Origin of the sequence: Aliiglaciecola sp. M165, assembly GCF_007197995.1 — a bacterium.
In the GTDB taxonomy this organism is placed as follows: Bacteria; Pseudomonadota; Gammaproteobacteria; order Enterobacterales; family Alteromonadaceae; genus Aliiglaciecola.
In genome coordinates, this window is the sequence record NZ_VKKH01000007.1 from 173,015 (window position 1) to 288,357 (window position 115,343).

Consider the following 115,343-nt stretch of genomic DNA (forward strand, 5'->3'; position numbering starts at 1 on the left):
GATCTCTCCTTGCACAATGATCAAGGTGGTTTATCAAAAATGTCGATCGATATTACCAAGGCACTTTTCAGAAAGTTAGCCACTCAGGGTTTTACTTTCTCTACCGAGTCATTCAGAACCCTCAAAGCCACTTACTTCCGCATCGCTTTAGACTTTATCGAAACTTATCACAATGATGCAGTGATGAACGGCCTTGATTTGGACATACACAGTGAAGAGAAAGCCGTTGAGATGTTCGCACAAAATATTATGAAAGCAGGTCAAAGTTTTTTGGACAACCCAATGGAAACGCCTTTCATTCCAAGTTGGAACCGTGTTGTTAGTGCGATGCCAGATGTATTGGATCGTATAAAAGATGCCGTTGAAGAAGATTATCAAGAATTTAAACGCTAAGGAGCCAAAATGGACTCTGTTTATACTCACCTGTTAGAAAAAGTCACTCACCATTTGTCTGTAGTTTATGACGAAATACTGGGTGACGATACCATCGATGATATCGCCATTAGCTTGCTAACAACAATGCGACTCAACAGCGCAGATAGTTTGCTAGCGCCGGAGCCACACAAAAACCTCTGGAGTGAAGAAGACATCGTATTAATTACGTATGGCGATAGTGTACTAGCAGAGAACGAAGCCCCTTTACAAACACTTCACCGTTTCTTAAACCACTACTGTGCGGAAACAATCAACTCTGTGCACATTCTGCCCTTTTTTCCTTATAGTTCTGATGATGGCTTCTCAGTTATAGACTATTCGAGCGTCAATGAATCACTTGGTGGTTGGGAGGAAATATCCTCAATTGCCGAAGACTTTTGTTTAATGTCTGATTTAGTTATTAACCATTGCTCTGCTCGCAGTGCGTGGTTCGACAACTTCATCAAAGGTGAAGGGATCGGGCATGACTTTTTCTTTACCTTAGATGATAGCTTCGACACCGAACATGTTGTCAGGCCAAGAACGTCACCGCTGATTAAAGAAACGGAAACCGCATCAGGCGAGAAAAACGTGTGGTGTACTTTTAGCCATGATCAAGTTGACTTTGATTTTAGAAATCCAAAAGTATTGGAAACCTTTGTTTCTATTATTCGTCAATATTTGGATAATGGCGTGCGAATTTTTAGGCTAGATGCTGTTGCCTTTTTATGGAAGGAATCAGCGACTAAATGTATTAACTTAGAGCAAACCCACGAAGTTGTTAGATTACTGCGTACTCTGATTGAATACGCACAACCAGACACTATTATCATTACCGAAACAAACATTCCCAATAGAGAAAACCTAACGTATTTTGGCAATGCAAACGAGGCTCATGCCATTTACAATTTTTCATTGCCACCGCTTTTAGTGAACACACTTATTACTGGAAACTGCCATTATCTGAAAAGTTGGTTAATGAGCATGCCTCCAGCTCAAAATGGCACTGCGTATTTTAACTTCATTGCGTCCCACGATGGCATTGGATTAAGACCCGCGGAGGGCTTACTAAATGATAAAGAACTCGCAACGCTGCTCAATACCATGCAAGGCTTTGGTGGCTTGGTTTCTTGGCGTTCGGGAGAAGGTGGCAAACAAAAACCCTATGAGATAAACATTACCTTATTCGATGCATTGCAAGGCACAACCAAAGGACCAGATAAATGGGGATTAGAGCGATTTGTTTGCGCTCATGAAATTATGTTCGCGCTGGAGGGCATACCGGGGATATATGTTCATAGCCTTGTTGCCACCAGTAATGACTACGAAAAAGTGAAAAACACCAGTCATAATCGTTCTATTAATCGTCATAGGTGGGATTACAGCGCACTAGAAAACGCATTAGAGGATAAGCTAAGCCAACATCACAAAGCACTCTCTCGACTCACTCATTTGCTGTCAATTCGGATTAAACAAAAAGCATTTCATCCTAATGCTACACAATTCACGTTGCAACTTGGTAAAAAACTATTTGGTTTTTGGCGCCAAAGCATGGATAGACGTCAAAGTATCTTTTGTATTTCCAATGTTTCAGACCAACCCAAAAAGGTATTCCTTTCGGATATCAATTTGATTGGTACCGATTGCTGGTGGGACTTGATAAGTGGCAACTTGATTAATTTCGACGAGCCACAACTGGTTCTCTCACCCTATCAAACCGTGTGGATTAGCAATACCATTTCATAGTGCTCAAAACACGTAAAATCCTTTAATTTCATTGCGAAAGGGTCATCGTACCCTTTTCGCTTCACTTTATCTTTCTGATTTATATGCATTTTTTCATATGAAAAAAATAAGTGTCTAAAATGCACAACACAATTAGGTGTTATTTACGCCCACACCACACAATGGTTACGCATAACCTAACAAAAACCAATTTAAGCTACTGATATATATGGTTATCTTCAAGTTGGCACGCAAACTGTAATAGTAAGGTCATGCAGCACGGGAAAGATGCTGCTATTTACTCAAAGTGACGCGAAAGCGCATGAAGTTTTAAAGTACCAATATAACGCGAAAACTTATCAATGGAGAAATGACCATGAAAAAGACAATTTTATTTAGCGCATTAGTTCTAGCTGCAGGCTCTGTATTTGCTCAAGAGGACAAATTAGCAGTTCTCGATACAGATACAGACGGACGTATCAGTGTTGAAGAAGCAGCAAGTGATCCAGCATTGTCAGCGGTTTTTGCTGAGCTGGATGTCAATAAAGACGGCTATCTCACACCAAGTGAACTAGCAGAGCACTAAGCATTCTCGCTCATTAGTCTTATAAAAAAATACCCGCTAAATTAGCGGGTATTTTCGTTAGGCACCTTTTCTTTTAGAGTTTAAAAGGAGCCACCAACCCATACCCATAGTTTGTCTGCGTCGACCCTACCGCTTTCCCCTGAATAACTCGCGAATTTAATACCTGCATTATAATGCTTGGCAAACTTTTTGGTGTATTGCAGATTGATCTCCGATCCTAAATCATCAATTTCTGCGGTAGCATCATCTGCCTCAAAATCGTGATAAACCGCTAACCACTTTCCTCCCCCAAGGCTACCTGACAATGCAAATGAGGTATCGACTAAACCTTGCGCAGGCGTGGCCAAGAATTGATCGGCCCAACCGTTAAATTTGTGTAAAGTGGCTAAAGGCGTGGCAAAGCCAAATTGTCCGTCGTCTGAGCCAAGAGACTCATAACCGAGCTTGGCAGTAATTCCACTAACTTGAATTCCCGCTTCGACAAACAAATAGTCCGCATCAAAGTCTGCTTCCGCAGTTTCAAAACTTTGTGACGCAAATTCAGCAGTATATAACACCTTTAAATTATCAAGGCTCTTAACGCCGTTAAAACGCACACCAAAGGTGTCTAAATTGTTTTCGGTATCGTTATCAACTTCAAGAAAATAACCATAACCTGTCAATGTGCCTACCGAGGTTTTGTATGAACCATTTATTACGTGGTCCTTTGAATCAAGGTCTGCACTTTCCCCAAAAATTCTATTCCGTTGATTTAAATATGCATAGGTGACAGAGGCATTTTTAGAAGGTGTAAATTTGGCACTCACACCATCAAAAGTTTGCCTATCTTGCCGCCATCCAACGTGACCAACGAACCTGTGGTTATCAAAAGTTAAAACTTGTCGACCTAACTTCACTAAGACAGAGTCGTTTTTATATTGTATGAACCCCTGGTCAAGTTCGGTAAATTCTGGATCAGCGATAACAGAATACTGCCCTGGATTGAAACCAGTGGGTCCTACGGTGTAATCCCCTTCGCCTAATACGATTCGGTTATCTTCCAATTCAATGGTTGCTGAAAAACCGTTGATACTGCCTGTTGTATAACCTAAACGCGTTCTCAATGTGAGCGCGCTGGCATCTTCTAATGCGTTATCTTGATCAACAGATTCTAATCTTAAACGCATATCTAATTTGGTCGTACCTGATGTCAACGCTTCGGTAATATCATTAGCCTGCGCCAAGCCTGTGTATTGAACCGTCGAGATAGCAAACGCTAAAGCGATTGCATGTTTTTTGTGTGTTTTGGTTTCCATGATTTTCCTTGTTGCAATGTGTGTGTAATAAATTATTGTTTTAAATTTAGTCAACTCATGTGCACAATTTGAATTACATTCTTTTGTATTCACATGAAAAGTAGCTTGATTTCAGAGGTTTAGCAAAAACCAGGCAAAAAAAAAGACCCATACAAATCACATGCGTGATCCTGTATAGGCCTCTTTGCCAAACGTGTAATGTCTCACCAAATCAAACGCAATGTGCTTGCGCTAACTAAGTAAGACTCGACACCATTATGTTTGTTTTGAAATCTTAGTTTTGTCGTAGCATTGATGATGCCAGTTTTTTTCTCTTTAATTTTCAGTTAGTTAAATAAATTCAAACACACCGTAAAAAAGAAATTTTACTATTCGGTGCAAAGTCGCACCAACTAGGTGCCGGTGCATTTCGATTTTATTCCAGCATTTTCATTCAACAAACACCTCATATTCTGATAGATGTCAGGTCTAAAAACACTGGCAATAAAATCATCTGGAATATCTTCCATGTTGAGTTGACCCGCCTGATGCATTTGCTTTATTAACCACTCACCTCTAACGAGTTCTGGTTGATTGATCGTTCCATTTCGGTTTGCAGAAAACTGATTATAAGACGGAATACTCCTTGGCGACCGTTCAATATGAGTCAGACAGCTTCCCAATAAGGAGGGGGCTATTACGTCAATCGACGCATCCAAGTATTTAACTTTACTCAATAACCTCGCAGCCTCAAATCGATTTGGCACCGTCTCCAACCATTGACAAGCCTCTTGCAAAGCTGCACAGATTGCTAACACAGTGTCAGGATGTTGTTGTTGAAATGAAGATAATAATCCAAGTACTTTTTCGGGTGAATCTTGCCAGATATCAAATGAAGTTAAAGCGGTAATGCCAATACCTGACCTTACAGCTTTAGCATTCCAAGGTCCTCCTACACAAAATCCATCAATTTCGCCTGACTCTAAATGTGAAACCATATTGACCGGCGGTACCACAACTATGTCAACATCGTCCCTATTTATTTGTCCTGACGCCAGCCAATCAAGCAATTGATAGTAATGACAACTAAAAGGAAAAACATTGGCAAACATAAGTTTTGGGGCGCCTTTTTGCTTTCGCAAATTCACCACATTTTGCAGAAGGTATGCAGCCATAGGTAAAGTTATTGAAGTAATTTGGTTTGCTTTGAGAATTTCCTGATGCAAGGATTCAGATAAGGTGATTGCGTTACCATTTAAGCTCAATACCAGTGGTGTAATGACGGACGTTTTAATTGTTCCAAGACCCAACGCGCTTGCAATAGGCATGGGCGCTAGCATTTGTGCTGCATCTAGCAAGCCGGCATGCAATTTATCTCTAAGCGTTGCCCATGAGTTTTGTTTTAATAGCTCTACGTCTAAACCCCACTTTTCAAAATATCCATTTTCTTTGGCAACAATAAGTGGTGCTGAGTCAGTCAATGGAATAAAGCCCAAATTGATAGTGCGTTTAAGTTGACTCATACGCTACGTGCTCCCTTGTGAAAACTGTCTAATAGTGAAACAACTGTTTTGGCAACGTCTTCCATTTTTTGCCCTGAGTCCATGGCCATCTTACGCATTGAATGAAAGGCTTGCTCTTCGCTCAACCCTTTACTTTTAATCAGCAGTCTCTTGGCTTTATCAATGACTTCTTTAGCATCAAGTTGATTTTTGGTTTCAATAAGCTCTGTCTTTAATGAATTAAATTGTGCAAACTGCGCAACCGCAGCGTCTAGTATCGGGGTGACTCTTTCAGGGTCAGCGTCTCCAACAATATAAGCACTTACCCCACTTTGCACAGATTGAGTAATGACTTCTGTTTCTTGCTCTGTGCTAAACATTACAATCGGTTTTGGATTGAAATGGCTTAGCGTACTGAGACTTTCCAACATATCCCGACTTGGGCTCTCGATGTCAATGACGATAAGGTCTGGCTGCAATTTATCAACAGTTTTTAACAAGCTCGCGTGTTTGCCTGAATGGTGAGCAATAACATATCTTGTGTCGCACAAGGCATCCTTAAACCCTTGCACTTTTGCATGATCTTCATCGATTAATAAGACTTTGAGCTTTTCATGTACAACAACTGTCAAGCGGTTTTCCTATTTTTTCACTCAATTGTATTAACTGAACAATGCCCTATACGTTAAATAACCTAAGAGCGTAAGTGCGTAGACGTTGGAATAAGAACTGCAAAGGATGCGCCATTCACTTCAATTCAAATAAATTTTTATATTTATTTGCTATCACATTGATTAATAAAAGATTAATGGCCTAAGGGAGAGACAGATACGGGTATTGCTTCTTTACAATGATCAATGATTCGCACCAACATGAAGCAAAGTGTATTTTTTTGGGCTAAAAATTAAAAATAGCCTGCAAGGCAGGCTATTTTGCCGTAAGTTTGATGAATAACTAACATCTTAGAAACTTGTCACATCAAGGTAAGCAAGTACACTATTGGCTTCTCGTTCCTTTGAGAAAGTAATCAAATCCTTTCCATCACACTGCACACCATTTACAGATGTAACCGCGCGTTTAACGCCATCCGTACTCCCTGCAACTTTACCAACTTGAGAACGTAGTTGATGTTTTAACATCTTAACATCATCCATTAGCACCGCTTTACAAAATCCGGCGAAATACGTGTCACCTTTAAAACGATACTCATTACTATCAAACATCGATGCATTTGCACTCATCGCAGCAAGTGCAGTAATCGCAATTAAACATTTTTTCATTGTTAACTCCATAACCTAACAAGGTATAAGCATTCGAGACCATTCTCGAACACCTTTAGTTATGCAATAAAAATTTTGCATTGTCTGTTTTCAATTCGTATCGTTATCGTAAAAACTTTGTAAATCAATAAGTTACAAACATGTGATAATCATAACACATTGATTTTATTGTGTTTTTTAGAATCGTATATTTCTTAATAGCATGAAAAACAAAATATGATGTTCAAATGTTCTAGTTGGAGCAAATAAATTACCCGAATATAGTAAAGTCCTTAGTGCTATGTAAACGGATTTAACACGCTTTAGCGGACAAGCTGTTTGATCAGTGACATATTCAAGCAGAATCGACTTAACAGGAAAGGTCAAATGGCCAAGTTTTATTGCGTGAAAGCCACAATTCCTTTGCATAGCGGTAAGCGTCAGTCCATTCAAGGTCGTTGACTAATGTCAACATGATAGCCAATGTCCCGACAATTGTGTGAAAAGCGTAACTGTCTTCTTCTCCCTGCCAAACGTGAACTAACTTTTTACAATCCAATTGTTTTGGCTTCATTTGCCAGTTTTGTTGCACCGCAGATACGCTGATATCAGATTGGTGACGCGCTCGGCATATCTGAAGGGTGACGTCTCTTTCGGGGTTAAACTCGATCTCTCCGCCTTCACCTCGGAAGCACAGTACGTCTGAATTCCCCAGTAACGCCGCCGTTTGACTATGTTTCTCGTCAACACCTTTATGGAAAACGCCTTGCAGACTAAACCTAGCGCGGCTTGGGTTGAGCATTCGAGCTAGGGTGTTAGCGCATGAACGCAATCCAAACTGCTCTCTTAGTTGAATAATTTCGTCCAGTTGCGGATTGACATCAATCAGGTCCATATAGCACATACCTGACTCGGTTAGCTGTGATTGTGCTTGCGTTGCATTTCGCGCTGTTGGGATACCTAAGCTCGGTAACACCACACTCAAATACAGGCGCTTGGAGTCAGGTTCATGTGTACCATGCAAAAACAATCGTTTTCCTGTTTGAGCAAGCAATAACGCTGATAACACAAACCAGGGGTGTTGACGTCGTTTCCCTGCGTAACACCCCATATCCAAATCAGTCTCGAGTGAGGTGACCTCTTTGATAGTATGATGATCAAAGGCTTCAACAAAACCGGCTAATTCTTCCGGTGTTTCTTCTCTGACTCTTAACAACATCAAGAAGGCGCCTTTCTGCTCGGCCGTTACGCTTCCGGAAATGATCATCGACATCGCGTCATAAGCTTCACTTTGAGAGAGTGTCCGACCTGCTCGTTGTCCTCTTCCAATTGCTTGAATATATTGTTTGAATGCTGCGCTCATACTGGTTGGTTTAAGGGGAATTTTCCGCGGATCATATCATTGCTGACACAAAAGTTTGGATTTCTTCTATTAACGACTTCGCCAATAATAATCAGCGACGGCCCTTCAAAGTTGGCGCTCGCGATCTTTCTAGCAATATCGCCTAGATTGCCTGTGATCACTTGTTGATCCGCTAAGGTCGCTTGGTCGATTACTGCGACGGGCGTAGTTTTTGGCATTCCGATGCGCTTTAACTGCTCTGTAATAGCCTGTAATGACCCAAGTCCCATGTAAATAACCAAGGTTTCGTTTGCAATAAAAGATTGTAGTTGTGGCCAACTGTTAATTGATTGCCCTTTCTTTAAGTGGGCCGTTACAAAGCGAACTGATTGGGCACATTCGCGATCGGTAAGCGGTATGCCAGCATAAGCAGAGGCTCCAGCGGCAGCCGTAACACCTGGAATAACCAGATAAGGAATACGATGAGCCTGCAGGACTTCACATTCCTCTGCTATTCTGGCAAAGATAGCCGGGTCACCTCCTTTTAGCCTAACCACACGCCTTCCTTGTTTAGCCAACTCAACCATAAGCTGACATATGGCTTGTTGCGTCATTGCATGTTTGCCACACTTTTTGCCGACAAATATTTGTTCGACCGAACGGGGAAGCAACTTTCTAATTTCGTGATTAACTAACCAATCAACAAGCGCAACATCGGCGGTTTGCATGACTTGATAGGCTTTCATTGTCAACAAATTTGGATCGCCCGGGCCCGCCCCTATTAAGAAAACTTTGGTATTATTGTCCCTTACATGACTTTTTTTAACTGGCAGCAGCTCGTTGGCTTTATGAAACCCATCACTAAAGGAACGCCTACTTTTAAATCTCTCAAACAGTAAAAAGGGCTTCGATAAGGTGCTGTGCATACAAAAACCGAATCTTTCACTCACTCTGGACATACTATGCAACCTCCACAACGTTGATTTTTGAAAGCGTTATGCGATCAGAAGTAGTTTGAGATTGATTAATAAGGCATTGAATCTCTGGCTTGCAGGACCCACAATTTGTGCCGCATTGTAAAGATTTTCCTAAACTCTCCACGGTATTGATACCGTTGGCAATGGCGCCCTGTATTTCAGCTTCACTCACCTTGTTGCAACTGCATATCTGTTTTTGGTTGCTTTGACCCAAGTCGTATTGACCACGTAACAACTTGCCTAAGGTTTGATTGTCCAATTCGCATCGCTTAAATAGCGATTTCATCGACAACAAAATCTGTTTTGTGACCGTTGAATCAATGTAAAAACAAGCTTCAAGCGCTTTGTTTTTTAGCGCCACCATCGAAACCTCTCGATTGTTTTTACCTTTCCCTGATTCTGTCAAGAGCGTTAAATCGTTGGTAACAAATAATTCGCATAAAACGCTACGGTCAATGGGAGTGTCGACATTACCGAAATGATAATAATACAAGTCGCCAACTCTGCTCATCTGCCAATAATCTAGCTTACTTAGAGCACGTTCCTGCAATGCACTTTTGCACAAGATTTGGCATTGAAAAGGTAATTTTTTATGTTCCAATTTTACCTGAGCGTACTTTAATTCTGGCTGTCCGGAAATCGGGTCAACCGTATCGTCAAACAAGGCCCCTATTGACGATGAGCTACCCCATGAACCATTCCAATGAATGGGAACAAACAACTCCCCTTCCCTCACGTCATCACTTGTATTAATGGGCAAAACCACATCTTTCTTTTTATTGGATTCACTTAGGATAGAAACGAGGTCATTTTGTTTAAGCCCCAATCGACGTGCGTCTTCAGGATGAATATCCAGGAAGGGGCTATCTTTATGTTCAAGTAATTCGCTAGCTTTGCCGGTGCGAGTCATGGTGTGCCACTGATCACGCAAACGTCCAGAATTAAGCACAAATAAATCATCTTCACTACGCGTTTTTTCTGGTAGCTTGAGATGTGTGACGATAAAATTTGCTCTACCAGTGGCAGTGTAAAATCGGTTGTCGGTAAACAGTCGTTTAGTTCCATGAGGGCTGGACGGAGTAACAGGCCATTGAATGGGCCTCAATTGATCATACTCTGGGGTGCTTATCTCACTGAACATTGAAATATCAAAATCTCTACGTCCATCATTCTGCATACCGCTTAGCTTGGCATGCTCAGCAAATATTTGTGCGGGATGTCGGTAATCGAAAGCTTCGCCAAAGCCCATCTCTTTTGCCACTTCACAGATAATTTGCCAATCATGCTTAGCTTGGCCTGGAGGTGGCAACACGCCTCTTTGTCGGGAAATTCTTCGTTCGGAATTTGTCACAGTGCCATTTTTTTCAGACCAACCACTAGCCGGTAAACAAACATCTGCCAATTTAAGTGTATCGCTGTCAGACACACAATCCGATACGATCACGGTGTCACATTGTTGTAAGGCTTTTTCTATTTTATGTCTATTTGGCATGCTCACCATAGGGTTAGTTGCCATAATCCATAACACTTTGATTTTACCTTTGACAGCCTCGTCAAACAGATCGACAGCCTTTAAACCCGCTTTTTTGGCTAATTTAGAGGTATTCCAAAAGTTGGAAACGATGTCATGATGCGTTTCATTTTCAATATCCATATGAGCCGCTAACATATTCGCCAATCCCCCTACCTCTCGCCCCCCCATAGCATTAGGTTGACCAGTAATAGAAAAAGGCGCTGAACCTGGTTTACCAATTTTACCTGTTGCCAGATGGCAATTGATGATGCTATTGCCCTTATCTACGCCCTGACTAGATTGATTTACCCCCATAGAATAGAAACTGATTGATGATTTTGATTGAGTAAACGCCTCGTAAAAATGTAGAACATCATTAATAGGTAAATCGCACACTTTAGAGACTTTTAGGGGTGTCCAATCTTCGACTTCCTCAATGGCCTGCTCAAATCCAAGTGTGTGCTTTTCTATAAACTCAGCATCTAACGCATTATTTTGCTTTAGGTATCGCAATAAACCATTAAATAAGGCCACATCGGTACCGGGTTTTATTGCTAAATGTAAGTCAGCGTTTTCACAGCTGGCTGTTTTTCGAGGATCGATAAAAATCGTTTTCATCGATGGGTTTAGTGCTTTGGCTCGTTCAATGCGTTGGTAAAGTACAGGATGGGTCCAAGCGGCATTTGAACCGACAAATATCACCAGCTCGGTCATATCTAGATCTTCATAACTACAGGGTACCGAGTCTGCACCAAACGCTCTTTTTTGTGCGGCAACCGCCGAAGACATGCAAAGACGTGAATTGGTATCAATATTTGCGCTACCAATAAACCCTTTCATTAACTTGTTGGCGACATAATAATCTTCCGTAAGCAATTGCCCAGAGACATAAAATGCTACTGAATCCGGGCCAAACTCTTCGATCGCTTGTTTGATTTTTTTAGCGACATAAGAAGTCGACTCTTGCCAATTACTGGCTTTCCCTTTGATACTGGGGGTAACCATGCGCCCTTCAGGTGAATTGGTTTCAAGAAGGTGCGATCCTTTTACACAGAGTTTGCCGAAGTTAGCCGGGTGATCAATACTTCCATTAATTGCTTGAATATTTACTTTTTGGTCACGATTTTGAGATACTTGGATGTCAACCCCACACCCTACACCACAATACGGGCATGTGCTTTGAATCAACTGTGGCGCTTGTAATTGGGTATGAACGCATGGGTCCACAGGTTTATTGTGCACAGTTTTCATTTAGTGGCTCAACTTCACCAATACATTCTGGTCTTCAAGTTTGACCTGGTGCATTACCAGGGTCTCAGAATTCCCATCCAAACTTGCTCCATCTAGCAAACTATAGCGTTGTTTGTGCAACGGTGAGGCAATGTAAGGAGTGTTGGACTCACTTCCAATTATTCCGCGGTACATGACGTTCGCTTTACCAATCGGATCCCAATTGCTGGTCGCGACCACTTTCGCCTGTGCTAGTCCCAAATTAAACAATGCAACCTGCCTGCCATTAACAAGCGCGCAGACGCCAGAGCCTTTTACCAAGTCTTGTGTTTTACAGATTGTTATCCATTGTGTATTCATACTTTGCTCCTTTAAACCACAGCTTCAGCTTTGTCGGTAGAATTAGCGCTAGAAAAACCCTCATCTGCATTCAATGAAAGTTCTACTTTTTCGGACTCTCTAGCAGGACGAATTTGCCCACGCTCTTCAACAAAAACAATGTTCATATCTTTTTCGTCACTGTTAACAAATTGACGAAAGCGCTTTACGCTTGTGGGATTTTGAATGGCGGTATTCCATTCACACTGATAGGTTTCTACAACATGTTGCATTTGCGCTTCTAATTCATCTGCAAGTCCCAAGCTATCGTCAATAATCACTTGCTTGAGGTATTCCAAACCACCCTCCATGTTCTCCATCCATACAGACGTGCGTTGTAATCTGTCTGCAGTGCGTACATAGAACATTAAAAAACGGTCGATATATCGAATAAGTGTTTCTGTATCAAGGTCGGTGGCAAAAAGATCCGCGTGACGTGGTTTCATTCCGCCGTTACCGCAAACATACATATTCCAGCCATTTTCTGTGGCGATAATGCCCACATCTTTGCTTTGTGCCTCGGCACACTCTCGCGTGCAACCTGACACTGCCATTTTTAGCTTATGTGGTGAACGCAAACCCTTGTAGCGATTTTCAATATCAATCGCTTGTGTGACACTGTCTTGAACACCGAATCGACACCAGGTACTACCCACACAAGATTTTACCGTGCGCAAAGATTTAGCGTAGGCATGACCGGTTTCAAAACCAGCTTTGATTAATTCTTGCCAAATTAGTGGCAGTTGCTCGACTCTTGCACCAAACAAGTCAATTCGTTGGCCACCAGTAATCTTTGAGTAAAGTTGATATCTCTGCGCAACCTGACCTAATGCAATGAGTTTAGCTGGCGTGATTTCGCCACCTGCGACACGAGGAACGACCGAATATGTGCCGTCTTTTTGCATGTTGGCAAGATAGGTATCATTGGTATCCTGTAATCCCACATGGTCAGGTTGCAAAACAAAATCGTTCCAAACCGAGGCTAGAATAGAGCCTACTGCCGGTTTACATATCTCGCACCCCAATCCTTGACCATGTTTTGCTAACAAGTCATGAAAAGTTTTAATTTTTCCAACTTTTACAATGTTAAAAAGGTCTTGTCGTGAGTAGGAGAAATGCTCACAAATATCGGTGCTGACCACGACACCTCGTTTCTGCAATTCAGATTCAAAAACATTTTTTAAAAGGGCTGAACATCCTCCGCAACCTGTTGATGCTTTAGTGCATTGTTTAATTGCCCCCAAATCACAGCTACCCGCATCAACCGCAGCAATAATGTCGCCTTTGCTAACATTGTGGCAAGAGCAGATTGAGGCCTCATTGGGCAGAGCATCAGCACCTAGCGCAGGCGAATCACCCCGGGAGGTAGGAAGAATGAGTTGCTCTGGGAATTCTGGCAGATCAATGCCATTTAGCGCATATTGAAGTAACGTGTCATAGTCGCTGTTATCGCCAACAAGCACCGCTCCTATGAGTTTGTTGTCCGCTTCAGATATCACCAGTTTTTTATATATTCCTTCTGGCTGATTCTCATAAGTGTATGTCAGTGCTCCGGGCGTTTTAGCATGGGCGTCACCGATAGAGCCTACATCTACTCCCATGAGTTTTAGTTTTGTACTCATGTCTGCCCCGGTAAACTGTTCTTGTGGGTGGCCGCAGATATTCCCGGCTACTACTCTAGCCATCGTGTAGCCTGGCGCTACCAAACCAAAGATAAAATTGTTCCACAAGGCACATTCGCCAATAGCATAAATGTCGTCATCGTTGGTTTGACAGTGGTTATTGATAATAATCCCGCCTCTGGGACCCACTTCCAGATCATTGTCTTTAGCTATCTGATCACAGGGTCGGATGCCTGCGGAAAACAAAATCATATCAGTTTCAAGAAACGTCCCATCAGCAAACTCCATACGGTAACGAGACGTTTCGCCTTCTTTAATTACTTGAGTCGCTTTTTGCACATGCACCGTCACACCAAGGGCTTCGATTTTGCTTTTTAAAACGTTGCCACCAGTGGGATCTACCTGTACACCCATAAGTTGCGGTGCAAATTCCACAACATGGGTTTCTAATCCCGTTTGTTTTAACGCGTTAGCAGCCTCTAAACCCAGCAAGCCACCTCCCACAACGACGCCTACCTTGCTAACGTCTGCTGAGGCTTGTATCGCTTCGAGATCCTCAATCGTACGATAGACCAGGCAGTGTTCTTGTTCATGCCTTGTAATCGGTGGTACAAATGGATATGAGCCAGTGGCGAGAATAAGTTTATCGTATGAAAATCGCTGGCCACTGTCGGTTTCGACAAATTTTTCCTTACGTTCAATGTTTGTGACACGAGTGTTGAGGTGAAAATTTACGTTCATCTCTTGGTATTGCGCTTCATCAGTCAATGCCAATTGTTCTGCGGTTTTACCGGTAAAATATTCAGATAGATGTACCCGGTCATAGGCTAATCTTGCCTCGGCCGCGATCACCGTGATCTGCACTTCATCAGATTTTTGGCGCAATTGTTCAACAACCTGATGGCCTACCATTCCATTGCCAACAACAACAACTTTAACCTGGCTGAGTGAAGACATAAATTTTCCTCTGTTTGTGGCGTAAGCAAAAAAAAAGCCTGTGATGAACCTCTCAGCTCATCACAGGCTTCTTTGCCTTTTGCATTACACATTTTCATGTAATCTGCTTAGTTCAATGCCCCAGCAGATAGGACCAATAAAATTACTATCCATTATTTATGCCAAGGATAAAAACCAATAGATTCAGATAGATAGAAATCTAGGCTATTCCACATTTACCATTTATTGCACTGAAAAAGTGCGTATTGTCATTAAAGGGGCAATCAATTTGTCTCTTCTTTTACACCACATTTCAATGCATAATGCCGACTCCCAAGGTATTTGATTTAACAAAAGGACGACTCTGAATGTTTAAAAAATTATTCATCACACTTTTCACTGCTGCTATTACATTGAACTGTCAAGCAGCATCGGTTTGGAAAGTTTCAAAAGGACAAGATCAAATTTATGTTGGCGGAACCATTCACCTGCTAAGCCAAAATGATTACCCATTACCCGAAAAATACGAGCAAGCGTATAAGATGTCGGATACCTTAGTATTTGAAACCGATATTGCTAAAATGAACTCGCCTGAATTTCAGCAAGTCAGTATGCAATATATGTTTTTACCTGGCGGCAAAACGGTTAAAGAATTGATCTCCGCAGAAACTTTTGCTCAATTGGAAACGCATTTAGCTGCACGAAATATCCCTGTGCAAAATTTTCTACCTTTCCTTCCTAGCTTTTTAGCCATTACCTTGACGGTAATAGAACTTCAAATGATGGGCATTAACAGCGCTGGTGTCGACATGTACTTTGCCACTAAGGGTATTGGTGATGGTAAAGCGAATCAATGGTTTGAAGAACCGGAAGAACAACTATCTTTGTTAGCAAAAATGGGCGAAGGCCAAGAAGATGCCATGATTAAGTACACCCTCAAAGATATCAGTACCGTTCAAGAAATGATGCCAAAAATGATTACGGCTTGGCGCGAAGGGGACAGTCAAGCGTTGGCGGATATTGGATTGACGGACATGATGAATGACTACCCCCAGGTATACAATGATTTGTTAGTCCAACGAAACAAAAATTGGCTCCCTAAACTTGAAGCATTGTTTGGCAATGAAAACAAAGAGTTTGTATTAGTAGGCGCGCTTCATTTAGTTGGAAAAGACAGCGTACTGGCTATGTTGGAATCGAAAGGGTACAAAGTCGAAAAAATGTAGAGGTTGGACTCGACTCTAAACACGGTATCCTGAGAATTGTTGCTTCTGTTGTGTTCTGAGTAGTGTTGATTGTTTATTACTGTCAAAAAAGCAGAGTCTATCTGCTTTTTTTATATCTCGAATCTAATACCATTGGATAATGAAATAAGCTGTCATTTTTAAAAAGAAACACCCGAACTACAATGGGCCTAGAATTAAAATAAGAGTGAATCAAAAATGGATACAGGTTGCGATAGACCTGGCTTAAAGCCGATTAGCGAAGCGCTAGAGCATCTTTTATCAAGCTGCAATCCAAATTCGCGCGATGAACAAGTCAATTTGTTTGATGGGTTGAACCGTGTCCTGGCGGAATCAGTAAAATCCCGAGTGAATGTTCCACCAAATGACAATTCGGCAATGGACGGTTATGCGTTTTTTGTCGATGAAAACTTACCAACCAATACGACCATGATGATTCAAGGGCAAGCACTTGCTGGAAAGCCGTTTACGGAGTCAGTCAAAGCAGGATATTGTGTCCGGATCACCACAGGTGGCATATTGCCAAAGGGTACCAATACGGTATTAATGCAAGAGAATGTCACCAAATCGGATAATCGCATCACGACCAATCAAGCGGTTAGGCGCGGTAATAGCGTTAGATTGGCTGGAGAAGATATTCGTCAGGATCAAACGGTGGTAAAAAAAGGTACACGCTTATCCCCTGCCCATTTGGCATTAATCGCATCGGTTGGTATTGATAGGGTCATTGTTCAAAGCAAACCAAAGGTTGCAGTCATTGCTACCGGTGACGAACTTGTTCAACCTGGCGACGCCCTTGAGCCTGGCCAGATCTACGAAAGTAACCGATTTGCTTTGCATGGGTTATTACATAAAATGGCCGTAGACGTTCTGCATTACGAAATCGTGCGCGATCATCCAGAATCTTTGTCAAAGGTGTTTCTTCAAGCTAGTCAGGAAGCTGACATGATCATTAGTTGTGGAGGCGTTTCAGTAGGCGATGCGGATTACGTCAAACAAGTGTTGGATGACATCGGCCATATCGATTTTTGGAAAGTCGCGATAAAGCCAGGTAAACCTTTTGCCTTTGGTCATATAAGTAAAACGTTGTTTTGCGGTTTACCCGGTAACCCTGTGTCATCGTTTGTGACCTTTGAGCAGCTAGTAACGCCACTTCTAAAAAAAATGATGGGCGAATTGCCCTCCTCTAAACTTACTTTGCAAGCTAAATGTGCCGAGACTATCTACAAACGACCAGGTCGCGCAGACTTCCAAAGAGGGATCTGTTTTGTTGACAGTCAAGGCCAGCTATGGGTGAAACCCAACGGCAAACAAGGCTCTGGGATCATGTCTTCAATAGCCAATGCGAATTGTTATATTTTGCTTGAAATCGAACAAGGGAAAATGGAGCCGGGAGAAGCGGTTTCTATCTCATTATTTGATGCCTGAAACATGCTGAGAGAAAAAGCCATTGCCAACTGTTAAACACGAAATGTCTAGGTTAATCAGCTTAACCTGGCCTTTGTTAGTCGCTCAAGTTACTCAAACGCTGATGGGGGTTTCTGACACTATCATGGCAGGTCGATTTTCAGCTGTCGATATGGCAGCGGTTGCCATTGGTTTTAGTATTACAATCCCTATTTTGTGTTTTGTCCAAGGCCTTGCAATGGCCATCCCGCCTATTGTTTCTAAACTGCAAGGCGCCGATAAATCCCATCAAATTGCCAATGCGACTCAGCAGGCCTTTTACCTAATTTTACCCATCTCATTTGTCATTATGGCAATGAACTTTTTTGTGGAATATTGGTTTTCATTAATCGATATGGAGTCCGAATTAAGGCGGATCACTGTCGAGTATGTGCAATATATTTTATACGCCACACCAGCCTTTGCTGCCTATCAAATTTTGCGAAATTACTGCGAGGGATTATCCAATACTAAACCAACAATGGTGATTATGGTCGTTGGATTGATGGTTAATATTCCAGCCAACTACATCTTAATCTACGGCAAGTTAGGCTTACCTGCGTTAGGCGGTGTTGGCTGTGGTATTGCTACCGCCTTAGTTTATCTCGCCATGTTGGTTACTACGGCGATTTACGTCGGTTTATCTAAACGCATGCAAGTGTTTAACCTTTATCAAAATCTGGTGCAACCCCATTGGCTGCAAATAAAAGCTACATTTTGGTTGGGAATACCCATCGCACTGACCATTTTATTTGAAGTCACACTTTTTGGCGTAGTGGCATTGTTATTATCGCCGCTTGGTCCGCTTACTGTAGCGTCTCACCAAATTACATTGAACTTCTCTGCGCTTATGTTTATGTTTCCGTTAAGTATTGGCATGGCGACAACCATTCGTGTCGGCTATTGCCTTGGCAAAGAAGATATTAAAGGCGCTGCATTAGCGGCAAAAACTGCCATATTTCTCGGCCTTGCCATTGCGATGTTCACAGCATTGATCACCGTATTGGCACGGGAACAAATTGCATTGCTTTATAGCAGCGATAGCCAAGTCATTGAATTGGCGGTAAGCCTAATGTTTTTAGCCGCAATGTTTCAGTTATCTGATGCAGTTCAAGCTATATCAGCTGGGGCATTACGCGGATATAAAGATACCAGAGCCATGTTCATCATAACGTTTTTTGCGTATTGGGCAATTGGTTTGTCTACAGGTGTAATCCTGGCTTTGACCGATTGGCTAATGCCAGCTTTGGGTGCCAAAGGTTTTTGGATCGGATTTATTTGTGGTTTAACCAGCGCAGCAATTATGCTGGGTTTAAGGCTAAAACATATTCAGAAAAAGTGTTTGTTTTCTCAAGCAAGACACGACGCTTAGTGTAAGGAAAATTATGAAATTATTAGGAATTGCATTTCGAGACAAAAATCAGGCTCCCATGCAGACTTGCGACACCAGTCGTATTTCCGTTACTGAAGGTGTTGAAGTGGATTATCGTCGAAAACCAGGCAAGCGCCAAGTTACTCTATTAAGTGCGGTTCAATGGCAAAAAGCCTGTGATGAAATCGGGCTCACAATACCTTGGACTACTCGCCGAGCCAATTTATTGGTGGACGAGATTGAGTTTAACGCACACATGGTGGGAAAAATTTTGCAAATCGGTGATGTTCAATTACAAATCTGTATGCAAACTGACCCTTGCCATCGAATGGACCAACAACATCTAGGCCTGCGAAAAGCTCTTGAGCCCGACTGGCGCGGCGGCGTATGTTGTATAGTGATCCAATCTGGAGAGGTAAGAATTGGCGATCCAGTTTCTATAACACCTTGATCTAAAACGCCGGCAATGCCGGCGTTCTTGATGCTAACAATGAATTGAAGCTATTTGTCGAGCGAGGCAGCCCCTGCAACAGCAGCTTTTGCCAGCTCAGTAATACGATCCCAATCACCTGATTGAACGGCATCATCTGGCGCTAACCAAGATCCACCTGCACATTTCACATTAGGCAACGCCAGATAATCTAGGTAATTATTCGGCCCTATGCCTCCAGTGGGACAAAAGGTTACATCAGGGAAAGGACCACCAATTGACTTCAAGGCTTTAATCCCGCCAGATGCTTCAGCAGGGAAAAACTTAAAATGTGTGTACCCTAAATCCAGCCCCTTCATCAATTCGGAAATTGAGGAAACACCCGGAATTAACGACACTGTTGAACGGTTGCCAGCTTCCAATAGGCTTGTTGTTAAGCCTGGGCTGATAGCAAACTTTGCGCCAGCAGCTTCAACTTTCTTTAATTGTTCTTCGTTGGTGACGGTTCCTGCACCAATCATCGCCTCAGGCACTTCATCAGCTATGCGTTTAATAACATCTAAGGCAGCAGCAGTGCGAAGCGTTACCTCAAGTACATTAATCCCGCCTTTAATTAACGCTTTTGCTAATGGCACTGCATGTTCAACGTCTTTGATTACCAAGACAGGAACAACGGGCCCCTGGCTGAAAACCTGCTCTGATGTCACTTTCCAATTCACTGACATGTTATTAACCCTTGTAATGTTGTTCTAGAAAGGCGGCAGCGCCTAACAAGCCATGATCCGGCTCTGTAATGATATAAGTGGGGATATTTGAGACATAGTGCCTAAATCGCCCCTTGTCTTCAAAACGACTACGAAAATCACTGTTTTTGATGAAGTCCACAAAACGAGCAGCAATTCCGCCACCAATGTAAACACCACCCGCAGTAGCTAAATTAAGCGCTAAATTACCAGCAAAACTTCCCATTATTTTGCAGAATTGATGAAGTGTACCAACGCATAATTCACATTCTTGACTAATTGCCTTTGCGGTGATCACAGCCGGATCATTGTACAATGCGGCTTGTTGACGTTGTTCGGCTAACCCTTCATAAATATGCACAATTCCTCGTCCGGACAGCACTTCTTCAGCAGATACGTGACCAATTGATTTTTTTAGATAGTGCCAGATAGCAAATTCATTCTCGTCTTGCGGGGCAAAATCCACATGCCCCCCTTCACCGTCAAGGGCTTTCCAACCTTTGTCAGTATAGGTCAGGTGATCAACTCCCAGTCCAGTTCCTGGCCCGAACACCGCAATATTCGCTTTCGGTTTAGGGCTTCCAGGTCCAATCTGCACTTTCTGATCATCTCTTAGAACAGGCAATGAATAGGCCACGGACGTAAAATCATTAATCACGCCAAGCCATGTTAAATTCAACGCTTGTTTAAGCTCTTCAATTGAAAACGCCCAAGTATGATTGGTCATTTTTACCCAATCGCCCGGCACGGGGCAGGCAATAGCGATGCAGCCATAAGAAAAAGTGGTGTCGGCATAGGTGTCAAAATAACGTTGAATCGCCTGCTCTATGCCAGGAAAGTCAGCGCACAAATACTTTTTAATGTGTACCAGATTATTCCCATCTAATTGTGCGATGCGGATATTAGTTCCACCAACATCCGCCACAAATTTAGTCGTCATGAGTGTTGCCCTCTCCCGCAAACAGAGAACATGCACCTTGCTCGGCGCCCGTCAACGAGTTACGCATTCCGGCGAACATTTCACGTCCCATGCCAATTTGATGTTTGTCCGTCTGCGCACTTTTCGCGTCACGTTTTGCAAGCTCTTCGTTGCTTACATGCAAACACATGTCACCCGTCTCAGTATTTAGCTCAATAATATCTCCAGTGCGAACCTTCGCTAGCAGACCGCCATTGTATGCCTCAGGCGTAACATGGATAGCAGCTGGAACTTTACCCGAAGCGCCAGACATGCGCCCGTCAGTCACCAAGGCAACCTTGAAACCTTTGTCCTGCAATACGCCAAGTGGTGGCGTTAGACTGTGTAGTTCGGGCATACCAATGGCAGCTGGACCTTGGAAGCGAACAACAACAATACAATCTTTGTCTAAATCACCGGCTTTAAACGCATCAGCCAATTCAAATTGATCTTCAAATACAACCGCCGGTGCTTTAATTCTGCAGTGTGGCTCTCGTAACGCAGACGTCTTCATGACAGCTCGACCCAAATTGCCATGTAACACCGACAACCCACCGTCCGGTTTGAAGGGCTTAGCAACACTCGCTAACACATCTTTATCAAAAGATTCTTTGGGGCCATCCTGCCAAGTTAACTCACCATCTTTTAAGGTTGGTTCTTTTGTATATTGCTCTAATCCATGCCCACAAATGGTGTTTACGTCGTTATGCAACAAACCAGCATCGAGTAATTCTTTGAATAGAAGTGCCATACCACCTGCTGCAACAAAGTGATTAATATCAGCTGAACCATTAGGATAAATACGCGTAAGCAATGGCACAGCGTTTGAAATGTCTGAGAAGTCATCCCAGTTAATTTCATAACCCGCAGCACGGGCTACCGCGACCAAATGCATGGTGTGATTGGTGGACCCGCCCGTTGCTAATAAACCAACAAGTCCGTTTACAATTGCTTTCGCATCAACAATGTGACCAATGGGCATGTAATTATCCCCCAGATCAGTAATGCGCGTTACCTGACGAGCTGCAGCTTTGGTCAGCTCATCTCGAAGCGCTGTACCAGGATTAACAAAAGAAGAGCCCGGTAAATGCAACCCCATAATTTCAACCACAAGCTGATTGGAATTAGCAGTGCCATAAAACGTACAGGTACCCGCAGAGTGATAACTTTCCGATTCAGCTTTAAGTAATTCTTTACGACCGACTTTCCCTTGCGCATAAGCTTGTCTGACCCGTGCCTTTTCTTTATTAGGCAAACCAGAAGGCATTGGGCCAGCAGGTACAAATACCGTTGGAAGGTGACCAAAGCTAAGTGAACCAATCAATAATCCTGGAACGATTTTGTCACAAATCCCCAGCATCAATGAACCATCAAACATGTTATGGGAGAGCCCAACCGCTGCCGACAGCGCAATAACGTCGCGACTCATTAAGCTTAGATCCATCCCCGGGTTGCCTTGTGTAACACCGTCACACATGGCTGGCACTCCGCCTGCGAATTGCGCAACACTGCCCACTTCTTGAATGGCTTGCTTAAGTTGTTGCGGATAGCTCTCATAAGGCTGATGAGCTGAAAGCATGTCATTGTATGACGAGACAATAGCAATATTTGCTTTTGTCAGACTGGTCAAATCTGCTTTTTCGGATGAACTGCACGCAGCAAATCCATGTGCCAAGTTGCCGCAAGATAAAACTCCGCGATGTGGTCCTTGACGACGTGCTGCATCGATTTTTTCCAAATACTTTTTTCGAGAATTACGGCTACGCTCGATAATGCGTTCCGTAACTTCTTGGATAACTGAGTTCATGGTTTCTCCTAGGCAGCCCAGACAAGCTCGACATTAGATTGATTAAGCATAGCTCTGATCGGCATTTCCAACGCATCATCACTTAACATAGCGTGCTCCAACACTTGTTTTTTTGACTCACCTGTCAGATGTAAAAATACGTTTTCGCTTTTAAGTAGTCTATTTAACGTTAAAGACATTCTTTGGTTTGGCGCGGTTGTAGGCGTTACGGCAATAAATTCGCTTTTTTGCTGAGGATCTAATCCATCTCTAATCTGTTTGGAGCATGGAAATAAAGAGGCCGTGTGACCATCTTCGCCCATTCCAAGAATTAGCACATCAAAAGGTGTTTTGATCTCTTTCAACATTTGATTGCAACTTGCTACAGCGTCCTGAGCATCGCCATGCTCTGTTTTTAGCGGGTAAAATTTTGCCGCAGACGCATTATTAATTAGCAGCTCACGTTTCACCATCGCGGCATTACTTGCTGGATCATTTTCGTCTACCCAGCGTTCGTCTGCCAAAGTGATATCTACTTTATCCCAATCTATAACTTTGTTTGATAACGCATTAAACATTTTGGCAGGTGTACGACCACCTGAAACAACTAAACTTGCTCGCCCATTTTTAGCAATTCCCTTTTCTAACAGATCGGCAATTTTCGATGAGAAAGATGCATTGAGCTGGTCAACCGAATCATAAACACTCTTAGTTAGCGCCATTATTTAGCCCCTACTCTTGATTCATACCAAGCTCTATCGTCTCGAGCTAATAATGCAATAGACGCTACAGGTCCCCATGTGCCGGCTTGATAAGGTTCGGGTTTATCATTATTCGCAGCCCACGCTCTGAAAATTCCGTCTACCCAAGTCCAAGCTTGTTCAACTTCATCCCGACGCACAAATAGCGCTTGGTTGCCTTTCATCACTTCCAACAACAATTTCTCATAAGCATCGGCAATGCGCTCATCTTTGAACGCTTCAGAGAAACTTAGGTTCAGCTTAGATTTTTGTAAATCCATCGAACCTGCCCCCGTCAGTCCGGGCACTTTGTTCATTACCGTAACTTCTACGCCTTCATCTGGCTGCAAGCGAATGGTCAATTTGTTGGGAGGTAATTGCGCGAAACTTTCACCAAACAAATTGTGCGGTTGGCGTTTAAAATAAATGACCACCTCACTGGTTTTACTAGGTAAACGTTTACCTGTGCGCAAATAAAACGGCACACCTGCCCATCGCCAGTTATCGATGTGTACTTTTAGAGAAACGAAGGTTTCTGTTTTAGATTCGGTGTTGGCGCCGTCTTCATCAAGATAGCCTGGCACTTCTTTTCCTTTGACAAAACCGCCTACGTATTGCCCTCGCACAGTGTCAGTTTGCACATTGGCTGCGGTGATAGGACGTAGTGCTTTTAACACTTTCAATTTTTCATCGCGGATGCTGTCAGCATCCAAAATAGCTGGGGGCTCCATCGCGATCAGGGTTAATATCTGTAAAAGGTGGTTTTGCACCATATCACGCATTTGACCTGCTTCATCAAAATAGCCCCAACGACCTTCAATCCCTACAGATTCGGCTACAGAAATTTGCACATGATCGATACAGTTGTGATCCCAGTTAGTGGCAAAAATTGAATTTGCAAAACGTAACGCCACTAGATTCAAGACAGTTTCTTTTCCTAGATAATGATCAATACGGTAAATCTGGCTCTCGTGAAAATATTGCGCTACCTGATTATTGATCACCTTCGATGACTCAAGATCGTGGCCGAGTGGTTTTTCTAACACTACCCGAACACTCGAATCAATAATTCCAGCGTTATTTAGCCCTTCGCAGATATCGCCAAATATTGAAGGTGGTGTCGCTAGATAACAAACCATGGTGCGAGATTTATCAACGTGTTCTTTAAAGGCGCCATAACTATTACTGTCTTTCATGTCGACTTTCACGTAATCAAGCTTCGAAGAGAACCTTTCCCATGTTTCTTCACACAAGGTTTCGCCACTAAATAGTTCAATATTCTCTTTTACCTGAGAGACATAGTCATCAAGTGTAATATCTTGTCTTGCGACACCAATGATTTTTGTTTGTTCATGCATCAAACTGGCTTTTTCCAATTGATACAAGGAAGGTAGAAGTTTGCGACGGGCTAAATCTCCCTTAGTACCAAACAACACAAAATCGCAGGGTTCGAACAAATTATCCAACACCATTTTTTTAACCTGTATATTGTTAAACGACCATCAATTACTGTAATTTCAGTAAAATAATATCGTTCTATTTCGACATTTAAGCTAAAATTTACCATCAAATGTAGTAAATTTACAACTTATTCAGTAACGTTTATGTAGAACTTATTAACAGTTATTTTACCAAAGCATCGAAAAAATGCTGGCTAATTTGTTAAAAAGTTACAACAATTGACACATTAAACAGAATAATGAGGCTAAAACCCTCGCCGACACAAGTCAGCACATAACAATAAGATTTTTGCACGTATGAATATTCTTGAGAAAATTACACAGAACAAATCTGCATTCAGTAAATCAGAGCGCAAAGTGGCTGAAATTATTTTGGATAATCCACAAACCGCTATACATTCCAGTATCGCTACCTTGGCGAAAATGTCAGATGTCAGTGAACCTACTGTCAATCGGTTTTGTCGGAGGCTCGACACTAAGGGATTCCCAGACTTTAAATTACACCTCGCGCAAAGTCTTGCTAACGGCACACCATACGTAAACCGCCATGTAGAAGAGAGTGATGGCCCAGAGGAATATACTAAAAAAATCTTTGAATCCACCATGGCTTCTCTTGAAGTGGCGCGTCAATCAGTAGACATTAACATCATTAACCGAGTCGTTGATCTGCTGACACAAGCACAAAAAATTTCCTTTTTTGGCCTGGGAGCATCCGCTTCAGTGGCGCACGATGCGTTAAACAAGTTCTTCCGTTTTAACGTCCCTGTAGTGTATTTTGAAGACGTGCTAATGCAGCGAATGAGCTGTATGAATAGCAACGAAGATGATGTCGTAGTGTTAATTTCTCACACAGGTCGAACAAAAAGTCTGGTAGAAATTGCACACATCGCACGAGCCAATGATGCGACGGTTGTAGGAATTACATCAAAAAACAGTCCTTTGGCTAAAGAATGTAACTTGGTGTTGTCGCTGGAAGTCCCAGAAGATACAGATATGTATATGCCAATGGCATCAAGAATCGCTCAATTGACACTAATTGATATCCTGGCAACGGGCTTCACCTTGCGCCGAGGCGGCAAATTCAGAGAAAACCTTAAACGAGTCAAAGATACATTACGAGGCTCAAGATTTGAAAAACGCCAAGACTAATGGCGCAACTTAACTGATCCTACCAACAAGAAGTTTTTGTTAAATTAATTCACATTTACTGGTCTATGCACTACTATTTTGTAATAAAATTACACAAACTAGTGCAAGGCCAGCAATTTTCACTTTATTCTCAGTGAAATTGTTATCCAATGCATTCTACTCTGCCAGTAAAACTTAATACCTAACAAGTCGGACACCAAAACATGTTAAGACGCACCAAAATACTCGCTACATTGGGCCCTGCAACTACATCTCCAGAAATGATTGAAGGCATTTTAAAAGCCGGTGCAAATGTAGTTCGCATGAACTTTTCTCACGGCACAGCTGAAGATCATATTGAGCGCGCAAAACTAGTACGGGAAATTGCTAAGAAACTCGATATTTACGTGGCAATTTTAGGCGACCTACAGGGTCCTAAAATTCGTGTTTCCAAATTTGCAGATGGCCCAATTCATTTAAATATTGGGGACCACTTTATTCTTGACGCTGAAATGGCCAAAGAAGACGGTAATCAGCAAGCCGTTGGTATCGATTACAAGGCGTTACCCGACGATGTCCTTCCAGGCGATTTATTGCTCTTGGATGATGGCCGTATTCAACTAAAAGTAGAATCGATTGAAGGTCGTAAAGTGCATACAGAAGTCACTGTAGGCGGCAAGCTATCGAATAACAAAGGGATCAACCGATTAGGCGGCGGACTTTCGGCAGAAGCATTAACTAGCAAAGACAAAGAAGACATAAAGACCGCCGCTTTGATGCAAGTAGACTATTTAGCGGTTTCCTTCCCTCGCAGCGGAGCCGATTTAGCTTATGCAAGAAAGCTTGCAGTTGAAGCGGGTTGCAATGCGTTGATATGTGCGAAGGTAGAAAGGGCAGAAACCGTCGCTGACAACGAGGCCATCGACGATATTATTGAAGCATCAGATGCCGTTATGGTTGCTCGTGGTGATTTAGGTGTAGAAATTGGCGATGCGGAACTTGTAGGTGTTCAGAAAAAACTTATCGCCCGTTCTCGCCAGCTTAATAGAGTGGTTATCACAGCCACACAGATGATGGAGTCTATGATCTCCAGCCCAATGCCTACCCGAGCAGAGGTAATGGATGTTGCCAACGCAGTGCTTGATGGCACCGATGCGGTAATGCTATCAGCCGAGACCGCAGCGGGTGAATTTCCCATTGAAACGGTCAAGGCAATGGCAAGAGTGTGTGAAGGCGCAGAAACACACCCGAGTGTTAAAATTTCCAAACACAGAGTCGACGAGGCATTCAACTCCGTTAGCGAAACTACTGCTTTATCGGCGGTTTACGCAGCCAATCACTTATCTAGTATAAAGGCAATTGTTGCCTTAACTGAAAGTGGTAAAACCTCTAAACTTATGTCGCGTATCACTACATCTCTACCCATTTATGCGTTATCTCGACATACAACCACCTTAAACACAATGGCATTATTTAGGGGTGTTCAACCTTTATATTTTGATTCTCGAGGAAGTGAACCTGGTCACTTAAAACAAGATGTGATTGATGTATTAAAGAACAAAGGAATTGTAAAATCCGGAGATTGCTTTGTCATGACTTACGGCGATGAGATGGAAACCGTCGGTTCAACCAATGCCTGCAAGATCGTTATGGTTCCATAGCAATCATTAAATACGTGGGTTAGCGGCGAGGTTTTGCTGTTAACCCCATCATTTATCCGCTGTATAGTTCTCTATTCATTTAATTAACTCTCGTTTTGAGCAATATGTCGCTACCATAAAACGCATATCTATCAAAAAGAGAGTTTTTTATGTCTAAAGACACCTCCAACAAAAAATACGATGTCGTCGTTTATGGTGCCACGGGATTTACTGGCCAATTGGTCGTTGAATACTTAGCTAAACACTATCCAAGTAACGAGCTAAACTGGGCAATTGCGGGAAGAAACCAACAAAAGCTCGAACAAATCAAAACCCAGTATAACGTTGATGCCAGTGTCGAATGTGTGCGCGCTGATTCAGATGATTTGGACAGCTTAAAAAACATGGTTAATAACACTAAAGTTGTGTTAACCACCGTAGGACCTTATCAATTATACGGTAACGAGCTTGTTCAATTATGCGCAGAATCAGGTACTGACTACGTAGATTTATGTGGTGAACCTGCCTGGATGCATAAAATGATTAAACAGCACCAAGCGGCTGCTGAAAAATCTGGTGCAAGGATCGTATTTTCATGCGGGTTTGATTCGATTCCCTTTGACTTGGGAGTTTACTTTTTGCAACAGCAAGCAAAAGATAAATTTGGTCATACATTAGAACGAGTTAAAGGCCGAGTGCGCGGCATGAAAGGAACGTTCTCCGGTGGCACAGCCGCGAGTTTAAAAGCGACAATGGCAGCGGCCCATGCCGATGCTGAAGTGATGAAAGTATTGCTTAATCCGTTTTCTTTGACTCCTGGATTCACCGGTGCGCAGCAACCGCACGGAAACAAACCTTTATTTGAAGAAGAATTCAACAGCTGGTCAGCACCTTTTATCATGGCAGCAATAAACACCCGAAATATACACCGCTCAAATTTTTTATTAGGGAAGCAATACGGTGAAAATTTTGTTTATGACGAAATGATGTTCACAGGCCCTGGTGAAAAAGGTGAAGCCATGGCCCAAGCTGTCGCCTCAGATAAAAGCTTATCTAGCGATAAAGGACCAAAACCCGGCGAAGGCCCAAGTAAAGAAGAGCGAGAAGCTGGCTTTTTTGATGTGATTTTTGCTGGTAGCAACGGAGACGAGCGACTTACGGTATCAGTCAAAGGTACAATGGATCCGGGTTATGGTTCGACATCAAAAATGATTGCTGAAGCAGCGGCATGTTTAGTACAAGATAATGTCTCAACTCCGGGAGGTATTTGGACATCTGCCCCAGCAATGGGCGAAAAGCTGATCACCCGTTTAATTGCCAAAGCAGGAATGAGTTTTAATCTCGAATAGAAATACTTTTCGACAGCACATTAGCAGGGTAAGACACTCAATTACCCTGCTAAAATTCTACATCAGAGTGATATTCAAACCTAAAAAACTAAGTGCATCGACTTTGTGATTCAGCAACTCATTTACTAATCCCAAAATTCAAAATAATCAGATGTATTTCGTTTGGGTGCAGGCATACTCTCATTCGTTGGCGTACCTAAGTACAGAAAACCAACAATTTCATCTTTTTCTTCGAGATAAAAAGCACATTTTACGTCTTCATTTTGTGCATATGAGCCGGTCCGCCAAACGCCACCAAACCCTTGTGCCAATGCCGCCATTTGCATTGCCTGTGTCGCGCAAGATGCAGACGCAACCTGTTCAACCCAAGGTACCTTTGGATGTTCTGTATACTTCGCTATGACAATAATAACCATAGGCGCGCGCAAAGGAAGTTGTGGCGCGCGAGTAATTTGTTTTTCATCCAAGTCTGCGTTAATTGCGGCTTCTTCAAATATTTCACCAAGACGAACCAACCCCCTACCCTGGCAAACGATGAACTTCCACGGGGTCAAACATGCATGATCTGGCGCTCTGAGCGCAGCTTGCATAATATTTTCTAACAATTCCCCCTGTGGCGCCGGTTCTTCGAGCCGGGGTTGTGAACGACGATTTAGAAGAAGGTCAAGAGCCTGCATAAAGTCAATCCAAAAACAAGGTAACTAATGTGCAGTATGCTAATTTAGACTATTCACCGCAACTGATAATGCCTATCTCGCAAACTATTTTTTGGATGAGGTTTGTATCGGTAGAAAATAGTAATACCAATCTACATAAAGAAGTGATCAGTCAGAATGCGCCCATTTACTTTCTCGCTGCCTGACCACTTCTTTGTGTAGATTGGTATAATTAAAGAGCAGCCGAAAGATTTCAGTTGCTCGATGAAAATCGAATTATGCAGCCTTATCGATAGATTTTTTGATGAAATGATCAATACTTGTGTAACGTCCACCGCCAGTAAATAGTAGCACGAGTAACATGACAAAATACGTCGCGGCAAACTCAATACCATTTTTCAACACGGTGATACTGCCATTTTCTGTCAGCCAACTGTAATTGCCATACTCTTGTAGTAGTGAGCGCGCGGCTTCTTTTCTTTCGTTGGCACCTTCGATAAGATCCATCCGCCATTCCCAAGGAACGGTCAATGTGCTTTCTGGTAATGCATGCCATCCGAATTGCCAATGAGCGGTTACCGCGGCAACAACCATCGTAAACATCAATGGAACAGCAGCTAACCTCGTCGCCAAACCAAAAAGTATTAGCCAACCGCCAATTAATTCAGTGCCGCCGGCCATCGCCGCCATGAGTTCAGGAAAAGGCAGCCCCAATCCCCAATCTGGGTTGCCAAAATAAGCGGCTGTATTTTCAAAACTGGCTAATTTCCCATAGCCCGCTTTAATAAAGATAGGTGCGAGGTATATGCGCAGTAACAAAGGAGCAATCCCCTCTGCTGTCTGTATTTTTGCAAAGACGGTTTGCACAGATTGAAGCTTGTGTAAGATTGACATAAATTCCTCATTTATCGTTGCGTTGATTGCATAGATAGAGATTCAGTGATTTTTATTTCATCATATTGGTATTAAACGATGCAAAAAGCAAAAAGTCCTTTGCAAAAACTGTTCGCAAAACAGCAACCTAAAGTTAATACCAATCCACATAAAGAAGTGATTAGTCAGAATGCGCCCAGCGGTTTTTGAACAAAGCGTCGCTATGCCCGAAGGGTGGTTCCCTTTCAAATAGCGACAATGCAGGTCAAAAACCGCTGGGACATTCCCTTTGTGGTTCGCAACGAAGTTGGAGATATAAATGGGCGTACTCAGCGTTGCTTGAACTTAAAAGAGCCCCACTCTTCCTTCATTCAAGCGCCTTGATTACGCCCATTTACTTTCTCGCTGCCTGACCACTTCTTTATGCGGATTGGTATAAGTTTACTAATCGAAAATCGGCGCTGTTAAAAGCCTTTTCTGATGACAACCATAAAATCATCGCTGAATTAATCAAGAAATGGTTGGAAGAGGACAATAAAAGACCCAAAAAATCTCATTAGTCATAAAAAATTACATTTCACTAATAGCTATATCAGGGAATTTAGTTAGGATATACATGTTTAAATTTCAGGTGAGTATGTAGTATGGCAAATGGGACCAGTTGGACAAAATCCTTTTTTATGGGAATTTGGACAGTCTTAAATTTCAGTAGAAAACTGTTTTTCAATTTTATTTTCATTTTATTAGCGATCGGCTTAGTCCTGGTGCTTATGAAAGACGATGGGGCAATAGTTGTGCCAGATAGCAGCGCTTTGGTGTTGAATCTGGAAGGCGACATTGTTATTGAAGAGCGTTATGTTGATCCCTTCGACAAATTCCTTCAAGAAGCCTTTGATCAACAGGAAGAAAACCCTGAAGTATTGTTACGTGATGTATTGTTTACCCTTGAAAATGCCAAACACGACAAACGTGTAAAAGCATTGGTTCTGCAACTTCAGGGACTGCGTAGCGGCGGAATGGATAAACTTCAGCAAATTGCCGGAGCAATTGACAGTTTCAAAGAAAGTGGCAAACCTGTCTATGCCATTGCTGATTATTACACTCAAAATCAATATTTTTTAGCGAGCCGCGCAGATAGCATTTATCTAAACCCAATGGGCGCGATGATGTTCGAAGGCTACGGGCGCTACAGAACCTACTTTAAAGCTGCTTTAGAAAAGCTCAAGGTCACTACACACATTTTTAAGGTAGGGACATACAAATCAGCTGTCGAACCATTTATTCGTGATGACATGTCTGAACCAGCAAAAGAAGCGAATCAAGCTTGGTTAAATACCTTATGGCAACAATACAAAAACGACGTCGCATCAGCCAGAGAATTACCGGTAGAAAACTTCGATGAAGAGATCGAAAATTTCTTAGAAAAATTCGAAAAAGCCGATGCCGATTTTGCGACCTATGCGTTGGAAAATGGTTGGGTCGATGCATTAAAAACCCGCGAACAGGTTCGTACAGAAATGATTGAGCTTGTCGGTGCCGAACAATCTGGCAGCGATTTCAAACAAATTAGCTACGACCAATACCTTAAAGTCATCAAGGCTCCTTTCAACATTCCTAAACCTAACGTTGAACATGTGGCAGTTGTCGTGGCTAAAGGCACCATATTGAATGGTACCCGTAAAGCCGGAGAAATTGGTGGTGATAGTACGGCCAAATTGCTTAGAAAAGCGAGATTGGATGATTCCGTGAAAGCCGTTGTATTGCATGTTGATTCACCGGGTGGAAGTGCATTTGCGTCTGAAATCATTCGTCAAGAAGTTGAAAACCTTAAAGCCGCTGGCAAACCTGTTGTGGCACTAATGAGCACCTATGCAGCTTCCGGTGGTTACTGGATATCGGCCAGCGCTGATCAGATCTGGGCAGCACCTAGTACGATCACAGGGTCAATTGGCATATTTGGTATGTTCATGACATACGAAAACACCTTGGATTATTTAGGAATACACACAGATGGTGTGGGTACTACTGACTTTGCAGGGATTGGCGTAAGTCGCGCGCTAGATCCTCGTGTGGGTCAGTTGATCCAAATGAGTATCAATCATGGTTACGAGCAATTTATAGGCTTGGTGGCAGAAGAGAGAGATATGACGGTTGAAGCGGTCGACAGCATTGCTCAAGGTCGCGTATGGATTGGTGAAACGGCGTTAGAACTTGGCTTAGTCGACAATTTAGGATACTTGGACGATGCAGTCAAAGCCGCCGCTGAGTTGGCAAGTTTGGACAGTTTTGACACCAAGTATATTGAGCGCGAACTGAGCCCTGGTGATAAGTTCTGGCAAGAACTCTTTGGCGAAGCTGCCGTTGTGTTTGGCAAGGCGAGTTTTGCCCAAAGCGACTCCAAACTAATGGGGCTAGTGAAACAGTTGGTTAACGAATTTGACGCTGTGGCAAAATTTAATGACCCTAAAGGTGTTTACGCACACTGCTTGGGATGCGAGATTTTCTAATTCGTTGACACCTTGAACAAACCCAAAGGGGCTAATAATCTTGTATTTAGCCCCTGCTCTTTTATCGCCATTCAGTTTACAAAATAATGATCCTCACATACGACCAACGACGATTAGCACAACAAAAGTTAGAAAGCTGCATACACAAGGCTCAAACACATTTTAATTGTCACTTTAACATGCCCTTACTGGCCTTTAATCAGCGGGGTAAAATAGCCGGAACCGCTCATTTACAGCGAAACCTAATCAAATTGAATGCTGTGTTGATGGCTGACAATATGGATACTTTCTTACAAGAAGTCATTCCTCACGAAACAGCGCACATTGTCGTTTACCAAAAGTTTGGAAGAGTAAAGCCTCACGGAATTGAGTGGCAAAGTGTCATGCGTGATGCATTCGATTCTCAGCCTGAAGTCAGGCATTCTATGGACGTCAGTAAAACCCAAGGGCAAATCTTTCAATATAAGTGCGGTTGTGGACCCGTAATGTTGAGTGTGCGCCGGCACAATAAAGTAGTTCGGGGCAAACAGACCTACATGTGCAGAAATTGCCAACAAGCATTAACTGCCATCCAAAATTGAGAACATTGATTGGTTGATTGAGTTCTACTAGTTCAGGGTGGGATTCATCAATCTAATCCAGGATTGGGGTCAACTAGAACCAGCGCTTAGTGAAAACCCGATCCAGTTCTGTGAAGGCCATCTTCAATAACTTAGCGAGTTCTTTGTAGCGGGGTTTTGCTTTGATTTCCGAAACCCTGACACCCTGCTGCTTCATTTTATGGTGGATCTCGACATACCATGCCTTTAAAGCAGGAGGAAGTACTTGATTAGAACGATGTCCAAGCCACATTAACCCTTGCAAAGGTAAACTGAGAAAAAACGCAGCGATTGCGATAGCTTGTGGAATAAACGAGTCGCCAAATTGGTTAATAAACAATGCTGCGCTGACCACAGCAACAGGCGGCATAACAGATATAGAAAATTTAGTCGCAGCAATTACCCTGCACTCTGGAAACAGTGCATAAAGCTCTTTTTGCATCGGCCAGGTTTTCATATACGACTGACCGTCTCTAAATATACCTGTAATACTTTGCGACATAATTTGCCTTTTATGTTTACTACATACATAGATTAAGCGTTTCACCGCTAAATTGCCAAAATCAATTTGGTATATAGTGTAAGTAAATCCTACTGTTCTCGTTCTAATAAAACTTCGATGATCAATCGTGGCGTTGTGAAAGTACTAAATCTGGAAACAAAATCGAGATTCTAAGAATCTGAATCAACCAAAAAAGTTGGGAGCTGTCGAAGGTTTATGTGTGTTTGCGCCGAAATGAATGAAATCTCTATTAAAAAAATAGGGGTGACACATTGAATCTGTTTGATTAAACCCAATGTTTACAAAATCTTGTGTTTTAGCCAACGTTATCGGTATTGGAACCGAATCTAAATTGTTGGATTTTTATTGGAGTTAACTATGTCTGAAGTAAGACACGTACGTCTATTGATTTTGGGTTCTGGTCCTGCGGGTTATTCGGCAGCAGTGTATGCAGCACGTGCAAACTTAAACCCTGTGCTGCTCACCGGTATCCAACAGGGTGGACAACTTACCACCACCACGGAAGTCGAAAACTGGCCAGGAGATCCGGAAGGTTTAACAGGTCCAGATTTAATGGTCAGAATGCAAAAACACGCGGAAAAATTTGATACAGAAATCATTTTCGATCACGTCAACGAAACCGACCTATCCAAACGCCCCTTTACTTTGAAGGGCGACAATGGCACCTATACATGCGATGCATTGATTATTGCTACGGGAGCCTCTGCAAAATATTTGGGTATGGAGTCTGAAACAGCGTTTATGGGTAAGGGTGTTTCCGCTTGCGCTACTTGTGATGGATTCTTCTACCGCAATCAAAAAGTTGCCGTAGTTGGTGGCGGTAACACTGCAGTTGAAGAAGCTTTATACCTCTCCAACATCGCTTCAGAAGTTCATGTGATCCACCGCAGAGACTCGTTCAGAAGTGAAAAAATTCTTGCAGATCGACTAATGGACAAGGCTAAGAATGGCAACGTGGTACTGCATTTTGATCGCACTCTTGACGAGGTGCTTGGTGATGAAATGGGTGTCACCGGGGTGCGAATTAAAGATACAAACTCTGATGCGACCGAAGAAGTTGACGTAATGGGACTATTCATTGCTATTGGCCATAAACCCAATACCGATATCTTTCAGGGCGAATTGGACATGAAAGATGGTTATATTCAAATCAATAGCGGTCTTCAAGGCAATGCAACACAGACCAGTGTTCCAGGGGTGTTTGCTGCAGGTGATGTGTGTGATCATATCTATCGGCAGGCTATCACATCTGCAGGAACCGGATGCATGGCAGCCTTGGATGCGGAAAAGTTCTTGGACGCCTTGGAAGATTAAGCTATAACGGTTATTGTTTAAACAGTCACCCATTTCAGTCGGCACTGCTTGTGCAAGCGTGCCGGCAAAGTAGTTTTATGATTTCCTTACACAAACTAGATTCCTCCAACCATTTTCCTCACCCCAACGAGGCACTAAATGAACCTAATGGGTTGTTGGCATTTGGTGGAGACCTTTCCGCTTCACGATTGCTTTGTGCGTACCAAAATGGCATCTTCCCTTGGTTCAGTGAAGGCGAACCCATACTCTGGTGGTCACCAGATCCTCGTGGAGTGTTATTCACGGATCAATACAAGCCGAGCAAGAGCTTGAAAAAGTATCTTCGCAAATCAGACCTGCGAGTCACTACCGATTACGTTTTTGATGCGGTTATTGAAGAGTGTGCAAACGCCCCCAGAAAAGATAACGGCACATGGATAACCTCCGACATGGTCAATGCATATAAAGCACTGCATAGGCAAGGTGACGCTCATTCAGTCGAAGTATGGCGTGATGATTCACTTGTTGGTGGTTTATATGGTGTATTTGTCAACAATATCTTTTGTGGCGAATCTATGTTCAGCAAAGAGAGTAATGCGTCTAAAGTTGCATTTCATCTACTGGTACAATGGTTAAAAAACCGCGGTGTTAAAATGATAGACTGTCAATTGCAAAACCCCCATCTGCAGAGTTTAGGTTGTATTACGATCCCTAGAAGTGAGTTTTTGACAATTATAAAAGCTAATCAAGACAAAAATCCAAGCTTCGTATGGAAGCCTAGTGAACTTGAAAGGTGAATATGAAATTTGGTCTGACTCAAGAGTTTGTTTGTAGCTATCTTCCTAATAAAGAAGAACAATTATTAGTCTTTGTCAGCGACACCGGACAATGCACTGGTACTCAATACAGTGTACTCATAGAATCTGGTTTTCGTCGCAGTGGCGATCAAGTTTATCGGCCTCATTGCCGGGACTGTAACGCCTGTCAGTCAATTAGAGTTCCGGTTAATCAATTTCGCTTGAGTAAAAGCCAAAAACGGAACTTGAGTAAAAATAAAGATATTAAGGTATTCTATAGCCGCCAAGATAAGCCAGAGTATTTTCCTATTTATCAAAGTTACATTGATACTAGGCATACTGATGGGAGTATGTACCCCGCTACTTTGCAACAATATGAAAGTTTTATTTTAACTCAGTGGATGGAATCTGAGTTTATTGAGTTCTATGTTGAAGAAGAATTAATTGGAGTAGCTGTAACTGATGTTTTACCCAATGCCTTTTCAGCACTTTACACGTTCTTCAAACCCGAATGGCAAGATCGTTCACTGGGGACCTTTGCTATTTTGCAACAAATCGCTTACGCGCAGGCACAAAACAAATCGTTTTTATACCTCGGCTATCAAATTGATGCCTGTAAAAAAATGAACTATAAAGCCAATTTTTACCCTCATGAGCGCTTTATTGACAATAAATGGCAATTAAAAGCAAAAAAAAGTGACTAGTCGCTTTACACTGGGGCGGTAATTGGGCAAAATCTGCGCGGCATTTTTGACACTTATTTGAGGTAAACATTTTACATGGCGAAAGAAGACTGTATTGAAATGGAAGGTACCGTATTGGATACACTTCCAAATACTATGTTCCGCGTTGAATTAGAAAACGGACACGTCGTCACTGCGCACATCTCTGGAAAGATGCGTAAAAACTATATTCGTATTTTGACTGGCGACAAAGTAACAGTAGAGATGACACCTTACGATTTGAGTAAAGGTCGTATCATTTATCGCGCCAGATAACGTTTGATCATCGTTGATGATGAAATAGGAAAGCCCAGCAAAGTGCTGGGCTTTTTTCGTTTTTGCGTCAGACTTTGCTGGCTTCTTTTTTCGCAGGATCTTTGTAGTCAAATTTAAGTGCATCTTTACTGACGCTCACTTTGACACTACCACCATTTATTAGTTGGCCAAACAGCAATTCATTGGCCAACACTTTTTTAATGTGTTCCTGCATAACTCGAGCCATAGGTCTTGCACCCATTGATCGATCATAGCCTTTTTCTGCAAGCCATTCTCTAGCATTGTCGTCAATTTCAAGGGAAACACCCTTGTTATCCAATTGCACTTGAAGCTCGACAATAAACTTGTCTACAACCTGCAAGATCACATCGGTTTCTAAGTGATTAAACCAAATGATGGCATCAAGACGATTTCGAAACTCTGGAGTGAAGATTTTGTTCACTTCGCTTAATGCATCATGGCTGTGATCTTGTTGTTTGAAACCAATTGATTTACGCACAGTTTCTTGCACCCCAGCATTGGTCGTCATCACTAATACAACATTTCTAAAATCGACCTTACGTCCATTGTTGTCCGTCAGTGTGCCATGATCCATGACTTGAAGCAGGATGTTGTATATATCGCTATGGGCTTTTTCTATTTCATCTAGCAACACAACGCTGTAGGGGTTTTTAATTACGGCATCAGTCAACAAGCCCCCCTGATCAAAGCCGACATACCCTGGTGGTGCTCCAATTAAACGGCTTACTGCATGACGCTCCATATATTCAGACATATCAAAGCGAACTAATTCTACACCCATAATTTTGGCTAGTTGTTGCGTGACTTCTGTCTTTCCAACCCCTGTTGGACCAGCAAACATAAAGTTGCCGATAGGTTTAGTTTCATTACCCAAACCTGAGCGCGACAATCTTATCGCATCGGAGAGTGTTTCAATCGCTTGGTCTTGACCAAATACGACAAGCTTCAAATCTCTCGTGAGATTTTTCAGCGTTTCCTTGTCTGATGCAGACACCGATTTTTCTGGGATCCGCGCCATTTTAGCGATAACATGCTCGATCTCACCAACACCTATTGTTTTGCGACGTTTAGAGGCAGGGACAAGACGTTGGGAAGCGCCAGCTTCATCAATAACGTCAATCGCTTTATCTGGCAGGTGACGTTCATTGATATATTTCGCGGACAATTCTGACGCAGCTTTAATCGCCTGATTGGTAAAGCGCACACTGTGATGTTTCTCATAACGACTTTTTAAGCCCATCAAGATTTTGGTAGTGTCTGCAACACTGGGTTCCACCACGTCAATCTTCTGGAAACGACGGGCTAGCGCGCGATCTTTTTCAAATATTCCTTGATACTCTTGATACGTAGTCGAGCCAATACAACGTAATTCACCGCTACTGAGCTTAGGTTTTAATAAGTTAGACGCATCCATTACGCCACCAGAGGCGGCACCGGCTCCAATAATTGTATGGATTTCATCGATAAACAAAATAGCGTCATCGTCTTTGCTCAGTTCTTTTAAAATGCCTTTTAAGCGTTTTTCAAAATCGCCTCGATATTTGGTGCCCGCTAAAAGCGCCCCCATATCCAATGAATGCACTGTTGATGTTGCGATCACGTCTGGTACTTCACCGTTGACGATTCTGTACGCTAAGCCTTCTGCAATAGCGGTTTTTCCGACACCGGCTTCACCCACAAGCAGTGGGTTGTTCTTACGGCGTCGACACAAAATTTGAATGGTTCGTTCAAGTTCTGCGTCACGGCCAATAAGCGGATCTATTTTGCCGTCTTTGGCTTGAACATTAAGATTGGTCGAGTACTTTTCAAGAATCGAAGTATTTTCGTCTGAATCAGATGATTCCTCTTGACCTTCCATGCCTGATTCATCTTCATTTTTACTCACACCGTGAGAAATGTAGTTCACTACATCGAGCCGTGTGACATCTGCTTTTTTAAGAATATAAACAGCTTGAGATTCTTGCTCGCTGAAAATTGCTACTAAAACATTGGCGCCAGTCACTTCATCTTTGCCAGACGATTGAACATGAAAAACGGCACGTTGCAGCACGCGCTGGAATCCGAGTGTTGGCTGAGTTTCTTTTTCACCACTGTGGTCGTCTAGAATCAACGGTGTGGTGTCTTTAACAAAATCTATTAGCTCTGCCTTAATAGAATCTATATTCGCACCACATGCCTTGAGCGCTTCCCTAGCGGCTTTGTTCTCCAACAAAGCAAGTAACAAATGCTCTACGGTCATGAACTCGTGACGATGCTCTCTTGCAAAAATAAAAGCTTCGTTAAGGGTTTGCTCCAAATCTTTGTTTAACATATTTTCACCCTCTTATATCTACTCCCAAAACTACGCCTGTTCCATCGAGCACATTAACGGGTGCTGATGCTTTCTGGCGTATTGGTTTACTTGCATGACTTTTGTTTCAGCAATTTGCGCAGTGTAAATGCCACACACTGCCCTTCCTCGATAATGTACTGTTAACATAAGTTGATTGGCTTTTTCCGCATCCATATTAAAAAAGCGCATTAACACCTCGATGACAAAATCCATAGGTGTGTAGTCATCATTGTTCAACAAAACCTTGTACATCGGTGGCGGCTGTACTTTCTTTTTGACTGCTTCGAGGTACTTGTCGTGGTCGATGCTGATCGTATTATCTTTACTCATATACAAATAATAGTGTGGTTATGACAATAATTGTGGTGTTTTTATCAATTTTTGTCGATTAAATTAAATTGACCTTGACATTACCCGGTTAAAATATCTACATTTTACATAAGGCAGTTTGTTGTGTTGTCGGGTTGCCTTGTCTTCACACTACTATTGTGGGGACTATGAAGTGTCAGTTCAAGGGATTAAGAGGAAGCAGAAGTATGGCGGTTGGAAAAGTCAAATGGTTTAACAATGCGAAGGGGTTCGGTTTTATTATCCCTGATGACGGAGGCGAGGACATTTTTGCCCACTACTCCACTATCAAAATGGATGGTTATCGTTCGCTTAAAGCAGGCCAGGAAGTCACTTATGAAGTGCAGCAGGGACCGAAAGGTTTGCATGCTGAAAACATAGGCATCAGTGACGAACCCGAAAGGTAGTTAAACTCGACTTACTACGTATCGAAAAAGTACAAAATAAAAAAGCAGGCCATAGGCCTGCTTTTTTAATGGTTCACTGAATATGTTGAATACTAGTTCATAATAGTATTCAAGGTCTTACTAGGGCACATCGCTTGTGTGGCCAAGTCGTCGCTAGGATAGTAGTAGCCGCCGATATCCGCAGGCTTTGCTTGCGTTGAATCAATCTCAGCCATAATGGTTTGTTCATTATCACTCAACTGTTTGAACAGCTCGGCAAACTCATCAGCCAGTTCACGATCATCGGTTTGGCTTGAAACGGCCTCAGCCCAATACATCGCCAAATAAAAATGACTGCCACGGTTATCTAATTGACCAGCTTTACGCAATGGTGATTTGCCATTGTTAAGCAATTTCTCCGTTGCTTTGTCTAATGCAGTCGCCAAAACCTTTGCCCGAGTATTATCTTGCTTAATGGCAAGATCCTCCAGCGATACCGCTAGTGCAAGAAATTCTCCAAGTGAATCCCAGCGCAAATGCCCCTCCTCGACAAACTGCTGTACGTGTTTAGGTGCTGAACCGCCCGCGCCGGTCTCAAACAAACCGCCACCGGCCATCAACGGCACAATTGACAACATTTTAGCACTGGTGCCAAGCTCAAGAATTGGGAACAAATCTGTCAAATAGTCTCGCAATACGTTACCGGTAACAGAAATCGTATCTAAGCCACGAAGTGCTCTTTCCATTGTGTAGCGAATTGCACGAACCGGAGACATAATTTCAATTTGCAGCCCATCAGTGTCGTGATCTTTGAGATACTCAGTGACTTTGTTGATCAATTGTCTGTCGTGAGCCCGTTCATCGTCCAACCAAAAAATGGCAGGCATGCCAGATTGTCTTGCGCGGGTCACCGCCAGTTTCACCCAATCTCTAATTGGCTCGTCTTTGGCCTGACACATACGCCAAATATCACCTTCTTCAACATCATGCTCGATCAATACGTTCTCATCTTGGTCGATGATTTGCACTTTACCGTCACCCGACATTTCAAATGTTTTATCGTGTGAACCGTACTCTTCGGCTTTTTGAGCCATAAGACCAACGTTAGGGACTGTGCCCATAGTGGTGGGATCGAACGCGCCATGGGTTTTACAGAAATTAATCACCTCTTGGTAGATTGTCGCGTAGGTGCTCTCAGGAATGACTGCTTTGGTATCCTTTGGCTTTCCATCTGGTCCCCACATCTGACCTGAACTTCTAATCATTGCAGGCATTGACGCATCAACAATCACATCACTTGGTACATGCAAATTTGAAATTCCTTTGTCGGAATTCACCATCGCCAAAGGAGGCCGGTATTCGTAACACTTGTTGATGTCGCGTTCAATTTCGGAGCGTTGTGAGGTAGGTAAGCTTGAAATTTTGTCATACACGCTTCCTAAACCGTTATTAGGATTAACACCAAGCTCGTCAAACAGATCCTGATATTTATCAAATAAATCCTTGTAGAAAACTTTTACACAATGACCAAAAACAATAGGGTGAGACACTTTCATCATCGTAGCTTTGACGTGCAAAGAGAACAGCACACCGGTATTTCTAGCATCTTCAATTTGCTCTTCAAAGAACTGGCAAAGAGCCTTTTTGCTCATATACATACCGTCGATGACTTCACCCGCCAACAAATCTACACGGGGTTTTAGAACGGTTTTGTTGCCGTCATTGTCAGTAAATTCGATACGTACATGGCCTGCTTTTTCTACAGTGACCGATTTCTCACCTGAATAGAAATCGCCCCCGCGCATGTGAGCCACATGAGTTCGAGAAGCTTGACTCCAAACGCCCATAGAGTGAGGGTTTTTCTTAGCATAGTTTTTAACGGCTGTAGGCGCCCTACGATCAGAGTTACCTTCACGCAAAACAGGATTTACTGCACTACCTAGCACTTTGCCATAGCGCGCCTTAATATCCTTTTCTTCGTCAGTTTTGGGGTCTTCGGGAAAATCCGGTAATGCAAAACCTTTATTTTGTAATTCCTTTATCGCGGCACGTAATTGAGGAATAGAGGCGCTGATGTTCGGTAGCTTAATAATATTGGTGTCAGCGAATTGAGTTAACTCGCCAAGATGGCTCAATGCATCCTGAACCTTTTGGTCCTCGGTCAAATAATCCGGAAAGATAGCCAAAATCCTTCCTGCTAGAGAAATGTCACTCGTTTCAACATCAATTCCTGCAGAGGCAGTAAACTTTTTAACGATTGGAAGCAACGAGTAAGTCGCCAGCGCTGGCGCTTCGTCAGTTTTGGTGTAAATAATCTTAGACTTTGATTCAGCCATCATATACCTCAGTATTGGCGGTTCATCCGCCGGGTTAATCTAGATCACGTCAACCATAGGCGTTTGGCTAAACACCTCGTGATATAGTTTAAAAAAAGGATCCACAAGAAATTTTAGACAATCAATCTCACTTCACCAGTAAAATTTTTAGGAATCAATCATATATGGGGTAAACTTGGTTTACCAGTAGCAGCTATGGCATTTTTGTGGCAAACCACCATTACAAAAAAAGACCCTCTCGAAAACCTGCGCGCCCTGCCCCGGCAGACACGGTTATCGTATTGTTCAACAAACCCTTCGATGTATTAACTCAGTTCACGGATGGACAAGGGAGGAAAACATTAAAAGATTTTATCGACGTTGCCAATGTTTATGCCGCCGGGCGATTAGACCGTGATAGTGAGGGTTTGTTGGTTCTCACTAATAATGGCAAGTTACAACATAAAATTTCCAGTCCTAAACACAAGATGGAAAAAACCTATTGGGTACAGGTAGATGGTCAAATAACCCAAAGCGCAATCGAACATTTAGAACAGGGCATCACCTTGAACGATGGTAAAACGCTTCCCGCAAAAGCGAAAATCATTGAAGCCCCAGATATCTGGCAACGGGTTCCGCCTGTCAGGTTTCGCGCCAACATACCAACAAGCTGGATTTCGCTTACCATTAAAGAAGGCAAAAATCGTCAGGTACGCAGAATGACAGCAGCGGTTGGCTTTCCTACCTTGAGATTAATTCGTTATGCCATCGGCGATTGGACCTTAGAAGGGATTAAGAGCGGCGAATATAAAGTGATATAGATTGGCTAAAATTACTTAACTAAATATTCCTTCTTCAATTGATAACTTATAGCCAAATTGTTCTTTTTCTTCGGTCTGTATTGGTTCCACTAAGTTGTTTATTTTGCTAGACTTGCCGCCCAATTTAAACGCAGTAATATCCAAGGAAATATGTCCGACATTCTCGCAACAAATGCTTCACATAATGCCAACAAAAAAGTCATTGTTGGGATGTCTGGCGGAGTCGATTCGTCCGTTTCAGCCTACCTGTTATTGCAACAAGGCTATCAGGTCGAAGGCCTGTTCATGAAAAATTGGGAAGAGGATGACAATGACGAGTATTGTGCAGCGGCTGAAGATCTTGCTGACGCGCAGGCGGTGGCTGAAAAATTAGGCATCGAGTTACACACAATCAATTTTGCTGCAGAATACTGGGACAATGTGTTTGAGTATTTCTTAGAAGAATACAAAGCGGGTCGCACACCCAACCCAGATATCATGTGCAACAAGGAAATTAAGTTCAAGGCGTTTCTTGAATTCGCAGCCGAGGATCTTGGCGCTGATTACATCGCAACAGGCCACTACGTGAGAAGAGAAAAGCGCGACGGTCATTGGAAGATGATCCGCGGACTGGATAACAACAAGGACCAGAGTTATTTCTTGTACACGCTTGGTGAAGAACATATCGCTAAGACATTGTTTCCCGTTGGCGATATTGAGAAACCTCAAGTTAGAGAAATCGCACAACAACAGGATCTCATTACACACGACAAAAAAGACAGTACGGGAATATGTTTTATTGGTGAGCGAAAATTCAAAGATTTTCTTTCCCGATACCTGCCAGCACAGCCTGGTGTCATAGAGACCGCCGAAGGACAAGAAATTGGACAGCATGATGGACTTATGTACCACACGCTAGGTCAACGCAAAGGTCTTCATATTGGTGGTATGAAAGAGTTTGGCGATGACCCTTGGTATGTCGTTGACAAAGATGTTGCGAGAAATGTGTTGATTGTTGGGCAAGGAGCTGATCATCCAAGATTGTACTCAAACGGTTTGATTGCTAACCAATTGCATTGGGTAGACCGCAAGGGACCGAACGATTCCATCCGTTGTGCAGTGAAAACGCGTTATCGCCAACAAGATATCCCTTGCACTCTTATTCCCAATGAAGATGGCAGCGTTAAGGTCATGTTTGATTCCCCACAAAAGGCTGTAACACCTGGCCAGTCGGCCGTATTTTATCAAGATGATGTCTGTCTGGGCGGTGGGATTATCGAAAAATACTTGCGTGATGAAAAATGAATAAAGAATTTGAAAAAAACCTCGCTTTAGCAGGGGTTTGCCAGGCTGCAGCGTTAGTGCAATCCATCGCAAGAAAAGGCAGTGCACCGCAGGACGAGTTTGAAGCGACGATTAATAGTATCGTGGTGACGACACCTGAAAACACCTTAGACGTGTTTGGCAAAGTCGCTAACCTCAAAACCGGCTTGCTAACGTTAGTAAGCCAGCTAGGAAATGCACCTGTAGAAAAAGATGCAGAGATCACCCGGTATGTGGCCAGTATTTTAGGGTTAGAACGCAAACTCAACAGGCAGCCCAAGAGATTGGCAGAACTGGCAAAACGAATCGAACAAATTCAACGACAAATGTCCCACATGGGCCTCTTTGAAGAGCAAATGATAAGCAATGTTGCCAGCGTTTATGTGGATGTTGTCAGTCCTGTAGGCCCAAAAATTCAGGTTGCCGGCAAGCCAGCATTACTCAAACAAAATGCCAACCAACACAGAGTTCGTGCTTTGCTTCTTGCTGGCGTAAGAGCGGCATTTTTATGGCGCCAACTTGGCGGCCAACGCAGACAAATATTATTTAATCGACGAAAAATTGTATCCAGTGCGCTGGCGTTACAACAACAAATTGATCAACATCTTTAGGAGTGATTCATGGAATTATCTGCGTTAAGTGCAGTTTCCCCGGTAGACGGCCGATATGGCGCCAAAACCTCAGCACTAAGGCATTATTTTAGCGAATATGGTTTGTTAAAATATCGTGTTCTGGTAGAAGTTCGATGGTTACAGAAGCTTTCTAATACACCACAAATTAATGAAGTACCGCTGTTTTCAGATGAATCTAATGCGCTGCTAAACAAAATTGTCGATGAGTTCAATGAACAAGATGCTCAGCGAATTAAAACCATTGAACGAACGACTAACCACGATGTTAAAGCCGTGGAATACTTCCTAAAAGAAAAGGTTGAAAACAATACTGAGTTACATGCAATCAATGAATTTATTCACTTTGCTTGTACCTCTGAAGATATTAACAATCTGTCTCATGGTTTGATGCTGCATAATGCATTGGAACAGGTTGTATTACCCTACTGCGATAAAATAATTGCTGAGTTAAAACAACTTGCAATTGAGTACCGAACCATTCCAATGATGGCCAGAACCCACGGTCAGCCTGCGTCACCAACGACCATGGGCAAAGAGATGGCGAATGTTATGCTGCGCTTATCTGCCCAACGGGAACAGATCGCCAATGTTAAGATCCTTGGTAAAATTAATGGTGCAGTTGGCAATTACAATGCACATTTGTCAGCCTATCCAGACGTAGACTGGCATCAATTTTCTGAGCAGTTTGTGACAAGCCTGGGGATCAATTGGAATCCTTACACCACACAAATTGAGCCTCATGACTACATTGCAGAATTGTTTGATGCCATGGCTCGCTTCAATACTATTTTAATTGATTTTGACCGAGACATCTGGGGTTATATCGCCCTGGGTCACTTTAAACAAAAAACCATAGCAGGCGAAATCGGCTCATCGACAATGCCACACAAAGTCAACCCCATTGATTTTGAGAATTCTGAGGGAAATCTTGGACTTGCGAATGCTATGTTTACGCATTTAGCCGCAAAATTACCTATCTCTCGTTGGCAAAGAGACTTGACAGACTCAACGGTTTTGAGAAATTTAGGCGTTGGTGTAGGTTATTCAGTCATTGCTTATGAATCGACGTTAAAAGGTATCAGTAAGCTACAAGTTAATGAAGCAAGCCTGGCAGCAGAATTGGACAACAATTGGGAATTGTTAGCAGAACCGATTCAAACCGTGATGCGCCGATATGGCATTGAAAAGCCATATGAAAAGCTCAAAGAATTGACCCGTGGTAAAAAGGTCAATCAAGCGGTGATCGCCGAGTTTATTGATAATTTAGATTTACCTGAAGAGGTAAAAACACAGCTCAAAGGGATCACCCCTGCCAATTATATCGGCGACGCGATTGCTTTTGTCGATAGACTCACCAAGTAGAGCGAACTAGGCCTTCTGGCACCCCTGAAGGCCTGATTGCTTCCTCATTGTGGGCACCTAACACTTTTTACACCCATTTAAAACAAGGCACTACAAACGGGTCTCAATTAACTCCGACGCACGCTGCAATGCCAGTGTGCGATCCTCGGTTATATGGCCTTCCCCAATAAGTTGGTCGATACCGAGACGCTCAAGTTTTTTGTATGTAGCATTGCTTTTTGACACTAGAAATACTGTCTTGCCCAGTTCAACCGCCTCTTTAATCGCATTCTCTATTGATAACGAAATCGTATCATCGAGCATCGATACGTCAGACAGGTCAATAATGAACACCTTATGGTTAGCAATTTGTGCATGTTCACGGCTCAGCGCTTTGGCTACACCAAAAATCATGGGGCCACTAAGATAGACCATGAGAATCTGCCCTTTCGATTCTCGAATGAGTGCTTTTTCTTCTCTACTTAGCGGCGTTTTATCATCCATATCACTGATAGCTTTAATATTCTTTTCCTGTGACCGACTGAGCTTATCTATCGTAATAATGTTGGCAATAAACACCCCGACACCGACGGCAACGATCAAATCGACAAACACTGTCAGCAACATAACTGCAAACATCACCCCTGCAGATTGAATCGACACACGATGTGAACGTTTAATAAAACTCCAATCTAGAATGTTCATCCCAACACGAATCGCAATACCTGCCAATACGGCAAGGGGTATTTGTTCAATTAGCCCGGATGCACCAAACACCGCGACTAAAAGCACGGCAACTCGAAATACACCCGAGAATGCCGAAGTTGCTCCGCTTTGAATATTGACGACCGTTCCCATTGTCGCGCCAGCACCTGGCAGGCCACCAAATAGCCCAGAAACAATATTACCCATTCCTTGACCGATTAATTCTTTGTCAGATTTGTGCTCCGTTCGCGTTAAATTATCGGCAATGACTGAAGTTAACATCGAATCAATGCACCCCAACATGCCAAGCACCATGGCATCAACAATCATTGTATTGAATTGCTCTGCAGAAAAATGTGGCCAGTTGACAGACGGCAAACCTATGTTTATTTCCCCGATGCGCTGTATACCCGCATCAGAAAACACCACAACGGAAACCAGAGAAACGATTACAAGTGCGATAAGATGAGGTGGAAGCCATTTGGTAAAGCGTTTAGGGGTAAACAATAAAATCGCAAGCGTTGCAGCCCCGAGCATTAATTCAATTGGGTTAATGTTTGTGATAATTGAAGGTAATTCACTCAAGGTCCCTATAACACCGCCTGGAGGTGCCGCTGAACCCGTAAACGGCGCTAATTGAATGATGATCAATATCAGGCCAATTCCGGACATAAATCCCGATATTACACTATAGGGCATCTGGGTAATGTAGCGGCCAAGTTTAAGCATGCCAAAGGCGATTTGAAATAAACCGGCCATCATCACCACAGTAAATGCCATGGCTAAACCATTATCGGGATTGTCTGCGATTAAGGTGGTAAGTACTGCCGCCATCACCACAGTCATCGGGCCGGTTGGTTCAGAAATGAGTGTCGGGGTGCCACCGAACATGGCAGCAAAAAGTCCTACTAACAAAGCACCGTAAATCCCGGCCTCTGCACCTGCGCCAGAGGCAACCCCAAATGTAAGTGCCATTGGCAAAGATACAATTGCCGCGGTAGTGCCACCTAAAAGGTCACCACGGAGCGTTTTTCTTGAAAAATGGTTAAACCAACTTAAATTCACGAATACCCAAAAAATACGAAAAATGACTGTTGAGGCTGATTTATACTGATTATTCTTCTAATAGGCAATGCAACACTGTTCATACCAGTAGGGTACGCAATCTCTCGTTTACTAATTTAGTATACTCAGTTTGCCCCTCAGACGAATAACCACCTGACCTAGCGTTCATAAAACCATGTTGGTACTTGGTTTTTTTACAATTAACAGTTTGATGTTTTTGTAAGGCTTCTATTACTAAATCACTGTCAAAATGCGGCTCTGAATTGGCAAAAAACAGATCACAATGAATAGTCGGTGCTAAATCAGTAAAAAAACGAATTTGCCCTGGATAGAACCCAAGAAACCCTTGGGTAACGAGGTTGTTTTTTAAAAGGCTAAGTGCTTTATAAGCGCTAGCTGCACCAGCACTGAAACCTATGACAACGTCGGGGCCTTGCTGTTTGATGCAAGAAGAGATTTTCTCGACATATGGATCAATCCCGCCACATTCAATAAATTGTGCGTATGCCGTGCGCTCGTCAAAAAGCTCGTTTTGTGTTGAATAAGGACTTAAAAAGTTTATATCACCATCAAAAGCGATATTATCTACCCACGCTTTCAGATCCGGCGTCACACCAAATATGTCTGCACAAACTAATAATGACGCCATCTATAATTCCAAATAAGCAGCAATTACGCCATCATACCTCCGTCCACTACAACCGTTGTTCCAGTTGTATAGCTCGATGCATCGGAAACCAGGTATAATACGGTCCCAGCCATCTCATCAGGGTCAGCAACTCGTCCCAATGGGATCACTTTTAGCGCGTGTTTAAGAATATTCTCATTACTGGTTAACGCCGATGCAAACTTAGTGTCAGTTAAGCCTGGTAACAGCGCATTCACGCGGATATTTAAACTGCCACACTCTTTAGCAAAGGCCTTTGTCATACTGATCACCGCCGCTTTGGTTATGGAATAAATTCCTTGCATATCGCCAGGTGACAAACCGTTAACCGAAGCAGTGTTAAGGATCACACCACTGCCCAGTTCCTTCATCATTTTCCCTGCGGCAATAGACATAAAGAAGTAACCTCGAACATTGACGTCTACGGTTTTTTCGTAGGCCGCGAGGTCTGTGTCTAGGATGTGACCAAAATAAGGGTTTGCCGCAGCGTTATTGACCAGGATATCCAGCTTACCGAAGGTCGATTTAATATATTCAAAGGTGGCATCAATTTGCGCCATTTCCCCGACATGGCATGCAAAAGCGTGGGCTTTTCCACCTTGTGCTCTAATGCTTGCAGCAACTTCTTCGCACCCGTCTATTTTTCGACTAGAAACAATAACCTCAGCGCCATAGGCTGCTAACAGCCGAGCAATGGATTCTCCGATCCCGCGACTCGCACCGGTAACTAGTGCCACTTTTCCTGTTAAATCAAACAAATTTTCTTTCATGCGTATTCTCTTTTTAAATCGATTGCTTTGCCATTCAAACACCTGAATGGACTAACCTTTTTTAGATCACCTAATTGCGCAGTCAGACCTAGTGATCGACCTTAATCACTAACTTGCCGAAGTTCTCTCCGCGAAACAACATCATCAGGGTGTCAGGAAAGGTTTCTAGCCCTTCGACAATATGTTCTTTAGCAACCAACTTGCCTTGGGCAATCCAGCCAGCCATTTCAGCCGCTGCTTTGGGATAGTTGGCAACGTTATCAAATACTACTATTCCCTCCATTCGCGCACGATTGACAAGCAGAGACAGGTAGTTGGACGGTCCTTTTACTGGCGTGGTGTTGTTATACTGACTAATTGCACCGCAGACTACAATGCGCGCTTTCATATTGATTCGTGTCAACACGTCATCAAGAATGTCGCCACCCACATTATCAAAAAATACATCTACACCATCTGGGCAATGCTCTTTAAGACCCTTTTTTACATCTGAATTTTTATAGTCGATAGCAGCATCAAAGCCCAGTTCCTCAACCAGATAGCGGCATTTGTCCTCGCCTCCAGCAATACCTACTACTCGGCAACCTTTTATTTTAGCAATTTGCCCTACCACAGTGCCTACGGCCCCAGCCGCGCCGGACACCACGACAGTTTCACCTTCTTTTGGCTGACCTGTGTCAAGAATACCAAAATAAGCGGTCATACCTGGCATGCCAAGAACACCAAGGTATCGCTCTAGCGGCGCAAGGTTAGGATCAACCTTGTGTATGCCTTGAGTTGGTAACACTGCATAATCACAAACGCCGAAGCCACCATAGACATAATCACCGGGCTTAAAATTTGGATCGGTTGACTCTAAAACTTCTCCGACGCCACCAGCGCGCATCACCTCTCCAATGCCAACAGGAGGAATGTAGGACTTACCCTCATTCATCCAGCCACGCATGGCAGGATCAAGGGAGATATAAAGCACTTTCACTTTCACCTGATTTTCAGCCAGACTAGGTAATTCTGTTTCTACGTAGTCCCAGTTCTCTGCTGTCGGGGTGCCTATAGGTCTTTTGGCCAATAAAAACTGTCTGCTTTTCATTCGTTTTCCTGTTTTTGTTTCTTAGAACCAATCTGCTTGCATATCACAGCAGCTGGCATCAAATTCATTTAACACATCTAAATCTCGTTGAATTAGCGGCAGCTCCCAATTTATATAGTATTTTGCCGCTTGAATTTTGCCTAAATAATAGTGCTTATCTGCGACTTCGCAATGTTGTAGCGCTTGCTCTGCGACATTGGCCTGTCTGATCCAAATCCAGCTCATGACAACACTGGAAAAAACGTTCATAAAGCATTGCGCATTGGCAAGAAGCACCATGACTTTTTCGTCCCGCATGGCATTACCCAGTTCAGGAATTAACGGTTGTAATTCCGCGAGATACTTTTGAGTCTTTTTAATTAGCTTTTGGCATTCAGGCCCTTTTGCATTGGAAAAGTCAGCCATGACTCTTGACAGTAATGTTTGCAGACCCGCCCCTTTGGCTTGCCAGAGTTTGCGCATTAACAAGTCGAGTGCTTGAATGCCATTAGTGCCTTCATGAATCGGATTCAAGCGATTATCTCGCCAACATTGCTCTACTGGATATTCTCTTGTATATCCCGCTCCTCCCAATACTTGGATCGCCAAATCATTCGCTTTAACACCAAATTCGGAAGGCCAGGCTTTAACCACAGGCGTTAAAAGATCCAATAACTCCTCCGTCATACGACGCTCGCTTTCATTCTCAAGGGTGTTGATATCGTCAACCAGTCGTGCCGCATAGAGACACAACGACATCGCGCCTTCTACATAAGACTTCTGTGCTAATAACATGCGTTTCACATCGCCATGATTGATAATGGCTGTGGCAGGATCGGTGGGTGAGTTTTTTGGAGGCACCCTACCCTGGGTGCGATCTTTGGCATAAGCTAACGAATACTGATAACCACTATACCCAATCATCGCCGCACCAAACCCAACACCAATTCGGGCTTCATTCATCATCAAAAACATATATTTGAGACCATGATGCTCTTCACCAACAAGGTAACCATGACAATCATCATTCTCACCAAAGCTCAAGGCCGTGGACGTGGTACCGCGGTATCCCATTTTGTGGATCAAGCCGGCCAAAGCCACATCATTGCTTTCACCAGGCTGGCCACTTTCATCCAAGCGGTATTTGGGGACAATAAACAATGAGATGCCTTTAACTCCAGCCGGCGCCCCATGAATTTTTGCCAACACCAAGTGTACAATGTTATTTGATAACTGATGTTCACCTGCTGAGATATACAATTTACTCCCTTTTAAACGGTAACTGCCGTCGTTGGCTTTTGTTGCACTTGTGCGAATATCAGCTAAGGATGAACCTGCGTGAGGCTCAGTTAGTGCCATGGTACCGGTAAATTCCCCGGTCAACATGCGCGGCATAAATTTTTCTTTTAAGCTTTCATCAGCGAAGTTTCGGATAACATTTGCCGCTGCAACTGTCAGAAAAGGATAACCAGCAGAAGAAGGGTTAGCAGCCATAAAGTAACCAGAGCATGCCATCATGATGGATTCGGGCAGCTGCATGCCTCCTTCTTCGAAATCATATCTTCCAGCCATAAAGCCAGCCTCGGAATAGGCGTCAAAGGCTTCTTTGACCTGCGGGATCATATGCACATTTTTACCATCAAACTTGGGTTCATCAGCATCTGCCAAAGCATTATGATTTGCGAATTTTTCCGTGGCGATTTTATTTGCCGTCTCAAGGATCGCATCAAAGGTTTCACGATTATGTTCTTCAAAACGGGAACGACTCAAAAGTGATTCGGTATCGAGCACCTCGTATAATTGGAAAGCTAGTTCTTTAGGGTGGATCAGTTCTTCATTCATAAATGTCGCTCATCAAACAATATGTGATTAGCATCCCATATTTACTGCCCCTGACTAATTGTCATTATTGACTTATTTATGGTCATTATCGCCACACATTCATGACTATGATAAAGTCGGACAAATAACGATGATACAGGTGTTGTAAATATGCATACCGTGACAATTTTAGGCTACGAACAAGCCTACGCCAGCGCAATTACTGGCGCACTGGATTTGTTTGCATTGGCTGGTGTTACCTGGCAAAGAATGCAAGGACACACACCGAAACAACGATTTTCTGTGCAGTTGGCATCAAAAGGCAAACGCGATATTGAATGTATTAATCAGCTCTGTTTAAAAAGCCAGGTCGCCATTGAAGACGTTTCACATACGGATATTTTAATTATCCCTACCATTGGCGGAAAGCTCGAAGAAGTGCTTGATAGCAACCGTCACCTTTTGCCCTTTATTAAATATTTTCATCAAAACAATGCCGACATAGCGAGCAATTGCAGTGGCGCGTTTTTTTTGGCAGAAGCTGGTATTTTAGATGGTAGGCGGGCCACGACCCATTGGGGCTATGCTGATACCTTTAAAAATCGCTATCCCAACATCAAGCTACAACCACAAAAGCTCATTACCCAAGATGACAACATATATTGTTCAGGGGGCGGCATGGCCTGGTTCGATTTGGCTTTGTTGCTGATCGAACGATATTGCGGCCATGATGTGGCGACGAATACTGCGAAGGCCCATGTGTTAGATTTATCTCGGGGAAACCAAGCGGCCTATGCACAAATCCGCAGTAAAAAGTACCATCAAGATGTTGATGTATTAAAGGCACAAGAGTGGCTTGAAAATCATTTTTCTGAACCTGTAACCTTAGATGCATTAGCAGGCCATGTCAGCCTGTCGACGCGCACTTTATTGCGACGTTTCAAAGCCTCGACACAGCAAACGCCAATTGCTTATTTACAATCTGTGCGTGTAGAAGCAGCAAAAAAGCTGCTTGAAACCGAATCTCATTCACTAGAGCACATTACTGCACTTGTTGGGTACGAAGACATTAGTTCTTTTACACGCCTGTTTAAAAGCATAACCGGTCTTTCGCCAAGTCAGTACCGAAAAAAGTTTATGCGATAACAGATTAACACTATGTTACGTATATATTGCGCGAAAAAGCACCGAAAACACGCTGAATAATTGCTTTTAGGCTTCAAAAGAACATAAACTCTCGTCATGAGTAGTTGCCTTGCTACTTTTAATCAAGACACACATAACTTGCACGTCACCGACACATCATTTTGAGGTGGACGTGCATATAAACACAACAATCTAGACCATTTAATTCGGTGACAATATGACATTACTAAAAAAAGCGACCTTGGCCCTTTGTGTCCAAGCTGCTTTAACGAGCCAGGTTACCTTTGCGCAAGATCAAGCATCTGAAGACGCAGATCGTGCACTTGAGCAAATAACGGTAACGGCACAAAAACGTACACAAAGCATTCAAGATGTTCCAATTTCCATTGCCACGTTAAATGGAGAGCGCTTTGAATCTATTTTCTCTGGCGGTGACGACATTCTAGCCTTGGCAGTTCGGGTTCCAGGTCTATATGCTGAATCATCTAATGGACGTGTTGCACCACGCTTTTATATTCGCGGTCTAGGCAATACGGATTTTGATTTGGCCGCCTCACAGCCCGTTTCGATTGTGATGGATGATGTTGTAAAAGAAAACGTTATTCTAAAGAGTTTCCCTTTATTTGACGTAGAGCAAGTGGAAGTTATCCGTGGCCCGCAAGGCACTCTGTTTGGACGTAACACCACAGCAGGTATCGTTAAGTTTGATTCAGTCAAACCTACTGATGATTTCGATGCTTACGTAAAACTTGGTGTAGGTAACCTTGGCACACTTAATTTTGAAGGCGCCGTTGGCGGTGCTTTAGGTGACAATGTTGCTGGGCGTTTTTCTGTTTTGTCTCAGGATCGTGATGACTGGATAGACAATGGGTTTACTGGTCAAGCCGATGCTATGGGTGGATTTGATGAAAAAGCATGGCGTGGTCAGTTGCTATTCACGCCTAGCGATGACTTCTCTGCGTTATTGAGTGTTCATGGACGTGAACTGGACGGCACCGCCTCAATTTTTCGGGCGAACGTTTTTACCCCTGGCAGTAACGATCTAAACGGCAACTTTGATCGTGACGTGGTGTATTACGACGGTGATATTGACGGTAACGGTGCTGACAATAACCCACAAGAATACGAAAACTATGGTGCTTCATTGAAAATGGAGTTTGGCTTAGAAGGTATGTCTTTGACCAGCATCACCGCCTTTGAACAAGCCGAAGGCTCTAGCTTGGGTGATATTGATGGTGGCGCAACAACTTCAGACTTGGATTATCCTGTTCCAACGGGAATCACTTCCGCAATTTTTGATCCCGGTTTTGGTGAAGTGCTTACCTTGCCTGGATTTATTCCTTTTGGCGCAGTCACTCAAGATAACCTTGATGATCTGGAACAATTCACCCAAGAGATTCGATTAGCCAGTGAAACTGACGATGCAATGAGTTGGCAGGTTGGCGCATTCTATTATGATTCATCGTTCAATGTGACCAGTATTGATGGGTTCTTCGGTGCAACCACGGTATTTCATGAGAATACAACCTGGGCTATCTTTGGTCAGACTTCATTTGATGTCAATGAAAGGCTAAATCTAACAGGTGGTCTGCGTTATACTTATGATGAAAAATCCTTACGCGTTGGTGATCAAAACGTAAACGGTTTTGCACTGGTAACTGGCGATGCCACTATTCAAGAATATGAAGACATCAATGTTGATGATGGACAAGTGAGTTGGGAGCTTAGTGCTAACTACAAAGTTGACCGAGATACGTCAGTATTCGCGCGCTTAGCAAACGGTTTCAGAGCACAAACGATCCAAGGGCGCGATGTAGCTTTTGAAGGCAACCCTTCTGTTGCTGAAGCAGAAACCATCAATTCAATTGAACTAGGTATGAAGCGCGACATGTTAGACGATACGTTTCGTATCAACGCAGCAGTCTTCTATTATCAAATCGACGACATCCAATTCTCTGCTATCGGCGGTGGTGCTAACAATACGGCACTAGTTAACGCTGACAAAGGTGTGGGTTATGGATTTGAAATTGACGCTCAGTATCTAGTTAATGATTATTTAACCCTTACTGCAGGTTACAGCTACAACAACACGGAAATCCAAGATGACTCTTTGACAGTACTGCCCTGTGGCGCAAATCCAGCATTTGGTTCGACAGGCAATTGTACCGTACTAGATCCTCGCCCTGATGGATTTAGAGCAACCATAGACGGAAATCCGTTCCCACAAGCACCAGAGACGATATTCACCTTTACTGCCCGTTATGCAACACCTGTTGGTGACAGTGGTGAATTCTTTATCTTTACAGACTGGGCGTTCCAGGGTGAAACCAATTTATTCTTGTATGATTCAGTTGAATTTAAAACTGATGACAACTACGAAGGTGGTTTACGTATCGGTTACGAAGATTACGAAAATAATTACTCCATTGCGTTATTTGGACGCAATATTACCGACGAAGAGAACGTTAAAGGTGCTATCGACTTTAACAACTTGACGGGTATTGTGAATCAACCTCGAATCTTTGGTATCGAAGCAAAAGTAAGCTTCTACTAAATAGGTGAGTTATTTTCTGCTAAGGCGACTTCGGTCGCCTTTTTTAATGCTTTTAACAGCACCTAATAGACTAAGCGAAAGTCATATTCGGAAACTAGTCCTAACACCATCACATTTGAATACTAAAAATGTTGATTTAGACCAGCGTTGTTGCAATTGGAATCGCTGGACTGGCTTTTGGCTTAGTTATATGTACTCGGGGAGTCGTGAGTTATAAATTTAGACTTCTAGCAAGTTAGTCGGACACTATTGATATAGTTCATGCATAAAAAATCCCGCTTGGGCGCGGGATTTTTTAATTTGGAAAAGACCTTAAACGTTGCGGCGTCTCATCGCCAATAAACCTGTCATGACAAGTAAGAGCGCAGGTACATTAGGGATAGGATTTGGCCCATTTGAGTTAACAAAATTCAACAAAACAAATGAACCTACACCCCAAGACGTATTGTTAAAATCTAACGTAAAAACTTCACCATCGAACCCCAGATCAGAATCATCCAATCCAGTGACTTGAGATATCACGTTAAATGAGACCTCATCAAATAATCCCGCTTGCAGTGTCAGAGTTAGAAACTCACCTGCTCCAGCGCCGAAACTACCGTTATTGATATTTTCAATTTGCAGAGAACTTGAAGTCAAATCAACCGCAAAGAAATCGTTGGCATTTAGTTGCAAGAAGAACTCAGCGACACCGTCCATCACCGTATTAGAACTAGTGTCACATGACCAAATGACAGAAGGCTCGATATCACAACCAGCATTTGTACCAATTAACGTAGCATTTGCACTCATTGACGCTAAAACTAAAACAATCGCACCAAATAACTTCTTCATAATTCTACTTCCCAAAACTACATTTAGACGAACTTACGCGAACTTATAAAACTTTTCAAGGTAAAGCAATATTTGTTCCCACTTTAAAATAACATTTTTATTCAATAAGTTAGAAACTTTCTTTATTCGAATCAATGAGCATTGTTAAGATTTTTGACACTTATTTACCAATAGAATTAGCCGTGGCAAACGTATCAGCATCCACGTTAGATGATTTCTTTTTGCTTCTAAACAATGACTTGAAGTCATCAAGAATCAAATACAATGAAGGCACTAGAAGCAAGGTAATTACTGTTGCAAACAAAATACCGAAGGCCAGAGATATTGCCATAGGGATCACGATTTGCGCTTGCAAACTTTTCTCAAGAACAATAGGTGTTAACCCCATAAAGGTCGTCAATGAAGTAAGCACTATGGCCCTGAAACGTTGACTGCCCGCTTGCACCACAGCATTGACCATTGAATGCCCTTCTGCTCTGGCACGATTGACAAAATCTACCAATATCAGGCTGTCATTCACCACCACCCCGGTCAGCGCAATGATCCCACAAATTGATAGCACACTCACTGCATGCCCAAGCAATAAATGACCTGCAATAGCGCCTACGATACCAAAAGGGATCACCGACATAATAATGAATGGTTGCGAATAGGATTTCAGCGGAACGGCCATCAGTGCGTAAATTGCAAACAGAGCAAATAAGAAACCTTGCGCCAAACTAATTAGTGCTTCACCCTGCTCTTTTGACGCTCCTTCAAGGCGAAACTCGACGCTGGGATAGCGCTGCAACAAATCAGGAATGAAGTTCTCTTGAACATTGACAGCCACTTCCTGGGGATCAATTTTGCTCTTATCTGCTTTTGCAGTTACGGTAATTGAACGATTGCCGCCGACTCTTACGATAGAACCATAGCCCTGAGCAAGTTGTATATCAGCAACTTCAGAAAACGGTATTTCCTGACCATCTGCAGTGCGAATACGCATATTCTCCAGATGACCAATCGAACTGCGCTCTTCCCTTGGGTATCGGATCATCACTTTGACTTCTTCGTCACCTCGCTGAATCCGTTGCGCTTCTGCCCCATAAAATCCGAAACGAACCTGAGTTGCCAGCGCATCTAACGTGAGGCCGAGGGCTTCAGCTTGGGGTTTAATATTTAGTTGTATTTCGTCACTGCCGCCACTGAAGGTGTCATTGACATCTGCAACACCTTCAAAGGTTTCCAAATGCAGTTTTAACTCACTCGTTGCAGCATTAAGTTCAGACAGGTTTTTACCACTAAATTCAAACGTCAAATCTGCACCGCCACCAGGACCCCCTGGGGAGCCGATATCGACTTTTTTCACACCGGGAATTTCTGGCATCGCGTCTCGCCAAGCCTGATGGATAGCAAAAGCGTCAATCTCACGTGTTTCACCTTTACTTAATTCAACAAACACCTGACCGCCTAAATTTCCCTGATCAAAGGCGATGGAGTGCTTAACCACTGTATCACCAGTTTCAAGCGATATCTTTTGGTCCATTTCATAAAGCGCTTGTACCATGGTTTCTATAGACTGGTCGCGCTGAACAATTGATGATCCGGGTTCCATTTCTATTGTCCCCATCATAAAGTCACTGGGAATATTGGGGAAAAATACGAATCGCACGATACCGCCCGCAAAAAGGCCGATGGTAATGATAAGAACACCTATGAAAGTGGCGAGTGTGGTGTATCGGTTGCGAATGACTTTTTCTAAAAACGGTACATATTTATTACTGATAAATCGCTTTATCCCTTCACTAAAAAAGTCACGGAATCGTTGCAATGCATTGGCTTTGCTCGGGTCGTATGGGCGGTCTTTCATGTGCGCCAAATGCGCTGGTAAAATCAACTTTGACTCGACCAAAGAAAAAATCAGGCAGATAATGACGACCCAACCAATGGTTTTCCATATCACCCCAAAGGTTCCAGGTACCATTAACATGGGTGTAAAGGCTGCAATGGTTGTCAGAACACCGAATGTCGCAGGCATAGCCACCCTTTTGACCCCGCGGATCACATTTTCAGTACTGTGTCCCTTTTTATCAATTTCCGAATAGGCTGACTCACCCATGATAATGGCATCGTCGACCACAATCCCTAGCACCAAAATAAAACCAAATAGACTTATCATATTGATTGAAATGCCAAACACTTCAGACTGCATGACAAGCAAAGCACCAAGGAAACAAACTGGCAGGCCAACCATTACCCAAGCCGCTAGGCGCAATTTTAAGAACAGCGACAGCACCAAAAATACTAGTATCGCTCCAAACAACATATTGCTAAGCATCATGTTTAGTCGATCAGCCAGGTAGAATGAACTATCGCCCCAGGTGTCAGCCTTTATGTTTCCGGGTAAATCACTGCGTTTAACATCGAGATAAGCATTGACGGTTTCAGAAATATTGAGCGCATTTTGATCACCCACCGCTTGAACACGAATATTGATCGCTGGCTTTCCGTCAAATCGAGCGTAACTGTTTTCTTCTACGAAACCATCTCTGACCGAGGCAATATCTCCCAACAACAATCGTGTGCCATCGTCTCGAGACAGTAAGACCAGGTTTTCAAAATCGTATGCGTTATAGGCCTGGCCTTTTGCACGAAGCAAAATATCACCGTTATCAGAACGAATTGAGCCGCCAGGTAAATCGATAGAGGAGCTGCGAACGGCGTTGACAAGTTCATTGAAGGTTAAATTATATTCTTGTAATTTAGCCTCAGAGATTTCGACCGATACTTCGTAGTCTCGATCACCAATAACCTGAACCGCAGACAATCCCGGTAAGTTGGCGATTTCATCACGCATATCTTTGGCGAATTCTTTAAGTTCTCTCTCCGACGCATCACCGTAGATGGACACCCACAACACATCTTGTGTGGCTTTTTGGCGATAAATAACCGGTTTTTCGGTATTTGCCGGAAAGCTGGGAATCGCATCGACCTGCACTTTCACCTCGTCTAACACGAGCTGAGCGTCGTACTCTTCTTCAACCTCGATGTTGACCCGAGCATTACCTTCAGTGGCTGTAGAGGTGATTTTTTTGATCCCTTCAATATTCTTAATGGCTTCTTCAATTTTGATTACAACACCTTCTTCCACTTCCTGTGGAGCTGCTCCCAAATAGGGAACTGTCACAATGACATTGTTGAAGGTAAAGTTTGGAAAAACTTGTTTGTGGATCACAAATGAAGCGAATATTCCGCCGAAAATCAGGATCCACATTAATAGATTTGCCGCGACGCTATTGCGTGCAAACCAGGCAATTAACCCTTTTTCAGTATCAATGGTTGACATCATTCACCTCCAGCACTGGCAATTGCTGTTTCTGGTTCATCTTCCTTATCGCGATCAGATTCGTCACCCTTTTCGCCAGGCAACCTTACTTTCATGCCATCGTATGGATTGGGTACCGCGCTAGTAACGACCAAATCGCCAACTTGGAGACCGGAACTAATATACACAAAGTCTTCATCTGCGCGTTGTACGCTGACTTTATTGATGCGTAAATTTCGCTGTTCATCTACAGTTAGAATCGTTCCATCTAAGCGCAAAACACTTCGTGGCAACAACACGATATTTTCGCCACGCTGTCCAATAATTTCAGCTTGCACAAAGCGTCCAAATTTAAGAGGAGTTCCAGAGGCGTCGGTTTCACGCAAATATGGATCAGAGATCTCTGCGACGGCATAAATAACCCGTCGTTGCTCATCCAAAACCCCTTCATCTCTAGATAAAACACCTGCCCATTGACTTTGTTGACCGGCAACATTGGCGGACAAGGTAACTTTAGGTGGTAATTGGCCCGCAGACGCCAATTCCATGAATGCTAGGTCATTATCGCTTAGAGGCATTCTCACTTCTGCTATTTTTGTTGAATACAGTGTGCCAAGATCAACGCCAGCGTTAACAAATTGCCCTAGGTCAACATTTTTTGATTTCACCAAACCGTCATAGGGTGCTCGAATGGAGGTACGCTCAAAATTGCGTTTTGCACGTTCGAGCTGAGCCTGAGCTGCACTTAAATTTGCTTGCTCTTTGGCTAATTGAGGTTTACGTAATCCTAATTCTGGTGCAACACTACCTTTCACACTTCGCCATTCTTGTTCCGCAACTTTGCCACGCGCAATTTCTTCATCTAGAGCAGCTTGAGCCCTTGCCAATTCAGCCTCTGCCAACTTTAACTCCGTCGAATAATCGTATTTTTCAAGTTGAACAAGGATGTCTCCTTTGTTGAACATGCCGCCTTCGATAAAGCGTTCGTTGACCCATTCAACTTTACCACTCACCTGAGCACTTAATCGGGTTTCAGTTTTAGGGCGCACTGTCCCTTGAGAACGCACAATGAAATTAATATCTTGCACTGACGCAGGTTCTACTTGAACAAGGAATGCAGATTCAACTGCTTCGTTTTTCTCTGGTGGTTTTTTACTCATTGCTAGGAGCATCATCACCACGACTGCAGAACCAATGATAGCGATAGGTAAAATAATCTTTGTTGCGCGACTGGCCATTAAAAGTCCTTACTTTTATGCATCTGATCAGAGAATTGGGTCTAGTGTACGAATTTATTAACGAATGAGCTGCTACCTTAGTGTTAACAAATGTTTCAATATCTTTATCCCCATAATAATAGCGTCATGAACGCTGCAAAAGAACCCCGTCGACGAGTAATCTAGATTGCAAGGTTTTTTGGCTAAGACCGTTTCATACGTATTCATTCCTCTACAAGACTACTATTTGCACAAGAATTGCAGCCGGAACAATATTGATTGCTTAATGTTAGCTATAATAGTTAATGCTGCGGTTTATAAGGGATCAATTGTGTGCAATCACAAATTACATTGATGTTTTTGCACGGATTTGGCGCATCGTGTATGTAGAAATAGTTTCATATTACTGTAATTTTATTTCATTATTATCGACACAAATTGATTAATTGCTGTACAATATGTGCATTATTGTAATTTTATTACCATTATGAAGGAGGAGCTTATGAGCTTCAAAAAGCAGTACTTAAAATCAAAACCTGTATGTAAAGTCACATTCAAATTGTCAAAAGAAGAGGCGAAAAACGCCGATTCAGTAAAGCTTGTCGGTGATTTCAACAACTGGGATGTTGAGGCATTACCGATGAAAAAGCTTAAAAATGGCACCTTTTCATCAACAGTTGAACTGAAGAAAGATTCAGAGTATCAGTTTCGCTATTTGCTGAATGATAATGAGTGGGAAAACGATTGGAACGCAGACGCTTATGTCACGTCTCCTGTTTCGTTTGACGAAAACTCTGTCGTTTCTGTTTAAGAAGCCAGAGTGTAAGGGAAGTGTATAACACTTCCCCGCTTTTTCTAGTGCTCCACTTTGGGGATTAACTTGTAGTCTACTGGCAATAACGCCATGCCCTTCCAGCTGGAACGTTGCTGATTAAAATTGACTACCAACTCGTGACTTCCGCAATCAGTTACTCTAACGCCATCTGGCATTTCTTCGATTTTTATCGACAATTGTTCGCATTGCTCTTTGATTATGGTTTTTATCAAACCTTTGCTTAGCGCTCCAATGGTAATTGTTTGTTTGTATTGGATTACTGCAGCCTGTCCATGCAGTGGACCCTGTCGATAGGAATACAGTACTTTGGCTGAATCAACGTCATAGGATTCACACCATAGACTCGCAGTAAAGCTACAATTTGAATCATCCTCTTCTTGAACATCTTGCTGCAAAGTTGGTCGCAGTGAATCAAAATTAATCAATTTTCCGCCAATTATTGGCGCGAGTTGTTCAAATTGTCCACGTTTTGCAGCTTTTCCATATTGATCTCTAAAATCAGTTCGTGGGCCAAAAATTAACGTTGTGTAGGGAGCGACATCCAGAACAGATTTTGCAGACTCGGGGGTTAACAATGTTAGTGCCGGACTGACAACCAAATCATATCGTTTATTTTTCAACTGAGTAGGATGAATAATATCAACGCTCACCCCTAATTCTCTTAACGCCCCATAAAACATCACAAATTGATACCAATAACTCAAATCTTGATTGTGCGGTTGATGGTTGTAACTCCATAAACTGTCATAGTCGTGTAGTACAGCAACACGACTATTTTGCGTATTTGTCGGAAATATTCCCGGATCGAAGGATTGAACTTCTTGATATCCCCGATCAGGCTGGCCATTTTGATGCAACAGGCCAGAATGCATGATTTCCTGAGCGTAATGGCTTGCACGGAACCGGAAATAGATCACGCCACTCGCACCGTGAGCCCAAGCTTGAGCACTCCATAATTTCACCGCACCTTGCGCGGGTATTGGATTATACTGTGCCCAATTAGCATGACCACATTGCTGCTCCATTACCCAAAATGATCTCTGATCGCACAATCCACGGTAAATGTCGTGATTAAGACTGACCAAATCCGGATGACCTGTTCGAGCATATTCTGTTTTCACGTCTTCGCTTTCCCAATCAGCAAAAAATTCAAGCATACCTATCGGATAGCTGTCCCATGAGACAAAATCAAGTGGCTTTGTGAGTTTATACAAATCACATTCAGCGGAAAAAATAACACAATTGTGGGTAATGAAATGCTCAGGACAAACGTCTCGCAAAATATCGATTTGAAGTTGCTGAAACTCCACTATCATGTCCGAGCAAAAACGCTGGTAGTCGAGTCGATGAGAGGGATTTGCTTGACGAACGGCAGTTAAATTTGGTGCTTTAATCTGTTCCCATGCAGAATAATCCTGACTCCAGAATGCATTTCCCCAAGCCTGGTTGAGCGCCTCTAAAGAGCCATATTTATGTTCTAACCATTGTGGAAAACGCTTTTCACTCGCGCCACCGTAAGACACAGTTGTACCTTCATGACCTAGTTCGTTGTCTGTTTGCCAACCTTTTACCGCAGGATGCGTTGCATAGCGGTTCGCCATTAGCGTTACGATCCGTCGACACTCTTGGCGGTATACTTCACTCGCATGGTCATAGTGACGGCGCGAACCAAACTTTTTAACTTGTCCGTTTTCATCAATAGGCAGAATATCAGGGTATTTACTGATCAACCAAGCAGGTGGCGTTGCGGTCGGTGTGCCCAACACTATGGAGAGTCCCTCTTTAGCGTAAACATCAATCGCTTTGTCTAACCAGGACCATTCAAAAGTGCCTTCACTGGGCTCTATTTTTGCCCACGCAAATTCAGCCAGTCTGACCCAAGTTAGGCCAAGCTTTCGCTGCTGTCTAGCGTGTTCGGCCCAATCGATTTCGTCGACATGCTCTGGGTAATCACACACGCCAAGACTAAATTGGGAAAAAGACCGCTGGTTCATGTTTTTAACTCACTATTAATGACAATGCACAATAATAATATAATACGATTTAATTGAGCAATGGATATTGCCAATTAACGCAGTGTTTTATAACTGTAGATGGGGAAACGTGTTATTACGAAAAAAGGCAGCCAAATGGCTGCCCTTATGCATTATTAATAGTCCTAACAATAAATTACAATGCTGCCTCAAGCTCTGGAAGCACATCAAACAAATCGCCTACCAGACCGTAGTCAGCAACTTGAAAAATAGGAGCCTCTTCATCTTTGTTGATCGCAACAATAATTTTTGAATCTTTCATTCCGGCAAGATGCTGTATTGCTCCTGAGATACCTACGGCAATATAGAGTTGTGGTGCAACAATTTTACCTGTTTGACCAACTTGCATATCATTAGGAACAAAACCTGCGTCAACCGCTGCTCTTGATGCGCCTATTGCGGCACCTAACTTATCAGCAATGCCTTCTAACAATGAGAAGTTTTCACCATTTTGCATGCCTCGGCCACCAGAGATAATCACTTCTGCTGCAGTGAGCTCAGGACGTTCTGATTCGGTTAGTTCAGCACCGACAAAGGAAGATCTTTCCGATGCCTTAACCACGTCCAACGCTACAACGTCCGCCGCCCCGGATTCATCCGCAGCGTCAAATGCTGATGCCCGTACGGTTAACACTTTCTTTGTGTCACTACTTTGCACTGTGGCAATTGCGTTACCCGCATATATCGGACGAACAAAGGTATCTTCGCTTTCAATTCCAATGACATCTGAGATTTGAGCAACGTCAAGCATCGCGGCTACTCTCGGCATGAAATTCTTGCCTGTTGTGGTTGCAGCCGCAGCAATGTGGCTGTAGTCTCCAGCAAGTTCAAGCACTAGTTCGGCGATATTTTCAGCCAACTGGTGTTCATATTCCGCCTTATCAGCAAGCAAAACTTTACTCACACCAGAAATTTTTGCGGTTTGATTAGCGATGTCGGCACAGTTAGAACCGGCAACTAGAACCACTACATCTGATGCAAGTTTACTTGCAGCGTGAACCAGTTTATGGGTTTCAGATTTAAGATGTTGATTATCGTGTTCTGCAAATACTAGTACTGACATTAGATCACCTTCGCTTCTGATTTTAATTTTTCGACCAACTCCGCCACATCCGCAACTTTAACACCGCCTTGGCGCTGTGCAGGCGGCTCTACTTTCAACACTTTGACATTTGACGCGAGCGCAACGCCGAAGCTTTGCGCGTCTTTCACATCAAGGGGCTTGCGTTTGGCTTTCATAATGTTCGGCAACGTCGCATAACGTGGTTCGTTCAAACGAAGATCGGTTGTCACAACAGCTGGTAAGGACAACTCGACGGTTTGCAATCCACCATCAATTTCTCGTGTCACTTTCACTTTATCACCGTCAACAACGACTTCCGATGCAAATGTGCCTTGAGGCAGTCCGGTCAGAGCAGCTAACATTTGCCCGGTTTGATTGTTATCAGAATCAATTGATTGCTTACCGAGAATAATGAGGCCTGGCTGTTCTTCTTCAACAACTTTGCTAAGCAGTTTAGCGATTTGAAGCGAATCTAGCGATTCGCTGGTATCGATTTGTATTCCACGGTCAGCCCCAAGTGCTAAAGCCGTGCGAATTTGTTCCTGACAGGCTTTATCGCCAATAGACACGACAACAATTTCTGATGCAACGCCCTTTTCTTTCAGGCGCACAGCTTCTTCCACTGCAATTTCACAAAATGGATTGATTGACATTTTAGTATTCGTCAAGTCAACCGCTGAATTGTCGGCCTTTACACGTACTTTTACGTTGTAATCTATGGCTCGTTTAACCGGCACTAGAATTTTCATGTTTACCTCTATCGGATTTAAGTGTCGAGTGTTTTCTAAAGCGCAGATTTACGCGCTTTTGTAGGGTGGCGTAAATTTACTGGCTGTTTACGTTAGCGTCAACTAAGGACATCATTTCGTTCGACCTGTTAGCGACAATAAAAGTCTACAGTCTTTACGACATAAAATCCGTTTGAGCTTACTTTTTTGTGTGGTAGTGTTATGAAAATACGACTTAGAATAGAGCCAAAAACAAGTAAACAATGACACTTGATTTTATATCTATCCTTATGAAATAAATAGATTTTCTTAACATTGCAATGATGGCCTATACATAATAAAAATTGGCATTATCATCTATATTAATAGTGAATATTGTGAGCCATGTTTTGTAACTTTCAGTGATAGTAGACAAATCATTTATTTCTTTAATTAATATATATCTATAAGGGGAGTTACCTGTGGAACGAGAATCGATGGAGTTTGATGTAGTTATTGTCGGCGCTGGTCCAGCGGGCCTATCGGCTGCTTGCAAAATTATGCAACTTGCTCAACAAAATGAACAAGAACTAATGGTTTGTGTTGTTGAAAAAGGCTCTGAGGTCGGTGCTCATATTTTATCTGGTGCTGTGCTAGATCCTGTTGCAATGAATGAGCTGTTCCCTGATTGGAAAGATAAAGGCGCGCCCTTAAACACTGCGGTCACTGAAGACCATATTTACTACTTAAACAGTGAAACAGGGGCGAAAAAGTTGCCCAATTTCATGACGCCTAAAACGATGCACAACCAAGGCAATTACATAGTCAGCATGGGCAATGTCTGTCGCTGGTTGGCGGAGCAAGCCGAACAGCTTGGTGTTGAAGTATTTCCTGGTTTTGCAGCATCGGAAGTCATTTATAATGATGACGGCAGCGTAGGTGGCGTCATCACAGGTGATATGGGTATTGCCGAAAATGGTGATCACAAAGACAGTTACATGCCTGGAATGGAATTGCGTGCCAAGTACACCGTTTTTGCTGAGGGCTGTCGTGGACATTTAGGCAAGCAACTGATTAGCAAATTCAATTTGGATGAAGGTAAATCACCTCAACACTACGGAATTGGTTTTAAAGAGATTTGGGATATAGATCCTGAAAAACATCAAGAAGGTTTAGTCGTTCATACTGCAGGATGGCCACTTAGCGATGCCAGCGGTGGTTCTTATCTCTATCATGCAGAAAATAATCAGGTACTTGTCGGGATCATCATTGACCTAGACTATAAAAACCCTCACTTAAGCCCTTTTGATGAGTTTCAGCGGGTCAAACAACACCCAGTTTTGAAGCAATATTTGGAAGGCGGCAAACGGGTTTCTTATGGTGCCAGAGCAATTGCAAAAGGTGGTCTCAATTCACTTCCCAAGATGACCTTTGCTGGCGGCTTATTGATAGGATGCGATGCAGGAACATTAAATTTTGCCAAGATTAAAGGTAATCATACGGCGATGAAATCAGGAATGATGGCTGCGCAGAGCATTGTTGATGCATTAAAAGATAACCAAGCGCACACAGAATTAACGGATTACACAGAAAAATTTGAACAATCTTGGTTGCACGAAGAGTTAGTTAAATCACGGAATTTTGGGCCCGCGATGCACAAATTTGGTACTTTCTGGGGCGGTGCTTACAACACCTTTGAGCAAAATATTTTAGGTGGCCGCAGTTTTATGAATTTACGTGACGAATCAACGGATCACGAAAGCCTTGGTTTGGCATCAGAATATAACAAGATTGACTACCCTAAACCGGATGGCGTCATCAGTTTCGATAAGTTGTCTTCGGTGTTTTTGTCAAACACCAACCATGAAGAAGATCAACCTTGTCACCTTACGCTCAAGGATGCATCCGTACCAATTGAAATAAACTTACCTAAATATGATGAGGCAGCTCAACGCTACTGCCCTGCAGGAGTTTACGAAATTGTTGAGAGTGAACAAGGCGAAAAACGCTTACAAATCAACGCGCAAAACTGCGTACATTGTAAAACCTGTGACATTAAAGACCCTACTCAAAACATTGTGTGGGTTGTGCCTGAAGGAGCTGGCGGGCCCAATTACCCCAATATGTAAAAGGTCAATTTGCACGGCAAATTCTAAAATGACGTTTAACCGAATATAGGACTTGCCACTTGTCCATCTTGACTAAAAAATAGGACTCTAGGTGATTCAGTGACTTAATGGGGCGTATAAAAAATGGAAAACTTTCTGAATGTTTTGTGCCACGGGCGCAAATTGCAATCTGCCACTAAAAGCCTATCAGATGAGCAACTGCTCAATGTGATAGCGAAACTAGAAAACATCATCAACAAGCGGGTTGAGAAAAGACTGGCTGAGCAAAAAGCTGAACAAGAAAAGCGTCTCAAAATTCAGCAGATATACCAGCAAATGGAAGAGGCTGGCCTAGATATCAGTGATTTTCAATCGCCAGATAGCCAGCATATGTCACCTAAAAATCGTCAAAAACGCAGAGTTAAATACCTGTATTTGGATAATGCTGGCGAGCAAATAAAATGGAGTGGTGTTGGAAAAATGCCTAGGGTTTTTGCCGATGCAATCGCCCGCGGTCATGACATTGACGATTTCCGCGTTGATCAACATGACACTCAGTAAGTACGCTTAAAATGAGTGAGATACATTACCATCTAACGGAACAAAGCCCTCAGAAACCCTATATCGTGTTAATGCATGGCTTGTTTGGCAGTCTAGATAACCTAAGCATGGTCAGGAAAGGGTTAAACGAACACTTCAACGTTTTAAGTATTGATCTTCCGGATCACGGCAGTTCGGCATTTTCCGAGCGTTTCAGTTTTGTCGACTATGCAAACAAAATTGTTCAGCTTTTAGGCCTATTAGAAATAGAATCCAGTCATATCCTTGGCCACTCTTTAGGCGGCAAAGTCGCAATGAAAATCGCGCTGTTATACCCTCAGGTGGTTGACAGTTTGATCATTGCTGATATCGCACCTGTTGCTTACACACCAAGACATCAAAATGTTTTTCGCGCACTTAATGCAGTTGATCTTCTAGCGATCTCCTCTCGTAGAGAGGCGGATATCATTATGTCTGAATATCTTAAAGAGCCAGGAGTCAGTCAATTTTTACTCAAAAGCTTGTATCAAGAGGAAGACGTTTGGCGTTGGCGATTTAATTTAAAAATGTTGCAACGGGATTATCACGAACTGTCTGCAGCAATTGTTAGTGATTCTGATTACACCAAACCAGTGTTATTTATAAAAGGCGGGCAATCAGACTATATTGCCGCTGAGCACCGAGAAACCATTACACAGTTATTTCCAAATAGTCAGGCAAAAATCATAGGGTCGGCGGGCCATTGGTTGCATGCAGAAAAACCACAGATCTTTAATCGGCTTGTGATCGAATTTTTGCGATAGGTCAATCCTTTCTCTTGTGCAGAGATTTATGCTATATTCTGCGCGTTTTTTTAGGAGTCACGCAAACCATGTTAAGTGAGTACTATGAACAAATCGAAGCTATTGTACTTAATCTTACACTGGTTGGTTTGTTTGCATTGATGGGATTTGCAATCCACGATGTGCTGAAAAAGAATGACGTTCCTCTCGTTGGCAGAGCAGTAGTGTATTTAGTGTTGTTCCTAGGCGCTGCAGGTTTTTTGGCCAAAGGTATCATTCAAGTATTTTGGCAAAGCAGTGGCGTTTAGGCCGCACAGATTTAAATAAAGGAAATTGAGAATGGCAAGCGTTGGTTTATTTTTTGGCAGCGACACGGGTAACACTGAGCATGTCGCAAAGATGATCCAAAAAGAATTGGGAAAAAACCTGATTGATGTGCATGATATTGCCAAAAGTAGCAAAGAGGAGATCGCCGAATTTGATTTGTTATTGTTTGGCATCCCAACTTGGTATTATGGTGAAGCCCAATGTGACTGGGATGATTTTTTCCCTGAATTAGAAGAGATCGATTTCACTGATAAACTAGTAGCCATCTTTGGTTGTGGCGATCAGGAAGATTATGCGGAATATTTTCTTGATGCGATGGGCATGGTCAGAGATATTGTCGAGGCTCGAGGTGCAATTTTAGTTGGTCAATGGTCAACAGATGGCTACGATTTTGAAGCCTCCAAAGGTATGGCCGATGATGACCATTTTGTTGGCCTGGGTATCGATGAAGATCGTCAACCGGAGCTAACTGAACAGCGTGTAAAAGATTGGTGTAAGCAGATCAATGAAGAGCTTTGCTTATCTGAATTAGCCTAGTCTTCTTCTCCCATGATGTCCCAATTTTGGGACATCAGCGTTCTTCTTTTATTCGGCTCCTAATAAGAGTCTCTCAGAACCTAAAATCGAAAGCCCATTTCCAATTGCCCATTATTTATTAAAAACAACCTGATTCGTTCGATTACAGCTTAAATCTCGACACTGCTTTTTTCATTTCACTCATCAATCCGTCTAACTCTTGAGTCGCCTGTGTAGACGCATGAGTTGTGTTAGCACTTTGTTCAGCAAGCTCAACAATGCTCGACAGGTTGTTTGCAACATTTTCAAAAAGTGAATCTTGTTCTAGCGTGACACTGACAATTTCCTGATTCATTGTTCGTAATTCATCAATGGTTTGGCCAATTTGTTTGACTTGATCATTAACGATCTGAATTTGCTCTTCACTTTGCTGAGCATATTCACTTCCCACGCCAATTGCTTTCACAGCCTCCTCAGCATCATCCTGTAACGTAGCGATCATGCTTTCGATTTCTTCAGTCGAGTTATGGGTACGATTCGCTAAGGTGCGCACTTCATCAGCTACTACCGCGAATCCCCTTCCCTGCTCACCTGCTCTGGCCGCTTCTATCGCCGCATTAAGCGCTAACAAATTGGTTTGTTCGGCAATGGTTTTAATCACATCCAAAATTCCACCAATCTTTTTACTGTTTTCCTCTAAACGGTGAATAATATCTGAAGATTGGGTGGCTTGCTGGGCCTGTTCGGATATCTGTTGATGCGTTTTTGCGACCAACGAGCTTACAGCTTGACTCTGCTCACCGATGTTCTGTAATTTTTCCATGCCCATTTGAATTTGAGCAGTGTTGTGTGTACTTGCCTGGCGGATAGAATTGGTGTCATTGGCGGCAACGCTAACTTGTTCTTTTTGCTGTTCTACTTGAGTTAACGTTTGACTGCCTAACCGGGCACTTGATTCGGTCGCTTTTTCCAGTGCGGCTTCCTGATCATGAATTTGACTCACCACAGAATGAAGACTTTTGGTTAGTTGGTTGACATTTTCTGCCAAAACGGCAAATTCATCATCATTGGTTGAATAAGCTTTGTGTGTCAAATCGCCTTGACTGATTATCGATAAACTTCGGTTGATACGACCGACAGGCTTCGCGATACTGTTGGCAGCAAGAAAACCTAATACGATCGCTATAGCTACGGCGAATAGCGCTAGCAATACACCTTTGAGTATGTTCGATTCTACCGTATCAATGATTGCATTTTGACCAACAAGCGTGTCTTCATTAACTGACGAAAAAACGCTAAAGAAGTTATCGATTGCAACGTTGACATGGCCTTCAGCCTTTTCATTAAGTTCACTTGCTTGAATAATCAGTTCAATTTTTTGTGATTGCAGGGCAAAAAGACCATTGTCCTGACTGAAGCTTTGATTCATTAACCTATACTGTTCGTTGAACGAATCTACGTAACCATCGGTATCTATGGTTTCGGCCAGTCGGTTGATATAATCCAAATCAACTTGGATATTGCTTAAGGTAAACTCAATATCGCCTTTAATGGTCTCGCTCAATTCAGGATCGGAAACATTCACATATTCTTTAATCGAGTTAATGATAGTGGTGATTTTGTTATCGACATTCAGACCTGAACCGATTAGCGTCTCGAGATTGGGATCATCACTTTCTAAAAAAGATAGGTCCATCATCAATGCACTCGACTCATCAGCAATCGCTAACAGCTCTTCTGCTTTACGCGCAATTTGTGAATCTAGTTCAAGTTGGGACACTCTAGCCGCATACATCTGATCTGATAGGTCAATATATTGCAAAGACTCATCTTTACCAGACTCGAAGGCAGTTTTATTTTGGCTAATAATCTGTGCTAAGCCATTCAAATCATCTTTATATTGTGCCGATAAAGTTTCGAATTCTTGTTTATTTTCAAGCAGCCCATTCAGATCCGATTTGAAGTAACCACTGGTGGATAGTTTTGCCAGGCTGAGGATACCGGTTTGAACCTTTAACATTTGAGCTTGAACTGGCATTTTTTGTTCTACAACAGAATTAGCTGAATCTTTAATCTCGGCCAAGCCGAAATAAGACACGATATTCGTCGCAATAATGATACAGCCAAACAACGCGAATCCGGCAATAATCCGCCCAACGACATTGAGATTCATGATTTTTCCCAAAATTATTCTACACCTTGTATCGTCAGAGTTGCAGAAATGTTAAGTGTATGATGTTAATTACATAATTTGAGTATAGGGCAAATTGATAACATAGGAAATACGTGCCCTGCGAGAAAGGTCCAATCAGTTGTCGAGTGTTTATAAATAGTCCAATTTACGCACACTTTTCCATCAATCGTAATATTCTTTATCAGGTTTCGCGCTCTATTTCTTTTAAATTTGTTTTACTTCCCTATAATGAAGCGACTTATCTCTCCTTAGACGTAGCAATGGATCAAAACAAAGAACTAAAAAAAGCCGGTTTAAAAGTGACACTGCCAAGACTTAAGATCCTTGAAGTGTTGCAAGAACCAGAAAATCAACACATTAGTGCAGAAGATGTGTATAAGTTACTGATTGAACAAGGTGAAGATATAGGTCTGGCAACCGTATATCGAGTACTAAACCAATTTGATGATGCAGGAATACTCAACCGACATCACTTTGAGGGTGGTAAATCAGTTTTCGAGATCAGTCATAAAAAACACCATGACCACCTGGTATGTTTAAAGTGCGGTAAGGTGATCGAGTTTGAAGACCCAATTATTGAGAGACGTCAAGACGAAGTGGCTGCACAGAACAACATGAAGCTAACACACCATAGCCTTTATCTTTATGGTGAATGTACCGACCAAAATTGTGACGAAGAACCTGAATAAATAACTTTAGGGTGGGCATAGCGTTGTGCTCACCCGCATTCAATTGTTGTGATTAATGATTTTCCGACGTGTGCGCTTCGGCATTCTCGTGACCAGTTCATAGCCAATTGTATCAGCCCAACGGGCGACTTCATTTGCCGACAACTGATTCCCCCAGAGTTCCACCTCACTATTCACCTGAATATTATCCAGACCCGTTACATCCACAGTGATCATGTCCATAGACACTCTTCCACAGAGCTTACCACGCTGCCCATTGACGATGACTGGAGTACCAGATTTGGCGTTTCGAGGATAACCATCTCCGTAGCCCACTGCGACAGTCGCGATCGTTGATGGCTTTTGCGCTTGCCAAGTATTGCCGTAACCGACTGTCTCACCCGGGTTTATTTTTCTTAGCGCGATAACTTGAGATTGAAAAGTCATAACTGGCTGTAAGGTTTCACACTCAGGCACTTTATTCTCAAATGGAGACAGACCGTACAGCATGATCCCAGGTCTGTCCCAATCAGCTCTAGCTTCAGGCCACCCGCTAATAGCAGCCGAATTTCCAATGCTTCTTGAGACAGGCTTACCTGCACCTTTTTCGATAGCTTGATGGCATTGGTTGAATCGTTGAAGTTGTTTGTTAGTAAAGCCGTCATCGAGTTCGTCTGCCACTGACATATGTGTCATCAATACAATATCAGATACCGAAACGTTACTATTTAGGTAGTCAAATGCGGTGATTGCCTGTTCATAATCAAACCCTAGTCGATGCATTCCTGTGTCAACTTTTAGCCACGTCACCACATGTTGGTTTGAGGTCAATTGGTTGAGCATAACAAGCTGCTCTTGGTTATGCATAACCACATGAAAACCCTGACTGCACGCAGTCTGCAGCTCATCTGCGCTGAAACATCCCTCTAACAGCAATACCGGTAACCGAATTCCGTCAGCGCGCAACTCCATCGCTTCATCTAAACTGGAAACAGCGAACATTGCCACGGTGTTTTGCAATGCACGGGCTATTTCAATCGCACCATGACCATAAGCATCGGCTTTAATAACAGCTACGGTCTTACTCGATGGCGATAGCGAATGGGCTAATTGACAGTTGTGCTGCAATGCAGAGATATCGATAAGAATCTGGGTTGGACGACTCATATAGGGTTTAATCTAGCTCCGATGGATAACAAAATTAGTAATCAAATTTGTATTGGTTAAATACAGCAAGCGCTCGTTTACAGACATTGCCAATTTTACCATCACCAATGCGAACATCATCAATTTGCAAAATGGGCATCACTTCCCTTGACGAACTTGTCAACCAAACTTCTTGCGCACGTTTGACTTCGTCAATCGAAATATCTCGTTCGGTGACTTGAAAATCAGTTTTGTCATGCAAAATATCAATTAACATCGCGCGGGTAATTCCGGGAAGAATTTGATGATCTAACCGCGGCGTAATGATGTGATTATTATCGACAACAAACACATTGCATGAAGCAGCTTCAGTTAACATATGTTGTTCATTGTACAACAGAGTTTCGTCCTTTTGTTTATTTTGTCCATGTTGGAAGTGCATCACATTACCCAGCAGTGAAGTGGATTTAATATGACAATTTCGCCATCTTTGGTCCATTTGTGTGACAACTTTACAGCCAAAATCGTCCAATTCATTACTGTCCAAAGGCTTTCGAAGCACAGAACACATCGCAAAAACCGTCGGCTTTACGTTTTTTGGAAAAGCATGATGGCGTTTGTTGTCTGCCCCCCTACTCACCTGAATGTAAACCCCTAGATCGCCCCCACCATTTTTATTGATCAGATCATCAATCAGTTTTTGCCAGTCACGGAGCATAAATTGGACTTGTATGCTAATTGCTTCCAGCCCATTGATCAGCCTTTGAATATGCCGATCGCGACCAATAGGTTTGCCGTCGTGAACAGGAATAAACTCATAGATCCCATCTCCAAAGAGAAACCCTCGATCCAAAGGAGAAATAACGGCTTGGTGAACAGGAAGTAACTCCCCGTTTAAATAGGCGGTGTCCTTGATCATGATAAATACTCTGCTTTGCGCCTGTTTGCTTCACATTCACTATACAGGCGCTGCGTTGCGACGTGTTTTAAGTTAAGTTTATTATGCGCCAGCTGGAAATCAATCGGATTAAATTGGACTTCACTTCCAGCACAGGCTTGAGCCAACAAATCAGACGCATGTGACGTAACACTGCCTAATTTAGGATAACCACCAACAGTTTGCCTATCCGCCAACATCACAATAGGTAGACCATCAGGTGGTATTTGTAACGCCCCTTTTGCAATGCCCTCAGACAAAATTGGATCACTAGGACTTAGAATAGGCGATCCGGCAAACCTAGCGGCCATGCGACTGGAGTTTGGCGTTAACGTGTAGTTGTTGCTAAAAAACTGTTGGCGTCCACTGGGTTTAAACTTATCAAACTGATATCCCATTACAAGATCGATGCACAACGACTTGTGTGCTTGAATTATTGCCTGTTTAGGCGCATGTAATGCCCAAGGGAATTGTTTGCACTTATATGCCAATTTTTCGCTAACACTAACGGCACTGCCGTCACCACGCTGTCCTCCTAGTCCGTCTCGGGTCACCGCTGTGGCACTTCCAAAAATAGGCTCAACGGTCAATCCGCCGCACACCGCAATATAATGCCTTATGCCAAGAGCACTATTTTGTATTTGTAGCCTATCACCACTTTTAATCTGAAAATTTTGCCAGCTCGGGTGAATGGCATGATTCAATCTAATCTCAGAGGTTCCACCCGTTATAGCGATCGTGCAATCGTCAGAGAAAGTAAATTGAGCCCCGTCACCAACTACTTCGATACATGGCAATATATCGTCGTTGCCCACCAATTTATTTGCCCAATGGCAACTATAATGATCGGCAGGGCCACCAGCACTGATGCCAATATTTTGAAAACCCAAACGCTCTTTATCTACAACCAAGCTCAATAAGCCCGGATGATCGACCGTCATGAACGAACTCATGTTCCACCCTTAGCCAACAACATTTGATATTGCTTTTGGTCAATCTCTTCAAATTTCACTTTGTCCCCAACATTTAGTCGTGTGGGTGGAGATGAATCACGATCAAATAACTCATACGGGCACAACCCCAAAATATTCCAGCCTCCAGGAGATTCATTTGGGTAGATTGCAGTCTGCCTATCTGCAATGGCGACAGCTCCTTTTGGTACTTTCTTACGAGGCGTGTTTAAGCGAGGCATTGCGATGGAAAGGTCGGTTTCTCCCATGTAAGCAAAACCCGGCGCAAACCCACAGCAATACACTTGATAAACTTCTGCGGTGTGTCGCGCAATAACCTCATCAACACTAATACTGTGATGTTTTGCAACCCGGGCAAGATCGTTGTTCACTGGAGCTCGATACCAAACCGGAAGGATTTTGATCTGTCCTGGAGCCGTTTCCGAGGATTTTGGAAAGGACCGTGCATGTGCAGATATCTTGGTGTTGTCTAAAAGCAGATCAACTGCTTGCTTCAGCGCGAAAAAGTCAATCTGTAATGGATCTATCTGCACTAGCAAAGAGTCGTAGGCCAAAACGGTATCGATCAACCAAAGCTCGTTTTTCTCCAACAGTATTTCATTGATGAGTCTGATCTGTTCATTACGCTGCGCCAAGGAGCCCTGCCGTGCATATAGAATAATGGAATTCTCAGAAGCAACACACCATTCAAAAGCACCCATCAACTTGATCCTGTTGTAATTTGATACGCACTAGCTTCCAAGGATTTCTCGGATGTGCATCACGGCGTCAAGGGAATCTGAAGAATCGCCATGGACACACAATGTATCTATACGTAAAGGCACTGTTTCCCCACTCACGCTTGTTACACATTGGTTTTTAAGCATCGAGTCTACTTGCTGTATGGATTGCGCAAGAGAGAGCAACGCCCCTTCGTGACTTCTAGGCGTAAGTTTGCCATTGGTCAGATAGCTTCTATCAGCAAAGCCCTCGAACCATAGGGATATACCGTACTTTTCAGCCATGAATTCCATGTCTTTGGTATTTGGAAGTGCTTGCACAACAACCGGCAATGACGAATCGTATTCACTCACAGCCTTAACTACGCTTTCAAACACATCGACGTTTGCAACCATATCGTTATACAACGCACCATGTGGCTTGACGTACGCCACTTTTCCCCCTTTTGTCTTGCTCATACCGTCTAAAGCGGCAATTTGATAGTGCAAAATCGGGATGAGCTCCCGCTCTGGAATAGACATGCTTCTACGACCAAAACCCTGTAGATCGGGATAAGAAGGATGTGCTCCAATGGTCACATTGTGCGCCACAGCCTGCTCAATAGTCGTTTGCATCACTAGTGGGTCTCCAGCATGGAACCCACATGCAATATTCGCCATATCAATGTGCGCCATGATCGATGCGTCATTCGCTATCTGCCAATTTCCAAAGCTTTCACCGAGATCACAATTTAGTTTTATCAATTACTTATTGCTCCACACGTTTTCAGATACAATGATGTTTCAGGCACACAAGGGTATACAAAACTGAATGATTAAGAACGATCACGCGGTTTAGTTTACTCAAATAACTCAAAAAGTCAGGTCAATGCTGCAAATAGGAAAGATTAATCGTTTACAGGTAGTCGATGAATTACCTTTTGGTTTTTATTTATCTGGCGAAAACACCGATAGAATTTTATTACCTACCCGTTCTGCGCCAGAAGACTGTCAGGTAGGTCAAGCGCTCGACGTATTTGTCTATCACGACAGTGATGATCGCATAATTGCTACAACACAAGTCCCCAAAGCCATGGTTGATGAAATTGCAGTATTGCAAGCAAAGAGCGTAAACAAAGTGGGCGCCTTTTTAGACTGGGGATTGGATAAAGACTTGTTATTGCCATTTAACGAACAACAAAAACCTATATCCGAAGGCTTGAGATATGTTGTGTATGTTTTTCAAGATCCCTACACCGATCGCCTCGCAGCTTCTACTAAACTTCGTCGCTTCTTATCAGAAGAGGGACATGAACTGACACCAGGCAGCAAAGCAAAATTGATAGTATGTGGTCGTTCCGACATGGGTTATAAAGTAGTCATTAACGGCACGCACTTAGGTTTATTATTTAAAGACGAGGTGTTTAAACCCCTCAAAATTGGTGATTCCACTGAAGGTTTCATCAAGCGGATCCGTGATGACGGGAAAATCGATGTGAGCTTACAGCTGCATCACAAACAAGCCCGAAAGGAGCTGACCGAACAAATTATCGAAGATCTCATTGCCCACGGCGGTATCTCTTCACTTACCGATAAAAGCTCCCCGCAAGATATCACTAAACGTTTTGATGTTAGTAAGAACACATACAAAAAAGCGTTGGGCGCTCTGTTTAAACAAAAACGAATATTAATTGGCAAAGACAAAATTACGCTGATAAATGAAGCCTCAAAATAAAACGGAGAGACTGCAATGCAAGCAATAGTTAATTGGACAGAGGATCTGTCCTTTCAATGCAAAACAGATACTGGCAAGACCCTCACCTTGGATGGAAATGGTACAGACCTAACTCCAATGGAAGCGGTTTTACTCTCGGTAGGTGCCTGTTCATCTGTTGATGTTGTGGAAATCATGAAAAAAGCCAGGCAGCCTCTTATTGAATGTAGCTGCCGCTTAACGGCAAAACGGGCCGATGATGCCCCCAGAGTATTTACCGATATCCATGCCACATACATCGTCAAAGGTGACGATATCAATGAAAAACATTTGAAACGAGCGGTGGCGCTGTCTACCGAAAAATATTGCTCCGTGATGTTAATGCTCAATGCAAAAGTGAATATCACCACATACTATGTGATTGAGTAATAAGTATTGTTGCGTTAAAAACCCAAAAAGTTATCGCCTATTCCACAGTAGATGATGCTTGTGAATCAAAAGCCTCTTCAGTACCAATCATTCGCTCTATGGCTTGTCTATCTCTGACATTTTTTTGTACAGTGATTGCAGCAAACAGACTCAAAGTATACGCCATCGCATAAAAGCCTTTTTCGCTTAACAATAACTCAGCGTTGATCAAACCAACAACCAGCAAACCGATAGACAAACCCGCAGATATCCATGAAATGATACTATAAACATTTGAAGTTGGGATACCCTCTGCCTTGTCTCGTATTGTTTTTTGTAATGAGACCATTGAAAACAGACCATACAAAATCGTTATCAAATAGTAGCCTTTTTCATTTAGCATCATGTCTGCGTTGTACAATCCGATTCCGTACGCACCCGTCCCAATAATCAACGCGGCGATAGATGCCAACGTATAGGCCTTTGTTGGTCCTTGAACACTTGCTGTTTGAGTATGTACTGTTGTCATGTTGATTCTCTCTCTTTGAATTATTAGTCTAATTAACCTGGGGGTAATTAAAATCTTTGTGTTGAGTTCTTGTTTAGATTGCCTCAAAGAACAAGATTAATAAACACCGTTATTAGGTGTAGCTTATTACGATGCCAAGCGTTTAGTTTCTGTATACTTTTGGGTTGTTTCTCAATAAGTTGCCTTGCCAATTAAAGTGACTTCACTTTTCCATGCTGATCAAATGTGACAAACTCATCAGCTAAATCGTTGCGCTTCAAATAGCGACCAATCGACTGAAACGTAGTGGTATAGATTTTACCTTTATGATCTTTAGTGGTTACATCATCCATCAACATTGAACCAAACATCAGCTTCATGCGGCTGGTATACACTCGCTGAGGTGTAAAGTGCGCTTTTGCATTCACTTTCAATTGCTGTGTATCTAACGTTTGGTAAATGGCGGCATTGATCATGTCTAAGGTATATTCCGTACAGTTTTGAAATTGCGAGTTAAACGGGTTAGCAATCACTGAATAGTTGTTATTGTGCAGCGATTTAGCGTCACCAGAGGCAATCAAGTCGATGAGTTCTACTTGTACCTCAGGGCTGGGTATAATAATACCTGCTGTTAAGTCATGTGCGCCCCAGAAAAAATCAACCGGATAGTCCATGATCAAATCACTTTTGTTCGGCTGACCACTGCGCTGGTAAAGGTTATGGATTGCATACCCTTGCACGATTTCACCGTCATCCAATTGTATATTGGAATACACGGCCACGGCTGTATGGGTAAAGCGGATCCCTTTTGGTAAATCCTTAGCGGGTCGCCCCACCCTGGCAATGATAAATGCTCTTGCCCCTTTATTCGCTGCAAAATACTCCACTTCCTTTGCAAAGGTCTTAATTGTTTCGGGTTCATGTTGAGCTTTAGCCGCAGATTGGCTGCCCGCCCATGCGTTTTGAATGCTAAAAACAAGTGTTAATATCAATACTAACTTTTTCATTTTTTAATACTCCGAACCATCTTTTAGTGAACGTGATGTTGAATACAAACTAGAGCGTGTTTATCTTTGCCTAGCTTTCTTGATAACTTTAGACGGCGCCGGATCAGCCGTAATAGTGCGCTCAGTAATGACAATCGTTTGATGATGGTGATGATGTTTATGTACATGCGAACGACTGGCGCTATCAGCGATAGAATCACCCACTGCAACCGCTGCACTACCCGCTACTACGCTTGCTGCACCAACGACTAAAACGGGAACCGCGACCGCAGCACTGGCAACTTTAGCAGTTGAAGCAGCACCTTCAGACGCCGCTAGCGCGGAATGTTTGCTAGCTTGACCACTGTGATAAGAAGATCCTTCCGCATTTGCTTGGAGCGTTGTCATTGACATAATTAAAAGCATCGCTGTTGTGAATCGTTTCATTGTTCTTCCTCGTTTGTTGTGAACGATGTGAAGATTAGTAGTTGGTATTGCTAGTGTAAACATCCAATATAAATGTATACTCCCAAAAGACCAATGGTCTATTATTAATATACTTGAGGTGAGTATGAGTCAAATTTCACAAATTAGTGCAACCCTGAAAAATCTGCTTAAACAACAACAACTCACGTATCGAGATGTCGCATCTAAGCTCGAAATGAGCGAAGCAAATATCAAACGCATTTTTTCAACCAATAGTTTTACACTGGAAAGACTGGAAGAAATTTGTGATTTATTACAAATTAATTTGTCCGATCTGTTTTTGATCACTCAGCAGCAGGTTGAAAAGCTGACTCAACTTTCTCAAGAACAAGAGAATCAGCTACTCAGCGATCCAAAATTATTATTAGTCGCTGTTTGTGTTAGGGATGGATGGACGTTTGACGAATTGATAGAACACTATGATATAGATCAATATGAATGTACCCGCCTTCTTGCCAAGCTTGATAAACTCAAGATTATTAATTTATTGCCTAATAATCACTATAAGCTACTTATTGCCCAAGATTTTCGCTGGATCCCCGGTGGCCCCTTAGAAAAATTCATGGAACAAGAAGTCATGGTAAAGTTCATGGCACCTAAAAAAGACGAACAATGGAATTTTCGTTTGTACATACGCGGACGCTATTCGCAAACTTCAATTGAAATCATTCAGAGGAAGTTAAACCAATTGACCAAAGAGGCTTCAGAACTGAATCAAGAAGATTCATCGCTGCCTCTGGATCAACGCCAACACATGGGAATATTGATGGCGATGCGTCCGTGGGAGCCTAGTTTGTTCGAAAATATGCGCAAGCGAAAACAAGCCGACGATTAATTATTTTAACAATATGAAATGGCCTCAACCTCCAAACGGTTAACTTGTCAAATAAGGGGTTACTTATTCTAAAACAAGATTCCCTCGTAGAAGGGAATCTGCAAAATCATATTGTCAAACAGCTAGTCCTTTTAGTGGCAATCCAACCCGTTTTCGCCCTTCCACCGTCTTAATAGAAAAATCCGTACCAGCGAATTCTTGGCCTTCCGGTCCACATAAAAATAAAACCGCTTTTGCCGCCCATTCGGCAGGGATATGCTGATCCCAATCCAGTTTACTGACCGGATTCAAATTTGAATCTCGGATTTTTTCCATCATCTGAGTCGCAACAGTCCCTGGCGACAAACCCAACACTCTAATATTACTTTGAGCTACCTCTTTATGAGCAACTTCAGTAAGTTTTTTCACTGCGCTTTTGGTAGAGCAGTAATGACTCCACCCTTCCAGTGCACTATTAGCGGCTCCAGAACTCATGTTAATCACGATCCCGCTACCAGCTTTCAACATGAATGGAATACTGGCACGCATAGCATGATAAACACCTTTTAAATTGATATTCACCGCCTCGTCCCATTGAGCAGGATCACTCTCTACGAGACGTGCTATAGGCTCAATTACACCCGCATTATTGACTATGATGTCAATCTTTCCTGCTATTTCCATGTTCTTATTCACACAAGAAAATACCGATGAATAGTCGCTAACATCACATTGAATAGCACGAGCAATTCCACCAGAAGCGTTGATATCGTCTGCGGCCTGTTTGATCGTATTTAGGTTTCTACCAGCAAGACAAACGCTGGCACCTTGCTTTGCTAACAATTGTGCAGTCGCTAACCCTATTCCGCGACTCGCACCAAACACTATCGCTGTTTTACCTTTTACGTAGTCCATACCTTTCTCCTGTACTGTTAAGTAATCAGCATGAAGACTAATAGATGTCAATTACGCAATAAATAACATTGATCACAATTTACTCGTGCGTATAATGCACGAATGGATCTAAATAGCATCAACGTTTTTATCTTAACTCACCAACTAGGCAGTTTTGCGGCCGTCGCCAAGCAAATGAATGTTGCTCCTTCTTCTATTTCAAGAATGATCGCTAATTTGGAGCAAGAATTAAATACGCGATTATTTAACAGGTCGACGCGAAAGTTGACGCTTACGTTAGCCGGAGAGAATTACTATGAAAGTGTCCGCCCGCTGATCGCAGAAATGGACGCTCTTCACCAACAACTGAGTGAGGAAACGTCAAGCCCCAGCGGAAAGCTAGTGATTTCCGCTTCAGTTTCTTTTGGTCAGATCGTTCTTGCGCCACTATTAACGTCATTTTGTGAGCAATACCCACGGATTACGTTAGATTTGAAATTATCAGATTCGCGAATAGATATGTTGTCGACTCAAGTCGATTTGGCCATACGACACGGCAAGATGCAGGATAGTTCGTTAATTGCGAGAAAACTCTGCAATATCAACTATTCACTTGTTGCCAGTCAAAATTATCTACAACACAAATCACCAATATGTCACCCTAACGACGTCATCGCTCATCAGATTGTAACCTTTGGTTATGAAGCCTTTAACCACCTCTGGTATTTTCAGTCGCAACAGAGCCGTCTGAAACTTGCTATTAATCCAAAACTGACACTGTCCAATGCATTGGGAATTCGTGAATGTGTTAAAAACGATTTTGGAGTGGCACTGCTACCCGATTGGGCAATTTCTCAGGACATCAAAGTAGGCCATTTAGTAAGATTACTACCCGATTGGCAGGTAACTGGACTCGACAGTGAACCAGGAATTTGGCTTGTACAACCCAGTCGTCATTTTATTCCCGATAGAGTACGAGTATTTACCGAGTTTCTTTTTGAAAACATCGCAACAATTACTTTTTGATTCCACTTGGCTATTGGCTAACTGGCCCAATAGCAAAATCCATATTTGGCAAATATCTTTTCGAATTAACACTTCGTATCGAGTTGATCGGATCCGCTGACTTCCCAGTTTTTTACAACGCAGGTTAATGACATTGCGGGCCCTGTACTTTTTAATTTGGCTATGGGTTGTAGCGGTAATGACCAGTAATTTTATATGCAAACAACATATCTTCGTGTACCGGCCCAGCGCCGATGTTATGCACAATCATTGGATTTCCGCTGATAGGGGAAACACGATTTGTGACTATTCCAATGTGCGGTAAATTTCCCGGTAACATCCAGGTAACTAGGTCTCCGGGTGAATAATCATTTGCCGTTCTGCTAATGGGTAATACCTTGCCATGTCTGGAAAAAAACGCCTGTAAATTAGGGACTCGCCTATGATCGATATTTTTATCAGCCTTGGTTAATCCCCAAATTCGCTTAGAGGGATAGGCTTCGAAATTCTTGCTTATATCTTCATGAACGAGCACCTGCAAGTCGACGCCCAAGGCACGATAGGTTCGAATGATTACATCGGTACATACGCCAATATCCTCCGGTACGTCTCCATTGGGGTACTCAATAGAAAAATAGGAGCCGTCGTAGGTAATGCGTTGATGGGTGCGCTCGATGGCAGCTTCAACAATCTTTTGTTCGAAGCTGCTGGCATAAGTGCTGCGAGAAAGTAATAACGTCGCGACAAGGATTAATCTAATCATCCAGCACCAGCTGCACCCGTTGTTCTGTTGTCAGGATTTCCAAGTATTTGTTCTCAATTTTAATGTCGGGTTGAGCGGCACTGAGCAATAACAAATAGCTTAAAATATCTTGTTGGATTTCTTTTTGTGTTGCCATTAAGCGCTGCCTAGTCTCAGTAGTGGCTGAATCCAAATCAGATTGTGTTGACTGAAACTTTACTAACAAATTGTCGAGATATTCAGTGTTCAGAAAAGAGCTATTGTCAATTCGAGATGCCGTTGTACTTATCATTTCAATTTCAAAGCTCTCACTTGCAACTCGCCTTTTTGTAGCCGCTTCGAGGTCCAAGCTTTGCGCTTGACGCGCAGCATATTGTTCAGCCACATCTGCGTCTATCCCTTGCAGCGGCAAACTAGTGTCGAGTTCTACCGTCGTATCTGTCTCCACTGCCAGAGGTTCTATTTCTATATCATCTAAAGCACGGGCGGCTAATGATTGTGCTTCTTGCTCAGCAAAATTGGATAGTTCAGGTTCTTCGACTGTTAACTCAGCTAACACCTCCTCCTGTTCGGGCAATGCGCTCTTTTGAGCAGCTGTTGGGCGTCCTAAGGTAATCGATTTTGTCTCTAGTTTTTCTCTCGATTGAGCTTGTTGTTTGTCGAAGGTCGACTGTTCCACTATCTGAAAGGGATCTGCAGGTATGGATTGAGGTTGATAGGTGGTTGGATTGAATTGATCAAACTGTGTATAAACAACCATTGTCACAAACAAAGCTGAAGCGGCAACAGAGAATGGCCACTGGTATTTGCGCCATGGTGATTGACCAACCTGCTCGGGATTTTTCCTTTTGTCCGTAATGTTTCGCTTGGCATATGCCAGTATCTTATCGTCTAACGCAACATCAGGTTGCTCTTGAGACATTTCGCCATACAACTCAGAAATGAGGGGATCATGCGATGACGGATCATGCTGTTTGTTCATCTCCCCCTCCTAAATTTTTTTCACTTGAAAGTTTTGAGGTAATGCATTCTCTTAGCTTTTTGTATGCATAGCGTAAGCGACTTTTTGTCGCTTCATGACTAGCGTCTATGACTTCCGCGATCTGCCCTGCCGTCAAATTGGTTTCTTCTTTTAACACAAACACATCTACCAAGTTTCTGGGCAATTTTTGCAAGCAAATTTTAAATAGTTGATGTTTCCTTTGTAAATGGATCTTTGTTTCTTCAGTTGCTAAGGATACTTGACCACCAACGTCATCATCTTCGAGTTGCCGAGAATCATCAATGATCTTCTCTACCACTTTTAAGTGGCGATGTTGGTCGATAAGCTGATTCCGAGCAATGGTATAAAGCCAGGTGGTAAATTTGGCCTGGGGTGTAAAACGATGCGCATTATCAATGACTTTACTCCAGCAATCCTGAAATAAGTCCTCAGCTTCCTGCTTGGTGCGAACTTGACGCAAAAAATAGCGATACAGTCCACCTTTGTGATTGCTGTAAAGCATAGAAAACGCTGCGAGATCACCTTCAAGGTAATGTCGCAGCAATTGTTCATCGGTATCGGTTTGCAAATTCAATCCATCTTTTTACACAACACTATTTGTCGAGCTTGTCAGCTTAAACTGACCAAACTCAATTAGCCAGCCCCTCAATGTGACGTCCTGACTAATTCTTTTGTGGCAGAATTTTCATTTTTGTTCTGAGAAACACTGAAAGAACTCAACGTCTCTGCCATTCTGACTAATGAGACAAATTCTGCACGATATCCATAATCATCTTGACCTTTATGTTGATTAGCAAGTTCAATAATTGTTGGGTAATCCAACCCATCAACAAACTTACTGTTTTTGAGTTTCTGCGCAAAGGCCACAACTGATGTCGCGAACTGGAAATCATCCGACTGATTTGTGAATTCGCCAATATCTTTGTGTTCGATAGCTTGGCTCATTAACAGACTGGTGTTACCGTCGATAGGTTTATATCGAAGTTTCACAAAGGCTAACTCAGTTGTGTTGGGCTCAGTTTGCCCTTCATTTATGTCAGTTTGTGCAGGTCGATAACGCAGTGGTTCAGAATATCTATCCCCTCCTGTCATCACCAATTCATAAAAGGCCGTTACTCTGTGCCCAGCGCCTACCTCGCCAGCATCGACTCTATCATTGTTAAAATCTTCATTGGCTAACGCTCTATTTTCGTAACCAATTAGTCGGTATTCGGCAACAAGATTAGGGTTGAACTCTACCTGTATCTTAACGTCTTTAGCGACGGCATTTAAGGTCGCATCCAGTTGATGAACCAAAACCTTTCGCGCCTCATTAAGCGTATCAATATACGCGTAATTTCCATCGCCTTTGTTGGCAAGTTGCTCCATTAAGTGATCATTGTAGTTGCCTTGCCCAAATCCTAGCGTAGTCAACTGAATCCCCTTTTCTCGCTGTGCTTCAATCAATGACACTAATTGTTCGTGGTCGACCATACCAACATTAAAATCACCGTCCGTAGCTAAAATAACGCGATTGATTCCGTTTTGATTAAAAGACTGTTGGGCTAGCTTGTAAGCCAATTCGATACCTTGAGCTCCGTTGGTCGAACCTCCTGCACTTAACTGAGACAACGCGCGTTCGATTTTAATTTGCTGATTTCCTGCGGTAGGCTCTAGCACCACGCCTGATGCGCCGGCATACACAACAATTGCAACAGAATCATCTTCAGATAATTGTTTTGTTAACATCGTTAGTGCCTTTTTTACCAATGGCAATTTGTTAGGAGCATTCATCGAACCTGAAACATCCAATAAAAAGACCAAATTTTTTGGTCCCGCTTTATGATCATGGGTGTCCACGCTTTTAGCTTGCAGACCCACCCGCATTAATAGTCGATTTTTATTCCAAGGCGAAGTCGCCACCTGGGTATCAATAGCAAAAGGATGTTTTGAATCAACTGAAGCCTTGTATTGATAGTCAAAATAGTTAACAAACTCTTCAACGCGAATAGCATCTTTAGGTGGCAGATAACCTTGATTCAGCATTCTACGAACATTGCTGTAACTTCCGGTATCCACGTCAATGGAGAAGGTAGAGACAGGTTGGATGAGAGTTTGCACCACGCCATTTTCTTCAAGGTGATTGTACTTTTCCGTGTAGCTAGGATTAATGTCTTGTTCCATATTAGGCATCGACAAAGACGCCACAGACATATCTGCCATCGGTTGAGCAAATCTCATACGTTTGGCCTCTATTGCCTCCTGTTTGTTGCGAGTACCAGTTACCTGTATCGCTTCTACTTCTTGATTTGAAGCACCGCGATTAGCAACGGCGTCCTGTTGAGTATAGGTCGCGTAACATCCACTCAAAATAACAATTGTACCCAATGCAATAGTGCTAAAGGTTAATCTAGGTATTAGCAAGTTTGAACGGTTTTCATTACGCAAGCGCTGTGAATATATACGTTTGGCTTTCATCGTTTTGCCTTTTATTGTTGATTGTTACCCTTACCAACGGATCACAATTTAAAAAGGGTTACCTAACTTACAAATAATTTTTGAATCACTGTTCATTGCAGGTAAAACGCTGATTAACACTTGTCACACGCGGTAACAAATCAACCAACAATTAGCGTAATTAACCAACTATAATCTTTTTAACCATTCAACAAGACCAAGTGAACAACGCAAACTATTGAATAAATTGATATTTTTTAATTGGCACATTGAATGCAGAGCTAGGGAAAAATACCAATCTGACTGGGAATATAAGATGGAAAGCAAGAGTACTGAGACAAAAACATTTCACAAGGGTTCATCGTTTAAGCTTTTTACCGTTGCGGCAGTATTGATTGCAAGTATGCAATTAAGTGGTTGTGGCCAAGCAGAAGCGGAGAATGATTTAGTTGAAGAAACCGAACAAGCGAAGGTTATTCCTATCCCGGTAGAAGTTGACTCTGTTGAGGTTGGTAGCATTTCTTCTAACTACAAAACTACTGCGGTTCTGGAGGCGAAAGAAGAGGCTTTTGTTGTTGCTCGTGCGTCAGGGATCATCGAAGAAATCTATGTTGAGGAAGGGGATTATGTCGAAAAAGGTCAAGTACTTGCACAACTTGAACCCGAACGTTATCAACTGAACCTGCAACGCGCGCAAGCGGACTTGCAAGGAATAGAGAAAGAACTGGCTAAAATCAATAAAGTTTATGACAAGAAGCTAGTGAGTGATGACACCTACGATAAGCTCAGTGCTCAATATGAATCCGCCAAAGCAACATTATCTTTAGCTAAATTAGATTTGAAAGAAGCGACTATCGTTGCACCGATAAGCGGTTATATCGCCGAGCGAAATGCAAAAGTAGGTAATTTGACTGAATCTTTCCAACGTGAACGTATGTTCCATATCGTGCAACAAAAACAACTATACGGCATTGTTTTCTTGCCAGAAAAAGAGCTTTCCAGAGTACACAAGGAACAATCTGCAAACCTCATAGTTACCGCCCTTGGCGACAAAAAGATTAGCGCATTTGTTGAACGCATCAGTCCTGTGATTAACTCGCAAACCGGCACCTTTAAAGTGACATTAAGAGTGCCAAATGAAAACAACCTTCTTAAAGCGGGCATGTTTACTCAGGTCAACCTAAATTACGACACTCGCAGCGATGCCACCCTTTTACCCCGCAAAGCCATGTTAGCTATAGACGACAAGATCAATGTATTTGTCGTTGATGACAAAGGTATCGCCAATAAAGTTGCGATTAAAGTGGGTTATCAGGAAGGAAACTTTGTAGAAGTACTTGAAGGACTCACCGGTAATGAAAAAGTGGTAATCACCGGTCATCAGAATCTGAAAGACAAAGCTGTTGTTGAAGTCGTTAACGGCTAGTTGAGGGATCCCAGATGAATATAATCGATATTGCTGTTAAACGGCCGGTCACTGTGTGGATGTTCACCTTGGCTGTGTTGTTGTTTGGTTTCGTCTCACTATCACGCTTGTCGCTCAATCTTTTACCAGAGTTGTCTTACCCTACCCTGACAATTCGTACCGACTACGTTGGCGCGGCCCCCGGCGAAATTGAACAACTTGTCACCAAACCTATCGAAGAAACCGTTGGTGTGGTGAAAGGAGTTCGCAAAGTGGTTTCTGCTTCAAAAGCCGGTCAATCCGACGTGGTTTTGCAGTTTGAATGGGGCACCGTCATGGACATGGCAAGTCTGGAGGTCCGTGAAAAGCTTGATGTGTTGCAACTGCCTCTTGATGTTAAGCGCCCTTTATTGCTTCGTTTTAACCCGTCGTTAGATCCTGTCATGCGCTTCGGCCTGGGCGCGTTAGCCCAAGAAGAGTCATCCGAGCCAGTGGTTTTAGATGTCGCTGCGATGAAACGTATTCGTAACTTTGCTGAAGAAGATATTAAACGGCAACTAGAATCCGTTGAAGGGGTAGCTTCAGTGCGTATCGGTGGTGGCTTGGAAAACGAAATCCAGGTGTTAATCAATCAACAACGTGCCAGTCAGCTTAACATTTCCTTAGCCGAGATCATTACCCGTTTGCGGGATGAAAATGTCAATACCGCAGGAGGACGTGTCGAAGATGGTGCTCAAGAGTATCTCGTTAGAACATTAAACCAATTTGAATCTTTGCAAGATATGCGCGATTTGTATGTCGCTACCCGCCAAGGAAGACATATAAAACTCGGAGACATCGCGGATGTTGTCGACGCCTACAAAGAACGAGACTCAATAACTCGCTTTGATGGATTTGAAGGTGTAGAGATCGCCATTTATAAAGAGGGAGACGCTAACACGGTGCAAGTCGCACAAGCGGTCACCGAACGTCTAGACAGGATTAAAGATTCATTCCCTGCAAACTACAGGATGCAGAAGGTTTATGATCAATCGCAGTTTATTGCCAGCGCCATAAATGAAGTTAAATCGGCTGCGATAATCGGTGGCGTGTTGGCTATGTTTGTTCTGTATTTCTTTTTGAAAAATATCTGGCCGACATTAATCATCTCGATTTCGATCCCTGTTTCTATTATTGCGACCTTCAATCTCATGTATAGCTACGATATTAGCCTAAACATAATGAGTCTGGGTGGTATCGCGCTGGCCATAGGGCTTCTCGTCGACAACAGCATTGTGGTTCTAGAGAATATTGATCGGCATAAAAAACAGCAAAAAGATACGTTAAAAGCGTCAGCCAATGGTACCCGCGAGGTCTCTATGGCGATTGTTGCGTCGACATTGACGACCATGGCCGTATTTTTTCCACTGGTTTTTGTTGAAGGAATTGCCGGACAACTATTTAGCGACCAGGCATTGACGGTAACCTTTGCTCTTGCCGCATCATTGGTTGTTGCATTGACATTGATCCCCATGCTAGCAGCACGGGAAAAATCAGAATCTACTGATACTCCTGTTGATTTGGGTCCAAGAGCGACAAGTACAAAACCCACTGGCAAGCTCAAACTAGTAGGTTACTATCTACTTTTACCCATTCGTTATTTAATCAAACTAGTGTTCTACATTATCCCTGTTGCCCTAACTACCTTAGTGGTCGGCCTTTTCAGGCTTGTAGGGAAAGGATTGCAGTTCATATTTAAACCTGTGTTGTGGGTATTTGACCTGTTTTACGACGCTGTGGCAGCGGTTTACTTCAAACTACTTAATTGGGCGATGCGTGCCAGGCTGGTGGTGTTTACCAGTATTCTTGGGCTGTCCGCGCTGTCTTTGATTTTACTGCCACGCATTGGAGTAGAGCTTATTCCCCCGCTCTCTCAAGGTGAATTTCACGTAGAAGTAACCTTACCCACAGGTTCGCGTTTGGAAAATACCGATTTTGTTATTGCCGAACTCGCGCGATTTACCGAATCTCAACCTAAGGTTGAGCGCACATATTCTCTGGCAGGAACGGGAAGTCTTATGAATGCCTCACCCTCTCAAGGGGGTGATCATTGGGGAAAACTAAATGTAGTGATGGAAGCCGGTTCAACGTCAGAAGATGAAAAAATCGTGCTTGATGCTATGCGCTCTTATTTACAGAATCAAGCGGGTATACAAAGTAAGTTTGGCACTCCTGAATTGTTTAGTTTCTCCACACCCTTAGCCATCGAGATAGCGGGTTATGATCTACAAATGTTGAAGCGCTATGGTGATTTGTTAGCTGAGCAATTGGCTGAAAATTCACGCTTTGCGGATATTAAAAGCACCCTGCAAAGTGGTAATCCTGAACTGAAGATACAATTTGATCACGCCAAACTTGCCCAAATTGGACTCAATGCACCTGACGTATCAACGCTAATCGCAGCCAAAGTTGGAGGCGAAGTTGCAAGCAAATTCAGTATCGATGATCGCAAAGTTGACATACTTGTAAGGAATCAGGAACGTCAGCGAGACTCAGTTGAAGATATCTCTCAAATCGTAGTAAATCCTGGCGCTTCGCCTTCAATCCCGTTGGCTGCAGTTGCAAACATTGACCTGTCAGTTGGACCAAGTGAAATCACCCGTGTTGGTCAGCAACGTGTCGTCATTGTTACCGCAAACTTAAATTATGGTGACTTAGGCGCTGCGGTTGTAGACGCTGAACAAGCAATCAGTGAAATGAATCTGCCCATAAGTTTACAGGCGAAAGTCACTGGGCAAAGTGAAGAGATGGAAGCAAGTTTTGATTCTTTGTATATGGCCTTAGCACTGGCAATATTTATGGTGTATTTAGTCATGGCGTCACAATTTGAATCATTGCTGCATCCATTTTTGATTTTATTCACTGTACCACTAGCTTGCGCGGGCTCTATTTACGGGCTTTTCCTTACCTCGACCAACATTAGTGTCGTGGTGTTTATCGGCTTGATTATGTTGGCAGGTATTGTGGTTAACAATGCAATTGTATTAATTGATCGAATTAACCAGTTGCGCGCAAAAGGCATAGAAAAAACCGACGCCATTATTGAAGCGGCGCACAGTCGACTTCGTCCAATTTTAATGACCACGCTGACCACCGTTTTAGGACTGTTGCCGATGGCGATTGGCTTGGGTGAAGGTGCTGAAATCCGAACACCTATGGCAATTACCGTTATCTTTGGACTATTGTTCGCTTCGTTGTTAACACTGTTCTTGATCCCAGTACTTTATAGTCTGTTTGATCGGAAAAAATTTAAACCCATCCCACAAACTGAAGACGACGCCAACACACCCAATAATACTCAGGAGGTGGTTTATGGATAAGTTTGCACATGCAGGCGCTGCTTTAGCGTCCTTTGCGATACGCCGACCTGTAACCATTTCAATGTTGTTTTTCTCGCTGTTAATTATGGGATTAGCGGCGAGCAAAATGTTGCCTCTTGAAAAATTTCCAGGCATCGATTTCCCCGAACTGTTTATTCACGTGCCATACAAAGACGCCACACCTGCTGAAATCGAAAAAATGATCACCCGCCCTGTCGAAGAGGCTTTGGCAACCATGTCAGGGATCAAGCGATTGCGCTCACGTTCAAATGAAGACAATGCCGAGATCCAAATTCGTTTTGACTGGGATGCAAATATTAAGGCTAAAAGCATCGAAGCAAGAGAAAAAATCGACGCGATCCGTCATTTGCTGCCGGATGATGTAGAGCGGGTCATGGTTTACAAATTTAATCTCAGTGACATGCCAGTGTTTCAATTGCGCCTTTCCAGCGACCGAGACATCTCGAACTCCTATGATTTGCTCGATCGCAACTTAAAAATGCCTATTGAGCGGATCAAAGGCGTGTCAAAAGTTGAATTGTATGGCGTTCAAAAGAAACAAATTTCAATTCGATTAGACCCTGAGCGGATTGCAGCACTGCATATCGATGCGAATACCCTGGCCCAAACGTTACAAAAAGCCAACTTTTCCATGACCGCCGGACAATTTTTTGATTTAGACCAAAAAATAACCGTCAATCCGGCTGGAGAGTTCCAAAGCAAACAAGAAATCGAAGATTTGATCGTTCAAAAAGGCGTTCGTCTAAGTGATATCGCAATCGTTCGCTATGAAACCCCTAGGGCAATGGAGGGTCGTCACTTAGATAAAACTCATGCCATTGGTTTGAATGTGTTCCGAGAATCCGGTGCTAATTTAGTCGAAGTTTCTGAAGCGGTTATGGAAAAAATTGAAGATGCCAAAAACAGCACCGCTTTTAATGGGATAAACGTCTTCATAATGGATGATGAAGCAGATAGTGTGACAACGTCGCTTCAGGACTTACTTACTTCAGGCTTAGTTGGCGCGATGTTATCCATCATTGTGCTGTATTTATTCTTGCGAAATTTGGCCACCACTTTAGTCGTTGTGTTGTCGGTGCCCTTTGCAATTTGCATTACCTTGGCATGTATGTACTTCTTAGGATACACGCTGAATATTTTGTCCTTAATGGGATTAATGTTAGCCATTGGCATGCTGGTGGACAATGCTGTCGTTGTAACCGAAAGCATATTCCAGGAAAGAGAGCACACTAAAGATCCGATTGAAGCAACCAAAAAAGGCGTTGCGCTCGTAAGTCTGGCAATCATTGCCGGTACCACCACGACCGCCATCGTATTTTTACCTAATATCGTTGGCACCAAAGCCGAACTAACGGTATTTTTAGAACATGTTGCCGTATCAATTTGTATCTCATTGTTTGCCTCTTTGATCCTGGCTCAAACGCTCATCCCGCTTTTAGCGACAAAGCTAAAAATTAAGCCAAAAGCCAAAAATACGCGCCCATCTAAAGTCAAACAAAAGTATGAGCAGATATTGCGTTGGACATTGGCAAATCAAGGCAAAACCTCTTTGATTGCAGTGATGATTTTAGTCAGTACTGCTATTCCGATGAATCTCATTAACAGCAATGAAGATAATAACGGACAAAACGGACGCATCTGGCTCAACTATGACATCCAAGGAAATTACAGCCTTAAAGAAGTGGAAAAAGCGGTAGCCAAAATGGAAGACTATCTCTATGAAAATAAGGAGAAGTTTTATATTAAACAAGTATATAGCTATTTTACCGCTGGGTTTGCAGTATCCGGGTTGACTCTTGAAGACGAGATCCCGATTAAAATCGCAGACTTGAAAAAACAGATTAAAGAGGGATTCCCTGCTTTTGTGCGCGCGAAACCGTCATTTCAATGGGATAGAGGTGACGATGGTGGCGTGAAAGTAACACTCTTTGGCCAGTCTTCTGAAACCCTAATGCGGATCGCTGATGACATCGTGCCTGTTTTGGCAAGTGTTGATGGCTTAACGGATGTAAAAGCCGATGTCGATAGCAAAAATTATGAATTACAATTGCGCATTGATCGTCAAAAAGCCTTTAGATTTGGCTTAAATAGTAACGACATTGCAAATGTGGTTGCTACAGCGCTGAGGGGTGCAAATTTACGAACTTTCCGCAATGACTTGGAAGGCGAAGTTGCTATTCAACTGCTATATGATGAATCCTTGAAAGAATCGATTGAAGAATTACGTAATCTGACGGTATTTCGCAGTGAGGATCAAAATGTGACATTGGATATGGTGGCAGAAATGACCATTAAACCTAGACTGTCACAAATTCAGCGAAGCTCCCGTCAAACGTCGTTAAGAATAGGCGCTAATTTAGAAAACGATCTAACCGTAGAAGAAGCCAGAGAGCGAATTGAATCGATCTTGCAAAATATCGAGTTGCCTAGCGGTTACAGTTGGTCACTAGAAGGTAGTTTCCAGCGGCAGGATGAAGATCAAGCTATCATGTTGACTAATATGATCTTAGCTATTTGCATGATTTACATTGTAATGGCAGCTTTGTTCGAATCCTTGTTGTTACCTACCTCAGTATTGACTTCACTTATCTTCTCTATCACGGGGGTGTTTTGGGCATTTTTGATTACTGGCAACGCAATGACCGTTTTGGGCATGATAGGTATGTTGATCTTGATGGGGATCGTTGTAAACAATGGCATCGTGTTAGTTGATAGGATCAACCAGCTAGTCAATGCTGGAAAAACAGTTCACGAAGCGATTATTGAGGGATGTTTGACCCGTGTTAGACCAATATTAATGACGGTTTCGACCACAGTATTAGGCTTGGTGCCATTGGCTCTGGGTGATGTCAGCATAGGTGGTGATGGTCCTCCTTACTCGCCGATGGCAATCGCAATCATTGGTGGTTTGTTATTCAGCACGATGACTAGCTTATTCTTGGTTCCACTGACTTATTTGCTGTTGCTCAAACTTCGTCGTAATACTTTGGAAATGATTGAAGATAGCAAAGCTTTAGTGTCCAGAGTGATTGCCACTCGTCCCTAACCTGGATTAGTATATGCCCGAGATTGGATCAGACCATTCTCGGGCATTATTTTAATGCCTTTAACGTTTGTCTTGTAAACGCTCCAGAATAAATGCTAATGCATGCTTTTCTTGATCAGCCAACTCTCCATCGGCATTAGAAATATCTTCGGCCAACTGAGTCGCTTGTGATTTCATCCAAGGGTCGGACAACAGTGACGTGCGGTGGGCAAGGAAATCGTCAACTTGATCATTGTCAATTGCGTACTGAATTTTACCTTCAACCAACTTGTAATATTCTTCAATACTCAACTCATGTTTCCAATCAAGCTTAGCCATCCATTGCTGCATAAAAATCTGTTCACTTTTATCAATAACACCATCGATCATTACAAACATCAGTGCAATATCGAACAGTGCTTGCCGTTGGATCTGATCTTTGCATTGGCCACAGTCCAACGCCGTTATAAAGTTATCAAAACGCATCCATTTCTCCGGGATGTTAATTAGTTTAATCTATCGTATCCTAGACCAAAGTTTTTTTACACGCGAATATTCATGAATTTTGACACGCAGAATTCCGATCTAAATCAGTGTTTTATCGGCCTAATAAATCCCAAAAACCCTTCTAACGTAGGCGCGGTATTGCGCGCAGCTGGTTGTTATGGCGCGAGCAAAATATTTTATACAGGCAAACGCTATGCCCATGCAAAAGCCTATGCAACCGACACCAAGGACAGGTTACGAGACATTGACCTTAAAGAGGTCGAACATATATTCTCCGATGTTCCTCGATCAATACGAAAAATTGCAATTGAATTGGTCGAGGGAGCTACACCTTTGCCGCACTTCAAACATCCTACTGACGCCATTTATATTTTTGGTCCAGAAGATGGCAGTATACCGCAGGATGTTATCGATCAGTGCGATGATGTGTTGTACGTCCCAACAAGGGGCTGTATGAACCTTGCCGCCAGTGTGAATGTTTTACTTTATGATCGCTTAGCTAAGTCCTCAAAGATCAATTATGGTGATGAAGTAATCCGAAAAAATCGCGATACCAACAACCGCACTAAAATTAATTCAACCTCCTAAGCCTTGAAAATTAACATTTTTTTTACAATAAAACGGACAAAATTATTGTCATCATTGATTATCCATGTATATATTAGAATCTTGACTATAATCAGGTAGTTAAGCCCTATACAAATTAGCTGGGCATAATGACAATATGAGGAAAGAATAATATGTCAGACGATACCCGCATTCCCCGCAGTGCCGAAAATGACCATACCAATGAAATGGCTGCTACTCGGCGAGAGTTTATCAAACAAAAAACTGGTGCAGATCTTAAGTACACTGGTGAGTACACCATAAACCCCGATGTATTACCGGGTAATGTCGAGAATTTTATCGGTATAGTTCAAATGCCCGTTGGTGTTGCTGGCCCTGTGCAAATTAACGGTGAACATGCAGACGGATTGTTTTACGTTCCCCTAGCAACCACTGAAGGTACGCTAGTTGCCAGTTATAGTCGTGGAATGCGAGTCATCAACGAGTGTGGTGGGGTCAAGACCACTGTGGTTGAAGGTTGGATGCAACGTGCACCAGCGTTTATTTTTAATGACGCCAGAGAAGCCAGAGATTTTGGTGAATGGGTAAAAGAGAACTTTGACAAAATCAAAGCCGCTTCCGAAACCACAACCAGTGTAGGTAAATTAGCGCATATTGAACAATGGTCAGTATCGAAAACCCGGTATTTACGCTTCAACTACACGACCGGTGATGCAGCGGGCCAGAACATGGTGGGCAAGGCTACCTTGGTTGCCTGTGAATGGATTAAAGCCAATTCTCCAATCCCTTGTATGTATCTTCTTTCAGGAAACATGGATACAGACAAGAAGCATTCACATCTCAACATGTTGCATTCACGGGGTAAACGCGTGATCGCCGAAATTGTCTTGAAAAAAGAAGTATTGGCTCGCGTTATGAAGGTTGATACTAAAATCCTAGCTGGTGCTACCGTATTGGCGAATACGGGTGCATTAATGGCAGGTGCCGCATATAACGGTCCCCACTCTGCCAATGGTATTGCGTCACTTTATATTGCCACGGGCCAAGATGAAGCTAACGTGGTGGAATCTCATGCGGGTATGCTTTCTCACCAACTTTTGGATAACGGCGATTTTTATATTTCTGTGACATTGCCTTCGTTGATCGTTGCGACCTTCGGTGGTGGTACTGGGTTACCAACCCAGAACGAATGTCTGCAAATGCTTGGTTGTGTAGGCAAAGATAAAGCGAATAAATTTGCCGAAATTGTTGCAGCAACAGTACTAGCCGGTGACATATCTCTAGCCTGTGCGGTTATCGCAGGTCATTGGGTAAGTAGCCATGACAAAATGGGACGTAATCGCTAATCCCATTTACAAGTCAGCGAGATCTATTTAAAAGCCCGTTTCAACGGGCTTTTTTATATTTACATATATTGTGTGTGCGACGAGACGCGAAATAGCAATCCGAAAATCTAAACTGAAATGCTCACCGGCACACCGTTTAGCACAGCATTGCCGGATAACTCATCCAACACCATTTCGTCGGTTAAATCGTTTACGCTGACCCCTGCATTTTGCTCCGCGTGTTGCCATTGTGTACCGTCCTTATCATGCCCCCACCCGTGAGGTACAGACACCACACCGGGCATTATTTTATCGGTTATTTGCGCTTCAATCTCAATACGACCGACACGAGATTGAATTTTGACCTTTTGTCCTGATGAAATGGCGAGCCTTGATGCATCATCGGGATGAATTTGTGCTGTGCATAGCCTGGTATCTTTAACCATACGACGTGAGTTATGTGACCAAGAGTTATTGGTTTTGATGTGACGTCTTCCAATGAGCAAAAACTCATCATCTTGTGGTTGTTCGAAAAAGTGCTGTTTAACCCTTTTAATATCCGGCATAAAGTAATCAAAATGTAATTCAATCGTTTTTCCAGAAGTGAAAAGGGCCTCTGGTAAATCAGGTTGCAAAGACCCTAAATCAATTCCATGGGGATGTTCCAATAAGGTGTTAATCGACAAATTATATTCACCATTGGCATAGCGCCCTGACGTCAATAGGTCGTCAATAACGCCTACTGGGGTTTTGTCCCACAATGTCTGATACATTTGTGAATCATTGCCACGCAGTTTTTCAAGCTTCTGTGCCAACGAAAGGTAAATTTGCCAATCTGTACGTTTGTCTTCACTCATAGGGAACACCGCAGGCGAGAACTTGACTGAATTTCGCACCGCAAATTTATGAAAGACAATATCAAAATGGTCACGTTCTAAGGCCGTCACGGGCGGCAAAATAACGTCAGCGTGCCGTGTGGTTTCATTGAGATAAAAATCGACGGCAACAACAAATTCCAAGCCACCGAAGGCTTTGTCTAACTGTTGGCCATTTGGCGTGGTTAAAATGGGATTGCCTGCACCAATGACCATGGCTTTAATTTGTCCTTCGCCTGGGGTGAGAATTTCTTCTGCAAGGGCTGACACCGGGTATTCTCCAGCGAATGCCGGCAATTTACGCACTCTAGAATGGCCTTTACCAATGCTACCTCGACCAGAATGTGGCAAATAATCGGCAGCCGGTTGAGTAAACATCATCCCTCCCCGCCTGTCTAAATTGCCCGTTAACATATTAAACAACATGATCAGATATTGATTAAGAGTACCAAATCGTTGAACGCTTGCCCCCATGCGCCCGTAACAGGAAGCCGATTTAGCGGCAGAGAATTCTTTCACCAACTGATGTATCTGCTCTGCTGTCATTCCAACATGCTTAGCGACTAAATCTGGAGTAAATTCCTCCACATATTGTTCGACATCTAACAACATTGGAGCAAACTCAAGCAGTCTGTCTGGATTGGCTAATTTTTGAGAGAACAATGAATTGAGCATCGCCAACAGCAACAACACATCACTGCCTGGTTTAATGAAATGATGTTCGCTACAAATGTCTGCTGTTTCGGACTTTTTCGGATCAATAACTACTACTTTGCCGCCACGTTTTTGTATGGTCTGCAAACGTTTTTTCACGTAGGGAACCGTCATAATGCTGCCATTTGAGGCAAGCGGATTACCACCAATAATGATGAAATAATCGGTGTGGTCGATGTCTGTGACCGGAATTTGGTTTTGGTGGCCAAATAATTTTCGACTAACAATATGATGGGGAAGTTGATCCACAGAGGTCGCAGAAAAACGGTTAAACGACCTCAAAGCCTTATAAAAATACGGTCCAAACAATATTGCTCCCGCGTTATGTGCATTTGGATTCCCCAAATACATTCCCACCGCATTGTTTTCATATTGCTGTTGAATTCGATGCAAGTTTTCTACGGTAAGATCCAGTGCCTCTTGCCATGAGATAGGTTGCCACTGCCCTGCTACCTTCTTCATCGGTTGGCGAATTCGATCCTGATCATCATACAGTTCTTTTAATGTCGCGGCTTTAGGGCAGACATGTCCCTGACTAAAAGGGTTTTGCTTATCGCCGGCTATAGATAAGATTTGATCGCCCTCTGTAGTGACTTGAATGCCACACATTGCTTCACAAAGCGTACAGGTAGAAAAATGCTTTTTCATAAGGAACCACAATTCAATAACGTTGTGCCCACGTTAGCCAAGAACATGCTTATAGACAAGTATCATGTTTTTTGATGTGACTAGAACCTCCTACCTGGAAAAATTTTTTTTAAATCTTTAAACCTTTTCTATCTACCCTTCGACTTACCTTGTGATTGTTCCAAAAAATTTCAGGAAAACACAATGAAAATTGAAGATACCAGCGGGCAAGACGTGGTATTGGCGCAACCCAGCGCTAAACGGCCTTACATTATTGTTACGATTGCCTTGTTGCTATTAATTTTAGCATACGTAACCCTTGCCCCTGCCTTTAGCAACTGGTCCAGTGCAGACCAATCAATCTCGTCTGACCGCATTCGAACAGCAATCGTTCAGCAAGGCGACTTGGTTAGAGATTTGTCTGTACAAGGGCGCGTCGTTGCGTCAATTAGTCCGCGGCTTTACAGTCCAGCTCAGGGCACCATTACGTTTAAAGTGGACGCGGGTGACTCGGTACAGATTGATCAAGTTCTCGCCGAAATTGACAGCCCTGAATTGACTAACGAATTGAAGCAAGAGCAATCATCCTTGCAACGTTCTTTAATGGAACTTGATCGGGAAAAAATTCAAGCCAAAAAACAAGCCTTGGAAAACCAAAAAGCGGTAGATCTGGCACTGGTCGCATTGACAGCCGCTGACCGTGAAAAGCGCCGGGCAGATAAGGCCTATCAAAGCCACTCGATTAGTCAGATTGATTTTGAAAAAGCCCAGGATGACTTGGAAAACGCCAAACTTGTGCACCAACATGCGGTAAAAGATGCACAATTGAATCAAGAAAGTCTCGCCTTTGAAATCCAAACTAAACAGCTGCAAGTCGACCGACAAGCGCTTCTTGTTGAAGAGCTATCTCGAAAAGTCGATGAATTAACGCTGCGATCTCCGGTAAATGGCATTGTGGGTAACCTGGCGGTTCAACAAAAAAATCAAGTCACGCAAAATCAACCTATTCTTAGCGTTGTCGATTTATCGGAATTTGAACTAGAAGTCGATATTCCCGAAAGCTACGCTGATGACCTCGCGATTGGTATGTCAGCCGAGGTTATGCTCAATGGCGAAACGCACTTAGCCACCCTGGTCACCATCTCACCTGAAATTGAGAACAATCAAGTGAACGGGAGAGTGCGATTTGCCACCCTTAACGATTTAGGCGAAAACGTAGAACAGCCCTCAGGTCTTCGCCAAAACCAACGTCTCACAACGCGCATATTAATGGAAAGTAAGAGCGATGTGCTTATGGTGCAACGGGGACAGTTCCTCGACAGTGGTAGCGGCCGAATTGCTTACAAGGTTGTTGATGGAATTGCGCAGAAAATCCCTATCACTACTGGCGCAAGAAGCTTATCAAGTGTGGAAATTGTGGCAGGCCTTAATCAGGGAGACACCATCATTATTTCTGGCACAGACATATTCAATGGCGCTGAGCGCATATTAATTACTAATTGATCAATTTATCGAAAATTTGAGGCTCTTAGAGCTGAATATTAATTAAAAAATACGACTTAGCGTCAAGAAGGAAACTACCATGTTAACTATGCACAACGTCAAAAAAATATTTCGAACTGACCTTGTTGAAACTCATGCTTTGCGAGACTTTAATCTTCAAGTGGATGAGGGCGATTTTGTAGCGGTAACAGGTCCATCTGGTTCGGGCAAAACGACCTTCCTAAATATAGCGGGTTTGTTAGAAACCTTTGAAGGGGGCACCTACGAACTTGATGGAAAGAATGTCAGCAACTTATCAGACAAACAAAGAAGCCAACTTCGTAATGAAAAAATTGGATTCATTTTTCAAAGCTTCAATTTGATCCCGGATTTGGATCTATTTGACAACGTAGATGTCCCATTACGCTATCGCGGCTTTAATTCTGCCGAGCGCAAAAAGCGAATTGAAAACAGTCTCGAATTGGTCGGATTGGCTAACCGTATGAAACACTTACCATCGCAGCTTTCAGGTGGTCAACAACAACGAGTCGCCATTGCCCGAGCATTGGCTGGTAGCCCACGATTTTTATTAGCCGATGAACCAACAGGAAACCTCGATACCAAGATGGCATTGAGCGTGATGGAACTGCTAAAGGAAATCAACGACACCGGAACGACAATCGTCATGGTCACCCATGATCAAGACCTGGCTAAACAAGCGAAACGCAATATTTATGTTCGAGATGGCCAGGTTAGTGAACTCAGTGAAGTAGTGTCCCTTGAACACGCTGCCAATGCTTAATGGCGGGAGAATCTCATGTTTAGTTATTATTTGCGTTTAGCGCTAAAGAGTATCAGACGTAACCCCATTCTGAGTGCGTTAATGATCACTGCGATTGGTTTGGGCATTGGTGCCAGTATGACGACCATCACGGTAAATTATTTGATGTCGGCCAATCCTATCCCACATAAGAGTGACCAACTATTCTATGTGCAATTAGACAGTTGGTCACCGTTTGAACCTGCCAATGAACCAAACGAACCGCCCGACCAAATGACGTGGACAGACGCAACAAATTTGATGAAAGCAAAAAAAGCCTTTCGTCAAACCGCCATGGCATCAAGTGGTGGTGTGGTTGAGCCACAAGGTCAGGATGAAAAACCGTATATGGCGAGTATTCGACTTGCGTTTGCAGACTTTTTCCCAATGTTTGATGCACCATTTTTATATGGTTCGAGCTGGCAAAGTAGCGCCGATGACAACCGTGATTATGTAGTTGTTATCAGTAAATCGACCAATGACCGTGTTTTTGGTGGCAAGAATTCTGTGGGAGAAACCATTCGTATCGTTGGCAAAAACTTTCGGGTTATTGGCGTATTGAATGATTGGTTATTGGTTCCGCGCTTTTACGATGTCACAACAGGTGCCTTTGGTGAGACCGAAGAAATTTTCATGCCTTTTTATATGAAACAAGAACTGGAAATGACTAATTCTGGCAATACAAATTGTTGGAAAAGCCCTGAAGGCGAAGGTTTTCAAGCATTTTTACAATCAGAATGTGTCAATTTCCAAATGTGGGTGGAATTGCGTAATGACGATGAGAAAGCTCAATACATGGACTTTATGAACAATTATGTCAACGAGCAAAAAGCGTTAGGTCGATTCCCTCGCCCACTCAACAATCGTCTTTCCAATGTGATGGAATGGATGGAAAATCAAGAAGTGGTTGCCGATGATGCGCAAATAATGATGTGGGTATCATTCATGTTCTTATTGGTTTGTTTGCTTAATACCATTGGATTGCTGCTCTCCAAATTTAGTGGAAAAGCGGCTGAAATCGGATTACGTCGGGCTGTTGGTGCATCTAAATCAGACTTATTCATTCAACACACTGTAGAAACCGCGGTGATTGGTGTCGCTGGCGGCATATTGGGTCTTGGATTAGCTTTTGTTGGACTTGAAGGCATCAAAACCTTATACGGTGAGTTCGTGCAGAATCTCGTTGGCCTAGATATGACTATGGTGGCCAGTGCGATATTGCTGGCGTTAATTTCAAGTATTTTAGCCGGGGTCTACCCAACGTGGCGAGCATGCAATATCGAGCCTGCTAGCCAACTAAAAAGCCAATAGGAGCGGATCATGAACATCAACAAATGGGAAATTGGCCCTATATTTCGCGCGCTGATGCGCAACAAAGTAGGCGCGGTATTAATCGCAATTCAGATAGCTGTCACTATGACGATCATCGTCAACTCGATATTCATTATTATTGAACGTTCGAAATTGATGCAGCGAGAAAGCGGAATTGATGACGCAAACAGCTTTTACATTACCAACACTGGATTTGGTGACGAATTCGACTCTAAAGCCACAACTATTGCCGATTTAGAACTAATTAGAAATACTCCAGGTGTTATTGACGCCGTGCAAATTAATGCAATTCCCAATAGCGGGAGTGGCTGGTCAATGAGTTTCCAAACGGAGCCTGGAGAAAACAAAGAGGATCAGGGTGCAGCAATTTACATGGTTGATGAACATGCCACCAAAGCCTTGGATATTGAAGTGATCGCCGGTGAAGATTTTACACCTTCCGATGTACGCTGGCGTGAGAATGGAACGCGTGATTGGCCTGATACTGTATTAATCACTAAGGTATTGGCTGAATCATTGTTCCCTGATACGCCCTGGCAGGAAGCCGTAGGAAAAACCATGTACATTAGCCAGACCGAGCCCATGATCATCAAAGGCATAGTGGATAAAATTCAGGCGCCTTGGGTGGGTTGGAGTGATCTAGAGCATTCTGTGTTAACACCAGAAATTACCCAGTTTTCCTCTACCCGTTATTTTATTCGTACGCAAGCTGGTGAGCGCGATCGTTTAATGCCGGAGATTGAAGAAGCCCTTGCTTCAGCAAACAAACAGCGAATTATTCGCGGATTACGCAGTGTTGAGGAAACCCGTGAGCGAAGTTATCGCGGTGATGCGGCTATGATTAAAATACTTTCAACCACCATGGTGATTTTGACTATAGTGACAGCACTCGGTATTGTCGGCTTGGCAAGTTTCAGCGTTAATCGTCGCAAAAAGCAAATTGGGACGCGCAGAGCTCTAGGCGCGAGTCAATCTGCAATCGTGCGTTACTTTATGTTAGAAAACTTTCTCATTAGTAGCGTAGGCGTGATCATTGGTGCGGTATTAACCATTGGCTTAAATATGGTGTTGGTAAATGTATTTAGTCTGCCATCTTTAGATTGGTATTTTGTGCCAGCCGGTATGTTGGTGCTGTGGTTAGTGGGACAAATAGCGGTATTTGGGCCTGCGAAAAAAGCGGCGAACATACCGCCCGCGCTCGCTACCAGAACGGTATAAATTAGCGGATTAACCATAAACAAAGAGAAAGAGAATAAGGCGTGGCGCAGTTAAGACAGTGCTGCGCCTTTTATTTGCGCATAAACAACTTGTCCAGTTTCTAGCTTCATAGACATAAAAGATTTACGCGTGATCTGGGCCAAAAGTGCGTCCTCTCCTGCTTTAAGCTTTACTAACACTTTGCCTGCCCCATCAGATTTGACTTCATGTATCTGTGACGGAATCACATTCAAAATACTTGTTCCAACAGGCTTATGCAGCACAAGGCTGATATCTTTGGCGAGAATGACAATAGATTGTTTGTCCCCTAAATCTTTGTTTACTTTCTGTACCCAAAAATCTCCTGCTGCCGTTCGCAGTAAAGTTAAATACATATCCTCATCATGTTGAATAACTTGCCCGGTTAACCGACTTCTTGCTTGTTCCGTTTGATTTAAGTCATGGTTTAGATCGGTAAGTAAAGCACTGGTCTGTTGATAAGAATCTATTTTTTGGCTTTGAGTCAGCACCACCCTGTCGGACAATTGCGCCAATTCGCCCAATGAGTGAGTCACATAAATTACAGGAATTGATAGCTGCTCTAATAAATCTTGCATATATACTATAAATTGGTTTTTGAGCGCAGAATCGAGTGATGCAAGCGGTTCGTCCATAAGCAAAATATCTGGCTGAGCTACCAGTGCCCTAACAATCGCAACGCGCTGTTGCTCTCCGCCAGACAAATCGTCGGGCATTCGCTGATAAAGAGGTTTCAACTCAAAATTTTCTATTAAGGGTGCAATGTCTATCTTCGGACTTTTTGTCGATGCACATGACAAAGATAGTGCATATTCAATATTTTTTTTAACCGACATATGGCTAAACAAGCTTGGCTGTTGAAACACCACACCAAGGTTGCGAAGGTGTGTCGGTACAAATTTATCGTCACTTTGCCAAACTTGCTGATTAAAGGCTACCTTAGCCCCTGGTACCCGATCTAATCCCGCCAGCACCCTTAAAATAGTTGTCTTACCTGATCCAGACGCACCAAACAATGTCGTCACTCCGGTTTCAGGCAAAGACAAATCCACATCAAATGTTTTATGAGAAAATGCACGTTGGAAACAGATTTCTATCATCAACTGCGACCTACAGTGAATTTACGATTACTGGCATAAACGGTTAATAACAATAAAAACGACAATAATAAAAGTGCACCGGATAAAAGATGGGCTTGTTGATATTGCAAGGTCTCAACATGGTCGTAAATTGCGATTGATACAACTTGAGTTTCACCGGGAATGTTACCACCAATCATCAGCACGACACCAAATTCACCGAGGGTATGAGCAAACCCTAATACTGCAGCACTGATTACTCCAGGTTTAATCGCGGGCAAAACAATACTGATAAATCGTTCAAAAGGCGTAGCCCCCAAACTGGCCGCGACTTCGAGGGGCCTGGATTGAATATGTGCAAAAGCGTTTTGCAATGGTTGCATTACAAAAGGTAAGGAATAGATACATGAGCCTATGACCAGCCCACTAAAACTAAATGCCAATGTACCGAGCCCTAGTGCAGAAGAAGATTGACCCAGGACGCCATTTGGACTGAGTAATAAAAGCAAATAAAAACCAAGCACTGTAGGCGGTAATACTAGCGGCATGGCGACCAATGCTTCAACGATGAACTTAAATCGCCATTTAGTGTTAGCCAACCAATATGCGAATGGAAGGCAAACAAGCATCAGTACCAAGGTCGAAATACTTGCCAATTTGAGGGTTAACCACAACGCCGTGAGATCGTCATCGGAAAACATCATGGAATCCGATATCCGTTTCGTTTGATAATCGAACGAGCATTGTCAGACGCCAGAAAATCCACAAATAGCGCCACTTCAGAGCGTTCTGACAACACAACGAATTGTTGAACTATAGGTCGGTAGAGCTGCTGATCAATGGCTGTGTAATGGCTGATATTTTCCTTTAGGGCAATCAACATACTGTGCGCAACAATACCGACCTGAGCATTTCCACTGCGGACGAACTGAATGGCCTGCCCGACATTTTCTCCTCTAACAATTTTTGGCTGGAGAACATTAAGAAGTTTAGTGGTATTTAAAAATTGCTGGGCAGCTAAGCCATAAGGCGCTGTGCGAGGATTAGCCATTGCAATACGCGACACCTCGGGCTTCAGCATAGTTTGAAGCCCGAAATCCTCAGTGGAATAATTAGGGTGCCAAATGACTAATTCGCCTATCGCATAATCGAACCGCTGGCCTTTTTTAATCAACCCTTGTTGTTCAAGCTGCTGGGGGCGAGCTTGATCAGCAGACATAAATATTTCGTAGGGTGCGCCATGCACAACTTGAGCAAACAATTTCCCCGTTGACGCAGCGCTTAAAAGTACATTGATATCGTGGTGTTTCTCAAATTCACTTTTAATTTGTTGGGCGGTTCCAAGAAAATTTGTCGCCACAGCAATGTGCACTTGCTCTCTTGCATTAGCGTTAACAACATTAATGTGTAAACAAATTAACAGGATAACCAGATAATTCGCAGCAAGTTCAACTCGATATAATCGCCACAATGTTGCCAATGAAGTTCCTCCCGACAGTATCTAAGCTACCACGGTAAAACGTCACCGTTTGAATGCCAAAATGAACCCGAGTTTTCTATTGTAAGCTGGTCAATCACATTGGCCAACCTAGATGCAGCTAACTCTGCTGAAATATCGCCACCGTAACTGACCATTTCAGTCTGAACGTACCCTGGATGCAATAACGCAACCGCTATCCCTTGCTCCTTCAGATCATGCGCCATAGAAACACCCGCAGCATTCAACGCTGCTTTTGACATACGGTAACCATAGTAACCCCCAGAAGAATTATCCGCTAAAGAACCCATCCGGCTGGTGATATGGGCAACCTTAGAACCACTTTTCAGTTGATCGAGAAGACACTGCGTAACTAATAGCGGTCCCAATGCATTGACGCGAAATTGGTGTTCAATGGTATGTGGGTCCCATTCTTTAATCGTGTCTCTTCCCAATACTCCAGCATTGTTAATTAACAAGTCGATTTTGATATCTTTCAATTTGCTTAAGGCCAGTGGAATCGTATCCGGATTACCGACATCAACTTTATTGATGATCTTGGCACCGGATTCATTGAGGTCATCAGAGCTGTTTCGACACAATGCATATACGTCCCACTTCTGGGCCACGTAAAACTTGACTAATTCCAAACCAATTCCACGATTGGCGCCAGTGATTACTGCTACAGGCATGTCAGTCTCCTTGTTCTATATCATTGATAAGTTTTTTTAGATCCTCTGGTGTATCGATACCAGTGGGTGGTGTTTTTTGGGCAATGTCGACATGGATTTTTTCGCCATGCCAAAGCACTCGCAGTTGCTCTAAAGATTCAATTTGCTCTAAACCGGAAGGCGCCATATTCACGTACTGTTTAATAAAACCGGCTCGGTACGCGTAAATTCCCACATGACGTAAATAAAAATCGCCTATCTCATCGATGTCATCAGAATCCATAAATCGAGAGCGATCGTAGGGAATAGTGGAGCGAGAAAAATACAATGCATAACCGAGCTTGTCAGTGACCACTTTCACAGCATTAGGATTAAACGCTTCTTCAACGTCTTTTATTTTTACTGCTAGCGTGGCCATTTCTGCATCTTTATGCTGAAACAAGTTCTCGGCAACTTGTCGTATATTTGCGGCGGGGATGAAAGGCTCATCCCCTTGCACATTGACAATCAATTCATGCGCAAGTAAGCCTTCTACATCGATCACCTCGGCTAAGCGCTCCGTACCGGACTCATGATGTGCGGCGGTCATACAGTATTGACCACCAAAATCGTCAACTGTCTTTGCAATCCTCGCATCATCCGTTGCGACGATAACACGTGTGGCACCCGCTTCCATGGCACGCTCGTGGACATGTTGGATCATGGTTTTACCCTGAATTTCAACCAAAGGTTTGCCGGGAAAACGCGACGACGCATAGCGAGCGGGAATGATAACAGTAAAATTCATGGTCAGTTTTTGTCCATTTTTTCCAGATCTTCTGAGCTCAACTCACGGGCCTCGTTTTCTAACATCACAGGAATGTTTTCCCTAATAGGAAAAGCCAATCGATCAAACCGACAAACCAGCTCCGCTTGTTTAGGTAGATAGTGCAATTTACCCTTGCACACAGGGCATGCGATAACGTCGAGCATTTTTTTATCAAACGCCATAGTTGTTTTATCTCTTTTTAATCAAATCTAATTTATTTTTTAAATCTACAAGAAAGGTCTCTGGCAATTCTGCTCGAATAGGTAAAAACCACCAATCTTGTTTAGCGATGTGACGACATTTAACCGCATCTTTTTCAGTCATCAATACGATGTCGTCAGGGATGTCATTTTCCTCAAATTGATAGTGGTCAATAAATGCAATCTGTTCTTTTAACTGGACCTTATTGTCTTGCAACAAATCGAAGAACCGTTGTGGGTTGCCTATCGCCGCCACTGCCGTTACAGGTTGCTGCAATGCTGTCAGCGGCATTCGTGCTTGCGTGTCATGTACATTAACCAAATCATCGGCAACAATTTCCATCAGGATTTCGTTATCACGGATTGGGCCACCATTGTTGATAACAAAATTAACAGCTGTTAACCGCTGCTCAGTTTCCCTTAGCGGCCCCATAGGAAGTAGCCAACGATTTCCATGGCGCCTGGCACCGTCGACCACGACAATTTCAATATCACGCTCTAGTGCGTAATGTTGCAGTCCATCGTCACACAAAACCAGATCACACCCATGCTTGTCAACGAGATATTTTGCGCCTCTTGGTCGTTTGGGGTCAACAACCACCGGGCATGAAACCCGCTGCTTAATCAAAACAGGCTCATCACCGACTTTACTTACGTCACTCACTGCCTCGACTGTGGCAGGATAAAACGATGCATTACCACCATAGCCGCGACTAAGAATTCCCGGTTTAAATCCTTGTTCTTTGAGCCATTGGGCTAGATAAACAACTAACGGGGTCTTACCGTTTCCCCCCACAGATATATTGCCAACAATAATGACCGGAACATCAATTTTTTTTGATCTGAATAACCCGTTTTTATACGCCATTCTGCGCAACGCAGACAACAACCAAAAAATAATCATCAGAGGTAACAGTAGCCATTTAAACAACCGAAACATCGGATGAGATGGAAACCATACTTTTTCAATAAAAGTCACTTAGTCTTTTTTCCCTTCACTAAACTGGAGACTGTGGAGTTGAGAATATGCCCCGTTTTGAGCGAGTAGCGAAGTGTGATCTCCGCGTTCAATAATCTGCCCTTGCTCAATAACCAGTATTTGATCCGCATTTTCAATAGTTGATAACCGATGGGCGACAACAATGCTGGTTCTGTCTTGTTGCAATTTATCTAGCGCGTCTTGAATCAATCGTTCAGATTCCGTGTCCAAGGCTGATGTCGCTTCATCCAATATAAGAATTGGTGCATCGAGCAGAATTGCTCTGGCAATAGCAATGCGCTGGCGTTGTCCGCCCGATAATTTTAGTCCATTTTCTCCAACCATAGTGTTATAGCCTTCTGGTAGGAGTTCGACAAACTCTTCGACGTGAGCGATCTTCGCTGCTTTTAGCACTTGTTCTCGACTAACGTTTTTCGCTGCATAGGCAATATTGTTCTCAATGGTGTCATTAAATAACGTTACATGTTGCGACACCAAGGCAAACTGCTTGCGTAAATCTGTTAACTTGATATCGGCGATAGGAATATCATCCAGCAGAATGTCGCCATGTTGATGATTATAAAATCGTGTCAGCAAGCTTGATATCGTCGACTTACCACTACCAGAGCGGCCAACTAATGCACAGGTCTGCCCTACCCCCACATCAAAGCTGATACTTTTTAATGCTGGCGTTTGTCCTTCTGGATAGGTAAAGGTGACATCGTTAAAGGTAATTTTTCCTTTTAGACGATCAACTGATCTTTGCCCCTTGTCTGCTTCTTCATCTTGGTCTAGTACCGCAAAAACACTACTGCAGGCGGCCATTCCTCGCTGGAACTCACTGTTGACGGTTGTAAGCTGCTTAAGTGGCTTTAACAACATCGTCATACACACAACAACAGTAGTAAAAATGCCAGGTGTTAGTTCTTCGACCATCGCTGGTAAACTGGAGATATAGAGCACCACAGCGAGAGCAATCGACGCGAGCACCTGAATAGACGCCACACTCAGTATCCTAGCAACGATAAGCTTCATGTTCTGTTGGCGGTTGTTATTATTTTTATCATTAAAACGCACTTTTTCTTGCTTTTGTCCACCAAACATCAGAACAACTTTATGACCTTTAATGACTTGTTCAACAGACGACGTTAGATCACCCATGGCTTGTTGGATATTTTTGCTCACCATTCTAAAACGTTTACTTACAACAGAAACGATCACAGCAACTACCGGGCCTATCAATAAAAACACCAACGACAATTGCCAAGAATAATAAAACATTACCGTTAGTAAACCGATCACAAAAGCCCCTTCTCGAACAAGAGTTAATAGAGCTTTGCTCGCCGCAGCAGATACCTGCTCTGTATCGTAAATCACTTTAGAAATAAGGCCGCCAGAAGCATGATTGTCATGATAAGACACCGGCAAATGAATATATTTTTCAAACAATTGTTGACGCATTCGCATCACAACTTGGTTGCCTATCCAAGACAGCGTATAAGTCCCCATAAAGTTAAACAAGCCGCGCAGAACAAATATCGGCACAACAAAATAGGCAGCAATACGCAGGTTTTGATAATTCTGCTGCCCTAAACTTTCATCGATAATTGGCTGTAGTTGTGAAAAAATCCACGCATCTATTGAGGCATATCCAATCATACCGAATATCGCTACGACAAAAGCAAACTTGAAGTCTTTCAGGTATACCGAAAAACGCCTAAACAATGAGGGCTGTGGAGAAGAAGAATTCATTAACTGTTTGGTTTCATTATTCATATGCGCTAATTGTAACTGCTGGCGCTAAAATCCCCAACTATCAATGACATATTATTGTAAATCGTTTAATCCATATGTTTGATTGTACCAAACAGGTAACAGATGTTCCCGATAACGGCTAACCTGCATTGATGGATAGTCACCGACGTTAAAGGTAACGCTTATTTGGCCTGACTCAGAGGTGCTATGCATCTGGGCACCTTTTTGGAAAAAACGATTGACCACAATCTGAGCAGGGAATCCCCAGCTTGCGTGCTGACCATGGCTAAAGATCACATGTTTAGGTGCAACGGCATTAACAAAATTGTTAGAGCTGGATGTTTTGCTGCCGTGATGGCCAGCAATTAACACGTCTGACTCAAGAAAAAGAGAATCATTTTCAATGAGTTCTTTCTCGACTCTAGATGAAACATCACCGGGTAACAATGCACTTTGCCTACCATCACTTATTCGGAGCATGCACGATGCATCATTCCCTTTGGCTTCACTTAAAGGATGTGGCCACAACCCTTTTATCTCAAGTCCTTGCCATGTTGAATCTAAAGACGCATTGCAACTATCTTGATTAGTAAGTACTTGGTTTACATGAATGTTGCGCAACACGATAGGTAGTGAACCGCCATGATCGTTGTCATCATGACTAATAAACAACCAATCGATACTGTTAATTCCCCGATATTTCAGAAATGGCAGCAACGCACTGTCCGCCATATTAAATCCCGATTGAAATGCAGCGCCAACATCATAAACCATCGCCCGCCCATGACGTTCTATTACGATCGTCAATCCATGGCCTACATCTAATGAATGAACGAACCAAGGTTGTGTTCGATTTGGCGCGACATAGCTCAAAAATGGTAGCAAGAGTAAGCCACTGGTCACTTTAGATGTTCGACCTATTGGCAATGCAAGCAGCAACAGCCACAATAAGATAAATAACCAAGCAATCGCAGACACATGCGGTAAATCAACTGCACTTGGTAAACCAGATACCAGCCAAAGCAATGCGTTGACACTAAACTCAAGCAATTTATCAGCCGTTGAAAAACACAAAAATGCTAGCCCATATGAGAAAGGTAAACACAACACACCTGCTAAGCATATTGGCACTAAGATAAAGGTCACAAAAGGGATCGCTATCAAGTTAATCAAACTTGAACTGGGAACAAACAGAGAAAAAAAGCCAGCGACTACAGGGATTAATAAAATGCTTAATGCAATTTGCAAAACAACCGTTTGTTTAACTATTAGAGTGATTTTTCGAAGCAAACTATAGGTTTCATCATGTTTCGCTGGCCACCGCCAACTGATAAGCGCAATGGCAAACACAGCACTAAAACTCAACCAAAAGCTGGCACTCAAGATACTTAATGGTGCGATTAGCATGAAGATAAAGGAACAATAAAGTAAAAAATAATAGGGCCGAACAAAACGGTTCAAACAAATCAGTAAAGTCCAAAAAACTAGCATGATCCATGCACGAAACGTGGGTAAAGCAAAGCCCGCTAATACTGCGTAATACAAAGTACAAAAACACACTAAGCTCAAAATAATCAATTGATAGTTTATTGATTGTGGTAAGGCAAAAAATCGGCAAATAAGGTGAAATAGCAATGCAAATAGCGAATAACACAACGTGGCTACAATTCCCAAATGCAAGCCGGATATAGCCATTAAATGAGCTGTACCGGTTTCCTGAAGAAGCTGCCAATCCGGTTGGGTAAACTGCCCTCTTTCACCAAGGCTTAGGGCAATAATCCAACGCCGATGCTGCAAAGGCATCTTGTTGATTAAGTCAATGTAAGTTTGTCTAGTCGAAATATTGTCATCGACGATAACAGCCGTCTGGTTATCGCGCACATAACCGGTTGCTACGATGCGATTTGCCATCAGCCATTGCTGATAACGAAAGCCACCTTCATTGGCTAATCCGTGAACCGGTTTAAGTTTAACTTCTAGTTGAAGCTGATGACCTTGTTTAATCGTATGACCCGGATTGCGCCAGCTCAAGCGGATTTTTGGAGCACTTAGAACCCGCTTACCATCAATTCGAGATAGCCGTAAATTAAATCGTATGCGCTCGGTATTTTGCACAATACTCTCTATCGAGCCTGTTACTTTGTGTATTTGACGAATTTCCTGCGTTGAGAGTTGCCAATTTACCTGCCAATGACCTACACTCGCCATCCAAACGATACCAAATGCGCCACCGGAAAGAAAAACGCCTGTTGGATATTTGATAGCGAACAAAGCGACAACGAATAAAAGGGGTAGTATGATTGGGGAAGGAAGTGATGGCCATATCAAGCTAGACATTGCAGTTGTCATGAAACTGACAACCCATAATGGTTTCAATCCTTTTAGTGTATTGAGCAAATCCTTTGCCTCTATTGTAGTAATTAAGTCGACAGAGCATGCCTAAAAAATTTATAAAACGCTTTTTACCCGATCATCAAAGTATTAAAGATCAAAAAGCCCTTAAAATGTTTGGCACGGTACTTCATGATCCCAACCTTTGGCATTTGAATAGAAAATCAGCCTCAGGTGCCTTTGGGATTGGATTATTTTTTGCGTGGTGGCCAGTGCC

General features: G+C 42.9%; 100 protein-coding genes (2 of these 100 running past the window's edge). 44 read left to right on the forward strand and 56 right to left on the reverse strand.

Annotated elements, in window-relative coordinates:
* The 3 genes from FM019_RS15400 to FM019_RS15410 all read left to right on the forward strand — a co-directional run.
* A protein-coding gene (locus FM019_RS15400) for a glycosyl transferase (protein WP_143836850.1) crosses the window boundary here: on the forward strand, nucleotides 1-393 show its final stretch. It extends 831 nt beyond the left edge of the window; the window shows 393 of its 1,224 coding nt (coding positions 832-1,224); the start codon falls outside the window, past its left edge; it ends in the stop codon at nucleotides 391-393.
* 9 nt (nucleotides 394-402) lie between these two features.
* The gene (locus FM019_RS15405) at nucleotides 403-2,160 is read left to right on the forward strand and encodes a sugar phosphorylase (RefSeq protein WP_143836851.1); all 1,758 of its coding nucleotides are present in this window, start codon (nucleotides 403-405) and stop codon (nucleotides 2,158-2,160) included.
* A 355-nt stretch (nucleotides 2,161-2,515) separates the two neighbouring features.
* Entirely contained in the window at nucleotides 2,516-2,725 is a 210-nt protein-coding gene (locus FM019_RS15410; protein WP_143836852.1) for a hypothetical protein, read from the forward strand.
* 80 nt (nucleotides 2,726-2,805) lie between these two features.
* On the opposite strand, the gene FM019_RS15415 is transcribed toward FM019_RS15410, so the two are convergent.
* The 9 genes from FM019_RS15415 to nirB form a co-directional block, all read right to left on the reverse strand.
* Nucleotides 2,806-4,020, reverse strand: a complete 1,215-nt coding sequence (locus tag FM019_RS15415) for an alginate export family protein (RefSeq protein WP_143836853.1) — start codon at nucleotides 4,018-4,020, stop codon at nucleotides 2,806-2,808.
* A 392-nt stretch (nucleotides 4,021-4,412) separates the two neighbouring features.
* Nucleotides 4,413-5,522: a CmpA/NrtA family ABC transporter substrate-binding protein gene (locus FM019_RS15420; protein ID WP_143836854.1), complete on the reverse strand. Its 1,110-nt coding sequence runs from the start codon at nucleotides 5,520-5,522 to the stop codon at nucleotides 4,413-4,415.
* Entirely contained in the window at nucleotides 5,519-6,133 is a 615-nt protein-coding gene (locus tag FM019_RS15425; RefSeq protein ID WP_143836855.1) for an ANTAR domain-containing response regulator, read from the reverse strand. Before FM019_RS15425 ends, FM019_RS15420 begins: the two co-directional genes overlap by 4 nt.
* 330 nt (nucleotides 6,134-6,463) lie before the next feature.
* On the reverse strand, nucleotides 6,464-6,781 hold the full coding sequence (locus FM019_RS15430; protein WP_143836856.1) for a DUF3718 domain-containing protein: 318 nt from the start codon (nucleotides 6,779-6,781) through the stop codon (nucleotides 6,464-6,466).
* A 349-nt stretch (nucleotides 6,782-7,130) separates the two neighbouring features.
* Nucleotides 7,131-8,123: a glycosyl transferase family protein gene (locus FM019_RS15435; RefSeq protein ID WP_143836857.1), complete on the reverse strand. Its 993-nt coding sequence runs from the start codon at nucleotides 8,121-8,123 to the stop codon at nucleotides 7,131-7,133.
* A complete protein-coding gene (gene cobA / locus FM019_RS15440; protein WP_143836858.1) occupies nucleotides 8,120-9,061 on the reverse strand; it encodes a uroporphyrinogen-III C-methyltransferase in 942 nt (313 codons plus the stop codon). The genes FM019_RS15435 and cobA overlap by 4 nt, the downstream gene beginning before the upstream one ends.
* A 1-nt stretch (nucleotide 9,062) precedes the next feature.
* The gene (locus tag FM019_RS15445) at nucleotides 9,063-11,843 is read right to left on the reverse strand and encodes a nitrate reductase (protein WP_143836859.1); all 2,781 of its coding nucleotides are present in this window, start codon (nucleotides 11,841-11,843) and stop codon (nucleotides 9,063-9,065) included.
* Nucleotides 11,844-12,182 carry a nitrite reductase small subunit NirD gene (gene nirD / locus FM019_RS15450; RefSeq protein WP_143836860.1) on the reverse strand — a complete coding sequence of 113 codons (339 nt, stop codon included), beginning with the start codon at nucleotides 12,180-12,182 and terminating at the stop codon, nucleotides 11,844-11,846. It abuts the gene before it with no gap.
* 11 nt (nucleotides 12,183-12,193) lie between these two features.
* On the reverse strand, nucleotides 12,194-14,779 hold the full coding sequence (nirB, locus tag FM019_RS15455; protein WP_143836861.1) for a nitrite reductase large subunit NirB: 2,586 nt from the start codon (nucleotides 14,777-14,779) through the stop codon (nucleotides 12,194-12,196).
* A gap of 347 nt (nucleotides 14,780-15,126) precedes the next feature.
* On the opposite strand from nirB, the gene FM019_RS15460 reads away from it, so the two are divergent.
* The 4 genes from FM019_RS15460 (at nucleotide 15,127) to FM019_RS15475 (ending at nucleotide 19,271) form a co-directional block, all read left to right on the forward strand.
* Nucleotides 15,127-15,984, forward strand: a complete 858-nt coding sequence (locus FM019_RS15460; protein WP_143836862.1) for a TraB/GumN family protein — start codon at nucleotides 15,127-15,129, stop codon at nucleotides 15,982-15,984.
* A 216-nt stretch (nucleotides 15,985-16,200) separates the two neighbouring features.
* Complete coding sequence (gene glp, locus FM019_RS15465; RefSeq protein ID WP_143836863.1) at nucleotides 16,201-17,430, forward strand: gephyrin-like molybdotransferase Glp; 1,230 nt, start codon at nucleotides 16,201-16,203, stop codon at nucleotides 17,428-17,430.
* A 43-nt stretch (nucleotides 17,431-17,473) separates the two neighbouring features.
* Nucleotides 17,474-18,820: an MATE family efflux transporter gene (locus tag FM019_RS15470; protein ID WP_143837027.1), complete on the forward strand. Its 1,347-nt coding sequence runs from the start codon at nucleotides 17,474-17,476 to the stop codon at nucleotides 18,818-18,820.
* Nucleotides 18,821-18,833: 13 nt separating this feature from the next.
* A complete protein-coding gene (locus FM019_RS15475) occupies nucleotides 18,834-19,271 on the forward strand; it encodes an MOSC domain-containing protein (RefSeq protein ID WP_143836864.1) in 438 nt (145 codons plus the stop codon).
* A gap of 50 nt (nucleotides 19,272-19,321) precedes the next feature.
* On the opposite strand, the gene FM019_RS15480 is transcribed toward FM019_RS15475, so the two are convergent.
* Genes FM019_RS15480 through zwf form a run of 5 tightly spaced genes read right to left on the reverse strand, consistent with a single transcriptional unit; the run spans nucleotide 19,322 to nucleotide 24,949 of the window.
* Nucleotides 19,322-19,975, reverse strand: coding sequence for a bifunctional 4-hydroxy-2-oxoglutarate aldolase/2-dehydro-3-deoxy-phosphogluconate aldolase (locus tag FM019_RS15480; protein ID WP_143836865.1), 654 nt, complete (start codon nucleotides 19,973-19,975; stop codon nucleotides 19,322-19,324).
* A gap of 4 nt (nucleotides 19,976-19,979) precedes the next feature.
* The gene (locus tag FM019_RS15485; protein WP_143836866.1) at nucleotides 19,980-20,933 is read right to left on the reverse strand and encodes a glucokinase; all 954 of its coding nucleotides are present in this window, start codon (nucleotides 20,931-20,933) and stop codon (nucleotides 19,980-19,982) included.
* A complete protein-coding gene (gene edd, locus FM019_RS15490) occupies nucleotides 20,923-22,758 on the reverse strand; it encodes a phosphogluconate dehydratase (protein ID WP_143836867.1) in 1,836 nt (611 codons plus the stop codon). Before edd ends, FM019_RS15485 begins: the two co-directional genes overlap by 11 nt.
* An 8-nt stretch (nucleotides 22,759-22,766) precedes the next feature.
* Entirely contained in the window at nucleotides 22,767-23,459 is a 693-nt protein-coding gene (gene pgl / locus FM019_RS15495; RefSeq protein WP_143836868.1) for a 6-phosphogluconolactonase, read from the reverse strand.
* Nucleotides 23,459-24,949, reverse strand: a complete 1,491-nt coding sequence (gene zwf, locus FM019_RS15500; RefSeq protein WP_143836869.1) for a glucose-6-phosphate dehydrogenase — start codon at nucleotides 24,947-24,949, stop codon at nucleotides 23,459-23,461. The genes pgl and zwf overlap by 1 nt, the downstream gene beginning before the upstream one ends.
* A 285-nt stretch (nucleotides 24,950-25,234) precedes the next feature.
* On the opposite strand from zwf, the gene FM019_RS15505 reads away from it, so the two are divergent.
* The 3 genes from FM019_RS15505 (at nucleotide 25,235) to FM019_RS15515 (ending at nucleotide 29,054) form a co-directional block, all read left to right on the forward strand.
* Nucleotides 25,235-26,086, forward strand: a complete 852-nt coding sequence (locus FM019_RS15505) for a MurR/RpiR family transcriptional regulator (protein ID WP_143836870.1) — start codon at nucleotides 25,235-25,237, stop codon at nucleotides 26,084-26,086.
* A 203-nt stretch (nucleotides 26,087-26,289) separates the two neighbouring features.
* Nucleotides 26,290-27,726: a pyruvate kinase gene (pyk, locus tag FM019_RS15510; protein WP_143836871.1), complete on the forward strand. Its 1,437-nt coding sequence runs from the start codon at nucleotides 26,290-26,292 to the stop codon at nucleotides 27,724-27,726.
* 149 nt (nucleotides 27,727-27,875) lie between these two features.
* The gene (locus tag FM019_RS15515; RefSeq protein WP_143836872.1) at nucleotides 27,876-29,054 is read left to right on the forward strand and encodes a trans-acting enoyl reductase family protein; all 1,179 of its coding nucleotides are present in this window, start codon (nucleotides 27,876-27,878) and stop codon (nucleotides 29,052-29,054) included.
* Nucleotides 29,055-29,179: 125 nt separating this feature from the next.
* Here the strand turns inward: FM019_RS15515 and FM019_RS15520 are convergent, their stop codons facing one another.
* Both FM019_RS15520 and FM019_RS15525 read right to left on the reverse strand, forming a co-directional pair.
* The gene (locus FM019_RS15520; protein ID WP_143836873.1) at nucleotides 29,180-29,731 is read right to left on the reverse strand and encodes an NAD(P)H nitroreductase; all 552 of its coding nucleotides are present in this window, start codon (nucleotides 29,729-29,731) and stop codon (nucleotides 29,180-29,182) included.
* A gap of 255 nt (nucleotides 29,732-29,986) precedes the next feature.
* On the reverse strand, nucleotides 29,987-30,604 hold the full coding sequence (locus FM019_RS15525; RefSeq protein ID WP_143836874.1) for a DoxX family protein: 618 nt from the start codon (nucleotides 30,602-30,604) through the stop codon (nucleotides 29,987-29,989).
* A gap of 623 nt (nucleotides 30,605-31,227) precedes the next feature.
* On the opposite strand from FM019_RS15525, the gene sppA reads away from it, so the two are divergent.
* Both sppA and FM019_RS15535 read left to right on the forward strand, forming a co-directional pair.
* Nucleotides 31,228-33,090 carry a signal peptide peptidase SppA gene (gene sppA, locus FM019_RS15530; RefSeq protein ID WP_143836875.1) on the forward strand — a complete coding sequence of 621 codons (1,863 nt, stop codon included), beginning with the start codon at nucleotides 31,228-31,230 and terminating at the stop codon, nucleotides 33,088-33,090.
* Between the two features lie 86 nt (nucleotides 33,091-33,176).
* On the forward strand, nucleotides 33,177-33,671 hold the full coding sequence (locus tag FM019_RS15535; protein ID WP_143836876.1) for a SprT family zinc-dependent metalloprotease: 495 nt from the start codon (nucleotides 33,177-33,179) through the stop codon (nucleotides 33,669-33,671).
* Between the two features lie 73 nt (nucleotides 33,672-33,744).
* On the opposite strand, the gene yfbV is transcribed toward FM019_RS15535, so the two are convergent.
* A complete protein-coding gene (gene yfbV, locus FM019_RS15540; RefSeq protein WP_143836877.1) occupies nucleotides 33,745-34,191 on the reverse strand; it encodes a terminus macrodomain insulation protein YfbV in 447 nt (148 codons plus the stop codon).
* Between the two features lie 378 nt (nucleotides 34,192-34,569).
* Between yfbV and trxB the strand changes: the two genes are divergently transcribed.
* From trxB to infA, 4 genes are all read left to right on the forward strand, one after another.
* Nucleotides 34,570-35,526: a thioredoxin-disulfide reductase gene (gene trxB / locus FM019_RS15545; RefSeq protein ID WP_143836878.1), complete on the forward strand. Its 957-nt coding sequence runs from the start codon at nucleotides 34,570-34,572 to the stop codon at nucleotides 35,524-35,526.
* A gap of 77 nt (nucleotides 35,527-35,603) precedes the next feature.
* On the forward strand, nucleotides 35,604-36,302 hold the full coding sequence (gene aat, locus FM019_RS15550; protein ID WP_143836879.1) for a leucyl/phenylalanyl-tRNA--protein transferase: 699 nt from the start codon (nucleotides 35,604-35,606) through the stop codon (nucleotides 36,300-36,302).
* Nucleotides 36,303-36,304: 2 nt separating this feature from the next.
* Nucleotides 36,305-37,006 (forward strand): arginyltransferase, encoded by a 702-nt coding sequence (locus FM019_RS15555; protein WP_143836880.1) that lies wholly within the window; start codon nucleotides 36,305-36,307, stop codon nucleotides 37,004-37,006.
* A 75-nt stretch (nucleotides 37,007-37,081) separates the two neighbouring features.
* On the forward strand, nucleotides 37,082-37,300 hold the full coding sequence (gene infA, locus FM019_RS15560) for a translation initiation factor IF-1 (RefSeq protein WP_006010397.1): 219 nt from the start codon (nucleotides 37,082-37,084) through the stop codon (nucleotides 37,298-37,300).
* A 67-nt stretch (nucleotides 37,301-37,367) separates the two neighbouring features.
* Here the strand turns inward: infA and clpA are convergent, their stop codons facing one another.
* Nucleotides 37,368-39,632: an ATP-dependent Clp protease ATP-binding subunit ClpA gene (clpA, locus tag FM019_RS15565; protein ID WP_143836881.1), complete on the reverse strand. Its 2,265-nt coding sequence runs from the start codon at nucleotides 39,630-39,632 to the stop codon at nucleotides 37,368-37,370.
* A 30-nt stretch (nucleotides 39,633-39,662) separates the two neighbouring features.
* Nucleotides 39,663-39,983, reverse strand: a complete 321-nt coding sequence (gene clpS, locus FM019_RS15570) for an ATP-dependent Clp protease adapter ClpS (protein ID WP_143836882.1) — start codon at nucleotides 39,981-39,983, stop codon at nucleotides 39,663-39,665.
* A gap of 206 nt (nucleotides 39,984-40,189) precedes the next feature.
* Here clpS and cspD point away from each other — a divergent pair, with 206 nt between their 5' ends.
* Nucleotides 40,190-40,408 (forward strand): cold shock domain-containing protein CspD, encoded by a 219-nt coding sequence (gene cspD / locus FM019_RS15575; RefSeq protein WP_008844398.1) that lies wholly within the window; start codon nucleotides 40,190-40,192, stop codon nucleotides 40,406-40,408.
* Nucleotides 40,409-40,500: 92 nt separating this feature from the next.
* Here cspD and FM019_RS15580 read toward each other — a convergent pair whose 3' ends face one another.
* On the reverse strand, nucleotides 40,501-42,723 hold the full coding sequence (locus FM019_RS15580; protein WP_143836883.1) for an NADP-dependent isocitrate dehydrogenase: 2,223 nt from the start codon (nucleotides 42,721-42,723) through the stop codon (nucleotides 40,501-40,503).
* Nucleotides 42,724-42,929: 206 nt separating this feature from the next.
* On the opposite strand from FM019_RS15580, the gene FM019_RS15585 reads away from it, so the two are divergent.
* From FM019_RS15585 to purB, 4 genes are all read left to right on the forward strand, one after another.
* The gene (locus tag FM019_RS15585) at nucleotides 42,930-43,523 is read left to right on the forward strand and encodes a pseudouridine synthase (RefSeq protein ID WP_143836884.1); all 594 of its coding nucleotides are present in this window, start codon (nucleotides 42,930-42,932) and stop codon (nucleotides 43,521-43,523) included.
* A gap of 150 nt (nucleotides 43,524-43,673) precedes the next feature.
* Nucleotides 43,674-44,807, forward strand: coding sequence for a tRNA 2-thiouridine(34) synthase MnmA (gene mnmA, locus FM019_RS15590; RefSeq protein ID WP_143836885.1), 1,134 nt, complete (start codon nucleotides 43,674-43,676; stop codon nucleotides 44,805-44,807).
* Nucleotides 44,804-45,436, forward strand: a complete 633-nt coding sequence (gene hflD, locus FM019_RS15595; RefSeq protein ID WP_143836886.1) for a high frequency lysogenization protein HflD — start codon at nucleotides 44,804-44,806, stop codon at nucleotides 45,434-45,436. The genes mnmA and hflD overlap by 4 nt, the downstream gene beginning before the upstream one ends.
* 9 nt (nucleotides 45,437-45,445) lie before the next feature.
* The gene (purB, locus tag FM019_RS15600) at nucleotides 45,446-46,819 is read left to right on the forward strand and encodes an adenylosuccinate lyase (RefSeq protein ID WP_143836887.1); all 1,374 of its coding nucleotides are present in this window, start codon (nucleotides 45,446-45,448) and stop codon (nucleotides 46,817-46,819) included.
* 90 nt (nucleotides 46,820-46,909) lie between these two features.
* On the opposite strand, the gene FM019_RS15605 is transcribed toward purB, so the two are convergent.
* From FM019_RS15605 to FM019_RS15625, 5 genes are all read right to left on the reverse strand, one after another.
* A complete protein-coding gene (locus tag FM019_RS15605) occupies nucleotides 46,910-48,568 on the reverse strand; it encodes a SulP family inorganic anion transporter (RefSeq protein WP_260681645.1) in 1,659 nt (552 codons plus the stop codon).
* 79 nt (nucleotides 48,569-48,647) lie between these two features.
* A complete protein-coding gene (locus FM019_RS15610; protein ID WP_143836888.1) occupies nucleotides 48,648-49,217 on the reverse strand; it encodes a hypothetical protein in 570 nt (189 codons plus the stop codon).
* 23 nt (nucleotides 49,218-49,240) lie between these two features.
* A complete protein-coding gene (locus tag FM019_RS15615; protein ID WP_143836889.1) occupies nucleotides 49,241-50,005 on the reverse strand; it encodes an SDR family oxidoreductase in 765 nt (254 codons plus the stop codon).
* An 88-nt stretch (nucleotides 50,006-50,093) separates the two neighbouring features.
* Complete coding sequence (locus FM019_RS15620) at nucleotides 50,094-51,095, reverse strand: NADP-dependent oxidoreductase (protein ID WP_143836890.1); 1,002 nt, start codon at nucleotides 51,093-51,095, stop codon at nucleotides 50,094-50,096.
* A 21-nt stretch (nucleotides 51,096-51,116) separates the two neighbouring features.
* Entirely contained in the window at nucleotides 51,117-52,916 is a 1,800-nt protein-coding gene (locus FM019_RS15625) for an acyl-CoA dehydrogenase (protein ID WP_143836891.1), read from the reverse strand.
* Between the two features lie 150 nt (nucleotides 52,917-53,066).
* Here FM019_RS15625 and FM019_RS15630 point away from each other — a divergent pair, with 150 nt between their 5' ends.
* Nucleotides 53,067-54,041, forward strand: a complete 975-nt coding sequence (locus FM019_RS15630; protein ID WP_143836892.1) for a GlxA family transcriptional regulator — start codon at nucleotides 53,067-53,069, stop codon at nucleotides 54,039-54,041.
* Nucleotides 54,042-54,258: 217 nt separating this feature from the next.
* Nucleotides 54,259-56,595 carry a TonB-dependent receptor gene (locus FM019_RS15635; protein ID WP_143836893.1) on the forward strand — a complete coding sequence of 779 codons (2,337 nt, stop codon included), beginning with the start codon at nucleotides 54,259-54,261 and terminating at the stop codon, nucleotides 56,593-56,595.
* A gap of 312 nt (nucleotides 56,596-56,907) precedes the next feature.
* Here FM019_RS15635 and FM019_RS15640 read toward each other — a convergent pair whose 3' ends face one another.
* The 3 genes from FM019_RS15640 to FM019_RS15650 form a co-directional block, all read right to left on the reverse strand.
* The gene (locus tag FM019_RS15640; RefSeq protein WP_143836894.1) at nucleotides 56,908-57,429 is read right to left on the reverse strand and encodes a hypothetical protein; all 522 of its coding nucleotides are present in this window, start codon (nucleotides 57,427-57,429) and stop codon (nucleotides 56,908-56,910) included.
* A gap of 160 nt (nucleotides 57,430-57,589) precedes the next feature.
* Nucleotides 57,590-60,754, reverse strand: a complete 3,165-nt coding sequence (locus tag FM019_RS15645) for an efflux RND transporter permease subunit (protein WP_143837028.1) — start codon at nucleotides 60,752-60,754, stop codon at nucleotides 57,590-57,592.
* Nucleotides 60,754-61,971: an efflux RND transporter periplasmic adaptor subunit gene (locus FM019_RS15650; RefSeq protein WP_143836895.1), complete on the reverse strand. Its 1,218-nt coding sequence runs from the start codon at nucleotides 61,969-61,971 to the stop codon at nucleotides 60,754-60,756. Before FM019_RS15650 ends, FM019_RS15645 begins: the two co-directional genes overlap by 1 nt.
* 481 nt (nucleotides 61,972-62,452) lie before the next feature.
* Between FM019_RS15650 and FM019_RS15655 the strand changes: the two genes are divergently transcribed.
* Nucleotides 62,453-62,761: an isoamylase early set domain-containing protein gene (locus FM019_RS15655; RefSeq protein ID WP_143836896.1), complete on the forward strand. Its 309-nt coding sequence runs from the start codon at nucleotides 62,453-62,455 to the stop codon at nucleotides 62,759-62,761.
* A gap of 44 nt (nucleotides 62,762-62,805) precedes the next feature.
* On the opposite strand, the gene FM019_RS15660 is transcribed toward FM019_RS15655, so the two are convergent.
* From FM019_RS15660 to FM019_RS15670, 3 genes are all read right to left on the reverse strand, one after another.
* Entirely contained in the window at nucleotides 62,806-64,779 is a 1,974-nt protein-coding gene (locus FM019_RS15660; RefSeq protein ID WP_143836897.1) for a beta-galactosidase, read from the reverse strand.
* Nucleotides 64,780-64,954: 175 nt separating this feature from the next.
* Nucleotides 64,955-65,881 (reverse strand): electron transfer flavoprotein subunit alpha/FixB family protein, encoded by a 927-nt coding sequence (locus tag FM019_RS15665; RefSeq protein ID WP_143836898.1) that lies wholly within the window; start codon nucleotides 65,879-65,881, stop codon nucleotides 64,955-64,957.
* A complete protein-coding gene (locus FM019_RS15670) occupies nucleotides 65,881-66,630 on the reverse strand; it encodes an electron transfer flavoprotein subunit beta/FixA family protein (protein ID WP_143836899.1) in 750 nt (249 codons plus the stop codon). The genes FM019_RS15665 and FM019_RS15670 overlap by 1 nt, the downstream gene beginning before the upstream one ends.
* Before the next feature lie 440 nt (nucleotides 66,631-67,070).
* Here FM019_RS15670 and FM019_RS15675 point away from each other — a divergent pair, with 440 nt between their 5' ends.
* The 5 genes from FM019_RS15675 to fldA all read left to right on the forward strand — a co-directional run bounded on the left by FM019_RS15675 (nucleotide 67,071) and on the right by fldA (nucleotide 70,882).
* Complete coding sequence (locus FM019_RS15675) at nucleotides 67,071-68,717, forward strand: electron transfer flavoprotein-ubiquinone oxidoreductase (RefSeq protein ID WP_221934386.1); 1,647 nt, start codon at nucleotides 67,071-67,073, stop codon at nucleotides 68,715-68,717.
* 123 nt (nucleotides 68,718-68,840) lie between these two features.
* Entirely contained in the window at nucleotides 68,841-69,257 is a 417-nt protein-coding gene (locus FM019_RS15680) for an H-NS family nucleoid-associated regulatory protein (protein ID WP_143836900.1), read from the forward strand.
* A gap of 11 nt (nucleotides 69,258-69,268) precedes the next feature.
* Nucleotides 69,269-70,039: an alpha/beta fold hydrolase gene (locus FM019_RS15685; protein ID WP_143836901.1), complete on the forward strand. Its 771-nt coding sequence runs from the start codon at nucleotides 69,269-69,271 to the stop codon at nucleotides 70,037-70,039.
* Nucleotides 70,040-70,107: 68 nt separating this feature from the next.
* Entirely contained in the window at nucleotides 70,108-70,326 is a 219-nt protein-coding gene (locus FM019_RS15690) for a DUF2788 domain-containing protein (RefSeq protein WP_143836902.1), read from the forward strand.
* Between the two features lie 31 nt (nucleotides 70,327-70,357).
* Nucleotides 70,358-70,882, forward strand: coding sequence for a flavodoxin FldA (gene fldA / locus FM019_RS15695; RefSeq protein ID WP_143836903.1), 525 nt, complete (start codon nucleotides 70,358-70,360; stop codon nucleotides 70,880-70,882).
* Nucleotides 70,883-71,024: 142 nt separating this feature from the next.
* Here fldA and FM019_RS15700 read toward each other — a convergent pair whose 3' ends face one another.
* Nucleotides 71,025-73,034 (reverse strand): methyl-accepting chemotaxis protein, encoded by a 2,010-nt coding sequence (locus FM019_RS15700; protein ID WP_143836904.1) that lies wholly within the window; start codon nucleotides 73,032-73,034, stop codon nucleotides 71,025-71,027.
* Nucleotides 73,035-73,315: 281 nt separating this feature from the next.
* Between FM019_RS15700 and fur the strand changes: the two genes are divergently transcribed.
* Nucleotides 73,316-73,744, forward strand: coding sequence for a ferric iron uptake transcriptional regulator (fur, locus tag FM019_RS15705; protein ID WP_143836905.1), 429 nt, complete (start codon nucleotides 73,316-73,318; stop codon nucleotides 73,742-73,744).
* 39 nt (nucleotides 73,745-73,783) lie between these two features.
* On the opposite strand, the gene alr is transcribed toward fur, so the two are convergent.
* The 5 genes from alr to FM019_RS15730 are packed head-to-tail and all read right to left on the reverse strand — an operon-like array spanning nucleotide 73,784 to nucleotide 78,240.
* Nucleotides 73,784-74,890 (reverse strand): alanine racemase, encoded by a 1,107-nt coding sequence (gene alr / locus FM019_RS15710; RefSeq protein WP_143836906.1) that lies wholly within the window; start codon nucleotides 74,888-74,890, stop codon nucleotides 73,784-73,786.
* Between the two features lie 34 nt (nucleotides 74,891-74,924).
* The gene (locus tag FM019_RS15715; RefSeq protein WP_143836907.1) at nucleotides 74,925-75,788 is read right to left on the reverse strand and encodes an aminotransferase class IV; all 864 of its coding nucleotides are present in this window, start codon (nucleotides 75,786-75,788) and stop codon (nucleotides 74,925-74,927) included.
* Complete coding sequence (locus FM019_RS15720) at nucleotides 75,785-76,759, reverse strand: biotin-dependent carboxyltransferase family protein (RefSeq protein WP_143836908.1); 975 nt, start codon at nucleotides 76,757-76,759, stop codon at nucleotides 75,785-75,787. Before FM019_RS15720 ends, FM019_RS15715 begins: the two co-directional genes overlap by 4 nt.
* The gene (locus FM019_RS15725) at nucleotides 76,756-77,478 is read right to left on the reverse strand and encodes a 5-oxoprolinase subunit B family protein (protein ID WP_143836909.1); all 723 of its coding nucleotides are present in this window, start codon (nucleotides 77,476-77,478) and stop codon (nucleotides 76,756-76,758) included. The genes FM019_RS15720 and FM019_RS15725 overlap by 4 nt, the downstream gene beginning before the upstream one ends.
* A gap of 30 nt (nucleotides 77,479-77,508) precedes the next feature.
* Nucleotides 77,509-78,240: a 5-oxoprolinase subunit PxpA gene (locus tag FM019_RS15730; RefSeq protein WP_313901705.1), complete on the reverse strand. Its 732-nt coding sequence runs from the start codon at nucleotides 78,238-78,240 to the stop codon at nucleotides 77,509-77,511.
* A gap of 124 nt (nucleotides 78,241-78,364) precedes the next feature.
* Here FM019_RS15730 and FM019_RS15735 point away from each other — a divergent pair, with 124 nt between their 5' ends.
* The gene (locus FM019_RS15735) at nucleotides 78,365-79,210 is read left to right on the forward strand and encodes a S1 RNA-binding domain-containing protein (protein WP_143836910.1); all 846 of its coding nucleotides are present in this window, start codon (nucleotides 78,365-78,367) and stop codon (nucleotides 79,208-79,210) included.
* Nucleotides 79,211-79,225: 15 nt separating this feature from the next.
* Nucleotides 79,226-79,618 (forward strand): OsmC family protein, encoded by a 393-nt coding sequence (locus FM019_RS15740; RefSeq protein ID WP_143836911.1) that lies wholly within the window; start codon nucleotides 79,226-79,228, stop codon nucleotides 79,616-79,618.
* A gap of 37 nt (nucleotides 79,619-79,655) precedes the next feature.
* Here the strand turns inward: FM019_RS15740 and yiaA are convergent, their stop codons facing one another.
* From yiaA to FM019_RS15755, 3 genes are all read right to left on the reverse strand, one after another.
* Complete coding sequence (gene yiaA / locus FM019_RS15745) at nucleotides 79,656-80,126, reverse strand: inner membrane protein YiaA (RefSeq protein ID WP_143836912.1); 471 nt, start codon at nucleotides 80,124-80,126, stop codon at nucleotides 79,656-79,658.
* Nucleotides 80,127-80,317: 191 nt separating this feature from the next.
* Nucleotides 80,318-81,112 (reverse strand): DUF2145 domain-containing protein, encoded by a 795-nt coding sequence (locus FM019_RS15750; protein WP_143836913.1) that lies wholly within the window; start codon nucleotides 81,110-81,112, stop codon nucleotides 80,318-80,320.
* Between the two features lie 60 nt (nucleotides 81,113-81,172).
* Nucleotides 81,173-81,538, reverse strand: a complete 366-nt coding sequence (locus tag FM019_RS15755; protein WP_143836914.1) for a hypothetical protein — start codon at nucleotides 81,536-81,538, stop codon at nucleotides 81,173-81,175.
* Between the two features lie 124 nt (nucleotides 81,539-81,662).
* On the opposite strand from FM019_RS15755, the gene FM019_RS15760 reads away from it, so the two are divergent.
* On the forward strand, nucleotides 81,663-82,412 hold the full coding sequence (locus tag FM019_RS15760) for a helix-turn-helix domain-containing protein (protein ID WP_143836915.1): 750 nt from the start codon (nucleotides 81,663-81,665) through the stop codon (nucleotides 82,410-82,412).
* A gap of 114 nt (nucleotides 82,413-82,526) precedes the next feature.
* Here FM019_RS15760 and FM019_RS15765 read toward each other — a convergent pair whose 3' ends face one another.
* On the reverse strand, nucleotides 82,527-83,306 hold the full coding sequence (locus tag FM019_RS15765) for an SDR family oxidoreductase (RefSeq protein WP_143836916.1): 780 nt from the start codon (nucleotides 83,304-83,306) through the stop codon (nucleotides 82,527-82,529).
* Between the two features lie 102 nt (nucleotides 83,307-83,408).
* On the opposite strand from FM019_RS15765, the gene FM019_RS15770 reads away from it, so the two are divergent.
* On the forward strand, nucleotides 83,409-84,311 hold the full coding sequence (locus tag FM019_RS15770) for a LysR family transcriptional regulator (protein ID WP_143836917.1): 903 nt from the start codon (nucleotides 83,409-83,411) through the stop codon (nucleotides 84,309-84,311).
* Between the two features lie 160 nt (nucleotides 84,312-84,471).
* Here FM019_RS15770 and FM019_RS15775 read toward each other — a convergent pair whose 3' ends face one another.
* The 4 genes from FM019_RS15775 to FM019_RS15790 form a co-directional block, all read right to left on the reverse strand.
* Entirely contained in the window at nucleotides 84,472-85,053 is a 582-nt protein-coding gene (locus FM019_RS15775; protein WP_143836918.1) for a DUF1287 domain-containing protein, read from the reverse strand.
* Nucleotides 85,046-86,014 (reverse strand): hypothetical protein, encoded by a 969-nt coding sequence (locus tag FM019_RS15780; protein WP_143836919.1) that lies wholly within the window; start codon nucleotides 86,012-86,014, stop codon nucleotides 85,046-85,048. The genes FM019_RS15775 and FM019_RS15780 overlap by 8 nt, the downstream gene beginning before the upstream one ends.
* Nucleotides 85,998-86,603 (reverse strand): sigma-70 family RNA polymerase sigma factor, encoded by a 606-nt coding sequence (locus tag FM019_RS15785; protein WP_143836920.1) that lies wholly within the window; start codon nucleotides 86,601-86,603, stop codon nucleotides 85,998-86,000. Before FM019_RS15785 ends, FM019_RS15780 begins: the two co-directional genes overlap by 17 nt.
* Nucleotides 86,604-86,680: 77 nt before the next feature.
* A complete protein-coding gene (locus FM019_RS15790) occupies nucleotides 86,681-88,492 on the reverse strand; it encodes a vWA domain-containing protein (RefSeq protein ID WP_143836921.1) in 1,812 nt (603 codons plus the stop codon).
* Nucleotides 88,493-88,787: 295 nt separating this feature from the next.
* Here FM019_RS15790 and FM019_RS15795 point away from each other — a divergent pair, with 295 nt between their 5' ends.
* From FM019_RS15795 to FM019_RS15805, 3 genes are read left to right on the forward strand one after another with little or no spacing between them, the layout of a single operon-like run.
* The gene (locus FM019_RS15795) at nucleotides 88,788-89,897 is read left to right on the forward strand and encodes an efflux RND transporter periplasmic adaptor subunit (RefSeq protein WP_143836922.1); all 1,110 of its coding nucleotides are present in this window, start codon (nucleotides 88,788-88,790) and stop codon (nucleotides 89,895-89,897) included.
* Between the two features lie 14 nt (nucleotides 89,898-89,911).
* Nucleotides 89,912-93,235: an efflux RND transporter permease subunit gene (locus FM019_RS15800; RefSeq protein ID WP_143836923.1), complete on the forward strand. Its 3,324-nt coding sequence runs from the start codon at nucleotides 89,912-89,914 to the stop codon at nucleotides 93,233-93,235.
* Nucleotides 93,228-96,302, forward strand: a complete 3,075-nt coding sequence (locus FM019_RS15805; protein ID WP_143836924.1) for an efflux RND transporter permease subunit — start codon at nucleotides 93,228-93,230, stop codon at nucleotides 96,300-96,302. Before FM019_RS15800 ends, FM019_RS15805 begins: the two co-directional genes overlap by 8 nt.
* A gap of 60 nt (nucleotides 96,303-96,362) precedes the next feature.
* Here the strand turns inward: FM019_RS15805 and FM019_RS15810 are convergent, their stop codons facing one another.
* A complete protein-coding gene (locus FM019_RS15810) occupies nucleotides 96,363-96,767 on the reverse strand; it encodes a TerB family tellurite resistance protein (RefSeq protein WP_143836925.1) in 405 nt (134 codons plus the stop codon).
* A 72-nt stretch (nucleotides 96,768-96,839) separates the two neighbouring features.
* Between FM019_RS15810 and FM019_RS15815 the strand changes: the two genes are divergently transcribed.
* Nucleotides 96,840-97,376, forward strand: coding sequence for an RNA methyltransferase (locus tag FM019_RS15815; RefSeq protein ID WP_143836926.1), 537 nt, complete (start codon nucleotides 96,840-96,842; stop codon nucleotides 97,374-97,376).
* Between the two features lie 152 nt (nucleotides 97,377-97,528).
* On the forward strand, nucleotides 97,529-98,701 hold the full coding sequence (locus tag FM019_RS15820) for a hydroxymethylglutaryl-CoA reductase (protein ID WP_143836927.1): 1,173 nt from the start codon (nucleotides 97,529-97,531) through the stop codon (nucleotides 98,699-98,701).
* 107 nt (nucleotides 98,702-98,808) lie between these two features.
* Here FM019_RS15820 and FM019_RS15825 read toward each other — a convergent pair whose 3' ends face one another.
* Nucleotides 98,809-100,917, reverse strand: coding sequence for a molybdopterin oxidoreductase family protein (locus FM019_RS15825; RefSeq protein WP_143836928.1), 2,109 nt, complete (start codon nucleotides 100,915-100,917; stop codon nucleotides 98,809-98,811).
* Between the two features lie 183 nt (nucleotides 100,918-101,100).
* Here FM019_RS15825 and FM019_RS15830 point away from each other — a divergent pair, with 183 nt between their 5' ends.
* The 4 genes from FM019_RS15830 to FM019_RS15845 all read left to right on the forward strand — a co-directional run bounded on the left by FM019_RS15830 (nucleotide 101,101) and on the right by FM019_RS15845 (nucleotide 105,748).
* Nucleotides 101,101-102,399 (forward strand): efflux RND transporter periplasmic adaptor subunit, encoded by a 1,299-nt coding sequence (locus tag FM019_RS15830; protein WP_143836929.1) that lies wholly within the window; start codon nucleotides 101,101-101,103, stop codon nucleotides 102,397-102,399.
* A 79-nt stretch (nucleotides 102,400-102,478) separates the two neighbouring features.
* Nucleotides 102,479-103,180, forward strand: coding sequence for an ABC transporter ATP-binding protein (locus FM019_RS15835; RefSeq protein WP_143836930.1), 702 nt, complete (start codon nucleotides 102,479-102,481; stop codon nucleotides 103,178-103,180).
* A gap of 15 nt (nucleotides 103,181-103,195) precedes the next feature.
* Nucleotides 103,196-104,509 (forward strand): ABC transporter permease, encoded by a 1,314-nt coding sequence (locus FM019_RS15840; RefSeq protein ID WP_143836931.1) that lies wholly within the window; start codon nucleotides 103,196-103,198, stop codon nucleotides 104,507-104,509.
* Between the two features lie 9 nt (nucleotides 104,510-104,518).
* Nucleotides 104,519-105,748: an ABC transporter permease gene (locus FM019_RS15845; RefSeq protein ID WP_143836932.1), complete on the forward strand. Its 1,230-nt coding sequence runs from the start codon at nucleotides 104,519-104,521 to the stop codon at nucleotides 105,746-105,748.
* Nucleotides 105,749-105,798: 50 nt separating this feature from the next.
* Here the strand turns inward: FM019_RS15845 and modC are convergent, their stop codons facing one another.
* From modC to FM019_RS15890, 9 genes are all read right to left on the reverse strand, one after another.
* Nucleotides 105,799-106,866 carry a molybdenum ABC transporter ATP-binding protein gene (modC, locus tag FM019_RS15850; protein ID WP_143836933.1) on the reverse strand — a complete coding sequence of 356 codons (1,068 nt, stop codon included), beginning with the start codon at nucleotides 106,864-106,866 and terminating at the stop codon, nucleotides 105,799-105,801.
* Nucleotides 106,866-107,549 (reverse strand): molybdate ABC transporter permease subunit, encoded by a 684-nt coding sequence (gene modB, locus FM019_RS15855; RefSeq protein ID WP_221934387.1) that lies wholly within the window; start codon nucleotides 107,547-107,549, stop codon nucleotides 106,866-106,868. The genes modC and modB overlap by 1 nt, the downstream gene beginning before the upstream one ends.
* Nucleotides 107,546-108,325 carry a molybdate ABC transporter substrate-binding protein gene (modA, locus tag FM019_RS15860; protein WP_185969312.1) on the reverse strand — a complete coding sequence of 260 codons (780 nt, stop codon included), beginning with the start codon at nucleotides 108,323-108,325 and terminating at the stop codon, nucleotides 107,546-107,548. The genes modB and modA overlap by 4 nt, the downstream gene beginning before the upstream one ends.
* 26 nt (nucleotides 108,326-108,351) lie before the next feature.
* Nucleotides 108,352-109,014 carry an SDR family oxidoreductase gene (locus FM019_RS15865; RefSeq protein WP_143836935.1) on the reverse strand — a complete coding sequence of 221 codons (663 nt, stop codon included), beginning with the start codon at nucleotides 109,012-109,014 and terminating at the stop codon, nucleotides 108,352-108,354.
* Between the two features lies 1 nt (nucleotide 109,015).
* Entirely contained in the window at nucleotides 109,016-109,780 is a 765-nt protein-coding gene (gene kdsB / locus FM019_RS15870) for a 3-deoxy-manno-octulosonate cytidylyltransferase (RefSeq protein WP_143836936.1), read from the reverse strand.
* Nucleotides 109,781-109,782: 2 nt separating this feature from the next.
* Nucleotides 109,783-109,983 carry a Trm112 family protein gene (locus FM019_RS15875; RefSeq protein WP_143836937.1) on the reverse strand — a complete coding sequence of 67 codons (201 nt, stop codon included), beginning with the start codon at nucleotides 109,981-109,983 and terminating at the stop codon, nucleotides 109,783-109,785.
* Between the two features lie 7 nt (nucleotides 109,984-109,990).
* A complete protein-coding gene (gene lpxK / locus FM019_RS15880; RefSeq protein ID WP_143836938.1) occupies nucleotides 109,991-110,980 on the reverse strand; it encodes a tetraacyldisaccharide 4'-kinase in 990 nt (329 codons plus the stop codon).
* Entirely contained in the window at nucleotides 110,981-112,732 is a 1,752-nt protein-coding gene (gene msbA / locus FM019_RS15885; RefSeq protein ID WP_143837032.1) for a lipid A export permease/ATP-binding protein MsbA, read from the reverse strand.
* Nucleotides 112,733-112,807: 75 nt separating this feature from the next.
* Nucleotides 112,808-115,072 (reverse strand): DNA internalization-related competence protein ComEC/Rec2, encoded by a 2,265-nt coding sequence (locus FM019_RS15890; protein ID WP_185969313.1) that lies wholly within the window; start codon nucleotides 115,070-115,072, stop codon nucleotides 112,808-112,810.
* Between the two features lie 98 nt (nucleotides 115,073-115,170).
* On the opposite strand from FM019_RS15890, the gene FM019_RS15895 reads away from it, so the two are divergent.
* A protein-coding gene (locus tag FM019_RS15895; protein ID WP_143836940.1) for a DUF2062 domain-containing protein crosses the window boundary here: on the forward strand, nucleotides 115,171-115,343 show its beginning. The gene runs 364 nt beyond the window's last position; 173 of the gene's 537 nt are visible here — the first part of the coding sequence; it begins with the start codon at nucleotides 115,171-115,173; its stop codon lies beyond the right edge, outside the window.

Excerpts from the sequence above, each read along its gene's own strand:
- clpS (WP_143836882.1), bottom strand. The coding sequence starts at position 39,983 with ATGAGTAAAGATAATACGATCAGCATCGACCACGACAAGTACCTCGAA.
- FM019_RS15430 (WP_143836856.1), bottom strand. The coding sequence starts at position 6,781 with ATGAAAAAATGTTTAATTGCGATTACTGCACTTGCTGCGATGAGTGCA.
- purB (WP_143836887.1), top strand. The coding sequence starts at position 45,446 with ATGGAATTATCTGCGTTAAGTGCAGTTTCCCCGGTAGACGGCCGATAT.
- FM019_RS15460 (WP_143836862.1), top strand. The coding sequence starts at position 15,127 with ATGTTTAAAAAATTATTCATCACACTTTTCACTGCTGCTATTACATTG.
- hflD (WP_143836886.1), top strand. The coding sequence starts at position 44,804 with ATGAATAAAGAATTTGAAAAAAACCTCGCTTTAGCAGGGGTTTGCCAG.
- FM019_RS15525 (WP_143836874.1), bottom strand. The coding sequence starts at position 30,604 with ATGTCAATCTTACACAAGCTTCAATCTGTGCAAACCGTCTTTGCAAAA.
- alr (WP_143836906.1), bottom strand. The coding sequence starts at position 74,890 with ATGAGTCGTCCAACCCAGATTCTTATCGATATCTCTGCATTGCAGCAC.
- FM019_RS15740 (WP_143836911.1), top strand. The coding sequence starts at position 79,226 with ATGCAAGCAATAGTTAATTGGACAGAGGATCTGTCCTTTCAATGCAAA.
- FM019_RS15645 (WP_143837028.1), bottom strand. The coding sequence starts at position 60,754 with ATGTCAACCATTGATACTGAAAAAGGGTTAATTGCCTGGTTTGCACGC.
- FM019_RS15625 (WP_143836891.1), bottom strand. The coding sequence starts at position 52,916 with ATGAATGAAGAACTGATCCACCCTAAAGAACTAGCTTTCCAATTATAC.
- infA (WP_006010397.1), top strand. The coding sequence starts at position 37,082 with ATGGCGAAAGAAGACTGTATTGAAATGGAAGGTACCGTATTGGATACA.
- msbA (WP_143837032.1), bottom strand. The coding sequence starts at position 112,732 with ATGAATTCTTCTTCTCCACAGCCCTCATTGTTTAGGCGTTTTTCGGTA.
- FM019_RS15765 (WP_143836916.1), bottom strand. The coding sequence starts at position 83,306 with ATGGACTACGTAAAAGGTAAAACAGCGATAGTGTTTGGTGCGAGTCGC.
- glp (WP_143836863.1), top strand. The coding sequence starts at position 16,201 with ATGGATACAGGTTGCGATAGACCTGGCTTAAAGCCGATTAGCGAAGCG.
- FM019_RS15795 (WP_143836922.1), top strand. The coding sequence starts at position 88,788 with ATGGAAAGCAAGAGTACTGAGACAAAAACATTTCACAAGGGTTCATCG.
- yiaA (WP_143836912.1), bottom strand. The coding sequence starts at position 80,126 with ATGACAACAGTACATACTCAAACAGCAAGTGTTCAAGGACCAACAAAG.
- FM019_RS15610 (WP_143836888.1), bottom strand. The coding sequence starts at position 49,217 with ATGGCGTCATTATTAGTTTGTGCAGACATATTTGGTGTGACGCCGGAT.
- pyk (WP_143836871.1), top strand. The coding sequence starts at position 26,290 with ATGTTAAGACGCACCAAAATACTCGCTACATTGGGCCCTGCAACTACA.
- FM019_RS15665 (WP_143836898.1), bottom strand. The coding sequence starts at position 65,881 with ATGTCAGTACTAGTATTTGCAGAACACGATAATCAACATCTTAAATCT.
- aat (WP_143836879.1), top strand. The coding sequence starts at position 35,604 with ATGATTTCCTTACACAAACTAGATTCCTCCAACCATTTTCCTCACCCC.
- yfbV (WP_143836877.1), bottom strand. The coding sequence starts at position 34,191 with ATGTCGCAAAGTATTACAGGTATATTTAGAGACGGTCAGTCGTATATG.
- FM019_RS15485 (WP_143836866.1), bottom strand. The coding sequence starts at position 20,933 with ATGACGACTAAATTTGTGGCGGATGTTGGTGGAACTAATATCCGCATC.
- pgl (WP_143836868.1), bottom strand. The coding sequence starts at position 23,459 with ATGGCGCTAACTAAGAGTGTTTATGATTCGGTTGACCAGCTCAATGCA.
- FM019_RS15475 (WP_143836864.1), top strand. The coding sequence starts at position 18,834 with ATGAAATTATTAGGAATTGCATTTCGAGACAAAAATCAGGCTCCCATG.
- cspD (WP_008844398.1), top strand. The coding sequence starts at position 40,190 with ATGGCGGTTGGAAAAGTCAAATGGTTTAACAATGCGAAGGGGTTCGGT.
- cobA (WP_143836858.1), bottom strand. The coding sequence starts at position 9,061 with ATGTCCAGAGTGAGTGAAAGATTCGGTTTTTGTATGCACAGCACCTTA.
- FM019_RS15720 (WP_143836908.1), bottom strand. The coding sequence starts at position 76,759 with ATGAGTTCGTTCATGACGGTCGATCATCCGGGCTTATTGAGCTTGGTT.
- FM019_RS15755 (WP_143836914.1), bottom strand. The coding sequence starts at position 81,538 with ATGAAACGATTCACAACAGCGATGCTTTTAATTATGTCAATGACAACG.
- FM019_RS15655 (WP_143836896.1), top strand. The coding sequence starts at position 62,453 with ATGAGCTTCAAAAAGCAGTACTTAAAATCAAAACCTGTATGTAAAGTC.
- FM019_RS15800 (WP_143836923.1), top strand. The coding sequence starts at position 89,912 with ATGAATATAATCGATATTGCTGTTAAACGGCCGGTCACTGTGTGGATG.
- FM019_RS15760 (WP_143836915.1), top strand. The coding sequence starts at position 81,663 with ATGAGTCAAATTTCACAAATTAGTGCAACCCTGAAAAATCTGCTTAAA.
- FM019_RS15580 (WP_143836883.1), bottom strand. The coding sequence starts at position 42,723 with ATGGCTGAATCAAAGTCTAAGATTATTTACACCAAAACTGACGAAGCG.
- sppA (WP_143836875.1), top strand. The coding sequence starts at position 31,228 with ATGGCAAATGGGACCAGTTGGACAAAATCCTTTTTTATGGGAATTTGG.
- FM019_RS15690 (WP_143836902.1), top strand. The coding sequence starts at position 70,108 with ATGTTAAGTGAGTACTATGAACAAATCGAAGCTATTGTACTTAATCTT.
- FM019_RS15515 (WP_143836872.1), top strand. The coding sequence starts at position 27,876 with ATGTCTAAAGACACCTCCAACAAAAAATACGATGTCGTCGTTTATGGT.
- FM019_RS15770 (WP_143836917.1), top strand. The coding sequence starts at position 83,409 with ATGGATCTAAATAGCATCAACGTTTTTATCTTAACTCACCAACTAGGC.
- FM019_RS15410 (WP_143836852.1), top strand. The coding sequence starts at position 2,516 with ATGAAAAAGACAATTTTATTTAGCGCATTAGTTCTAGCTGCAGGCTCT.
- FM019_RS15825 (WP_143836928.1), bottom strand. The coding sequence starts at position 100,917 with ATGAAAAAGCATTTTTCTACCTGTACGCTTTGTGAAGCAATGTGTGGC.
- FM019_RS15480 (WP_143836865.1), bottom strand. The coding sequence starts at position 19,975 with ATGTCAGTGAATTGGAAAGTGACATCAGAGCAGGTTTTCAGCCAGGGG.
- FM019_RS15790 (WP_143836921.1), bottom strand. The coding sequence starts at position 88,492 with ATGAAAGCCAAACGTATATATTCACAGCGCTTGCGTAATGAAAACCGT.
- FM019_RS15750 (WP_143836913.1), bottom strand. The coding sequence starts at position 81,112 with ATGAAAAAGTTAGTATTGATATTAACACTTGTTTTTAGCATTCAAAAC.
- FM019_RS15420 (WP_143836854.1), bottom strand. The coding sequence starts at position 5,522 with ATGAGTCAACTTAAACGCACTATCAATTTGGGCTTTATTCCATTGACT.
- FM019_RS15670 (WP_143836899.1), bottom strand. The coding sequence starts at position 66,630 with ATGAAAATTCTAGTGCCGGTTAAACGAGCCATAGATTACAACGTAAAA.
- FM019_RS15835 (WP_143836930.1), top strand. The coding sequence starts at position 102,479 with ATGTTAACTATGCACAACGTCAAAAAAATATTTCGAACTGACCTTGTT.
- FM019_RS15640 (WP_143836894.1), bottom strand. The coding sequence starts at position 57,429 with ATGAAGAAGTTATTTGGTGCGATTGTTTTAGTTTTAGCGTCAATGAGT.
- kdsB (WP_143836936.1), bottom strand. The coding sequence starts at position 109,780 with ATGAATTTTACTGTTATCATTCCCGCTCGCTATGCGTCGTCGCGTTTT.
- FM019_RS15830 (WP_143836929.1), top strand. The coding sequence starts at position 101,101 with ATGAAAATTGAAGATACCAGCGGGCAAGACGTGGTATTGGCGCAACCC.
- modB (WP_221934387.1), bottom strand. The coding sequence starts at position 107,549 with ATGATGTTTTCCGATGACGATCTCACGGCGTTGTGGTTAACCCTCAAA.
- nirB (WP_143836861.1), bottom strand. The coding sequence starts at position 14,779 with ATGTCTTCACTCAGCCAGGTTAAAGTTGTTGTTGTTGGCAATGGAATG.
- FM019_RS15735 (WP_143836910.1), top strand. The coding sequence starts at position 78,365 with ATGCTGCAAATAGGAAAGATTAATCGTTTACAGGTAGTCGATGAATTA.
- FM019_RS15700 (WP_143836904.1), bottom strand. The coding sequence starts at position 73,034 with ATGAATCTCAATGTCGTTGGGCGGATTATTGCCGGATTCGCGTTGTTT.
- FM019_RS15520 (WP_143836873.1), bottom strand. The coding sequence starts at position 29,731 with ATGCAGGCTCTTGACCTTCTTCTAAATCGTCGTTCACAACCCCGGCTC.
- FM019_RS15535 (WP_143836876.1), top strand. The coding sequence starts at position 33,177 with ATGATCCTCACATACGACCAACGACGATTAGCACAACAAAAGTTAGAA.
- FM019_RS15680 (WP_143836900.1), top strand. The coding sequence starts at position 68,841 with ATGGAAAACTTTCTGAATGTTTTGTGCCACGGGCGCAAATTGCAATCT.
- FM019_RS15435 (WP_143836857.1), bottom strand. The coding sequence starts at position 8,123 with ATGAGCGCAGCATTCAAACAATATATTCAAGCAATTGGAAGAGGACAA.
- FM019_RS15635 (WP_143836893.1), top strand. The coding sequence starts at position 54,259 with ATGACATTACTAAAAAAAGCGACCTTGGCCCTTTGTGTCCAAGCTGCT.
- FM019_RS15890 (WP_185969313.1), bottom strand. The coding sequence starts at position 115,072 with ATGTCTAGCTTGATATGGCCATCACTTCCTTCCCCAATCATACTACCC.
- FM019_RS15660 (WP_143836897.1), bottom strand. The coding sequence starts at position 64,779 with ATGAACCAGCGGTCTTTTTCCCAATTTAGTCTTGGCGTGTGTGATTAC.
- FM019_RS15845 (WP_143836932.1), top strand. The coding sequence starts at position 104,519 with ATGAACATCAACAAATGGGAAATTGGCCCTATATTTCGCGCGCTGATG.
- trxB (WP_143836878.1), top strand. The coding sequence starts at position 34,570 with ATGTCTGAAGTAAGACACGTACGTCTATTGATTTTGGGTTCTGGTCCT.
- FM019_RS15405 (WP_143836851.1), top strand. The coding sequence starts at position 403 with ATGGACTCTGTTTATACTCACCTGTTAGAAAAAGTCACTCACCATTTG.
- FM019_RS15725 (WP_143836909.1), bottom strand. The coding sequence starts at position 77,478 with ATGGGTGCTTTTGAATGGTGTGTTGCTTCTGAGAATTCCATTATTCTA.
- FM019_RS15620 (WP_143836890.1), bottom strand. The coding sequence starts at position 51,095 with ATGAAAAGCAGACAGTTTTTATTGGCCAAAAGACCTATAGGCACCCCG.
- FM019_RS15555 (WP_143836880.1), top strand. The coding sequence starts at position 36,305 with ATGAAATTTGGTCTGACTCAAGAGTTTGTTTGTAGCTATCTTCCTAAT.
- FM019_RS15445 (WP_143836859.1), bottom strand. The coding sequence starts at position 11,843 with ATGAAAACTGTGCACAATAAACCTGTGGACCCATGCGTTCATACCCAA.
- FM019_RS15865 (WP_143836935.1), bottom strand. The coding sequence starts at position 109,014 with ATGCCTGTAGCAGTAATCACTGGCGCCAATCGTGGAATTGGTTTGGAA.
- FM019_RS15820 (WP_143836927.1), top strand. The coding sequence starts at position 97,529 with ATGTCAGACGATACCCGCATTCCCCGCAGTGCCGAAAATGACCATACC.
- FM019_RS15685 (WP_143836901.1), top strand. The coding sequence starts at position 69,269 with ATGAGTGAGATACATTACCATCTAACGGAACAAAGCCCTCAGAAACCC.
- clpA (WP_143836881.1), bottom strand. The coding sequence starts at position 39,632 with ATGTTAAACAAAGATTTGGAGCAAACCCTTAACGAAGCTTTTATTTTT.
- FM019_RS15780 (WP_143836919.1), bottom strand. The coding sequence starts at position 86,014 with ATGAACAAACAGCATGATCCGTCATCGCATGATCCCCTCATTTCTGAG.
- FM019_RS15650 (WP_143836895.1), bottom strand. The coding sequence starts at position 61,971 with ATGGCCAGTCGCGCAACAAAGATTATTTTACCTATCGCTATCATTGGT.
- FM019_RS15875 (WP_143836937.1), bottom strand. The coding sequence starts at position 109,983 with ATGGCGTTTGATAAAAAAATGCTCGACGTTATCGCATGCCCTGTGTGC.
- FM019_RS15630 (WP_143836892.1), top strand. The coding sequence starts at position 53,067 with ATGCATACCGTGACAATTTTAGGCTACGAACAAGCCTACGCCAGCGCA.
- mnmA (WP_143836885.1), top strand. The coding sequence starts at position 43,674 with ATGTCCGACATTCTCGCAACAAATGCTTCACATAATGCCAACAAAAAA.
- FM019_RS15805 (WP_143836924.1), top strand. The coding sequence starts at position 93,228 with ATGGATAAGTTTGCACATGCAGGCGCTGCTTTAGCGTCCTTTGCGATA.
- nirD (WP_143836860.1), bottom strand. The coding sequence starts at position 12,182 with ATGAATACACAATGGATAACAATCTGTAAAACACAAGACTTGGTAAAA.
- edd (WP_143836867.1), bottom strand. The coding sequence starts at position 22,758 with ATGAACTCAGTTATCCAAGAAGTTACGGAACGCATTATCGAGCGTAGC.
- FM019_RS15840 (WP_143836931.1), top strand. The coding sequence starts at position 103,196 with ATGTTTAGTTATTATTTGCGTTTAGCGCTAAAGAGTATCAGACGTAAC.
- modC (WP_143836933.1), bottom strand. The coding sequence starts at position 106,866 with ATGATAGAAATCTGTTTCCAACGTGCATTTTCTCATAAAACATTTGAT.
- FM019_RS15615 (WP_143836889.1), bottom strand. The coding sequence starts at position 50,005 with ATGAAAGAAAATTTGTTTGATTTAACAGGAAAAGTGGCACTAGTTACC.
- FM019_RS15775 (WP_143836918.1), bottom strand. The coding sequence starts at position 85,053 with ATGATTAGATTAATCCTTGTCGCGACGTTATTACTTTCTCGCAGCACT.
- FM019_RS15815 (WP_143836926.1), top strand. The coding sequence starts at position 96,840 with ATGAATTTTGACACGCAGAATTCCGATCTAAATCAGTGTTTTATCGGC.
- fldA (WP_143836903.1), top strand. The coding sequence starts at position 70,358 with ATGGCAAGCGTTGGTTTATTTTTTGGCAGCGACACGGGTAACACTGAG.
- FM019_RS15415 (WP_143836853.1), bottom strand. The coding sequence starts at position 4,020 with ATGGAAACCAAAACACACAAAAAACATGCAATCGCTTTAGCGTTTGCT.
- FM019_RS15470 (WP_143837027.1), top strand. The coding sequence starts at position 17,474 with ATGTCTAGGTTAATCAGCTTAACCTGGCCTTTGTTAGTCGCTCAAGTT.
- fur (WP_143836905.1), top strand. The coding sequence starts at position 73,316 with ATGGATCAAAACAAAGAACTAAAAAAAGCCGGTTTAAAAGTGACACTG.
- zwf (WP_143836869.1), bottom strand. The coding sequence starts at position 24,949 with ATGGTGTTGGATAATTTGTTCGAACCCTGCGATTTTGTGTTGTTTGGT.
- FM019_RS15715 (WP_143836907.1), bottom strand. The coding sequence starts at position 75,788 with ATGATCAAGGACACCGCCTATTTAAACGGGGAGTTACTTCCTGTTCAC.
- FM019_RS15810 (WP_143836925.1), bottom strand. The coding sequence starts at position 96,767 with ATGCGTTTTGATAACTTTATAACGGCGTTGGACTGTGGCCAATGCAAA.
- FM019_RS15505 (WP_143836870.1), top strand. The coding sequence starts at position 25,235 with ATGAATATTCTTGAGAAAATTACACAGAACAAATCTGCATTCAGTAAA.